Origin of the sequence: Cellulomonas marina (assembly GCF_900111925.1) — a bacterium.
GTDB classification, from domain to species: domain Bacteria; phylum Actinomycetota; class Actinomycetes; order Actinomycetales; family Cellulomonadaceae; genus Cellulomonas; species Cellulomonas marina.
The window spans coordinates 115,344-228,263 of the sequence record NZ_FOKA01000005.1 but is presented as its reverse complement, the minus strand read 5'-3'; the positions used below and the strand labels follow the sequence as shown (position 1 = coordinate 228,263).

General features: G+C 74.3%; 113 protein-coding genes, 4 tRNA genes and 1 pseudogene (2 of these 118 running past the window's edge). 30 read left to right on the top strand and 88 right to left on the bottom strand.

Going from position 1 to position 112,920, the window contains the following annotated elements; translation table 11 throughout:
• Positions 1–939 carry the 3' portion of an LLM class F420-dependent oxidoreductase gene (locus tag BM048_RS07640; protein ID WP_090032003.1) on the top strand. 51 nt of this gene lie to the left of the window's left edge, so only the last 939 of its 990 coding nucleotides appear in the window; the start codon falls outside the window, past its left edge; its stop codon occupies positions 937–939.
• A gap of 21 nt (positions 940–960) precedes the next feature.
• On the opposite strand, the gene BM048_RS07635 is transcribed toward BM048_RS07640, so the two are convergent.
• Together BM048_RS07635 and glmS are read right to left on the bottom strand one after the other, a co-directional pair.
• Positions 961–1,314 (bottom strand): holo-ACP synthase, encoded by a 354-nt coding sequence (locus tag BM048_RS07635; protein WP_090032001.1) that lies wholly within the window; start codon positions 1,312–1,314, stop codon positions 961–963.
• Between the two features lie 85 nt (positions 1,315–1,399).
• Positions 1,400–3,256 carry a glutamine--fructose-6-phosphate transaminase (isomerizing) gene (gene glmS, locus BM048_RS07630; RefSeq protein ID WP_090032124.1) on the bottom strand — a complete coding sequence of 619 codons (1,857 nt, stop codon included), beginning with the start codon at positions 3,254–3,256 and terminating at the stop codon, positions 1,400–1,402.
• A gap of 79 nt (positions 3,257–3,335) precedes the next feature.
• Here glmS and coaA point away from each other — a divergent pair, with 79 nt between their 5' ends.
• Complete coding sequence (gene coaA, locus BM048_RS07625) at positions 3,336–4,280, top strand: type I pantothenate kinase (RefSeq protein ID WP_239078961.1); 945 nt, start codon at positions 3,336–3,338, stop codon at positions 4,278–4,280.
• A gap of 30 nt (positions 4,281–4,310) precedes the next feature.
• Here coaA and BM048_RS07620 read toward each other — a convergent pair whose 3' ends face one another.
• Both BM048_RS07620 and BM048_RS07615 read right to left on the bottom strand, forming a co-directional pair.
• Complete coding sequence (locus tag BM048_RS07620) at positions 4,311–4,979, bottom strand: hypothetical protein (RefSeq protein WP_139224361.1); 669 nt, start codon at positions 4,977–4,979, stop codon at positions 4,311–4,313.
• A 131-nt stretch (positions 4,980–5,110) separates the two neighbouring features.
• Complete coding sequence (locus BM048_RS07615) at positions 5,111–5,908, bottom strand: DedA family protein (protein ID WP_239078962.1); 798 nt, start codon at positions 5,906–5,908, stop codon at positions 5,111–5,113.
• Positions 5,909–6,173: 265 nt separating this feature from the next.
• Between BM048_RS07615 and BM048_RS07610 the strand changes: the two genes are divergently transcribed.
• On the top strand, positions 6,174–8,780 hold the full coding sequence (locus BM048_RS07610) for a helix-turn-helix domain-containing protein (protein WP_090031995.1): 2,607 nt from the start codon (positions 6,174–6,176) through the stop codon (positions 8,778–8,780).
• A 175-nt stretch (positions 8,781–8,955) separates the two neighbouring features.
• Entirely contained in the window at positions 8,956–9,546 is a 591-nt protein-coding gene (locus BM048_RS07605; RefSeq protein ID WP_090031993.1) for a hypothetical protein, read from the top strand.
• A gap of 31 nt (positions 9,547–9,577) precedes the next feature.
• Here BM048_RS07605 and BM048_RS07600 read toward each other — a convergent pair whose 3' ends face one another.
• From BM048_RS07600 to BM048_RS07580, 5 genes are all read right to left on the bottom strand, one after another.
• Positions 9,578–10,282, bottom strand: coding sequence for a peptide deformylase (locus tag BM048_RS07600; RefSeq protein ID WP_239078963.1), 705 nt, complete (start codon positions 10,280–10,282; stop codon positions 9,578–9,580).
• Positions 10,279–11,625, bottom strand: coding sequence for a phosphoglucosamine mutase (glmM, locus tag BM048_RS07595; RefSeq protein ID WP_090031991.1), 1,347 nt, complete (start codon positions 11,623–11,625; stop codon positions 10,279–10,281). The genes BM048_RS07600 and glmM overlap by 4 nt, the downstream gene beginning before the upstream one ends.
• Positions 11,626–11,767: 142 nt before the next feature.
• Positions 11,768–12,247 carry a 30S ribosomal protein S9 gene (gene rpsI / locus BM048_RS07590; RefSeq protein WP_090031989.1) on the bottom strand — a complete coding sequence of 160 codons (480 nt, stop codon included), beginning with the start codon at positions 12,245–12,247 and terminating at the stop codon, positions 11,768–11,770.
• Positions 12,248–12,283: 36 nt separating this feature from the next.
• Entirely contained in the window at positions 12,284–12,733 is a 450-nt protein-coding gene (rplM, locus tag BM048_RS07585) for a 50S ribosomal protein L13 (protein WP_090031987.1), read from the bottom strand.
• Positions 12,734–13,071: 338 nt separating this feature from the next.
• The gene (locus BM048_RS07580) at positions 13,072–14,766 is read right to left on the bottom strand and encodes an ATP-binding cassette domain-containing protein (protein WP_090031985.1); all 1,695 of its coding nucleotides are present in this window, start codon (positions 14,764–14,766) and stop codon (positions 13,072–13,074) included.
• Between the two features lie 84 nt (positions 14,767–14,850).
• Between BM048_RS07580 and BM048_RS07575 the strand changes: the two genes are divergently transcribed.
• Positions 14,851–15,447: a DUF5709 domain-containing protein gene (locus tag BM048_RS07575; RefSeq protein WP_308439540.1), complete on the top strand. Its 597-nt coding sequence runs from the start codon at positions 14,851–14,853 to the stop codon at positions 15,445–15,447.
• Between the two features lie 30 nt (positions 15,448–15,477).
• Here the strand turns inward: BM048_RS07575 and truA are convergent, their stop codons facing one another.
• The gene (gene truA / locus BM048_RS07570; protein WP_090032118.1) at positions 15,478–16,431 is read right to left on the bottom strand and encodes a tRNA pseudouridine(38-40) synthase TruA; all 954 of its coding nucleotides are present in this window, start codon (positions 16,429–16,431) and stop codon (positions 15,478–15,480) included.
• A 361-nt stretch (positions 16,432–16,792) separates the two neighbouring features.
• Here truA and BM048_RS07565 point away from each other — a divergent pair, with 361 nt between their 5' ends.
• From BM048_RS07565 to BM048_RS07520, 10 genes are all read left to right on the top strand, one after another.
• A complete protein-coding gene (locus BM048_RS07565) occupies positions 16,793–18,481 on the top strand; it encodes a nitrite/sulfite reductase (RefSeq protein WP_090031983.1) in 1,689 nt (562 codons plus the stop codon).
• Positions 18,478–18,657, top strand: coding sequence for an eL43 family ribosomal protein (locus tag BM048_RS07560; protein ID WP_090031980.1), 180 nt, complete (start codon positions 18,478–18,480; stop codon positions 18,655–18,657). The genes BM048_RS07565 and BM048_RS07560 overlap by 4 nt, the downstream gene beginning before the upstream one ends.
• Positions 18,654–19,460: a phosphoadenylyl-sulfate reductase gene (locus tag BM048_RS07555; protein ID WP_090031978.1), complete on the top strand. Its 807-nt coding sequence runs from the start codon at positions 18,654–18,656 to the stop codon at positions 19,458–19,460. Before BM048_RS07560 ends, BM048_RS07555 begins: the two co-directional genes overlap by 4 nt.
• The gene (cysD, locus tag BM048_RS07550; RefSeq protein ID WP_217644261.1) at positions 19,457–20,404 is read left to right on the top strand and encodes a sulfate adenylyltransferase subunit CysD; all 948 of its coding nucleotides are present in this window, start codon (positions 19,457–19,459) and stop codon (positions 20,402–20,404) included. Before BM048_RS07555 ends, cysD begins: the two co-directional genes overlap by 4 nt.
• Complete coding sequence (locus BM048_RS07545) at positions 20,404–21,762, top strand: sulfate adenylyltransferase subunit 1 (RefSeq protein ID WP_090031974.1); 1,359 nt, start codon at positions 20,404–20,406, stop codon at positions 21,760–21,762. Before cysD ends, BM048_RS07545 begins: the two co-directional genes overlap by 1 nt.
• Positions 21,763–21,823: 61 nt before the next feature.
• Positions 21,824–22,963, top strand: a complete 1,140-nt coding sequence (locus BM048_RS07540) for an ABC transporter substrate-binding protein (protein ID WP_090031972.1) — start codon at positions 21,824–21,826, stop codon at positions 22,961–22,963.
• Positions 22,960–23,844, top strand: a complete 885-nt coding sequence (locus tag BM048_RS07535; RefSeq protein ID WP_090031970.1) for an ABC transporter ATP-binding protein — start codon at positions 22,960–22,962, stop codon at positions 23,842–23,844. Before BM048_RS07540 ends, BM048_RS07535 begins: the two co-directional genes overlap by 4 nt.
• Positions 23,834–24,751, top strand: a complete 918-nt coding sequence (locus BM048_RS07530) for an ABC transporter permease (protein ID WP_090031967.1) — start codon at positions 23,834–23,836, stop codon at positions 24,749–24,751. Before BM048_RS07535 ends, BM048_RS07530 begins: the two co-directional genes overlap by 11 nt.
• Before the next feature lie 92 nt (positions 24,752–24,843).
• Positions 24,844–25,785, top strand: coding sequence for a hypothetical protein (locus tag BM048_RS07525; RefSeq protein WP_090031965.1), 942 nt, complete (start codon positions 24,844–24,846; stop codon positions 25,783–25,785).
• Positions 25,786–25,810: 25 nt separating this feature from the next.
• A complete protein-coding gene (locus tag BM048_RS07520) occupies positions 25,811–26,590 on the top strand; it encodes an ROK family protein (RefSeq protein WP_239078964.1) in 780 nt (259 codons plus the stop codon).
• 31 nt (positions 26,591–26,621) lie between these two features.
• Here BM048_RS07520 and BM048_RS07515 read toward each other — a convergent pair whose 3' ends face one another.
• The 32 genes from BM048_RS07515 to rpsJ form a co-directional block, all read right to left on the bottom strand.
• Positions 26,622–27,503 (bottom strand): alpha/beta fold hydrolase, encoded by an 882-nt coding sequence (locus tag BM048_RS07515; RefSeq protein ID WP_239078965.1) that lies wholly within the window; start codon positions 27,501–27,503, stop codon positions 26,622–26,624.
• Positions 27,504–27,507: 4 nt separating this feature from the next.
• Complete coding sequence (locus BM048_RS07510; RefSeq protein ID WP_090031963.1) at positions 27,508–28,257, bottom strand: TetR/AcrR family transcriptional regulator; 750 nt, start codon at positions 28,255–28,257, stop codon at positions 27,508–27,510.
• A 159-nt stretch (positions 28,258–28,416) separates the two neighbouring features.
• Entirely contained in the window at positions 28,417–29,025 is a 609-nt protein-coding gene (rplQ, locus tag BM048_RS07505; protein WP_090031960.1) for a 50S ribosomal protein L17, read from the bottom strand.
• Positions 29,026–29,111: 86 nt separating this feature from the next.
• Positions 29,112–30,125, bottom strand: a complete 1,014-nt coding sequence (locus BM048_RS07500; RefSeq protein ID WP_090031958.1) for a DNA-directed RNA polymerase subunit alpha — start codon at positions 30,123–30,125, stop codon at positions 29,112–29,114.
• 162 nt (positions 30,126–30,287) lie between these two features.
• Positions 30,288–30,689, bottom strand: coding sequence for a 30S ribosomal protein S11 (gene rpsK, locus BM048_RS07495; protein WP_090031956.1), 402 nt, complete (start codon positions 30,687–30,689; stop codon positions 30,288–30,290).
• A gap of 83 nt (positions 30,690–30,772) precedes the next feature.
• On the bottom strand, positions 30,773–31,153 hold the full coding sequence (rpsM, locus tag BM048_RS07490; RefSeq protein WP_090031954.1) for a 30S ribosomal protein S13: 381 nt from the start codon (positions 31,151–31,153) through the stop codon (positions 30,773–30,775).
• Positions 31,154–31,373: 220 nt separating this feature from the next.
• A complete protein-coding gene (rpmJ, locus tag BM048_RS07485) occupies positions 31,374–31,487 on the bottom strand; it encodes a 50S ribosomal protein L36 (protein ID WP_013117849.1) in 114 nt (37 codons plus the stop codon).
• A 68-nt stretch (positions 31,488–31,555) separates the two neighbouring features.
• On the bottom strand, positions 31,556–31,777 hold the full coding sequence (gene infA, locus BM048_RS07480; protein ID WP_090031952.1) for a translation initiation factor IF-1: 222 nt from the start codon (positions 31,775–31,777) through the stop codon (positions 31,556–31,558).
• 278 nt (positions 31,778–32,055) lie between these two features.
• Positions 32,056–32,895 carry a type I methionyl aminopeptidase gene (gene map, locus BM048_RS07475; RefSeq protein ID WP_090031951.1) on the bottom strand — a complete coding sequence of 280 codons (840 nt, stop codon included), beginning with the start codon at positions 32,893–32,895 and terminating at the stop codon, positions 32,056–32,058.
• A gap of 19 nt (positions 32,896–32,914) precedes the next feature.
• Entirely contained in the window at positions 32,915–33,493 is a 579-nt protein-coding gene (locus BM048_RS07470; protein ID WP_090031950.1) for an adenylate kinase, read from the bottom strand.
• On the bottom strand, positions 33,490–34,791 hold the full coding sequence (gene secY / locus BM048_RS07465) for a preprotein translocase subunit SecY (RefSeq protein ID WP_090031948.1): 1,302 nt from the start codon (positions 34,789–34,791) through the stop codon (positions 33,490–33,492). The genes BM048_RS07470 and secY overlap by 4 nt, the downstream gene beginning before the upstream one ends.
• Positions 34,792–34,976: 185 nt before the next feature.
• Entirely contained in the window at positions 34,977–35,474 is a 498-nt protein-coding gene (rplO, locus tag BM048_RS07460) for a 50S ribosomal protein L15 (RefSeq protein WP_090031946.1), read from the bottom strand.
• Positions 35,475–35,476: 2 nt separating this feature from the next.
• On the bottom strand, positions 35,477–35,659 hold the full coding sequence (gene rpmD / locus BM048_RS07455) for a 50S ribosomal protein L30 (RefSeq protein WP_090031944.1): 183 nt from the start codon (positions 35,657–35,659) through the stop codon (positions 35,477–35,479).
• Positions 35,659–36,312, bottom strand: a complete 654-nt coding sequence (gene rpsE / locus BM048_RS07450; protein WP_090031942.1) for a 30S ribosomal protein S5 — start codon at positions 36,310–36,312, stop codon at positions 35,659–35,661. Before rpsE ends, rpmD begins: the two co-directional genes overlap by 1 nt.
• A gap of 46 nt (positions 36,313–36,358) precedes the next feature.
• Positions 36,359–36,730 (bottom strand): 50S ribosomal protein L18, encoded by a 372-nt coding sequence (gene rplR / locus BM048_RS07445; protein ID WP_090031940.1) that lies wholly within the window; start codon positions 36,728–36,730, stop codon positions 36,359–36,361.
• A gap of 3 nt (positions 36,731–36,733) precedes the next feature.
• Positions 36,734–37,273 carry a 50S ribosomal protein L6 gene (gene rplF, locus BM048_RS07440; RefSeq protein WP_090031937.1) on the bottom strand — a complete coding sequence of 180 codons (540 nt, stop codon included), beginning with the start codon at positions 37,271–37,273 and terminating at the stop codon, positions 36,734–36,736.
• Positions 37,274–37,297: 24 nt separating this feature from the next.
• Positions 37,298–37,696, bottom strand: a complete 399-nt coding sequence (rpsH, locus tag BM048_RS07435) for a 30S ribosomal protein S8 (RefSeq protein WP_090031935.1) — start codon at positions 37,694–37,696, stop codon at positions 37,298–37,300.
• 107 nt (positions 37,697–37,803) lie between these two features.
• Entirely contained in the window at positions 37,804–37,989 is a 186-nt protein-coding gene (locus BM048_RS07430) for a type Z 30S ribosomal protein S14 (protein ID WP_090031933.1), read from the bottom strand.
• 2 nt (positions 37,990–37,991) lie between these two features.
• The gene (rplE, locus tag BM048_RS07425; protein ID WP_090031931.1) at positions 37,992–38,564 is read right to left on the bottom strand and encodes a 50S ribosomal protein L5; all 573 of its coding nucleotides are present in this window, start codon (positions 38,562–38,564) and stop codon (positions 37,992–37,994) included.
• Positions 38,564–38,905, bottom strand: a complete 342-nt coding sequence (gene rplX, locus BM048_RS07420) for a 50S ribosomal protein L24 (protein ID WP_090031929.1) — start codon at positions 38,903–38,905, stop codon at positions 38,564–38,566. Before rplX ends, rplE begins: the two co-directional genes overlap by 1 nt.
• Positions 38,906–38,907: 2 nt before the next feature.
• Positions 38,908–39,276: a 50S ribosomal protein L14 gene (rplN, locus tag BM048_RS07415; RefSeq protein WP_090031927.1), complete on the bottom strand. Its 369-nt coding sequence runs from the start codon at positions 39,274–39,276 to the stop codon at positions 38,908–38,910.
• 241 nt (positions 39,277–39,517) lie between these two features.
• Entirely contained in the window at positions 39,518–39,814 is a 297-nt protein-coding gene (gene rpsQ / locus BM048_RS07410; protein ID WP_090031924.1) for a 30S ribosomal protein S17, read from the bottom strand.
• 7 nt (positions 39,815–39,821) lie between these two features.
• The gene (gene rpmC / locus BM048_RS07405; protein ID WP_090031922.1) at positions 39,822–40,061 is read right to left on the bottom strand and encodes a 50S ribosomal protein L29; all 240 of its coding nucleotides are present in this window, start codon (positions 40,059–40,061) and stop codon (positions 39,822–39,824) included.
• Complete coding sequence (gene rplP / locus BM048_RS07400) at positions 40,061–40,477, bottom strand: 50S ribosomal protein L16 (RefSeq protein WP_013882863.1); 417 nt, start codon at positions 40,475–40,477, stop codon at positions 40,061–40,063. The genes rpmC and rplP overlap by 1 nt, the downstream gene beginning before the upstream one ends.
• A gap of 3 nt (positions 40,478–40,480) precedes the next feature.
• Entirely contained in the window at positions 40,481–41,314 is an 834-nt protein-coding gene (gene rpsC, locus BM048_RS07395; RefSeq protein WP_090031920.1) for a 30S ribosomal protein S3, read from the bottom strand.
• Positions 41,314–41,703, bottom strand: a complete 390-nt coding sequence (rplV, locus tag BM048_RS07390; RefSeq protein ID WP_090031918.1) for a 50S ribosomal protein L22 — start codon at positions 41,701–41,703, stop codon at positions 41,314–41,316. The genes rpsC and rplV overlap by 1 nt, the downstream gene beginning before the upstream one ends.
• 49 nt (positions 41,704–41,752) lie before the next feature.
• Positions 41,753–42,034, bottom strand: coding sequence for a 30S ribosomal protein S19 (gene rpsS, locus BM048_RS07385; RefSeq protein ID WP_090031916.1), 282 nt, complete (start codon positions 42,032–42,034; stop codon positions 41,753–41,755).
• 11 nt (positions 42,035–42,045) lie between these two features.
• Positions 42,046–42,882, bottom strand: a complete 837-nt coding sequence (rplB, locus tag BM048_RS07380) for a 50S ribosomal protein L2 (protein WP_090031914.1) — start codon at positions 42,880–42,882, stop codon at positions 42,046–42,048.
• Positions 42,883–42,908: 26 nt separating this feature from the next.
• A complete protein-coding gene (gene rplW / locus BM048_RS07375; protein ID WP_090031913.1) occupies positions 42,909–43,211 on the bottom strand; it encodes a 50S ribosomal protein L23 in 303 nt (100 codons plus the stop codon).
• Complete coding sequence (gene rplD, locus BM048_RS07370) at positions 43,208–43,885, bottom strand: 50S ribosomal protein L4 (RefSeq protein ID WP_090031911.1); 678 nt, start codon at positions 43,883–43,885, stop codon at positions 43,208–43,210. The genes rplW and rplD overlap by 4 nt, the downstream gene beginning before the upstream one ends.
• 5 nt (positions 43,886–43,890) lie before the next feature.
• Positions 43,891–44,550, bottom strand: coding sequence for a 50S ribosomal protein L3 (gene rplC, locus BM048_RS07365; RefSeq protein ID WP_090031909.1), 660 nt, complete (start codon positions 44,548–44,550; stop codon positions 43,891–43,893).
• Between the two features lie 22 nt (positions 44,551–44,572).
• Positions 44,573–44,881: a 30S ribosomal protein S10 gene (gene rpsJ, locus BM048_RS07360; RefSeq protein ID WP_013117879.1), complete on the bottom strand. Its 309-nt coding sequence runs from the start codon at positions 44,879–44,881 to the stop codon at positions 44,573–44,575.
• Positions 44,882–45,335: 454 nt separating this feature from the next.
• Here rpsJ and BM048_RS07355 point away from each other — a divergent pair, with 454 nt between their 5' ends.
• Positions 45,336–45,743: a DUF485 domain-containing protein gene (locus BM048_RS07355; RefSeq protein WP_090031907.1), complete on the top strand. Its 408-nt coding sequence runs from the start codon at positions 45,336–45,338 to the stop codon at positions 45,741–45,743.
• On the top strand, positions 45,743–47,326 hold the full coding sequence (locus tag BM048_RS07350) for a solute symporter family protein (RefSeq protein WP_090031905.1): 1,584 nt from the start codon (positions 45,743–45,745) through the stop codon (positions 47,324–47,326). The genes BM048_RS07355 and BM048_RS07350 overlap by 1 nt, the downstream gene beginning before the upstream one ends.
• Positions 47,327–47,458: 132 nt before the next feature.
• Here the strand turns inward: BM048_RS07350 and BM048_RS07345 are convergent, their stop codons facing one another.
• From BM048_RS07345 to rpoB, 8 genes are all read right to left on the bottom strand, one after another.
• On the bottom strand, positions 47,459–50,173 hold the full coding sequence (locus BM048_RS07345) for an ATP-dependent RNA helicase (protein WP_244890636.1): 2,715 nt from the start codon (positions 50,171–50,173) through the stop codon (positions 47,459–47,461).
• Positions 50,174–50,305: 132 nt separating this feature from the next.
• Complete coding sequence (locus BM048_RS18125) at positions 50,306–51,067, bottom strand: hypothetical protein (RefSeq protein ID WP_175499369.1); 762 nt, start codon at positions 51,065–51,067, stop codon at positions 50,306–50,308.
• A 205-nt stretch (positions 51,068–51,272) separates the two neighbouring features.
• Positions 51,273–52,466 (bottom strand): elongation factor Tu, encoded by a 1,194-nt coding sequence (gene tuf, locus BM048_RS07335; protein WP_090031899.1) that lies wholly within the window; start codon positions 52,464–52,466, stop codon positions 51,273–51,275.
• A 156-nt stretch (positions 52,467–52,622) separates the two neighbouring features.
• Positions 52,623–54,725 (bottom strand): elongation factor G, encoded by a 2,103-nt coding sequence (fusA, locus tag BM048_RS07330; protein WP_090031897.1) that lies wholly within the window; start codon positions 54,723–54,725, stop codon positions 52,623–52,625.
• 158 nt (positions 54,726–54,883) lie between these two features.
• Entirely contained in the window at positions 54,884–55,354 is a 471-nt protein-coding gene (gene rpsG, locus BM048_RS07325; RefSeq protein WP_090031895.1) for a 30S ribosomal protein S7, read from the bottom strand.
• On the bottom strand, positions 55,354–55,725 hold the full coding sequence (gene rpsL / locus BM048_RS07320) for a 30S ribosomal protein S12 (protein ID WP_013770160.1): 372 nt from the start codon (positions 55,723–55,725) through the stop codon (positions 55,354–55,356). Before rpsL ends, rpsG begins: the two co-directional genes overlap by 1 nt.
• A gap of 420 nt (positions 55,726–56,145) precedes the next feature.
• On the bottom strand, positions 56,146–60,018 hold the full coding sequence (locus tag BM048_RS07315; RefSeq protein ID WP_090031893.1) for a DNA-directed RNA polymerase subunit beta': 3,873 nt from the start codon (positions 60,016–60,018) through the stop codon (positions 56,146–56,148).
• 140 nt (positions 60,019–60,158) lie between these two features.
• Positions 60,159–63,668, bottom strand: coding sequence for a DNA-directed RNA polymerase subunit beta (rpoB, locus tag BM048_RS07310; protein ID WP_090031892.1), 3,510 nt, complete (start codon positions 63,666–63,668; stop codon positions 60,159–60,161).
• 539 nt (positions 63,669–64,207) lie between these two features.
• Here rpoB and BM048_RS07305 point away from each other — a divergent pair.
• Both BM048_RS07305 and BM048_RS07300 read left to right on the top strand, forming a co-directional pair.
• Positions 64,208–64,612: a DUF4383 domain-containing protein gene (locus BM048_RS07305; protein ID WP_090031889.1), complete on the top strand. Its 405-nt coding sequence runs from the start codon at positions 64,208–64,210 to the stop codon at positions 64,610–64,612.
• A 44-nt stretch (positions 64,613–64,656) separates the two neighbouring features.
• Positions 64,657–65,253 carry a hypothetical protein gene (locus BM048_RS07300; protein WP_139224358.1) on the top strand — a complete coding sequence of 199 codons (597 nt, stop codon included), beginning with the start codon at positions 64,657–64,659 and terminating at the stop codon, positions 65,251–65,253.
• Positions 65,254–65,460: 207 nt separating this feature from the next.
• Here the strand turns inward: BM048_RS07300 and rplL are convergent, their stop codons facing one another.
• From rplL to BM048_RS07265, 7 genes are all read right to left on the bottom strand, one after another.
• Entirely contained in the window at positions 65,461–65,850 is a 390-nt protein-coding gene (gene rplL / locus BM048_RS07295) for a 50S ribosomal protein L7/L12 (RefSeq protein ID WP_090031884.1), read from the bottom strand.
• Between the two features lie 125 nt (positions 65,851–65,975).
• Positions 65,976–66,512 (bottom strand): 50S ribosomal protein L10, encoded by a 537-nt coding sequence (gene rplJ / locus BM048_RS07290; protein ID WP_090031882.1) that lies wholly within the window; start codon positions 66,510–66,512, stop codon positions 65,976–65,978.
• Positions 66,513–66,977: 465 nt separating this feature from the next.
• The gene (gene rplA / locus BM048_RS07285) at positions 66,978–67,697 is read right to left on the bottom strand and encodes a 50S ribosomal protein L1 (RefSeq protein WP_090031881.1); all 720 of its coding nucleotides are present in this window, start codon (positions 67,695–67,697) and stop codon (positions 66,978–66,980) included.
• A gap of 103 nt (positions 67,698–67,800) precedes the next feature.
• Positions 67,801–68,232: a 50S ribosomal protein L11 gene (rplK, locus tag BM048_RS07280; protein WP_090031879.1), complete on the bottom strand. Its 432-nt coding sequence runs from the start codon at positions 68,230–68,232 to the stop codon at positions 67,801–67,803.
• Between the two features lie 91 nt (positions 68,233–68,323).
• Complete coding sequence (nusG, locus tag BM048_RS07275; RefSeq protein WP_090031877.1) at positions 68,324–69,196, bottom strand: transcription termination/antitermination protein NusG; 873 nt, start codon at positions 69,194–69,196, stop codon at positions 68,324–68,326.
• A gap of 118 nt (positions 69,197–69,314) precedes the next feature.
• A complete protein-coding gene (gene secE, locus BM048_RS07270; protein WP_090031876.1) occupies positions 69,315–69,599 on the bottom strand; it encodes a preprotein translocase subunit SecE in 285 nt (94 codons plus the stop codon).
• Positions 69,600–69,654: 55 nt separating this feature from the next.
• Positions 69,655–69,727, bottom strand: a tRNA-Trp gene (locus tag BM048_RS07265).
• A 297-nt stretch (positions 69,728–70,024) separates the two neighbouring features.
• Here BM048_RS07265 and BM048_RS07260 point away from each other — a divergent pair.
• From BM048_RS07260 to BM048_RS07235, 6 genes are all read left to right on the top strand, one after another.
• Positions 70,025–71,290 (top strand): pyridoxal phosphate-dependent aminotransferase, encoded by a 1,266-nt coding sequence (locus BM048_RS07260; protein ID WP_139224357.1) that lies wholly within the window; start codon positions 70,025–70,027, stop codon positions 71,288–71,290.
• 133 nt (positions 71,291–71,423) lie between these two features.
• A complete protein-coding gene (locus tag BM048_RS07255; RefSeq protein ID WP_090031873.1) occupies positions 71,424–72,377 on the top strand; it encodes an ABC transporter ATP-binding protein in 954 nt (317 codons plus the stop codon).
• Positions 72,374–73,243 (top strand): ABC transporter permease, encoded by an 870-nt coding sequence (locus BM048_RS07250; RefSeq protein WP_090031871.1) that lies wholly within the window; start codon positions 72,374–72,376, stop codon positions 73,241–73,243. The genes BM048_RS07255 and BM048_RS07250 overlap by 4 nt, the downstream gene beginning before the upstream one ends.
• An 88-nt stretch (positions 73,244–73,331) precedes the next feature.
• Complete coding sequence (locus BM048_RS07245; protein ID WP_139224356.1) at positions 73,332–74,561, top strand: sensor histidine kinase; 1,230 nt, start codon at positions 73,332–73,334, stop codon at positions 74,559–74,561.
• 98 nt (positions 74,562–74,659) lie between these two features.
• The gene (locus BM048_RS07240) at positions 74,660–75,286 is read left to right on the top strand and encodes a response regulator (protein ID WP_090032112.1); all 627 of its coding nucleotides are present in this window, start codon (positions 74,660–74,662) and stop codon (positions 75,284–75,286) included.
• 40 nt (positions 75,287–75,326) lie between these two features.
• The gene (locus BM048_RS07235) at positions 75,327–76,358 is read left to right on the top strand and encodes an adenosine deaminase (RefSeq protein ID WP_090031867.1); all 1,032 of its coding nucleotides are present in this window, start codon (positions 75,327–75,329) and stop codon (positions 76,356–76,358) included.
• Here the strand turns inward: BM048_RS07235 and BM048_RS07230 are convergent.
• Together BM048_RS07230 and BM048_RS07225 are read right to left on the bottom strand one after the other, a co-directional pair.
• The gene (locus tag BM048_RS07230) at positions 76,348–77,487 is read right to left on the bottom strand and encodes a UDP-N-acetylmuramate dehydrogenase (protein ID WP_090032110.1); all 1,140 of its coding nucleotides are present in this window, start codon (positions 77,485–77,487) and stop codon (positions 76,348–76,350) included. The two genes, BM048_RS07235 and BM048_RS07230, sit on opposite strands and share 11 nt — an antisense overlap.
• Positions 77,488–77,620: 133 nt before the next feature.
• Complete coding sequence (locus BM048_RS07225; protein WP_090031865.1) at positions 77,621–78,910, bottom strand: MFS transporter; 1,290 nt, start codon at positions 78,908–78,910, stop codon at positions 77,621–77,623.
• Between the two features lie 94 nt (positions 78,911–79,004).
• On the opposite strand from BM048_RS07225, the pseudogene BM048_RS07220 reads away from it, so the two are divergent.
• Both BM048_RS07220 and BM048_RS07215 read left to right on the top strand, forming a co-directional pair.
• Positions 79,005–80,770 (top strand): annotated as a pseudogene (locus BM048_RS07220) (ABC transporter ATP-binding protein).
• Positions 80,771–80,853: 83 nt separating this feature from the next.
• A complete protein-coding gene (locus BM048_RS07215) occupies positions 80,854–81,915 on the top strand; it encodes a LacI family DNA-binding transcriptional regulator (protein ID WP_090031864.1) in 1,062 nt (353 codons plus the stop codon).
• A gap of 70 nt (positions 81,916–81,985) precedes the next feature.
• Here the strand turns inward: BM048_RS07215 and BM048_RS07210 are convergent, their stop codons facing one another.
• From BM048_RS07210 to BM048_RS07185, 6 genes are all read right to left on the bottom strand, one after another.
• A complete protein-coding gene (locus tag BM048_RS07210; protein WP_090031862.1) occupies positions 81,986–82,441 on the bottom strand; it encodes a MaoC family dehydratase in 456 nt (151 codons plus the stop codon).
• Positions 82,438–82,896 carry an FAS1-like dehydratase domain-containing protein gene (locus BM048_RS07205; protein ID WP_090031860.1) on the bottom strand — a complete coding sequence of 153 codons (459 nt, stop codon included), beginning with the start codon at positions 82,894–82,896 and terminating at the stop codon, positions 82,438–82,440. Before BM048_RS07205 ends, BM048_RS07210 begins: the two co-directional genes overlap by 4 nt.
• An 11-nt stretch (positions 82,897–82,907) precedes the next feature.
• On the bottom strand, positions 82,908–83,078 hold the full coding sequence (gene rpmG / locus BM048_RS07200; protein WP_090031858.1) for a 50S ribosomal protein L33: 171 nt from the start codon (positions 83,076–83,078) through the stop codon (positions 82,908–82,910).
• Positions 83,079–83,191: 113 nt separating this feature from the next.
• Positions 83,192–83,265 (bottom strand) — tRNA-Met (locus tag BM048_RS07195).
• Between the two features lie 54 nt (positions 83,266–83,319).
• Positions 83,320–83,392 (bottom strand) — tRNA-Thr (locus tag BM048_RS07190).
• A 211-nt stretch (positions 83,393–83,603) separates the two neighbouring features.
• Positions 83,604–83,685 (bottom strand) — tRNA-Tyr (locus BM048_RS07185).
• A 203-nt stretch (positions 83,686–83,888) separates the two neighbouring features.
• Between BM048_RS07185 and BM048_RS07180 the strand changes: the two genes are divergently transcribed.
• Complete coding sequence (locus BM048_RS07180) at positions 83,889–84,386, top strand: YajQ family cyclic di-GMP-binding protein (RefSeq protein ID WP_090031856.1); 498 nt, start codon at positions 83,889–83,891, stop codon at positions 84,384–84,386.
• 127 nt (positions 84,387–84,513) lie between these two features.
• Here BM048_RS07180 and htpX read toward each other — a convergent pair whose 3' ends face one another.
• On the bottom strand, positions 84,514–85,401 hold the full coding sequence (htpX, locus tag BM048_RS07175; protein WP_090031854.1) for a zinc metalloprotease HtpX: 888 nt from the start codon (positions 85,399–85,401) through the stop codon (positions 84,514–84,516).
• Between the two features lie 160 nt (positions 85,402–85,561).
• Positions 85,562–86,938: an FAD-dependent oxidoreductase gene (locus BM048_RS07170; RefSeq protein ID WP_090031850.1), complete on the bottom strand. Its 1,377-nt coding sequence runs from the start codon at positions 86,936–86,938 to the stop codon at positions 85,562–85,564.
• 240 nt (positions 86,939–87,178) lie between these two features.
• On the opposite strand from BM048_RS07170, the gene rarD reads away from it, so the two are divergent.
• The gene (gene rarD / locus BM048_RS07165; RefSeq protein WP_090031848.1) at positions 87,179–88,150 is read left to right on the top strand and encodes an EamA family transporter RarD; all 972 of its coding nucleotides are present in this window, start codon (positions 87,179–87,181) and stop codon (positions 88,148–88,150) included.
• A gap of 20 nt (positions 88,151–88,170) precedes the next feature.
• Here rarD and BM048_RS07160 read toward each other — a convergent pair whose 3' ends face one another.
• The 18 genes from BM048_RS07160 to BM048_RS07075 all read right to left on the bottom strand — a co-directional run bounded on the left by BM048_RS07160 (position 88,171) and on the right by BM048_RS07075 (position 109,527).
• A complete protein-coding gene (locus BM048_RS07160; protein WP_239078972.1) occupies positions 88,171–89,040 on the bottom strand; it encodes a PP2C family protein-serine/threonine phosphatase in 870 nt (289 codons plus the stop codon).
• A gap of 25 nt (positions 89,041–89,065) precedes the next feature.
• Positions 89,066–90,010, bottom strand: coding sequence for a polyprenyl synthetase family protein (locus tag BM048_RS07155; RefSeq protein WP_175499378.1), 945 nt, complete (start codon positions 90,008–90,010; stop codon positions 89,066–89,068).
• A gap of 158 nt (positions 90,011–90,168) precedes the next feature.
• A complete protein-coding gene (gene nuoN / locus BM048_RS07150) occupies positions 90,169–91,869 on the bottom strand; it encodes an NADH-quinone oxidoreductase subunit NuoN (protein ID WP_090031844.1) in 1,701 nt (566 codons plus the stop codon).
• Positions 91,866–93,518, bottom strand: a complete 1,653-nt coding sequence (locus BM048_RS07145) for an NADH-quinone oxidoreductase subunit M (protein WP_139224355.1) — start codon at positions 93,516–93,518, stop codon at positions 91,866–91,868. The genes nuoN and BM048_RS07145 overlap by 4 nt, the downstream gene beginning before the upstream one ends.
• A 13-nt stretch (positions 93,519–93,531) precedes the next feature.
• Complete coding sequence (gene nuoL / locus BM048_RS07140) at positions 93,532–95,529, bottom strand: NADH-quinone oxidoreductase subunit L (RefSeq protein ID WP_090031842.1); 1,998 nt, start codon at positions 95,527–95,529, stop codon at positions 93,532–93,534.
• A gap of 7 nt (positions 95,530–95,536) precedes the next feature.
• Entirely contained in the window at positions 95,537–95,836 is a 300-nt protein-coding gene (nuoK, locus tag BM048_RS07135) for an NADH-quinone oxidoreductase subunit NuoK (protein ID WP_090031840.1), read from the bottom strand.
• Complete coding sequence (locus tag BM048_RS07130; protein ID WP_239078977.1) at positions 95,833–96,639, bottom strand: NADH-quinone oxidoreductase subunit J; 807 nt, start codon at positions 96,637–96,639, stop codon at positions 95,833–95,835. The genes nuoK and BM048_RS07130 overlap by 4 nt, the downstream gene beginning before the upstream one ends.
• Positions 96,640–96,662: 23 nt before the next feature.
• Positions 96,663–97,472 carry an NADH-quinone oxidoreductase subunit NuoI gene (nuoI, locus tag BM048_RS07125; RefSeq protein WP_090031838.1) on the bottom strand — a complete coding sequence of 270 codons (810 nt, stop codon included), beginning with the start codon at positions 97,470–97,472 and terminating at the stop codon, positions 96,663–96,665.
• The gene (gene nuoH, locus BM048_RS07120; RefSeq protein WP_090031837.1) at positions 97,469–98,866 is read right to left on the bottom strand and encodes an NADH-quinone oxidoreductase subunit NuoH; all 1,398 of its coding nucleotides are present in this window, start codon (positions 98,864–98,866) and stop codon (positions 97,469–97,471) included. Before nuoH ends, nuoI begins: the two co-directional genes overlap by 4 nt.
• The gene (locus BM048_RS18710; RefSeq protein WP_090031835.1) at positions 98,863–101,805 is read right to left on the bottom strand and encodes an NADH-quinone oxidoreductase subunit G; all 2,943 of its coding nucleotides are present in this window, start codon (positions 101,803–101,805) and stop codon (positions 98,863–98,865) included. The genes nuoH and BM048_RS18710 overlap by 4 nt, the downstream gene beginning before the upstream one ends.
• Positions 101,805–103,142: an NADH-quinone oxidoreductase subunit NuoF gene (gene nuoF / locus BM048_RS07110; protein ID WP_090031832.1), complete on the bottom strand. Its 1,338-nt coding sequence runs from the start codon at positions 103,140–103,142 to the stop codon at positions 101,805–101,807. Before nuoF ends, BM048_RS18710 begins: the two co-directional genes overlap by 1 nt.
• Entirely contained in the window at positions 103,142–104,185 is a 1,044-nt protein-coding gene (gene nuoE / locus BM048_RS07105; RefSeq protein WP_090031830.1) for an NADH-quinone oxidoreductase subunit NuoE, read from the bottom strand. The genes nuoF and nuoE overlap by 1 nt, the downstream gene beginning before the upstream one ends.
• Positions 104,182–105,546, bottom strand: a complete 1,365-nt coding sequence (locus tag BM048_RS07100; protein ID WP_090031827.1) for an NADH-quinone oxidoreductase subunit D — start codon at positions 105,544–105,546, stop codon at positions 104,182–104,184. Before BM048_RS07100 ends, nuoE begins: the two co-directional genes overlap by 4 nt.
• Positions 105,546–106,286 carry an NADH-quinone oxidoreductase subunit C gene (locus BM048_RS07095; RefSeq protein WP_090031826.1) on the bottom strand — a complete coding sequence of 247 codons (741 nt, stop codon included), beginning with the start codon at positions 106,284–106,286 and terminating at the stop codon, positions 105,546–105,548. Before BM048_RS07095 ends, BM048_RS07100 begins: the two co-directional genes overlap by 1 nt.
• Positions 106,283–106,834, bottom strand: a complete 552-nt coding sequence (locus BM048_RS07090) for a NuoB/complex I 20 kDa subunit family protein (RefSeq protein WP_090031824.1) — start codon at positions 106,832–106,834, stop codon at positions 106,283–106,285. Before BM048_RS07090 ends, BM048_RS07095 begins: the two co-directional genes overlap by 4 nt.
• A 58-nt stretch (positions 106,835–106,892) precedes the next feature.
• A complete protein-coding gene (locus BM048_RS07085; protein WP_090031822.1) occupies positions 106,893–107,255 on the bottom strand; it encodes an NADH-quinone oxidoreductase subunit A in 363 nt (120 codons plus the stop codon).
• Between the two features lie 37 nt (positions 107,256–107,292).
• Entirely contained in the window at positions 107,293–108,600 is a 1,308-nt protein-coding gene (locus tag BM048_RS07080) for a geranylgeranyl reductase family protein (protein WP_090031821.1), read from the bottom strand.
• A 231-nt stretch (positions 108,601–108,831) separates the two neighbouring features.
• A complete protein-coding gene (locus BM048_RS07075; protein WP_090031819.1) occupies positions 108,832–109,527 on the bottom strand; it encodes a demethylmenaquinone methyltransferase in 696 nt (231 codons plus the stop codon).
• A gap of 148 nt (positions 109,528–109,675) precedes the next feature.
• Here BM048_RS07075 and BM048_RS07070 point away from each other — a divergent pair, with 148 nt between their 5' ends.
• Positions 109,676–110,968 carry an isochorismate synthase gene (locus tag BM048_RS07070; protein ID WP_090031818.1) on the top strand — a complete coding sequence of 431 codons (1,293 nt, stop codon included), beginning with the start codon at positions 109,676–109,678 and terminating at the stop codon, positions 110,966–110,968.
• Positions 110,969–111,030: 62 nt separating this feature from the next.
• Here the strand turns inward: BM048_RS07070 and BM048_RS07065 are convergent, their stop codons facing one another.
• The 3 genes from BM048_RS07065 to BM048_RS07055 all read right to left on the bottom strand — a co-directional run.
• Entirely contained in the window at positions 111,031–111,444 is a 414-nt protein-coding gene (locus BM048_RS07065) for an SRPBCC family protein (protein WP_090031816.1), read from the bottom strand.
• Complete coding sequence (locus BM048_RS07060; RefSeq protein ID WP_090031815.1) at positions 111,441–111,845, bottom strand: DUF2200 domain-containing protein; 405 nt, start codon at positions 111,843–111,845, stop codon at positions 111,441–111,443. The genes BM048_RS07065 and BM048_RS07060 overlap by 4 nt, the downstream gene beginning before the upstream one ends.
• 203 nt (positions 111,846–112,048) lie before the next feature.
• Positions 112,049–112,920, bottom strand: partial view of a S1C family serine protease gene (locus BM048_RS07055; protein WP_090031812.1) — the 3' portion only. The gene runs 781 nt beyond the window's last position; only the last 872 of its 1,653 coding nucleotides appear in the window; its start codon lies off the right edge, out of view; its stop codon occupies positions 112,049–112,051.

Genomic DNA, 112,920 nt, shown 5'->3' with positions numbered 1-112,920 from the left:
ATCGAGACGGCGCAGCACTGGCCGGTCATGCGCGACCTCGCGCTGCACGCGGACGAGGGCGACGTGTGGGAGTCGGTGTGGGTCTACGACCACTTCCACGCGGTCCCCGAGCCCAACGGCGAGGCGGTGCACGAGGCGTGGAGCCTCATCAACGCCTTCGCCGCCGTGACCCGCCGCGTGCGCCTCGGCCAGATGTGCACGTGCATGGCCTACCGCAACCCCGCCTACCTGGCGAAGGTCGCCGCGACGGCCGACGTCGTCTCCGGCGGCCGCGTGGAGATGGGCATCGGCGCCGGCTGGTACGAGCACGAGTGGCGCGCCTACGGCTACGGCTTCCCGCGCGCGGGCGAGCGGCTGGCCATGCTCGACGAGGGCGTGCAGATCTTCGAGCAGCTGTGGCGCGACGGCGTCGCCACGCTGGACGGGAAGCACTACCAGGTGGACGGCGCCCAGCTCGCGCCGCTGCCCCTGCAGGCCGGCGGGCCGCCGCTGTGGATCGCGGGCGGCGGGGAGAAGAAGACGCTGCGCATCGCCGCCGAGCACGCCGCGTACACGAACTTCGACGGGTCGCCCGAGGGCTTCGTGCACAAGTCGGAGATCCTGCGGGGCCACTGCGAGGACCTCGGGCGCGACTTCGACAGCATCGTCCGGTCGGCCAACTACAACGTCGTCATCGGCGCCACGGACGCGGAGGTGGACGACCGCATCGCCTGGGTCGAGGAGCACATGTCCCGGACCGTCCCGGACAAGGCGCCGGGCATCGCCGAGGACTTCCGCAACGGTCCGCTCGTCGGCACGCCGGAGAAGATCGTCGAGACCCTGCGCCAGCTCGAGGGCCTCGGGATGACGTACGCCATCACGTACTTCGCGGAGGCCGCCTACGACCGCTCGGGCATCGAGCTGTTCGAGCGCGAGGTGGTCCCGGCCCTGCGCGGCTGAGGCGTGCGCCGCCACGCGCCGTCAGTCGCGTTCGGCGACGACCATCGCCGACGCGATGCCGGCGTCGTGCGACAGGGACAGGTGGAAGCGGTCGACCCCGGCAGCCCGGGCGGCCGCCTCCACCGTCCCCGTCACCTCGACGACGGGCGGTCCGCCGCTCACGCGGTGGACCGTCGCGTCGTGCCAGCGCATGCCCGCGGGCGCGCCGAGGGACTTGGCGATCGCCTCCTTCGCCGCGAACCGCGCGGCCAGCGACGCGGGCGGCAGGGCCCGCTCGGCGGGCGTGAAGAGCCGCGCGCGCAGCCCGGGCGCGCGCTCCAGGGTCGCCATGAACCGCGCCACGTCGACGACGTCGACGCCCACGCCGACGATCACGGCCGCCCGCCGGGGCAGCGGCGGGCGGCCGCGCGCCTGCCGGGGGCGTCCGGGCTGCTCGTCGCGCCCGGCGCGCCCGCAGGCCTCACTCGACCGTGACGGACTTGGCGAGGTTGCGCGGCTGGTCCACGTCGAGGCCCTTGGCCGTCGCGAGCTCGCACGCGAAGACCTGCAGCGGCACGACCGACAGCAGCGGGGCCAGCAGCGTGGGCGCCTGCGGCACGCGGAACACCTCGTCGGCGAAGGGCACCACGGCCTCGTCGCCGTCCTCCGCGATGACGATGGTCCGCGCCCCGCGCGCCCGGATCTCCTGGATGTTCGAGACGACCTTCGCGTGCAGCGAGTGCCGCCCGCGCGGCGACGGCACGACGACGAACACGGGCTGCCCGGGCTCGACGAGCGCGATCGGCCCGTGCTTGAGCTCGCCCGCCGCGAACCCCTCGGCGTGGATGTACGCGAGCTCCTTGAGCTTGAGCGCACCCTCGAGCGCCACGGGGTAGCCGACGTGCCGGCCGAGGAACAGCACCGACGGGGTGTCGGCCATCCACCGCGCGATCTCCTGCACGCGGGCGGACCGGTCGAGGACCGTCTGGATCTTGTCCGGCATGGCCCGCAGCTCGGCGAGGATCGTCTCGACCTCGTCGGCGAACATGTTGCCGCGGAGCTGGGCCAGGTACAGGCCGAGCAGGTACGTCGCCGTGATCTGCGCGAGGAACGCCTTCGTCGAGGCGACGGCGATCTCCGGGCCCGCGTGCGTGTAGAGGACCGCGTCGGACTCGCGCGGGATCGTCGAGCCGTGGGTGTTGACGATCGCGAGGGCGGTCGCGCCCTGCTCCCGCGCGTGCCGCACCGCCATGAGCGTGTCCATGGTCTCCCCCGACTGTGAGATGGCGACGACGAGCGTGCGGGCGTTCACGACCGGGTCCCGGTAGCGGAACTCGTGCGCCAGCTCGACCTCGACGGGGACGCGGCACCAGTGCTCGATGGCGTACTTGGCGACGTGGCCCGCGTACGCGGCGGTGCCGCAGGCGACGACGACGATCTTGTCCACCGCGCGCAGGACGTCCTCGGAGATGCGCACCTCGTCGAGCACGAGCCGACCGCGCACGTCCGTGCGGCCCAGGAGCGTGTCGGCCACCGCGTGCGGCTGGTCGTGGATCTCCTTGTCCATGAAGGAGCGGAATCCGCCCTTCTCCGCCGCCGCCGCGTCCCAGTCCACGGTGTAGCGCCGGGCGTGCACGCTCGCGCCGGCGAAGTCCGTCACCTCGACGGACGTCGGCGTGATGGTGACCACCTGGTCCTGGCCGAGCTCCAGCGCCTCGCGCGTGTGGGAGATGAACGCGGCCACGTCCGAGCCGAGGTAGTTCTCGCCCTGCCCCAGTCCGACGACCAGCGGCGAGTCGTGGCGTGCGCCGACGACCGTGCGCGGGTGGTCCGCGTGCACCGCGAGCAGCGTGAAGGTCCCCTCGAGCCGCCGCGCGACGGCCTGCATCGCGGTCGTGAGGTCGCCCGTCGTCGCGTAGGCCCGGTCGAGCAGGTGCGCGGCGACCTCGGTGTCGGTCTCCGAGAGGAACTCCACGCCCTCCGCGGCCAGCTCGGCCCGCAGGGCGACGAAGTTCTCGACGATGCCGTTGTGGATGACGGCGACGCGGCCGGCGACGTGCGGGTGCGCGTTGCGGTCCGTCGGCGCGCCGTGCGTCGCCCAGCGCGTGTGGCCGATCGCGGCGGTCGCGTCCGGCAGCGGGTGCGCGTCCAGCTCCTCCACGAGGTTGGCGAGCTTGCCCGCCTTCTTGGCGGTCGCGAGCGCGCCCCCCGGCCCGACGGCCGCGACGCCCGCGGAGTCGTAGCCGCGGTACTCCAGGCGGCGCAGCCCCTCGAGGACGACGTCGACGGGGCGCCCGTCCGCGTCGGCCGACCCCACGTACCCCACGATGCCGCACATGGCTGCGGAGTCTACGCGGGGGGTGCCGCGCGCCCCGGCCGGACGCGCGCCGCCGCGGCGCTGCGGCAGACTGGGCGCCGTGCCGTCGCCGTCCCTGCTGGCCACCCCCTGGGTGGACCTCGACCGCGACGCCTGGTCGCGCCTGTCCGCGTCCACCCCGCTGCCGCTGACCGCGACGGACGTGCAGCGCCTGCGGGCGCTCGGCGACCCCATCGACCTCGCCGAGGTCGACACCGTCTACCGCCCGTTGTCCCGCCTGCTCGACCTGCACGTGGGCGCGGTGCGCGCGCTCCACGCCGCGACCGGCACCTTCCTGCGCGAGGACGTCACGCGCACGCCGTTCGTCATCGGCGTGGCGGGGTCGGTGGCCGTCGGCAAGTCGACGACCGCCCGCCTGCTGCGCGAGCTCATGGCGCGCTGGCCGGCGACGCCCCGCGTCGAGCTGGTGACGACGGACGGCTTCCTGCACCCCAACGCCGAGCTGACCCGGCGCGGGCTCATGGAGCGCAAGGGCTTCCCGGAGTCGTACGACCGGCGGGCGCTCGTGCGGTTCGTCTCGCGCGTGAAGGCCGGCGAGCCGGAGGTCGAGGCGCCCGTCTACGACCACCTCACGTACGACATCGTGCCGGGGCGCTGGAACGTCGTGCGCCGCCCCGACGTGCTCATCGTGGAAGGGCTCAACGTGCTGCAGCCGTCCCGGCGCGGGGCGGCCGGCGGCGTGGCCGTCTCGGACTTCTTCGACTTCTCCATCTACGTGCACGCGGAGGAGGCGGACGTGCGGCAGTGGTACCTCGACCGGTTCCTGGCGCTGCGGCGCACCGCGTTCGCCCGGCCCGAGTCGTACTTCCGCCGCTACGCGGCCCTGTCCGACGACGAGGCCCTCGACCGCGCCGGTGCCATCTGGGACTCCATCAACGCCCCGAACCTGCGGCGCAACATCGCCCCGACGAGGGACCGCGCGACCCTCGTGCTGACGAAGGGGTACGACCACCGCGTGGAGCACGTCCGGCTGCGCAAGCTGTAGGGGGCCGTCCCTCCGGCCCGCCGTCGGTGCTCAGGACGACGAGGGCGCCGCGGGCGTCACCGTCGCGCGCGGGACCGCGAGCGCGACGGACCAGTCCGTCGCGTCGGTCTCGTCGAGCCCGGCCAGCTCGTCGGCCACGGCCGCCGACGCCGCGGCGCACGCCGCGCCGGGCACCTGGACCCACACCGCGCGCCCGAGCGCGTCCACGAGCCAGAGCGCCGGCCCGCCGTCGGCGAGCACCGCGGCGGCGCACCCCTCCTCGGGACCGCCGGCGACGACCGCGGTGCGCCCCGCGGGCGACGAGGGCCCCGAGGTGCGGGCCAGCGCGTCGACGAGGCCCGCGAGGTCGCCCTCGAGGACCTGCTCGCTGACCGTCGTCCAGAGGCCCTCGACGTCGCGCGCGGTGCCGCCGCGGGTGCAGACGACCACGCCCGTCGCCCGGAAGTCGTCCGGGACCGCACCCGGTGCCGCGACGGCCGACCGGGCCCCGCCCGACGTCGCCGGTGCCGCCGAGGCGTCCGTCCCGGGTTCGAGGCCCAGCGCCGCGAGCACGGCCGGCGCGCGGCAGTCCGCGGCGGGCTGCACCGCGGCCACCGGGCCGGCGGCGGCGGTCGGCCCGCACCCGGCGAGGACCGCGACGAGGACCCCCGCGAGCGCCGTAGGGGTCGCTGCGCGGGGGCTGACCGTGCGGTCGCGCACGTCCACCTCCTGCGCCCGTCGTCGTCCCACGGCGGGCGTGGGCGGACGACCGGGTGGGAGCGGCAGCGGCGCCGGCCTGCGACGACCCTAGGCACGGCGACGGCGCGGTCCCCCGCACCGAGACCGGATCGTTAGCCGGGGGCGCCCGATCGTGCCCGGGCCGTGACCGAGTCGTCACCGGTCGTCCACACGCGCGCACCGGCGCCTGCGAGCGCCGAGGTCAGCGGGCCGGGCACCGGCGACGTTCCCCCGCCCGGGTGAACGCCCGACGCCGGGGCACCGGCGGCCTCCGCCCCGCTCCCCGGCCGGCCGGCCGCCCGCGGCGCCGCCGCCCCCCGGCGTCGACGCCGCCGGGACACGGCCGCGGCCACGCGGTCGACCCCCAGCCCCACGAGCAGCCCGCCGACGACGCCGACCGCCACCGCCACGAGCGGCCGGCCGTGCAGCCACGCCCCCGCGGCCACCCCCAGCAGCGTCGACCACAGGGACCAGAGGAGCCCGCCGAGGGCCGACACCGCCGCGAACCGGCGCCACGGGTAGCGCACGGCGCCGGCGGTCATGTTGACGGCCACCCGCCCGACGGGCACGTAGCGCGCGGCCAGCAGGAGCGCCGCCGGCCGGCGGGCGAGCGCCGCCTCCGCCCGGTCCACCGCCCGCTGCGCGCGGGCCCCCCGCAGCACGCGCAGCGACCGCACGTCCACCCGCCGCCCGATCGCGTAGGCCACCTGGTCGCCCACCCACGCGCCCAGCGCCGCGGCGAGCACCACGAGGCGCAGGTCCGGCGCCCCCGTCGCGGCCGCCACGCTCGCCACCGCGATCACCGCCGACTCGCTGGGCACCGGCGGGAAGAACCCGTCGAGCGCTGCGAACGCGAACAGCCCCGGGTGGACCCAGGCGCTCCCGAGCAGGTCCAGCAGCCACTGCTCCACGTCGCGCACCCTCCACCGCCGCACCGGGCCGCCCCGCCCGCCGGCCGGGGCCGGGCGGACGGCGACGTGCGCCGGGGGCACCGGTGGCGCCCGCCGTCGACGCTAGGCGGGGGCACCGACGCGCCACATCGGGGAGGGGCCTGATCCGCACCCCGAGAGACCCCCCACCCCGGGGGGACGCCGCCCGGGGTCCGGTCCCACCCCGGGGGGACGACGCCGGCCGCGGGCCTGCCGCACGCCGCTGCCGCGCTGCCATACTGCGCCCGTGGCCTCCCGGGACGCGTCCGCGCACGCGACGCCCCCGGCCGCGCCACCAGCCGCGACCTCCCCGGCCGGTCCCGGGTCCTTCGCGGCCGTGCTGCGGCGCCTGCGGGAGGTGGCGGGGCTCACGCAGGAGGAGCTCGCCGAGCGGGCGGGCCTCACCGCGCACGGCGTCGGCGCGCTCGAGCGGGGCGCCCGCACCCGCCCGTACCCGCACACGGTCCGCGCCCTGGCGGCGGCCCTCGGCCTGCCGCCCGAGGACGACACCCTGCGCGCCGCCGCGCACGGCGCCGCCACCGCCCGGCGGGACCGGACGGGCCGGGCCGCCGGCTCCGCCACGCCCACCGCGACGCCCCCACCGACGCCCCCACCGACGCCCGTGCCGACCGCCACGGCGGCGTCCTCACCGACCTCCGCCCCGGATGCGGCCCCGACCTCAGCCCCGACCTCAGCCCCGGCCGCGTCGGCCCCGCGCCGCGGTCTGCCCCCACCGGTCACGGCGCTCGTCGGGCGGGAGGACGACCTCGCCGCGGTCACCGCCCTCCTGCACGACGAGCACGCCCGCCTCGTCACGCTGACGGGCACCGGCGGCGTCGGCAAGACGACCCTCGCGCACGCCGTCGCCCGCGCGGTCACCGAGCCACCACCCCAGCCACCACCCCAGCCACCACCCCAGCCACCGGCTCCCGCCGCCCACGGCGCTCCGCCCGCACCGACGCGCTTCACGGACGGCGTCGTCGCCGTCGCGCTGGCCGGCGTCGACGAGACCGCGCTCGTGCTGCCCGCGGTGGGTCGGGTGCTGGGCCTGCCGGGAGCCGAGACGGGCGCGGCCGACACCGCCGTGCCGGCCGCCCTCGCGCGGCTCGACGCGCTGCTCGTGCTCGACAACCTCGAGCACCTGCCGGGCGTGGCGGACGTCGTCGCGGACCTGCTCGCGGCCTGCCCGGACCTCGTCGTGCTCGCCACGAGCCGCGCGGCGCTGCGGCTGCGCGGCGAGGTCGAGCACGCCGTGCGCCCCCTGGCGCTGCCGTCCGGCGACCAGCCCGACCTGGCCGCGGTCGCCGCGTCGCCCGCCGGAGCGCTGCTGCTGCAACGGGCCCGCGCGGTGCAGCGCTCCTTCGGCACCCGGCCCGACGACGCCGCGCCGCTGGCGGCGCTGTGCCGACGGCTGGCGGGCATCCCCCTGGCGCTGGAGCTGGCCGCCGCCCGCGCCCGCGTGCTCGACGCCCCGACCCTGCTCGCACGGCTGGAGGACGCGACGAACCGCGCCGGCGCGAGCGACCTGCCCGAGCGGCAGCGCACCCTTCGCGCGACGCTCGACTGGAGCTACCGCCTGCTCTCCGCCGACGAGCGCCGCCTCCTGCGCCGGCTGGCCGTGTTCGTCGACGGCGGCGACCTCGAGGCCGTCGAGGCGGTGGCCGCGGACGTGGTGGACGTCCTCGGCGGGCTCGAGCGCCTCGTCGAGCACTCGCTCGTCACCGTCACGGACGGCCCGGCCGGGCCCCGGTTCGGCATGCTCGAACCGGTGCTCCAGCACGCGCGCGGGCTCGCCCCCGACGAGGAGGCCGCCGCCGTCCGCACCGCCCACGCGACGTACTACCTCGACCTCGCGCTGCGGGCAGCACCGCACTACGAGCGCCCCGACCAGGTCGCCTGGCTCGATCGCGCGGAGCGGGAGGACGGCAACCTCACCGCCGCCCTCGAGCACTGGGTGCAGGTCGGCGACGGCGGCCGCGCCGGGACGATGGTCTGGGCGCTGTGGCTCTACTGGTGGCTGCGGGGGCGGCTGCGGCGCGGTCGCCGGCTGGCCGAGGCGACCCTGCCCCTGCCCCTGCCCGACCCCGTGCGCGTCCGGGTCCTGGCGACGACGGCGACGATGGCCTTCGCGCAGGGCGAGCTGGCGACGAGCGCCGCCCGCTGGCAGGAGGCCCTCGACCTCGCCACCGCCGGCGACGACCCCGAGGGCGTGCTCTACGCGACGGCGGGTCGCGGGCTGGTCCACCTCGCGGAGGGGGCGCTCGACGACGCGCGGGACGGCTTCGCGGCGGCCCTGGCGCACGCGGAGGCCGCCGGGCTGGCCGGCACGTGGGTGGTCGCGCTGCTGCAGGTGTGGCTGGGGACGGTGCTGCTGCGGTCGGGCGACCCGGCGGCCGCCGTCCGGCACGTCGAGCCGGCCCTCGCGTCGGCGCGGGCGCGCGGCGACCGTCTGAGCACGTACATCGCGCTGTACGACCTCGTGCAGGCGCTGCTGGCCCAGGACCGGCCCGACGACGCCCGCGCCCACGCGCTGGAGGGGGTTCGGCTGTCGCAGGAGACCGGCGACGTGCCGAACACCGCCTACTTCCTCGAGAGCCTGGCCGTGGTGGAGCAGGCGGCGGGCCGGCCGGAGCGGACGGCCGTGCTGCTCGGCGCCTCCGAGGCCCTGCGCGACCGCGTCGGCGCCGCGTCGCACGGCTACTACCTGCCCGATCCCGCGCTGCGGGCTGCCGCCGATGCCGGCGCCCGCCAGGCCCTGGGACCGGACGGCTGGATGCAGCACCTGGCGAGGGGGCGTGCCCTGTCCCCCGACGAGGCCGTCGCCGTCGCGGCCGGTCCGACCCCCGCCCCCTGAGGCACGCCGTCCGGACAGCCGCACGGCTCGTGGCTGTGCGAGTGGTGAGCGGGTGGTGAGCGGGTGCTGTGCCTGTCCGTCCCGTCGTCGCGCCGACAGGCTCGGTGGTGCCGGGACCACCCGCCCGGCGCCCCTGGACCGGCCGCCCCGCGGCCACCGACGGAAGGCCGCGACCGTGAGCACCGCCCCGACCCTCGCCCCGACCGCACCGCTGCGGCGGGCGCTCCTCGACGCCGCCGCGCTCGTCCGCACGACCGCGGCCGGAGACGTGGCCCGCGCGCGGCTGCTCGCCGAGCACGTGCGGACCCTCGTCGGCGCGCCGGACGCGACCGGTCCCGCCGACCTGCGTGCCGCCCGGCTCGAGGCGGCGCTGCGGGACTGGGAGCCGGCCGCCGACCCGGCCGCGCGCGACGCGGTCGCCGACGCGCTGGTCCCCGTGCAGCCCGACGACACGGCCGCGGCGGACCCCCTCGTCGCGGGCCTGCACCTCGGGCGGCTGGCGGACGCGGACGTGCCGCCCGCCGAGCGGCTGCGGATGCTGCTGCGCCTCGGCTGGGCGCTGGACGGGGTGCCGGCCGCCGAGCGGGCGGCGTGGCTGCGCGACCACGCCCCGGCGTCCGCCCGGGCGCTGTGGTGGGCCGTCGGGCGCCGCCGCTTCGCCGCGCACCGGGCGCAGGTCCTCGCCACGCCGGGGACGCGGCCCGCGGCCGTCGCGCTGCCGCGAGCGGTGGCCCCTGTCGCGGTCCCGGTCCCGGTCGCGGCCTGAGCCCCCGGCTACCGGACGGGAGGCGCAGCGCTCAGGCGTCCGTGTCGAGGCCCGCCAGCGGGAAGCCCAGGAGGCGTGCCGCCTCCACGGGCCGCGCGGGCACGGCCCACCGGGCCCCCTGCGCGTCGCTCGTCGACAGGGACCGCAGCTCGGCCCGGTCGAGGTACAGCGTGCCGTGCAGGTGGTCGGTCTCGTGCTGCACGATGCGCGCCGGCCACCCCTCCACGACCTCGTCGAGCGCCCGCCCGGTCTCGTCCTGCCCGACGAGGCGCACCCGCCGCGGACGTGCCACGACGGCCTGGTACCCCACGACCGACAGGCAGCCCTCGTAGAAGCCGACGCGCTCCTCGTCGAGCGCCTCGTAGCGGGGGTTCACCAGGACCCGCGGCGCGAGCACGGGACGCTCGCGTACGAGCGCCACGTCCGGGTCGGGCGACCCGGGGTCGGCGAGCACGGCGACCGCGACCGGCAGCCCCACCTGCGGGGCGGCGAGGCCCACCCCGGGCGCCGCCCGCATCGTCGCGCGCAGCACGTCGAGGAGCCGCGCGAGCTCGTCGTCGGCCAGCCAGCCGTCGTACCGGTGCGCGACCGCGCGGAGCACGGGGTGCCCGGCCTGCACGATCGGCACCACGCCGTCGTCGTCCGCCCGGTCCAGCAGCCGCAGCACGGCCTCGCGCAGCACGGGCACGAGGTCGCGGGACGGGCCCACCGCGCGCGGCGCGCCCGGGGCGCTCACAGGGCGAGCCGCTCGCGGACGACGTCCGCCAGCGCGTGCGCGACCTCGTCCGCCTCGTCCTGCGTGGCCGCCTCGACCATGACGCGGACCAGCGGCTCGGTGCCGGACGGGCGCAGGAGCACGCGCCCGGTCGTGCCCAGTCGGCCCTCGGCGTCGCGCACGGCGTCGGCCAGCGCGTCGTCACCCGTGCGCCCGCGGTCCACGCCGTCCACGTTGACGAGCGTCTGCGGCAGCCGTCGCACGACGGCGGCCAGGTCGTCCAGCGGTCGGCCCGTCGCCGCGACCCGCGCCGCGAGCTGCAGGGCGGTGAGGACGCCGTCGCCGGTGGTGGCGTGCTCGGCCATGATGATGTGCCCGGACTGCTCGCCGCCCAGGGCGTAGCCGCCCGCGCGCATCGCCTCGAGGACGTACCGGTCGCCGACCGCCGTCTCGACCGTGCGCACGCCGTGCTCGCCCATCGCCAGCCGGAGCCCGAGGTTGCTCATGACGGTGGTGACCAGCGTCCCGTCGACGAGCTGGCCCCGCTCGTGCAGCGCCAGCGCGAGGACGCCCATGATCTGGTCGCCGTCGACGAGGACGCCGTGGCGGTCCACCGCCAGGCACCGGTCCGCGTCGCCGTCGAAGGCCACGCCGAGGTCGGCCTGCGAGGCGACGACGGCCGCCTGGAGCTGCTCGGGGTGCGTGGAGCCGCACTTCTCGTTGATGTTGCGGCCGTCGGGCGAGGCGTTGATGACGACGACGTCGGCACCGGCGGCCCGCAGCGCCTGCGGCCCGACCTCGCTCGCCGCGCCGTTCGCGCAGTCGACGGCGATGCGCAGGCCGGCCAGGCTCGTGCCGATCGTGCCGACCAGGTGGTCGACGTAGCGCTCCCCTGCGCGGCCCGTGTCCCGGCGTAGGCGGCCGACGCCGGCACCGGTGGGCCGGTCCCAGCTCTCGCCGATGCGGGCCTCGATGGCTGCCTCGAGCTCGTCGTCGAGCTTCTGCCCCCCGCGGGCCAGGAACTTGATGCCGTTGTCCGGCATCGGGTTGTGCGACGCCGACAGCACCACCCCGAGGTCGACGCCCGAGTCCGCGGTGAGGAAGGCGACCGCCGGGGTCGGCAGGACCCCCACGTCGTCGACGTCAACACCGGCCGAGGCCAGCCCCGCGCACACCGCGGCCGAGAGGAACTCCCCCGACGCCCGGCCGTCCCGCCCGACGACCGCCCGCGGCCGGTGCCCGGCGAACGCGCCGGACGCCGCCAGCACGTGCGCCGCCGCCACCGAGAGGTCCAGGGCCAGCTCGGCCGTCACGTCCCGGTTCGCCAGCCCGCGGACCCCGTCGGTCCCGAACAGTCGCGCCATCCTCAGACTCCTTCGCTCGTACGTGCCGGGGCGCAGCGCCCGGGGACGACGACGGCCCCGCGGTCGTCGCCGACCGGCGGGGCCATCGTGCCGTGCGCAGCCCGTGCAGCACCCGGGGACACCCCGGGTGCCGCCTGCGGGATCAGCGCTTGGAGTACTGCGGCGCCTTGCGCGCCTTCTTCAGACCGGCCTTCTTGCGCTCGACGACGCGGGCGTCGCGCGTGAGGAAGCCGGCCTTCTTCAGCGCCGGGCGGTTGTGCTCGGCGTCGATCGCGTTGAGGGCCCGGGCGATGCCGAGGCGCACCGCGCCGGCCTGGCCCGAGACGCCGCCGCCGCTGACGCGGGCGATGACGTCGAAGCGACCCTCGACGTCGACCACCTTGAGCGGCGAGCCGGCGATCTGCTGGTGCACCTTGTTCGGGAAGTAGTCCTCGAGCGTGCGCCCGTTGATCGTCCACGTCCCCGTGCCGGGGACGAGGCGGACCCGCGCCACGGCCTCCTTGCGGCGGCCGAGGGCCTGCCCGGGAGCCGTGAGCGACTGGCCGCGCCCGGTGGGCGCGCTGCTCTCGGAGGTGTAGCTGGTGGGCGTCTCGTCGCCCTCGAGGTCGATCTCGACCGTCACTGGTGGTCCTCGCGTCCTGTCGTCGTCGCGCGGGCGTCAGGCGCCCTGCACGACCTGGGTGATCTCGAAGGGCTGGGGCTGCTGCGCCTGGTGCGGGTGCACCGGACCGGCGTAGACCTTGAGCTTGCCGAGCTGCTGGCGGCCGAGCGAGGTCTTGGGGATCATGCCGCGGACGGCCTTCTCCACCGCACGCTCGGGGTGCTTGTCCAGCAGGTCCCGGTACGCGGTGGCCCGCAGGCCGCCCGGGTAGCCGGAGTGGCGGTACGCCAGCTTGGTCTCGCGCTTGTTGCCGGTCAGCGCGACCTTCTCCGCGTTGATGACGATGACGAAGTCGCCGCCGTCGACGTGGGGGGCGAAGGTCGCCTTGTGCTTGCCGCGCAGCAGCGTGGCCACGTGGGTGGCCAGGCGGCCCAGGACGACATCGGTCGCGTCGATGACGTGCCAGGTCCGCTCGACGTCGCCGGGCTTCGGGGTGTACGTGCGCACGGTCGTGAGCCTTCGTTTCGTTGAACCGGTGGTCTCGGCGGGGCGCCGCCGCAGCACGCGTCGGTGACGCGTCCGTGGACGGGCGCCCGCCGGTGCGGGCTGTCGGTGTCATCCCGACGGACCGGCGAGTGGGACCACACCGGGCCTGCCGTGCGCCGGGGTGCTGAAGCTGCACCCGAGCGCGACAGGGGACGTACGACGACTCACCAGGGTAAGGGCACGACGACGCGACGGTCAAAGTGGCGCCGGACGCACCGCGGCGGGCACGCGCCGGCGACCGGCGGCACCGGCGGCACCGGCGGCACCGGCGGCTCCGGCGGCACCGGCGGCTCCGTGGGTCAGCGCGCCCGGGCCACCCGCCCGACGTCCCACACGGGCTCCGGCGTCTCCACCACCTGCCCGTCCGCCCCCACGACGAGGAACCGGTCGAAGCCGCGCGTGAACCAGCGGTCGTGCGTGACGGCCAGCACCGTGCCCTCGAAGGCCGCCAGCCCGGCCTCCAGCGCCTCCGCCGAGTGCAGGTCGAGGTTGTCGGTGGGCTCGTCGAGCAGCAGGAGCGTCGCCCCGCCGAGCTCCAGCAGCAGGATCTGGAACCGCGCCTTCTGGCCGCCCGACAGGGTCTCGTACCGCTGCTCCGCGGCGGCGACGAGCTCGTACCGGTCCAGCGCCTTGCTCGCCGGCTCCCGGCCGAGGCCCGCGCGCCCGCCGGGCCGGCCGTCGCCGCGGTGCAGGATCTCCAGCAGGGTCCGCCCGACGAGCTCCGGGTGGCCGTGGTTCTGCGCGAACCAGCCCGGTCGCACCCGCGCCCCCAGCGTCACCCGTCCGGTGTGCGCCACCGGCTCGACGCCCGGCCCGTCGTCGACGGGCAGCTGCGCCGGGTCGGGGTCGGTCCCGCCCGCCGCCAGCAGCCGCAGCAGGTGCGACTTGCCCGAGCCGTTCGAGCCGAGCAGCGCCACGCGCTCGCCGAACCACACCTCGAGGTCGAAGGGCTGCAGGAGCCCGGTCAGCTCGAGCCCCTCGGCGACGACGGCGCGCCGGCCCGTCCGGCCGCCGCGCAGCCGCACGCGCACCTGCTGGTCCCGCGCGAGCACGGCGGGGGGCCCGGCCTCCTCGAAGCGCCGCAGCCGCGTCTGCGCGGCCGAGTAGCGGGAGGCCAGGCCGTCGTTGAAGGCGGCCTTCGTGCGCAGGGTCTGGACGAGGTCGCGGAGCTGGGCGTGCTCCTCGTCCCAGCGGCGCAGCAGCTCCTCCTCCCGCGCCCGGCGGTCCGCGCGCGCGGACGCGTAGGTCGCGAAGCCGCCGCCGTGCACCCAGGCCCGCGCCCCCACCGGCGTCGGCTCGAGCGTGATGACGTGCGTGGCCACGCGCGCGAGCAGCTCCCGGTCGTGGCTGACGAACAGCACCGTCCGACCCGAGGCGACGAGGCGCTCCTCCAGCCAGCGCTTCGTGGGCACGTCGAGGGCGTTGTCGGGCTCGTCGAGCAGGAGCACCTCGTCGGGGCCGCGCAGCAGCGCCTCGAGGACGAGCCGCTTCTGCTCGCCGCCCGACAGGGACCGCACCTCGCGGTCCTGCGCCCGCTCGAAGGGCACGGACAGGACCGCGTCGGTGACCCGGTCCCACTGCGCCTCCGCCTCGTAGCCACCGACGTCCGCCCAGTCGACGAGCGCCTGCGCGTACCGCAGCTGCGCGGGCTCGTCGTCGACCGTCATGATCCCGAGCTCCGCGGCCGCGAGCTCGGCCGCCGCGGCCGCCACGGCGGGCGGGGCGAGCGAGCCGAGCAGGTCGCGCACGGAGCGGTCGTCGGCGATGCGGCCCACGTCCTGCCGCATGACGCCGAGCCCGCCGGAGCGCGCGACGCCGCCGGCGTGCGGCACCTCGTCCCCGGTGACGATGCGCAGGAGCGTGGACTTGCCGGTGCCGTTCGGCCCGACGAGGGCCATCCGCTGCCCGTCGCCGACGCGGAAGGACACGCCGTCGAGGAGCGGTCGGCCGTCGGGCAGGACGTAGCCGACCCCGGAGATGTCGACGTGGCCCATGGGCCCGAGTCTGCTGCACGGCGCCCGCGCTGGTCACCGCCTTTCCGCTGGCGACCCGCCGCGCCCGGTGCCAGGGTCGGGCCCATGACCGAGAACACTCCCGCCACCAGCACGGACGCCGCCCTGGGCAGCGAGGGCGACTCCGACCAGCTCCCCGGCGAGGACACGATGATCGGGCGGGGGGTCGACGACCTGCTCGACGAGGGGTACACGCCGCCCGAGCGCCCCCGCACCGCCACGCAGCGCTACGGCGAGACGGAGTGGGAGGAGCAGCACCGCGAGACGATCGACCAGCGCATCGTCCAGGAGGAGCCCGAGGTCTGGGACCAGGACGAGCCGCCGAGCCCGGAGCGCGAGCCCCTGCGCGCCGGCCGCCTGTCCGAGGACGACGACGCCGTCGAGGCCGGCGGCACCGACATGTTCGCGGTCGACCAGGGCGTCGACGGCGGCGCCGCCTCGGCGGAGGAGGCGGCGGTGCACCTCGTCGCCGAGGAGACCGACGACGAGTACGTCCGTGACAACGCCGCCGAGCTCGACGAGCTGGACGCCGAGCTCGAGGAGGCCGGCCAGGAGCCGGACGAGCAGCTGGAGGCCCCGGACCCCGACATCGAGGAGGCCGGTCTCACCAGCGGGCTCCCCACGGTCGACGGCTCGACGACGGAGGCCGGCCCCCGCGCCTGATCAGGGCGTCACGATGCGGGGCGACCCGCGTCAGCAGCAGCCGCCGGGCGCGGCGCCGGTCCCGGCCGGTGCCGCGCCCGGCTGCGGTCCCACCTCGTGGGCACCGCGGCGGGCCCTGGTGGCGTCCGCGCGGGCCGCGAGCGCGTCGTCGTCGGGGTAGCCGACCTCCTCGAGCGTGAGCCCGTGCGCCGCCACGACGGCGGCCCCGCCCGCCCGCGAGCGCGAGGCGAGCAGCCCCGCGGGCCAGCCGACCGGCCGGCGCCCCTCCCCCACGGCCAGCGACGCGCCCACGAGCGCCCGCACCATGGAGTGGCAGAACGCGTCCGCCTGCACGGCGGCCACCACGAGCCCCGCGTCGGGCCCGTCGGGCGGCCGCTCCCAGCCGAACCGCTCGAGGCGGCGGATGGTCGTCGCCCCCTCGCGCGGCTTGCAGAACGCCGCGAAGTCGTGCAGCCCGACGAGCTCCCCCGCCGCGGCGTCCATCGCGGCGACGTCGAGCCGTCGCCGGTGCCACAGCACCGAGGCGCGGTGCAGGGGGTCGCGCCCGGCGGGGTCGTCGCACACGCGGTACGCGTAGCGCCGGCGCAGGGCGGAGAACCGCGCGTCGAACCCGGCCGGCGCCACCGCCACCCGCCGGACGACGAGGTCGTCGGGCAGCAGCCCGCCGAGGCGCGCGACGAGCGCGTCCTCCGACGACCGGCCGCCGCGCCCGCCGGCGGCCGCCCAGGCGACCGCCGTCACGTCCACGTGCGCCACCTGCCCCCGGGCGTGGACACCGGCGTCCGTCCGTCCCGCGACCACGAGCCGGGGCGCCGCCTCGTCGCGCGCCGCGGTCCGCAGCACGGTGGCCAGGGCGTCCTCCAGCACGCCCTGCACGCTGCGGAGCCCGGGCTGACGGGCCCAGCCGGCGAAGTCCGTGCCGTCGTAGGCCAGGTCCAGGCGCAGGCGCACCGACGGCGTCCCCGGCACCGCGTCCGGCGGCATCGCATCCGGTGGTGGCGAGGGGTGGTCGAGCACGGCAGCACGGTAGCCGTCGCGCACCTGTCTCACTTGCCGGACACCTCGTCCCATCCAATGGGCGGACACGACGTGACAGCCCCCGGGGCGGCCGTGCGAGACTCCTCGCCATGTCGACCGCCGCTGCGCTGCTCACCGCGCGCCTGCACGTCGACCTCATGCGTCTGGCCTCGATGGCCTGCGCCGCGCCGGCCTGTTGTCGGCCGGTTGGCACCCCCTGACGCACCCCCTCAGACCTCTCCGCGGGTGCCGACGGCCAGCACCCGCGTGAACGCTGCGCGGACCTGCGCCCCGGCACCCTCCGCCCCCACCGGAGGACCGCCGCACCATGTCGGCCGACACCACCTCGACCCCCCGCGCCGCGGGCCGGCCGACGCGCACCCAGGACCACGGCCAGTGGGCCCTGGGCAGCCGTGAGCCGCTCAACCCCAACGAGCGGTTCAAGCAGGAGGACGACGGCCTCAACGTCCGCGCGCGGATCGAGGAGGTCTACGCCCGGGAGGGCTTCGCCTCGATCGCGCCCCAGGACCTGCGCGGGCGGATGCGCTGGTGGGGCCTGTACACCCAGCGCAAGCCCGGCATCGACGGCGGCCGGACGGCCGTGCTCGAGCCGCACGAGCTCGACGACGAGTACTTCATGCTCCGGGTCCGCCTCGACGGCGGCCGGCTGACCGTCGCCCAGACGCGCGCGGTGGCCGAGGTCTCGCGCCGGTTCGCCCGCAGCACCGCGGACATCACCGACCGGCAGAACATCCAGCTGCACTGGGTCCGCATCGAGGACGTCCCCGAGATCTGGCGGGCGCTCGAGGGCGCCGGCCTGTCGACGACCGAGGCCTGCGGCGACACCCCGCGCGTGGTGCTCGGCTCCCCCGTCGCCGGCGTCGCGGCCGACGAGATCATCGACGGCACGCCGGCCATCGACGCCATCACCGAGCGCTACGTCGGGGACCCGGCGTTCTCCAACCTCCCCCGCAAGTTCAAGACCGCCATCTCCGGCAACCCGCACCTCGACGTCGTCCACGAGATCAACGACGTGTCCTTCGTCGGCGTCGTGCACCCCGAGCACGGCCCGGGCTTCGACGTGTGGGTGGGCGGCGGGCTGTCCACGTCCGCGCACGTCGCCCAGCGCCTCGGCGCCTGGGTCCCGCTGGCCGAGGTCCCCGAGGTGTGGGCGGGCGTCATCGGGATCTTCCGCGACTACGGCTACCGCCGGCTGCGCAACCGCGCGCGGCTGAAGTACCTCGTCGCCGACTGGGGCGCGCAGCGCTTCCGCGACGTGCTCGAGACCGAGTACCTGCACCGCCCCCTGCTCGACGGGCCCGCCCCCGCCCCGGCGGAGGGCCGCCGCGACCACCTCGGCGTGCACCGGCAGAAGGACGGCCGGTTCTACGTCGGCGTCAGCCCGACGGTCGGCCGCATCTCGGGCGAGGTCCTCGACCGCGTCGCGGACCTCGTCGAGGCCGCCGGCTCCGACCGCGTCCGCCTGACGGTGGAGCAGAAGCTGCTCGTCCTCGACGTGGCGGCCGACCGGGTGGACGCCCTCGTCGCCGGGCTGGCGGGGCTGGGCCTGCACGCCGACCCCTCCGAGTTCCGTCGGGGCACCATCGCCTGCACCGGCATCGAGTACTGCAAGCTCGCCATCGTCGAGACGAAGGCCCGCGCCGCCCGCACGGTCGCGGCCCTCGAGGCGGCGCTGCCGACGTTCGAGCACCCGCTGACGATCAACGTCAACGGCTGCCCCAACTCCTGCGCGCGCATCCAGACCGCGGACATCGGCCTCAAGGGTCAGATCGTCACGGACGACGAGGGCCGCCAGGTCGAGGGGTTCCAGGTCCACCTGGGCGGCACGCTCGGCGGTCAGGCCTCCTTCGGCCGCAAGCTGCGCGGCCACAAGGTCGTGGGCGACGAGCTCCCGGCGTACGTCGAGCGCCTGGCCCGTGCCTTCGAGGCCGGCCGCGAGGCCGACGAGACGTTCGCCCAGTGGGTCCAGCGCGCCGACGAGGAGGTGCTGCGGTGAGCGAGGAGGGCGGCCGCGCGGTGCCGTACTTCTGCCCGTTCTGCGGGGAGGAGGACCTGCGCCCCGCGGGCCCGGAGCACGCGACGTGGGAATGCCGCGGCTGCACGCGCGTGTTCGCGCTGCGCATGGTCGGTCAGAGGGTCGGCCAGACGGTGGGGCAGGTGGAGAGGTCATGAGCAGCACCACGAGCACGAGCACGAGCACGGCCCCGCGGGTCGGCGTCGCCGACCACGTCGCCGGGCACGACCCGGCCGCCGACGACGCGCTGCGCGCGCTGGCCCTCGAGGCGGAGGCGCGGTTCGCCGCCCTCGAGGCCGACGCGCCGGACACCTACGAGGCGCGCGTCGACCTCGCGGCGCGGGCCCTGCGCTGGGCGCACGGGACGTTCGGCGACGATCTCGTCGTCGCGTCCTCCATGGGCGACGAGGTCCTCGTCCACCTGGCCTCGCAGACGGCGCCGGGCGTGGACGTGCTCTTCCTCGACACGGGCTACCACTTCGCCGAGACGCTGGGCACGCGCGACGCGGTCGCCGCGACGCTGCCCGTCACGGTCCGCACGGTCCTGCCGCTGCTCACGGTCGCGCAGCAGGACGCCCAGCACGGCCCGCGCCTGCACGACCGCGACCCCGACGCCTGCTGCGCGATCCGCAAGGTCGAGCCGCTGCAGCGGGGGCTGGCGCCCTACCGCGCCTGGGTCACGGGCATGCGCCGCGCCGACGCCCCGACGCGCACCGACATCACGCTCGTCGGCTGGGACGCCCGCCGCGGCAAGGTCAAGCTCAACCCGGTCGCCGCCTGGACCGACGACGACGTCCAGCGGTTCGCCGCCGAGAACGGGGTCCTCATGAACCTCCTGCGCGACGCGGGGTACGCCTCGATCGGCTGCGAGCCCTGCACGCGCCCGGTCGCTCCCGGCGAGGACGCGCGCGCCGGCCGCTGGGCCGGCCGCGCCAAGACCGAGTGCGGGCTGCACACGTGAGCGCCGTGACGGCGGACCGCACGTCCGAGCAGGCGCGGGACCTCGCCGGCGTCGCCCTGTCCCAGCTCGACGACCTCGAGTCGGAGGCCATCCACATCTTCCGCGAGGTCGTCGGCGAGCTCGAGCGCCCCGTGCTCCTGTTCTCCGGCGGCAAGGACTCGATCGTCATGCTGCACCTGGCGGTCAAGGCGTTCTGGCCGGCCCCGGTGCCGTTCCCGCTGCTGCACGTCGACACGGGGCACAACTTCCCCGAGGTCCTCGCGCACCGCGACGCCACCGCCGAGAGGCTCGGGCTGCGGCTGCTCGTCGCGTCCGTGCAGGACGCGATCGACGCGGGCAAGCTCCGCGAGCGCCCTGACGGCACCCGCAACCCGCTGCAGACCGTCCCCCTCCTCGAGGCGATCGAGGAGGGCCGCTTCGACGCGGTCTTCGGCGGCGGCCGCCGCGACGAGGAGAAGGCCCGCGCCAAGGAGCGCGTCTTCTCCCTGCGCGACGAGTTCGGCGCCTGGGACCCGCGCCGCCAGCGCCCCGAGCTGTGGGGGCTGTACAACGGCCGCCACCGCCCGGGCGAGCACGTGCGCGTCTTCCCGCTGTCCAACTGGACCGAGATGGACGTGTGGCTCTACATCGAGCGCGAGGGCATCGACCTGCCGTCGATCTACTACGCGCACGAGCGCGACGTGTTCTCCCGCGACGGCATGTGGCTGACCGCCGGCGACTGGGGCGGGCCGAAGCCGCACGAGACGGTCGAGCGCCGGCAGGTGCGGTACCGCACGGTCGGGGACATGTCCTGCACGGGTGCCGTGGACTCCGACGCCGCGACCGTGGCCGACGTCATCGCCGAGGTCGCGGGCAGCCGGCTCACCGAGCGCGGCGCCACGCGGGCCGACGACCGGATGTCCGAGGCCGCCATGGAGGACCGCAAGCGCGAGGGGTACTTCTGATGGGCACCACGACGACCGCCCCGCTCCGGACGGGGTCGGCGCAGGAGTCCGTGCAGGCCGGCGCCGCCCGCGCCCGCGACCTGCTGCGGCTGGCCACGGCGGGCTCCGTCGACGACGGCAAGTCGACCCTCGTCGGGCGCCTGCTGCACGACACGAAGTCGGTGCTGGCCGACCAGCTCGCCGCCGTCGAGCGCGTGAGCGCCGAGCGCGGCCTGGCCGCCGCCGACCTCGCGCTGCTCACCGACGGCCTGCGCGCCGAGCGCGAGCAGGGCATCACCATCGACGTCGCGTACCGCTACTTCGCCACGGACCGCCGCGCCTTCGTGCTCGCCGACACCCCCGGTCACGTGCAGTACACCCGCAACATGGTCACGGGCGCCTCGACGGCCCAGCTCGCCGTGGTCCTGCTCGACGCGCGCAAGGGCGTGCTGGAGCAGACCCGTCGCCACGTCTCGGTCGCGGCGCTGCTGCGGGTGCCGCACGTCGTGCTCGCCGTGAACAAGATGGACCTCGTCGGGTACGACGAGGCGACGTTCCGCACCCACGCCGGGGCGTTCGCCGAGCTCGCCACGGGGCTGGGCGTCGAGGACGTCACCGCCATCCCGCTGTCCGCCCTCGCCGGGGACAACGTCGTCGAGCGCTCCGCCGCCATGCCCTGGTACGACGGGCCGACGCTCCTGGAGCACCTCGAGGCCGTCCCGGTCGAGCGCGACCCGCGCACGGAGCCCCTGCGCTTCCCCGTCCAGGTCGTCATCCGCCCGCAGACGCCGGACTTCCCGGACTACCGCGGCTACGCGGGGCGCATCGAGCAGGGCGGCGTCGCGGTCGGCGACACGGTCGTCGTGCAGCCCGCGGGCCGGACGACGACGGTCGTCGGCATCGACACCGCCGACGGCCCGCTGGACGCGGCGTGGGCGCCGCGGTCCGTCACGCTGCGGCTGGCCGACGACATCGACATCTCCCGCGGCGACCTCCTGGCCGACGCGACCCGCCCCGCGACGGTCACGCAGGACCTGTCCGGCACGGTGTGCTGGCTCGGGGACACCCCGGCGGCCCCGCGGCAGCGCGTCCTGGTCCGCACGGGGACGCGCACCGTCCGCGCGATGATCCGCTCCCTCGACGAGGGCCTCGACGTGACGACCCTCGAGCGGCACCCCGCGCCGACGTCGTTCGCGCTCAACGACATCGGCCGGCTGACGCTGCGCCTGGCCGAGCCCGTGGCGGTCGACGAGTACGCCACCCTGCGCCACGGCGGCGCCTTCCTCCTCGTCGACGAGGCCGACGGCATGACGCTGGCCGCCGGCATGGTCGGCGACCCCCTCGCCGGCGGGTGTCCGGGGGGCCGTCCGAGCGCCTGAGCGCGCCCGGGCGGCCCGTAGGCACCGGTCCCGTCCGTCGTCGCACCCCTGGAAGGCCCCCATGACCTCCCGCCAGCCCTCTCCCGTCCCCGGCTCGATCCCCGGCACGCTGTCGGGTCCGCTGTCCGGCCCGCTGTCCCGCCGCACCGTCCTGGCCGGAGGGCTCGGCGCCCTCGCGGTCCCGCTGCTCGCCGCCTGCTCGGACGACGCCCCCGCCGCCGGCGCCACCCCGGGCACGGCCGCGACCCTCAACCTCGCGTACTTCGCCAACCTCACGCACGCCGCCGCGCTCATCGGCGTCGCGGAGGGCCTGTTCACGGCCGAGCTCGGCAGCACGGAGCTCGTCGAGCAGGTCGTCAACGCCGGGCCGTCCGCGGTCGAGGGCCTCCTCGGCGGGTCCATCGACGCCGCCTACATCGGCCCCGGACCGACGATCAACGCCCACGCCCAGAGCGACGGGCAGATCGTGCGCATCGTCGCGGGGGCGACCTCGGGCGGCGCGTCCCTCGTCGTCCGCGCGGGGATCACGAGCGCCGAGGACCTGCGCGGACTGACCCTCGCCTCCCCCCAGCTCGGCAACACCCAGGACGTGGCGTTGCGGAACTGGCTCGCCGAGCAGGGGCTCGAGACGTCGGTCGAGGGGGGCGGCGACGTGACGATCGCCCCCCTGTCGGCCAACGCCGACTCCCTCACCCTCCTGCAGTCCGGGGAGATCGACGGCGCCTGGATGCCCGAGCCGTGGGCGACGCGCCTCGTCCTCGAGGCGGGCGGCACCACGCTCGTCGACGAGCGCGACCTGTGGCCCGAGGGGCAGTTCGTCACGACGCACCTCGTCGTGCGCACGGAGTACCTCGCGCAGTACCCCGAGACGGTCGCGGCGCTGCTGCGCGGCCACGTCGCCGCGGTCACCCGCGCGGTCGACGACCCGGCCGGCGCCCGCGAGGTCGTCAACGGCCGGCTCGAGGAGCTGACGGGCTCGGCGCTGTCCGAGGAGACCATCGCCACCGCCTGGGAGCACCTGGCGGTGACGGAGGACCCGGTCGCCGCCTCGCTGCAGGCGGCCATGGAGCACGCCGTCACGGCGGGCACGCTCGACGCCGAGGTGGACCTCGGCGGCCTGTACGACCTGCGTCCCCTCAACGCCGAGCTGTCGGCGCAGGGGCTGGAGCCGGTGTCCGCCGGCGGTCTGGGGGAGGAATGAGCACCAGCAGCGCGACGGCGGCCGTCGCGGCCGGGACGGGCACCGGGAGCACCGGGAGCACCGGGACGAGCACCGGGACGAGCACCACGACGAGCACCACGACGAGCACCGGTCCCCGTGCGCCCGGCTCCCGTCCCGCCGACGACGCGGCCCTGCGCCTGACCGGGGTGACGCACGCGTTCACCCCGGGCGCGGCGCCCGTGCTCGACGGCGTGGACCTCACCGTCCGCCCGGGCGAGTTCGTGTGCCTGCTCGGGGCGTCCGGCTGCGGCAAGTCGACGCTGCTGCAGCTCGTCGCGGGTCTCGAGACCCCCACCGCCGGACGGGTGGAGGTGCCGGCGGGCCGGCCCTCGCTCATGTTCCAGGACTCGGCCCTGCTGCCGTGGCTGACCGCGTCGGCGAACGTCGAGCTCGCGCTGCGGGCCCGCAAGGTGCCCCGCGCCGAGCGGCGGACCCGCGCCGCCGAGCTGCTCGAGCGGGTCAACCTCGGCGGGCAGGGCGCCAAGCGCGTCCACGAGCTGTCGGGCGGGATGCGCCAGCGCGTCGCCCTGGCGCGCGCGCTCGCCCAGGACTCGCCCGTCCTGCTCATGGACGAGCCCTTCGCGGCCCTCGACGCCATCACGCGCGACGTCCTGCACGAGGAGCTGACGCGGGTGTGGGCGGAGCAGCGCCTCGCGGTCGTGTTCGTCACCCACAACGTGCGCGAGGCCGTCCGGCTCGGCCAGCGCGTGCTGCTCATGAGCTCCCGGCCCGGCCGGATCATCCGCGAGTGGGCCGTCGACCTGCCGCAGCCGCGGCGCATCGAGTCGCCCGGCGTCGCCCAGCTCGCCGTCGAGATCACGGAGCACCTGCGAGGGGAGATCAGCCGCCATGGCCGCTGAGGCACAGGTGCGGTCCTCCGGGGACCGCACGGAGGACCACACGGGGGACCGCACCGGCACGCGCGCGCTCGAGGCGGGGCTCGACGCCCTGGAGACGGCCGCACCGCGCGCCCCCGGAGCCCGCGCGACGGCCCGCTCGCTCCTCCCCCCGGTCGTCGTGCTGCTGGGCCTGCTGGCGGTGTGGCAGGTCGCCGTGTCCCTGGAGCTCAAGCCGCGCTACATCCTGCCCGCACCCACGGAGGTCGCCGGCACCGTCGCGGAGCTCGTCACCACCGGCCGGGTGTGGGACATCCTCTGGACGAGCGTCTCGCGCGGCGTGCTCGGCTTCGTCGTCGCCGTGCTCGTCGGGACCGTGCTGGGGATCGTCCTGTCGCGCAGCCGGCTGCTGCGGGCCGGCTTCGGGCCCCTCATCTCGGGGCTGCAGTCGCTGCCCTCCGTCGCATGGGTCCCGGCCGCCATCATCTGGTTCGGGCTCACGGACGACGCCATCTACGCCGTCATCCTGCTCGGCGCCGTCCCCTCGGTCATCAACGGGCTGCTCTCGGGCCTGGACCAGGTACCGCCGCTGTTCGACAAGGTCGGGCGCGTGCTGGGGCTGTCCGCACCCGACCGCGTGCGCCACGTGCTCCTGCCCGCCGCCCTGCCCGGCTACCTCGCCGGGCTCAAGCAGGGCTGGGCCTTCTCCTGGCGCTCCCTCATGGCCGCCGAGCTCATCGCCGCCTCCCCCCAGCTCGGGATCGGCCTCGGGCAGTACCTCGACCAGGCACGGCAGCTGCACCAGATGGACGGCGTCTTCGTCGGCATCCTGCTCATCCTCCTCGTCGGCGTCGCGGTCGACCTGCTCGTCTTCTCCCCGCTCGAGCGGCGCGTGCTGCACCAGCGCGGCCTGACGGGCACGAAGGGCTGACCTGCACGGCCGGGCGACGAGGCGCCGCCGCGCGGGTGAACTCCGCCCCCGGGGGTGCCCGTCGGCGACGGGGCGTGCCTAGCGTGTCCGGTATGCGCCACTCCTCCCGTCCCGCCGGGCAGCGTCGCCCCGCCTGGCTCGGCAGTGCTCGCCGGCCCGACGAGGCCTGGCTCCGCGACCGCCTGGCGGCCGAGCTCGCCCACGCCGGCGTCGACGACGTCGTCCACCTGGGCGACCGCCTCGAGACGACCGACGGCACGACCTTCGGCGTCGGCACCCTCGCCGACGCCCTCAGCCGGCACCCGCGGCTCACGTGGGGCTCGCGGGTGCGGGCCCACGCCCGGACGCTCGCCCGCGTGCGCGCCACCCCGGTGCCGTTGGCCACGCCGGACGTGCTCGCGCGCGCGGTCGCGCGGGTGGTCGCCGACGACGCGACCGACGTGCGGGACGGCGGGGGCGCCGAGCACCTCGGTCCCCTGCTGGCCCCGGGCCTGCGGGCCGTCGTCTGCCTCGACCTCCCCGAGCACGTGCACGGCCCCGTGGACCTGCGACCGCACGGCGGCTGGACCGCCGTGGCCCCGGCGGCGCTGGCCGCCCTGCGCGCGCTGCCCGCGCCCCGGCACCGCACCCTGACCGCCGAGGGCGGCGGCGCCGTCGAGGTCTTCGTCGCCGACGACGTCTTCGGCGCCTCGCGCCTGCTCGTGCTCGACGCGCTCGTCGCTGACGCCCTCGGCCGCGAGCGGCCCGAGCACGGCATGCTCGTCGTCGTGCCCAACCGGCACCTGCTGGCCGTGCACCCGCTCGAGGACGCCGGCACGGTCGTCGGCGCCCTGCGCCTCATGCTCACCCTGGCGGGCGCCGCGGCGGCGTCGGGCGCCGGCCCGGTCAGCCCCGCCGTCTACTACCGCTCCCCCGACGGGACGCTCGAGCGCGTGACGCACCAGCCGCTCGTCGACGGGCTCGGCGACGACAGCGCCCTGCGGCGGGCCGTCCTCGCCCTGCCGGTGCGCCGCAGCGGTCGCCACGCGGCCTGACGCCGGCCGCCGCTAGCGTGTCGCGGTGCCCTCCGCGCCGTCGCCCTCCGCGCTGTCACCGTTCACGCTCGCCGTCGACTGCGGCGGCGGCGGGATCAAGGCCTCCGTGCTCGACGAGGCCGGCACCCTGCACGCCGCGCCGGTACGCGTCCCCACGCCCTACCCGCTGCCGCCCGAGCGCCTGGTCGGCACCATCGCCGACATCGCCGCCGGCCTCCCGCCCGCCGACCGGGTGACCGTCGGCATGCCGGGCATGATCCGGCACGGCGTCGTCGTCGCCACGCCGCACTACGTCACGCGGTCCGGGCCCCGCACGGCGGTCGACTCCGACCTCGTCGCCCGCTGGGCGGGGTTCGACATGCGCGCCGCCGTCGAGGCGCGGCTCGGGGTGCCGGCGCTGGTGCTCAACGACGCCGAGGTGCACGGGGCGGGCGTCGTCTCCGGGACCGGCACGGAGCTGGTCCTCACGCTGGGCACCGGGCTCGGCTCGGCGATGTTCGACGGCGGGCGGCTCGCCCCGCACCTCGAGCTGTCCCACGCCCCGCTGCGGTTCGCCTCGACCTACGACTCCTACATCGGGCAGACCGAGCGGGCCCGGCTCGGCGACGGGCTGTGGTCGCGGCGCGTGCGGCGGGTCGTGGACGGGCTGCGACCCGTCTTCTGGTGGGACCGCCTCTACCTCGGCGGCGGCAACGCCCGCCAGATCACCCCCGTGGTGCTCGACCGGCTCGGCGACGACGTCGTCATCGTGCCCAACCAGGCGGGGATCGTCGGGGGTGTGCGCGCCTGGTCCCTGGGCGCTTGAGGGGGCGGGCCCGGAGCTGTCCGGGCCGGCCTCACGCCCCGCGGGCGGGCTGTGCGGGTCCGTTTGCCGACCGGGCCGCCAGGGTCGCGGCGACCTCCGCGTGGGCGTCGAGCACGGCCCGGGTGAACGCGACGGGCCGCACGAGGCTCACGAGGTGCGTCGAGCCCGGCACGACGACGAGCCGCCCGTCCCGGCACGCCGCGAGGAAGCGGCGCTCCTCCCCGCGGAAGTGGTCGAAGCGGCCGTTGACGAGCCACACGGGCACCTCCAGGGCCGCCAGGTCCTCCAGCGGCCGCAGGGTGCCGACCGCCCGCAGGGCGTCGGCGACGACGTCGAGCGCGAACCCGCCCGCACCTACGTCGACGGCGGCGGACGCCGGCAGCGTGCGGTCGACGAGCCACTGGTTGATGCCCGCCCCGCGGTCCGGCAGCCGCGCGAAGCCGTGGGCCGCCACCGTCCAGCCGCCGACCACGGGCCGCAACGGACGCGTGCTGCACGACGCGGCGACCAGCCCCGCCACCGCCCCCGGTCGACGCGCCGCCCACGCCGCGCCCACGTACCCGCCGAGCGACAGCCCGACGAGGAGCACCGGCCGCCCCAGCCCGGCCACGGCCTCGTCGACGGCGCGGAAGGCGTTCTCGAGCGTGAAGCGCTCGTGCAGCCGGGTGCCGTGGCCCGGCAGGTCGGGTGCGGCGACGGGGATGCCGAGCCGCTCCAGCGCCTCGCGCTGGGCCCGCCACATCGTCCCGCTCGTGCGCATGCCGTGCAGCAGCACGACGGGCAGCACGCCGGGCGGCACCGGCGCCGGCGTCCCCTGCCCGGCCGTCGCCGGGGCCGCCGCAGCCGACGCCGGGCCTGTCGTGGGGCCCGACGCCGGGCCCGTCGTGGGGCTCGTCGCGCCCGTCGTGCTCACACGCTCAGGATGCCGTGCCCGGGGTCCGGATGCCGCGCAGGTACACCGTCCGCGCGCGGTCCACCGCCGCGGGCACCGCGGCGGCCGGCAGGCTCTCGACGAGGGCCACGACCATGAGGAACAGCGTGAGCAGGTCCTCCCGCGTGACGTCGGCGGCCACCGTGCCCTCCTCCTGGGCGCGCCGCAGGGGCTCGGACAGCAGGTCCAGCGTGCGCTCACCCACCTCGGCGAGCTGCACGAGCCCCTCCGGCGTCGCGCGGATCACCGTCAGGAGCCCCGGCAGGTCCTGCTGGAACCCCGTCAGGGCCGTCACCGCCGCCTCGAGGCGCGCCCCCCAGGTCCCCGGCGGCAGCGCGCGCGGCGCGGCGGTCCCGTCCTCGCGGGACAGGGCGGCGGTCGCCGCCGCCACGTCCCCCGGCTCGTCCCGCGCACCGCCCCCAGCGCCGCCCCCCGCGCCGTCGGCAGCGCCGTCGGCAGCGCCGTCGGCAGCGCCGTCGGCAGCGCCGTCGGCAGCCTCGTCCTCACCCGCGGCGGCCGCCTGCACGATGACGGCGACCTCGTCGAGCCGGCGGTCGTAGACGGCGCGCACGAGCGCCTGCCGGTCGGGGAAGTGGCGGTACAGGGTGCCGCGGCCCACCCCCGCGCGGTCGGCGACCCGACCGAGGGCGACACCCGTCCCGTGGGCGCGGAACTCCTCCTCGGCGGCGAGGAGGAGGAGCTCGCGGTTGCGCAGCGCGTCGCGTCGTCGGGACACGTCAGGGACCGTAGGCGGACGGTCGCGACCGGCGCCATCCCCCGGCACCCGCCTCACCCGTCGGCCGACGGCGGTCACCCGACCGGGTCCGCGCCCCGGACGCACGCAGGGCCCGGGGCGTGCGCCCCGGGCCCTGCGTAGTGGTCCGACCGGTCTCGGTCAGGCCTTCGTCGTGCCCGCGTCGTCGGCCGGCTGCGCCGCGTCCTCGGCGGCCGCCAGCTCGGTCTCCGTCGCCTCCGCGGGGGCCGCCGTCGCGTCGTCCGCCGTCGCGCCGGAGTCCGCGGTCGCAGCGTCGTCCGTCACGACCTCCTCGACGGGGGCGTCCGCCGGCTCGGCGGCCGGGGCGGCGGCGGGCGCGGCCTTGGCGGCGGCACGGGTCGCCTCGCGGACGACGCCCTGCTTGGCCGACAGCGGCTCCAGCACGAGCTCGATGACCGCCATGGGGGCGTTGTCGCCCTTGCGCGGGCCGATCTTCGTGATGCGCGTGTAGCCGCCCTGGCGCTCGGCGACCGCCGGCGCGATCTCGGTGAAGAGCTCGTGCACGACGCCCTTGTCCCGCACGACCGTCATGACGCGGCGACGCGCGTGCAGGTCGCCGCGCTTGGCGAACGTGATGAGGCGCTCGGCCAGCGGACGCACGCGCTTGGCCTTCGTCTCGGTGGTCGTGATGCGGCGGTGGGCGAAGAGCTGGGTCGCGAGGTTCGCGAGGATCAGCCGCTCGTGGGCCGGTCCGCCACCGAGGCGGGCGCCCTTGGTGGGCTGAGGCATGGTCGTTGCTCCTTGGGTTCTGGTGTTCTGCGTCCCGCGCCCCGGGACCGAGCGGCAGGCTCAGCCCCGGTCGCGGTCCCCGGTGGTCAGTACTGCTCGTCCTCGGTGAAGTCCACCTCGTCGTCGCCGTAGTACGCGGCGGCCGCGGTGGGGTCGAAGTCGAGCGGGCTGTCCTTGAGCGAGAGACCGAGCTCGCCGAGCTTCTCCTTGACCTCGGTGATCGACTTCGCACCGAAGTTGCGGATGTCCAGCAGGTCGGCCTCGGACCGGGCCACCAGCTCACCCACGGTGTGGATGCCCTCGCGCTTGAGGCAGTTGTAGGACCGGATGGTCAGCGTCAGGTCCTCGATCGGCAGCGCCAGGTCCGCGGCCAGGGCCGCGTCCGTCGGCGACGGGCCGATCTCGATGCCCTCGGCCTCGACGTTGAGCTCGCGCGCCAGGCCGAACAGCTCGACGAGCGTCTTGCCGGCGGAGGCGAGGGCGTCGCGCGGCGTGATGGCCGGCTTGGTCTCCACGTCGACGACGAGCTTGTCGAAGTCGGTGCGCTGCTCGACACGCGTGGCCTCGACCTTGTAGGTCACCTTGAGGACCGGCGAGTAGATGGAGTCGACCGGGATGCGGCCGATCTCGGCGTCGAACGACTTGTTCTGGTTGGCGGACACGTAGCCACGGCCGCGCTCGACCGTCAGCTCGATCTCGAGCTTGCCCTTGTCGCCGAGGGTGGCCAGGTGCAGGTCGTGGTTGTGCACCTCGACGCCCGCGGGCGGCACGATGTCGGCCGCGGTGACCTTGCCGGCGCCCTGCTTGCGCAGGTACATGACGACGGGCTCGTCGTTCTCGGAGGAGACGACCAGGTTCTTGATGTTGAGGATGATCTCGGTGACGTCCTCGGTGACCCCGGGGATCGTCGAGAACTCGTGGAGCACGCCGTCGATCCGGATCGACGTCACCGCCGCGCCCGGGATGGACGACAGCAGGGTCCGGCGCAGCGAGTTGCCGAGCGTGTAGCCGAAGCCCGGCTCCAGCGGCTCGATGGAGAACCGCGAGCGGTGCTCCGAGATGACCTCTTCGGTCAGGGTGGGGCGCTGTGCGATCAGCACGGTGGAGATCCTCTCAGCGGGCGTCCGCCATATGACGCCGCGCAGTACCACGGGGCCGGCCCGGTCTCGGTCCACCGGGCCGGTGGACAGCAGGTGGCACCGCGCCGGTGCACGGACCCCTGATGGGGCCCGCGCACCGGACGCGGTGCCGTGGTCGGTGCGTCAGACGCGGCGGCGCTTCGGCGGGCGGCAGCCGTTGTGCGCCTGGGGCGTGACGTCCTGGATCGAGCCCACCTCGAGGCCGGTGGCCTGCAGCGAGCGGATCGCGGTCTCGCGGCCGGAGCCCGGACCCTTGACGAAGACGTCGACCTTCCGCATGCCGTGCTCCTGCGCACGGCGCGCGGCGGCCTCCGCGGCCAGCTGGGCGGCGAACGGGGTGCTCTTGCGGGAGCCCTTGAAGCCGACCTGGCCGGACGAGGCGGAGGCGATCACCGCACCCGACGGGTCCGTGATGGAGATGATCGTGTTGTTGAACGTGCTCTTGATGTGCGCCTGGCCGTGGGAGACGTTCTTCTTCTCCTTGCGGCGCGGCTTGCGCACGGCGGTGCGGGACTTGGGAGGCATTCGCTTCTCTCTTCGGGCTCAGCTGGACGAGGGCGCGCGTCGCGCGCGTGCCGGCACGCGGGTCGGGGACCCGCGCGGGCGGGCTACTTGCGCCCGGCCTTCTTCTTGCCGGCGACGGTGCGCTTCGGGCCCTTGCGGGTGCGCGCGTTGGTCTTGGTGCGCTGACCGCGCACCGGCAGGCCGCGACGGTGCCGCAGGCCCTCGTAGGTGCCGATCTCCACCTTGCGGCGGATGTCGGCGGCGACCTCGCGGCGCAGGTCGCCCTCGAGCTTGTAGCTGCCCTCGAGGTGGTCGCGGAGCGCGACCAGCTCGGCCTCGCCGAGGTCCTTGACGCGGACGTCGCCGCTGATCCCGGTGGCCGCGAGCGTCTCGGCCGCACGCGTGCGCCCGACGCCGAAGATGTAGGTGAGCGCGATCTCGAGCCGCTTCTCGCGGGGGAGGTCGACGCCGATGAGACGTGCCATGTGCAGGGAACTCCTGGAACTGCGCGGAGGTCTTCCGCACCGCCGTCCCGCGGTCCGCGGGCCCCGGCCTCCGACCGGGGGTGCACCGGCGCGCACCCGCGCGCAGGCGGGGCGGCACCGGTGAGGCGATGCGCTGGCCGGCCCTCGCGGGCCGGGTCTGACGTGCTGCGACGACGGCGCGTGCCCCGTCAGGGCCGCGACCGTCGGGCGGCGCCGGGGATCAGCCCTGGCGCTGCTTGTGCCGCAGGTTCTCGCAGATGACCTGGACGCGGCCGTGGCGACGGATCACCTTGCACTTGTCGCAGATCTTCTTGACGCTGGGCTTGACCTTCATGGCGGTTCGTCCTTCGCCGCCGTGACGCCCCGCGAGGGCGGGGCAGACGGCGTTCTCGTCGTGGTGGGTTACTTGTAGCGGTAGACGATGCGCCCGCGGGACAGGTCGTACGGGCTCAGCTCGACCACGACCCGGTCCTCGGGGAGGATCCGGATGTAGTGCTGGCGCATCTTGCCCGAGATGTGGGCGAGCACCTTGTGGCCGTTGGCCAGCTCCACGCGGAACATCGCGTTCGGCAGTGCCTCGACCACAGCGCCCTCGATCTCGATGACACCGTCCTTCTTCGCCATGTCCTCCGCTAACTCTGTGACGACTCCTGGTCCGCGCACCGCGACGGCCCCCGCAGGTGCGGTGGCTGGACGGTCCGAGGAGGGTGGTGCCCAACCCGGTGCCGGACCGACATGGCCCGACGACCGGACGGCGGGGCCCGGCCCGTGCGGGAGGCGCCGGCACGGGGCCGACCGTCCTCCCGGACGCACGCAGGGCGCACGCACCCGACGGACCATCGTACGGCACGATGGCACGAGCGCGAAACGGGTCGGCAGGACCCGCCCCGGAGCCGGGACCGTCAGAGCGGGACGACCCGGACGCCGAGCGCCGCGAGCCGGTCCGCTCCCCCGTCGCGGGCCGTGAGCACCCACACGCCGCCGGGCAGCAGCGCCACCGTGTGCTCCCAGTGCACCGCGCGGGAGCCGTCCTCGGTCACGACCGTCCACTCGTCGTCGAGCGTCCGCGTGTACCGGGCGCCCCGCACGAGCATCGGCTCGATGGCCAGGCACATGCCCGGGCGCAGGCGCGGCCCCTTGTCACGGGCCCGGTAGTTGAGCACGTCCGGCGGCTGGTGCATGGCGCGCCCGATGCCGTGCCCGACGTACTCCTCGACGATCCCGTAGGGCTGCCCGCCGTTGCGGCCGGCCGTCGCGGCCAGCTCGACGACCGTCTCGACGGCCTCGCCGACGGCGCCGAGCCGCTCACCGCCGGCCAGCGCCGCGATGCCCGCCCAGAGCGCGTCCTCCCCGGTGGCCACCAGCTCGGCGTCGGCCGGGTCGGCCGTTCCGACGACCCGCGTCCGTGCGGCGTCCCCGTGCCACCCCTCGACGACGGCCCCGCAGTCGACGCTGAGCACGTCGCCCTCGGCCAGCACGCGCGGACCGGGGATGCCGTGCACGACCTCGTCGTTGACCGACACGCAGATCGTCGCCGGGTAGTCGAGGTACCCGAGGAACGACGGCGTCGCGCCCGTCGCCGCGATGACCTCGGCGGCGACGGCGTCCAGCTCGGCGGTCGTCACGCCCGGTGCGGCGTGCGCCAGCACCGCGTCCAGCGCGTCGGCGACGACGAGGCCGGCGCGACGCATGAGGCGCACCTCGTCGGGCGTCTTCAGCTCGATCTTCTCGCGGCCGAACACCTGCGGTCCGTCCCCGCCGTCAGCCGGCGAGCGTGCCGATCGCGCCCAGAAGGCGCCCCGTCACCTCGTCGACCTCGCCGATGCCGTCCACCTGGACCAGCGCCCCGCGCTCGGCGTAGACGCCGGCCACGGGTGCTGTCTGCTCCGCGTAGACCGCGAGGCGGTGCCGCACGACGTCCTCGGTGTCGTCCTCGCGGCCCTCGATCTGCGCGCGCTGCAGCAGCCGCGCCACGACGACGTCCGCGTTCGCGGTGATCTCGACCGCGAGGTCCAGCGTGCGGCCGGTCGCGGCGAGGATCTCGTCGAGCTCGCGCACCTGGGCCACGTTGCGCGGGTAGCCGTCGAGGAGGAAGCCCTCGCGCGCGTCGTCCTCGCCCAGGCGGTCGCGCACCATGGCGTTCGTGACCTCGTCCGGCACCAGCTCGCCGCGGGCCGTGTAGGCCTGGGCGGTGCGGCCCAGCTCCGTGCCGCCCTTGATGTTCGCGCGGAAGATGTCGCCGGTGGAGATGGCCGGGACGCCCAGCCGCTCGGCGAGGCGAGCCGCCTGGGTGCCCTTGCCCGCGCCGGGCGGGCCGAGGAGGACGAGGCGAGCGCTCATCGGAGGAACCCTTCGTAGTGCCGCTGCTCGAGCTGGGACTGGATCTGCTTCACGGTCTCCAGGCCCACCCCGACGATGATGAGGATGGACGAGCCGCCGAACGGGATCGTGGCGGCGTTGATCCCCAGGAGGATGAACACGACCGTCGGGATCAGCGCGACCGCCGCGAGGTACAGCGACCCCGGCGCGGTGATGCGCGTGATCACGTAGTCGAGGTACTCGGCCGTCGGACGACCCGCACGGATGCCGGGGATGAAGCCGCCGTAGCGCTTCATGTTGTCGGCGACCTCGTCGGGGTTGAACGTGATCGCCGTGTAGAAGTAGCAGAAGAAGATGATGAGCAGCACGTACAGCGCGATGTGCAGCCCCGCGTCGGAGGGCGCGAGGTTCAGGCTGACCCACTGCACCCAGCCCGACGTCTGGTCCCCGAACTGCGCCGCGAGCGTCGGGATCTGCAGCAGCGACGAGGCGAAGATGATCGGGATGACGCCCGACATGTTCAGCTTGATGGGGATGTAGGTGCTCGACCCGCCGTACATGCGCCGGCCGACCATGCGCTTGGCGTACTGCACCGGGATGCGGCGCTGGCTCTGCTCGACGAAGACGACCAGCGCGATCACCAGGACGATGACGGCCAGCACGATGATGAACTTGCCGATGCCGCCGGCGCCGCCGGCGATGGACCACATCGCCGTGGGGAACGTCGCCGCGATCGAGGTGAAGATCAGCAGGGACATGCCGTTGCCGATGCCGCGCTCCGTGATGAGCTCGCCGAGCCACATGATGAGGCCGGTGCCCGCGGTCATCGTGATGACCATGACGAGCAGCGTCACGACGCTGGAGTCCGGGATGACGTCGAGCGTGCAGCCGGCGAAGAGCTGGCCGCTGCGCGCCACGGTGATGATCGTCGTCGACTGCAGCACCGCCAGCGCGATCGTCAGGTACCGCGTGTACTGCGTGAGCTTCGCGGTGCCGGACTGCCCCTCCTTGTGCAGCTCCTCGAAGCGCGGGATCACCACGCGCAGCAGCTGGATGATGATGCTCGCCGTGATGTACGGCATGATCCCCAGCGCGAAGACCGACAGCTGCAGCAGCGCACCGCCGCTGAAGAGGTTGACCAGCCCGAGCAGGCTGGAGTCGTTGCCCACCTGGTCGATGCAGGCCTGGACGTTCGGGTAGGACACGCCCGGCGTCGGCAGGAACGAGCCGACGCGGAACACGACCATGATGCCGATCGTGAAGAGCAGCTTGCGCCGCAGGTCGGGCGTGCGGAACGCCCTCGCGAATGCGCTGAGCACCAGTCCTCCTGAGCCGCCGGGGCGGCGTGTCGTGCAGCCGGTCCCCCGGCCGGGTCGCTCTCGCGGCGGGCCAACGGCGCTGCGAGTCCGGGGGGAACCCTAACCGATGCCCCCCGGGACGCCGGACGGGGCCGGTGGGATGCGAGCTCCCACCGGCCCCGTCCGGTCCTGCTGTGTCGTGCGGGTCAGCCCTGCTGGGCGACGCTGCCGCCGGCGGCGGTGATCTTCTCGATCGCCGTGGCGGAGTAGGCGTCCACGGTGACCACGAGGGGCACCGTCACCTCGCCCGTGCCGAGCACCTTGACCGGCTGGCCCTTGCGGACCGCGCCCTTGGCCACGAGGCCCTCGATCGTGACCTCGCCGCCCTGCGGGTACAGGGCCGACAGGCGGTCGAGGTTGACGACCTGGTACTCGGTGCGGAACGGGTTCTTGAACCCGCGGAGCTTGGGCAGCCGCATGTGCAGCGGCATCTGCCCGCCCTCGAAGGCACCGGGCACCTGGTAGCGCGCCTTGGTGCCCTTGGTGCCACGCCCGGCGGTCTTGCCCTTGGACGCCTCACCGCGGCCGACGCGCGTCTTGGGGGTCTTGGCCCCCGGCGCCGGACGCAGGTGGTGCACCTTCAGCGTGCCGCCGGCCGACGGGGTGCGCCCCGCCGCCTGCTCGGCCTTCTTCTCGTCAGCCATGGTCAGTCGACCTCCTCGACCGCGACGAGGTGCGTCACGGTCTGGACCATGCCGCGGATCTCGGGGCGGTCCTCCTTGACGACGACGTCGCCGATCCGCTTCAGGCCCAGCGTGCGCAGGGTGTCGCGCTGGTTCTGCTTGCCGCCGATGGCGGACTTCTTCTGCGTGACCTTCAGACGAGCCATCAGGCACCCACCTTCTCGGCGCTCTTCGCGGCGATGCCGGCGGCCTGGGCCCGCAGCAGCGGGGCCGGGACGACGTCCTCGAGCGCGAGGCCACGACGCGCCGCCACGGCGGCCGGCTCCTCGAGGCCGCGCAGGGCCTCGACCGTCGCGTGCACGATGTTGATCGAGTTCGACGAGCCGAGCGACTTGCTCAGCACGTCGTGGATGCCGGCGCACTCCAGCACCGCGCGGACCGGACCACCGGCGATCACGCCGGTACCCGGCGAGGCGGGGCGCAGGAAGACGACGCCCGCGGCGGCCTCACCCTGGACGGGGTGCGGGATGGTGCCCTGGATGCGGGGGACGCGGAAGAAGTTCTTCTTCGCCTCCTCGACACCCTTGGCGATCGCCGCGGGCACCTCCTTGGCCTTGCCGTAGCCGACACCCACGGTCCCGTCGCCGTCGCCGACCACGACGAGCGCGGTGAAGCTGAAGCGACGGCCGCCCTTGACGACCTTGGCGACGCGGTTGATCGTCACGACGCGCTCGAGGAACGCGCTCTTCTCGGCGTCGTTGCGCCCGCCGCGGCCGCCGTCACGGCCGCCGCGGTCGTTGCCGCCGGCGCCGGTCCCGGCGCCGCCGGCGCCGGTGTTGCTGCGCTGAGGAGCAGCCATCAGATGAACCTCTTCTTCACGTTCGAGGACAGATGCGTCGACGCGCTCACAGGGCCAGACCGCCCTCGCGAGCGCCGTCGGCCACCGCGGCCACACGACCGTGGTACTTGTTCCCGCCACGGTCGAAGACGACCGCGTCGATGCCGGCGGCCTTGGCGCGCTCGGCGACGAGGGCGCCGACCCGCCGGGCCTTGCCCGTCTTGTCCTCGGTGGCGACCCGCAGGTCGGCCTCGAGGGTCGAGGCGGAGGCCAGCGTGCGTCCGATCGCGTCGTCCACGACCTGCGCCGTGATGTGCCGGGCGGACCGGGTGACGACCAGGCGCGGCCGCGCGGCGGAGCCGACGACCTTCTTGCGCAGCCGGAGGTGGCGGCGCTGCCGGGAGATGGACTTGCCCTTGCCCTTGATGGTGATGGCCATGGCCTACTTGCCCGCCTTTCCGACCTTGCGGCGCACGTTCTCGCCCGCGTAGCGCACGCCCTTGCCCTTGTAGGGCTCGGGCTTGCGGATCTTGCGGATGTTCGCGGCGACCTCGCCCACCTGCTGCTTGTCGATGCCCTGCACCGAGAACCGCGTCGGCGCCTCGACCGCGAAGGTGATGCCCTCCGGCGGCGTGACGACGACCGGGTGCGAGAAGCCGAGGGCGAACTCGAGGTCCGTGCCCTTCGCCTGCACGCGGTACCCGGTGCCGACGATCTCGAGCTTCTTCGTGTAGCCCTCCGTGACCCCGGTGACGAGGTTCGCGAGGAGGGTCCGGGTCAGGCCGTGCAGCGACTTCGCGAGCCGCTCGTCGTCGGGACGCGTGACGACCAGCGTGCCGTCCTCGCCCCGCTCGACCTGGAGAGGTGCGGGCACCGTGTGCGTGAGCTGCCCCTTGGGGCCCTTCACGGTCACCTGCGGACCGTCGATGCTGATGTCGACACCCGCCGGCACCGCGACGGGGATCCTGCCGATTCGAGACATGGCTGTTCTCCTTCCGTCCCGGGCTTACCAGACGTAGGCGAGGACTTCCCCACCCACGCCCTTCTTGGCGGCCTGCTTGTCCGTCAGGAGGCCCGAGGACGTGGACAGGATGGCCACGCCCAGGCCGCCGAGGACCTTCGGCAGGTTGGTCGACTTGGCGTACACGCGCAGGCCCGGCTTGGACACGCGCTTGACGCCGGCGAGCGCACGCTCGCGGTGGGGGCCGTACTTCAGGGTCACCGTCAGGTTCTTGCCGACGGTGGCGTCCTCGACGCTCCAGCCGGCGATGTAGCCCTCGGCCTGGAGGATCTCGGCGATGTGCGACTTCAGCTTCGAGTACGGGATCGTCACCGTGTCGTGGTGCGCGGAGTTCGCGTTCCGGATCCGCGTGAGGAAGTCGGCGATCGGGTCGGTCATGGTCATGCGGGGGCCTCAGCCCTCTCTCGCCGGGGTATCCGCCCGGCGCCGGACGCCGCAGCCGGGGCTGCGGCGCCTGACGCCGGCACGGACCTACCGACGCTCGTGGGGTGTTACCAGGAGCTCTTGGTGACGCCGGGCAGCTCGCCGCGGTGCGCCATGTCGCGCACGCAGATCCGGCACAGGCCGAACTTGCGGTACACGGAGTGCGGGCGGCCGCAGCGCTGGCAGCGGGTGTAGGCGCGGACGGCGAACTTCTGCTTGCCCGCGGCCTTGTTGATCAGGGCGGTCTTGGCCATGCTCAGTTCTCCTTGAACGGGAAGCCGAGGAGCTTGAGGAACGCGCGGCCCTCGTCGTCCGTCGTCGCGGTGGTGACGACCGTGATGTCCATGCCGCGGACGCGGTCGATCTTGTCCTGGTCGATCTCGTGGAACACGGACTGCTCCACGAGGCCGAAGGTGTAGTTGCCGTGGCCGTCGAACTGCTGCGGCGACAGGCCGCGGAAGTCGCGGATGCGCGGCAGAGCCGTCGACAGCAGGCGGTCCAGGAACTCCCACGCACGGTCGCCGCGCAGCGTGACGTGCGCGCCGATCGGCATGCCCTCGCGGAGCTTGAACTGCGCGATGGACTTGCGGGCCTTCGTGACCTGCGGCTTCTGGCCGGTGATGAGCGTGAGGTCGCGGATGGCGCCCTCGATGAGCTTGGAGTCCTTCGCGGCCTCGCCCACGCCCATGTTCACGACGACCTTGACCAGGCGCGCGACCTGGTTCACGTTCTCGTGGCCGAACTGCTGGTGGAGAGCCTGACGGATCTCCGAGTTGTAGCGCGTCTTGAGGCGCGGCAGGGCCGGGGCCTCGACGGTGGTCTGCGACATCAGACGTCCTTCCCGGAGCGCTTGGCCACGCGGACCCGGACGGTGCGGGTGCGACCGTCGCGCTCGACCTGCTCGGTGCGGTACCCGACGCGGGTGCCCTTCTTCGTCTCCGGGTCGACCAGCATCACGTTGGAGATGTGGATCGGCGCCTCGACCGTCTCGATGCCACCCGTGCGCGTCCCGCGCGACGTCTGGCCGGCCTTGACGTGCTTCTGCACGCGCTGCACGCCCTCGACGACGACGCGCTGCGTCTCCGGGAGGACCTCGAGGACACGACCCTGCTTCTTCTTGTCGCGACCCGAGATGACGACGACGAGGTCGCCCTTCTTGATCTTCGCCATGGTCAGAGCACCTCCGGCGCCAGCGAGATGATCCGCATGAACTTCTTGTCGCGCAGCTCGCGGCCGACGGGGCCGAAGATGCGCGTGCCGCGCGGCTCCCCGTCGTTCTTGAGGATCACGGCGGCGTTCTCGTCGAACTTGATGTACGAGCCGTCCGGACGGCGGCGCTCCTTGCGGGTGCGCACGACGACCGCCTTGACGACGTCGCCCTTCTTCACGTTGCCGCCGGGGATGGCGTCCTTCACGGTGGCGACGATGACGTCGCCGATGCCCGCGTACCGGCGACCGGAGCCGCCGAGGACACGGATGCAGAGGATCTCCTTGGCACCCGTGTTGTCGGCGACACGCAGTCGCGACTCCTGCTGGATCATTGCTGCTCCTGTCGTCCGACGGGTTCTGCGGACCGATCGCACGGGTGCGCGCGGGCCGAGCCTGGTCGGACGTCGTTGCCGTCATGCACACGACGCGCGGGCGGCAGCGCCGGCACCCGCTGGTGCCGTCCGTGTGCTGCCGCCCGCGCCCGTGGGCAACTGGGTGTGCTTGCGTGAAACGCAAACCGCCCGATCGTACACGACCGGGCGGCCTGCGGTCACCTCCCCTGGTGGGGAGAGGTCACTTCGCCTTCTCGATGACCTCGACCACGCGCCACCGCTTGGTGGCGGACAGCGGCCGGGTCTCCATGATGAGGACGAGGTCCCCGACGCCGGCCGTGTTGACCTCGTCGTGGGCCTTGACCTTGCTCGTCCGCCGCAGCACCTTGCCGTAGAGCGGGTGCTTGACCCGGTCCTCGACCTCGACCACGACGGTCTTGTCCATCTTGTCCGACACGACGTAGCCGCGGCGGGTCTTGCGGTAGGGACGGTGCTCGGCGACGGGCGTGCCGCCGGCCGTCTCGTTCTCGGTCGTCATGTCAGCCTCACTCGCTCACGCTGGGGGCGGTCCGGATGCCGAGCTCGCGCTCGCGCAGGATCGTGTAGATCCGCGCGATGTCGCGACGCACGGCCTTGAGCCGCCCGTGGCTCTCGAGCTGGCCGGTCGCCGACTGGAAGCGGAGGTTGAACAGCTCCTCCTTGGCCTTCTTCAGCTCGGCGACCAGCTTCTCGTCGTCGAACCCGTCCAGCTCCGTGGGAGCCAGGTCCTTGGTTCCGATGACCATCAGTTACCACCCTCGCGGACCACGAAACGGGTCTTCATCGGGAGCTTGTGCTGCGCGCGGCGCATGGCCTCGCGCGCCAGGGGCTCCGGGACGCCGGCCAGCTCGAACATGACGCGGCCGGGCTTGACGTTGGCGATCCACCACTCGGGCGAGCCCTTGCCGGAGCCCATGCGGGTCTCGGCGGGCTTCTTCGTGAGGGGACGGTCCGGGTAGATGTTGATCCAGACCTTCCCACCACGCTTGATGTGGCGGGTCATGGCGATACGGGCGGCCTCGATCTGCCGGTTCGTGACGTAGGCGGGCTCGAGGGCCTGGATGCCGTACTCGCCGAACGAGATCGCGGTGCCACCCGTGGCGGCGCCGGAGCGCCCGGGGTGGTGCTGCTTGCGGTGCTTCAGCCGCCGGGGGATCAGCACGGCTCAGGCCTCCCTTCCGGTCTCGGTCGCCGGCGCCGCGGGGGCGGAGTCGGCGGGCGCGGCCTCGGGGGCGTCCGTGCGCTCGCGACGCGGGGCACCCGTGCGGGGGCCGCGGTCGCCGCCGCGCTCGGGACGGTCGCCCCGGGGTCCACGCGCCTGGCGCGGAGCCTGCGTGGCCTGCTGGGCCGCGAACTCGCGCTCGGTCATGTCGCCCTTGTAGACCCAGACCTTCACGCCGATGCGGCCGAAGGTCGTGCGGGCCTCGAAGAAGCCGTAGTCGATGTTCGCGCGCAGCGTGTGCAGCGGCACGCGCCCCTCGCGGTAGAACTCCGTGCGGCTCATCTCCGCACCGCCGAGGCGGCCGGAGACCTGCACCCGGACGCCCTTGGCGCCGGCGCGCTGCGCCGACTGGATGCCCTTGCGCATGGCGCGACGGAAGGACACGCGGCTGGCGAGCTGCTCCGCGATGCCCTGGGCGACGAGCTGGGCCTCGATCTCGGCGTTCTTGACCTCGAGGATGTTCAGCTGCACCTGCTTGCCGGTGAGCTTCTCGAGCTCCCCGCGGATGCGGTCGGCCTCGGCGCCGCGGCGGCCGATGACGATGCCCGGGCGCGCCGTGTGGATGTCCACGCGGACGCGGTCACGGGTGCGCTCGATCTCGACCTTGGCGATGCCGGCGCGCTCCAGGCCCGTGCTCATGAGCTTGCGGATCTGGACGTCCTCGCGGACGTAGTCGCGGTACCGCTGCCCGGCCTTGGTCGAGTCGGCGAACCAGCGCGACCGGTGGTCGGTGGTGATGCCCAGGCGGTACCCGAGCGGGTTGACCTTCTGTCCCACTAGCGGGTCCCTCCCTTGGTGGTGGCCTTCGCACCGGCCGGCTCGCGCGTGGCGACGACGACGGTGATGTGACTCGTGCGCTTGAGGATCCGGCCGGCACGCCCCTGGGCGCGCGGACGGAACCGCTTCATGGTCGGGCCCTCGTCGACGAACGCCTCGGCGACGTAGAGCGCGCTCTCGTCGAACCGCTCGTTGTCGCGCGCGGCGGTCTGCCGGGCGTTGGCGATCGCGGACTCGACCACCTTGAGGACGGTCTCCCCCGCGGCCTGCGGCGCGAACTTCAGCGTCGCGACGGCCTCGCCGGCCCCCTTGCCACGGACGAGGTCCACGACGCGCCGGGCCTTCTGGGGCGTGACGCGGACGAACCGCGCCTTCGCCTTGGCTTCCATTGCTGTCCTGCCTTCTGTCTCTGCCGTCAGGCGTCGCTGCTGACCGGGGTCAGCGGCGACGGCCCTTCCGGTCGTCCTTCTCGTGGCCGCGGAACGTCCGCGTGGGGGCGAACTCGCCGAGCTTGTGGCCGACCATCGCCTCGGTGACGAACACCGGCGTGTGCTTGCGGCCGTCGTGCACCGCGAAGGTGTGGCCGAGGAAGTCCGGCGTGATGACCGAGCGGCGCGACCACGTCTTGATGACGTTCTTGCCGCCCGTCTCGTTCTGGACGTCGACCTTCTTCTGGAGGTGGCCGTCGACGAACGGCCCCTTCTTCAGGCTGCGTGGCATCTGCGGACTCCTCAGCGCTTCTTGCCGGTGCGCCGACGACGCACGATGAGCTTGTCGCTCGGCTTGTTCGGACGGCGGGTGCGACCCTCCGGCTGGCCCCAGGGGCTCACCGGGTGACGACCACCGGAGGTCTTGCCCTCACCACCACCGTGCGGGTGGTCGATCGGGTTCATGGCGACACCACGGACGGTCGGGCGCTTGCCCTTCCAGCGCATGCGGCCGGCCTTGCCCCAGTTGATGTTCGACTGCTCGGCGTTGCCGACCTCGCCGACGGTCGCGCGGCAGCGCGCGTCGACGTTGCGGATCTCACCGGAGGGCATGCGCAGCTGCGCGTAGGGCCCGTCCTTGGCCACGAGCTGCACCGAGGTGCCGGCCGAGCGGGCGATCTTCGCGCCGCCGCCGGGCCGCAGCTCGATCGCGTGGATGACCGTACCGGTGGGGATGTTGCGCAGCGGCAGGTTGTTGCCGGGCTTGATGTCCGCCCCGGCACCGGCCTCGACGCGGTCGCCCTGGCCGAGCTTGTTCGGCGCGATGATGTAGCGCTTCTCGCCGTCCGCGTAGTGCAGGAGCGCGATGCGCGCCGTGCGGTTGGGGTCGTACTCGATGTGCGCGACCGTGGCCGGCACGCCGTCCTTGTCGTGGCGACGGAAGTCGATGACGCGGTAGGCGCGCTTGTGGCCGCCACCCTTGTGCCGGGTGGTGATGCGGCCGGTCGAGTTGCGACCACCGGACTTGCTCAGCGGGCGGACGAGCGACTTCTCCGGCTGCGAGCGCGTGATCTCGACGAAGTCGGCGACCGACGAGCCACGGCGGCCCGGCGTCGTCGGCTTGTACTTACGGATTCCCATGGGGACCTGTCCTCACTCTGCTCTGGTCAGCCGACCGGACCGCCGAAGATGTCGATCGAGCCCTCGCGGAGGGTGACGATCGCACGCTTCGTGTCCTTGCGACGGCCGATGCCGAACCGGGTACGCCGGGCCTTGCCCTGGCGGTTCGCCGTGTTGACCGAGTCGACCTTGACGCCGAACACCCGCTCGACGGCGATCTTGATCTCGGTCTTGTTGGCCCGCGGGTCGACGAGGAACGTGTACTTGCCCTCGTCGAGCAGCGCGTAGCTCTTCTCGGAGACGACCGGCGCGATCAGGATGTCGCGCGGGTCCTTGCCGACGGTGGTCACGCGGAGGCCTCCTCGGTGGACGCGGCGCCGGCGACGGACGAGGTCGGGCCCGCGAGGAACGCGTCGAGCGCGCCCTGGGTGAACACGACGTCGTCCGAGACGAGCACGTCGTACGTGTTGAGCTGGTCCGCGACGAGCAGGTGGACCCGCTCGACGTTGCGCAGCGACTTCCAGGTCGTCTCGTCCTGGCGCTCGACGACGACGAGCACGTGGCGGCGCGGGGACAGCGTCTCCAGCACCTTCACCGCGGCCTTCGTCGAGGGGGCCTCACCGATGCCGAAGCCGGTGACGACGTGCACGCGGCCGGCCCGGGCGCGGTCCGAGAGGGCACCGCGGAGCGCCGCGGCCTTCATCTTCTTCGGGGTCCGCTGGCTGTAGTCGCGCGGCTGCGGGCCGTGGACCGTGCCACCGCCGGCGAACTGCGGGGCGCGGGTCGAGCCCTGGCGGGCACGACCGGTGCCCTTCTGCTTGTACGGCTTCTTGCCGCCACCGCGGACCTCGCCACGCGTCTTGGTGGCGTGCGTCCCCTGCCGCGCCGCGGCGAGCTGCGCGACGACGACCTGGTGGATCAGCGGGATGTTGGTCTGCACGTCGAAGACGTCGGCGGGGAGCTCGGCCTGCCCGGCCGTGGCACCCGCGGCGTCCAGGACGTCGACGGTCAGCGTGTCGCTCATGCGTCTCACGCGCCCTTCACTGCGGAACGCACGAGCACGACGCCGTTCTTCGGGCCGGGGACGGCGCCCTTGACGAGCACCAGGCCCTTCTCGGCGTCGACCGCGTGCACGGTCAGGTTCTGGGTGGTCTGACGGGCGACGCCCATCCGACCGGCCATGCGCATGCCCTTGAAGACGCGCGACGGGGTGGACGCCCCGCCGATCGAGCCGGGCTTGCGGTGGTTGCGGTGCGCACCGTGGGAGGCGCCCACGCCGGAGAAGCCGTGACGCTTCATGACACCGGCGGTGCCCTTGCCCTTGGTGGTCCCGACGACGTCGACCTTCGCGCCGGCCTCGAGCACCGAGGCGGTGATCTCCTGGCCGAGCGAGTAGGTGGCGGCGTCGGACGTGCGGATCTCGACCACGTGCCGGCGGGGGGTGACCCCGGCCTTCTCGAAGTGGCCCTTGAGCGGCTTGGTGACCTTGCGGGGGTCGATCTGGCCGGAGGCCAGCTGGACCGCCGCGTAGCCGTCGGCCTCAGCGGTGCGCACCTGGGTCACGACGTTCGGCCCGACCGCCAGCACGGTGACGGGGACGAGACGGCCGTCGGCGTCCCACACCTGCGTCATGCCGAGCTTCGTGCCGAGCAGCGCCGTGACGGGGCGCGCGTTCTGCTGGGTAACCATGAGGATCAGTTCCTTCCCAGCGTCAGAGCTTGATCTCGATGTTCACGTCCGCCGGCAGGTCGAGACGCATGAGCGAGTCGACGGCCTTCGGCGTGGGGTCGATGATGTCGATCAGCCGCTTGTGCGTGCGCATCTCGAAGTGCTCGCGGCTGTCCTTGTACTTGTGGGGCGACCGGATGACGCAGAAGACGTTCTTCTCCGTCGGCAGCGGCACCGGACCCACGACCGACGCACCAGCGCGGGTCACCGTGTCGACGATCTTGCGCGCCGAGCTGTCGATGACCTCGTGGTCGTAGGACTTGAGCCGGATGCGGATCTTCTGTCCCGCCATGGCGTCGTCTACTTCTCTCTCTCGTACCGGTCCGTCCGACCCCCGCGCTCGGGCGTGTCGCGTCGTGCGACGCACCCCAGCACGGCGTCCCGTCCCCGAGGGGCCGGTACGAGGTCGGTGGTTGCGATCGGGCCCTCACCACCGGGGGTGACCCCGGGGTCCGGCGGACCCTCCACGTGTGCACAGCCCGGACGGCCGGAGCGCCAGGACAGCAGGAGGACCAGGAGAACCGGTCCTTTCCGTGCCAGGGCGCGCCTCCACCAGCGGGCAACCCCGACAGTCTGCCAGACGGAACCGGCGATGGCCAATCCCGCCGGGTGCCGACACCGGCGCGACCGCAGGCCGGCGGCGGCGCCGTGACCCGGGCCACACGAGGGGGCCCAAGACTCTTGACGTCGAGAATCCTCGTCCGCGATCCTCGCCCCTACCTGCGTACCGACGAAGGAGTCGCCGTATGTCGTCCGTGGACGAGACCGAGAGCCATCTCCCGCCGCGGCACGCGCCGCTGCCGGACCTCGACGGCGGCGGCCGTCGAGACGACCACCGCACCCCCTCCCCCGACGAGTTCGTCCGGGTGCAGGACTCCGAGGAGTTCGGCGACCTCCGCTCGACCTTCCGACGGTTCGCCTTCCCCATGACGGCCGCGTTCCTGGCCTGGTACCTGCTGTACGTCCTGCTGAGCACGTACGCGACCGACCTCATGTCGACGCCGGTGCTGGGCTCCGTGAACCTCGGCCTGCTCCTCGGCCTGGGTCAGTTCGCCTCCACGTTCCTCATCACCTACCTGTACGTCCGGCACGCGAACCGCCGCCTGGACCCGTCCGCCGAGCGACTGCGGCACGAGCTCGAGGGGGACCTCTGATGGACGTCGGCAACCCGATCCTCAACATCGCCATCTTCCTCGTCTTCGTCGTCGTCACCCTGGCCATCGTCATCCGGGTGGCGCGCGGCCCGAAGCAGGCCGGCGACTTCTACCACGGCGGTCGCTCGTTCAGCGGGCGCCAGAACGGCATCGCCATCGCCGGCGACTACCTGTCGGCGGCGTCGTTCCTCGGCATCGTGGGCGCGGTCGCCCTCTACGGCTACGACGGCCTGCTGTACTCCATCGGGTTCCTCGTGGCGTGGCTCGTGGCGCTCCTGCTCGTCGCGGAGCCCCTGCGCAACACGGGCAAGTACACGATGGCCGACGTGCTGTCGTTCCGGATGCGGCAGCGGCCCGTCCGCACGGCGGCGGCGATCTCGACCCTCGCGGTGTCGTTCTTCTACCTCCTGGCGCAGATGGCCGGCGCCGGGGGGCTCGTCGCGCTGCTCCTGGGCGTCGACGACAAGCTCGGGCAGTCGCTGACGATCGCGGTGGTCGGCGCGCTGATGATCGTCTACGTCCTCGTCGGCGGGATGAAGGGCACGACCTGGGTGCAGATCATCAAGGCGGTCCTGCTCATCGTGGGCGCCGGTGCCATGACGGTCTGGGTCCTCGTGCTCAACGGGGGCAGCCTGTCCGCGCTGCTGGACCGGGCCGTGGCGGTGCACCCCGACGGGGACCGCGTGCTCGAACCCATGCTGCAGTACGGCGCGAGCGACACGACCAAGCTCGGCTTCATCTCCCTCGCGATCGCCCTCGTGTTCGGCGCCGCAGGCCTGCCGCACGTGCTCATGCGCTTCTACACCGTGCCGACGGCGCGGGAGGCACGCCGCTCGGTCACCTGGGCCATCGGCCTCATCGGCGCGTTCTACCTGTTCACGCTGATCCTGGGCTTCGGCGCCGCGTACCTGGTCGGGCACGACGAGATCCTGGCGGCCCCGGGCGGCGCGAACTCGGCCGCACCCGCGCTGGCGTACGAGCTGGGCGGCACCCTGCTGCTCGGCGTCATCGCGGCCGTCGCCTTCGCCACCATCCTCGCCGTCGTCGCCGGCCTGACGATCACCGCGGCCGCGTCGTTCGCGCACGACGTCTACAACGGCGTCATCAAGCGCGGGCAGGCCGACCCCGAGCAGGAGGTCAAGGTGGCGCGGAGGACCGCCGTGGTGGTGGGGGCGGTGTCGATCGTCGGCGGCGTGCTGGCCAACGGGCAGAACGTCGCGTTCCTGGTCTCGTTGGCCTTCGCCATCGCGGCCAGCGCGAACCTGCCTTCGATCCTGTACTCGCTGTACTGGCGGCGGTTCAACACCCGCGGCTCCCTGTGGAGCATCTACGGTGGGCTGGGGTCCGCCCTCGTGCTCATCGTCTTCTCACCGGTGGTCACCGGGTCGGAGACCGCGATGATCCCGGGCGTGGACATCTCGTGGTTCCCCCTGTCCAACCCGGCCCTGGTCTCCGTGCCGCTCGGCTTCTTCCTCGGCTGGCTGGGCAGCGTGACCTCGTCGGAGCACGACGCCCTGAAGTCCGCCGAGATGGAGGTTCGCTCCATGACGGGCGCGGGCGCCGAGAAGGCCGTCGTGCACTGACGGCACCACCGCCAGCACCCCAGGCGCCCCGTCGACCCCGTGGTCGGCGGGGCGTCGTCGTCCCGCGTTGTCGGACCGCGCCGCCGGAGCACGTCGCCGGACCACGCCGTCGGGCCGCGTCGTCGGACCACGTCACCGGCGCCGCTGGACCCCGCGCACGGGTGCGGCGGTCGTCGGGTCCTCCGGCCACGCGTGCCTCGGGTACCGGCGCCGCAGCTCCCCGCGCACCTGCGCGTACCCCGAGCGCCAGAACGACTCGAGGTCCGCGGTGACGGCGGCCGGACGCCCCGCCGGCGACAGCAGGTGCAGCACCAGCGGCACCCGGCCGTCGACGACCCGCGGCGCGGTCCGCCAGCCGAAGGTCTCCTGGAGCCGGACGGGTAGCGCCGGCGGGTCGGCGGCGTAGTCGACGCGCACCGACGACCCGCTGGGCACGGTCACCCGCTCAGGGGCCAGCTCGTCGAGCCGGGCCGCCTCGGGCCACGGCAGCAGCCGGCGGAGCGCCGCCGCGACGTCGATCCGCGCGAGGTCCTCACCGGTCCGCACGCGGCCCAGGTCCGGGCCGAGCCAGCGGTCGAGGTCGGCGGTCAGCGCCGCGTCGTCGACCGGCGGCCACGGGGCGCCGAGGTGGCGGTGCAGCAGGTCCAGGCGGCGGCGCAGCGCGGTGGCACCCTCCCCCCAGCGCAGCACCCCCAGCCCCGACCGCGCCAGGCCGTCCCGCACCGCCGCCCGCACCCGCTCCGGGTCCGGTCGCGGCAGGCGCTCGCCGCGCAGCTCGATCGCGCCCAGCCGCTGCACGCGGTGGGCCACGACACGGCCGCCGACCCAGGCCACGACGTCCTCCTCGACGAGCAGCGGCGCCGCCGCCAGCAGGGCGGTGGCGGCATCGGTCGGGACGGCGGACCGCACGAGCGCGTCACGCCGCCCCGGCGTCCAGACCGCCTCGGCGACCGCGAGCCACGGCGACCCCTGCAGGGCGGACGCCGGCGGCAGCACCGCGCCGGTGCCGGAGGCCAGCAGGTACGCGTTCCCGTCCTCCCGGCGCCGGGCGATGCGGTCGGGGTGCGCCAGGGCCACGACGAGGGCCACCGCGGCGTCGTCGCCGAGCACACGGGTGCAGGGCACAGAGGTGCCAGGCACAGAGGTGCCAGGCACAGAGGTGCCAGGCACAGAGGTGCCAGGCACAGAGGTGCCAGGCACAGAGGTGCCAGGCACAGAGGTGCCGGGCACGCTGGTGCCGGGCACGCTGGTGCCGGGCACGCTGGTGCCGGGCACGCTGGTGCCGGGCACAGGGGTGCCGGTCGCGGCGGCCCCGGGCCCGGGGGGTCCACCGGTGCCGATGACCGCCCCGATCGTGGACGAGGTGCGTGCTCGCACCGCCCGCTGCAGGCCCTCGGCCCGTCGGCGCCAGGACGCCGCGGCAGGCCCACCACGTCGCAGCGACCGCAGCGCCGCGACGAGGTCGCCGTCCGGTGCGCGCACCTCGTCGGACAGCAGCGCCGCCACCTCGGCCGCCCGGCGCGGCCCCAGCTCCCCCACCGCGTCGAGGAGCGCCCGCGCCACGCGCGAATCCGCCGGCACCTCGGCGACCGCGCGCCCCCGGTCCGTGACGACGCCTGCCGCGTCGACCGCGCCGATGCCGTGCAGCACCGCCTCCGCCGCCGCGACCGCGCCCGCGGGCGGCTCGTCGAGCAGCGCGAGCCCCGCCGCGCGCGGGGCGCCCCAGCACGCGGCCTCGAGGAGGAAGCCGACGAGGTCGGCCGTGCGGATCTCGGGCTCGGGGTGCGCCGGCCGGCGTGCGTGCTCGCCTGGCGTCCAGCACCGGTGCACCACCCCCGGTCCCTCGCGCCCCGCACGGCCTGCCCGCTGGTCCGCGCCGGCCCGGCTGACCCCCACCGTCACCAGGCCCGCCAGTCCCCGTGCGTGGTCCGTGCGGGGCCGCCGCTCCAGCCCGCCGTCCACCACCACGCGCACGCCCGGCACGGTCAGCGACGACTCCGCCACCGCCGTGGCGACGACGACCCGCCGACGCGGGCCGGGGCGCAGCGCGAGGTCCTGGTCTGCGACCGAGAGCCGGCCGTGCAGCGGCCGCACGTCCACGGCGGCCCCGCCGTCCCCGGCCCGCGCCCGGACCCGGTCGACGACGGCGTCGACCTCCGCGGCCCCCGGCACGAACACGAGCACGTCACCCGTCGCGCCGGAGCAGGCAAGGACGGCCGTCGCCGCCACGTGGTCGAGGAACCCCGCCGTCACGCCGCGCTCGTCGAGCGCCACGACCCGCGGCGGCGGGGGCGCCCACACCTCCTCGACCGGATGCAGGGCGCCCGGCACCGTGACGACCGGCGCGGGGCCGCCGGCGGCACCGAGCACCGCCGCCGTCCGCGCGGCCTCGACCGTGGCCGACATGGCGACGAGCGCGAGGTCGGGGCGCAGGTGCGCGCGCACGTCGACGAGCAGCGCGAGCGCCAGATCGCCGTCGAGGTGCCGCTCGTGCACCTCGTCGAGCACGACCGCCGCGACCCCCGGCAGCTCGGGGTCCCGCTGCAGGCGGCGCAGGAGCACACCCGTGGTGACGACCTCGACGCGGGTGGCAGGGCCCACGCGACGGTCGTCGCGCACCGTGTACCCGGCCGTGCTGCCGACCGGCTCCCCCACCAGCTCCGCGAGCCGACGGGCGGCGGCCCGCGCGGCGATGCGACGCGGCTGCGTGACCAGCACCCGTCCGCCCAGGGCCACGGCGAGGGCGGGCGGCACGAGCGTGGTCTTGCCGCTGCCCGGCGGCGCCTGCGCGACCGCCGTGCCGTGCGACCGGACGGCGTCGACGACCGCGCCGAGCCCTGCGGCCACCGGCAGCACGGAGGGACGTGCCAGGAGCGCGACGAGCGGGTCGGGGGCACCCGAGCAGTCTGCCCCGGTGGCACCGCCGCTGCCGGACCCGTCCTCCGGCGGTGGCGGTGACGACCCCCGGTGGCGCCGCCGTCAGCGCACGCCCGCGGCGCCGAGCCGCGCCACCACCGGCGCACCCGCGAGGGCGTCGGCCCACGTCCACGCGACGACACGGACGCGCCCCTCGACCGTCCACGGGTGGCCGCGTGCCGCGTGCCCCGCCGGCACGAGCCGCCCGGCCGCGCCGTGCCGCGGCCACCAGAAGGCGACGCCAGGACCGGCGTCCGTCGGCGACGGGTGCAGCACGGGGAGGGCGACGCCGGCCTCCAGGAGACGCGCACGGCTGACCGACTCCTCCGGTGACCGCGACCGTCCGTCGGCGTGCGCGACCACACGGCGCGCCGCCCGCACCCCGGGACCGGCCCCGGCGCGGTCGACCTCCTCGTCCAGCTCCTCGGCCGACACCAGGCCCGCGCGTAGTGCGGCGTCCGCCACGGTCAGCGCCACCGGCGACGGCCGGGTGCGCGCCACGTCCACCACCGTGCGGGCGACCGACGTGACGGGCACGCCGCCGAGCACGACGGCGCCCGGCGGCCGCCGGACGACGCGCACGAGCGCCCCGCGGACGCCCGGGCGCCACCGGTGCACGACCCGCGTGACCTCGACGGCCCCCAGCCGCACCGGCACGGGCAGGCCGTGGAGCGCGGCCGCGCTGGCGTGCGACACGGTCACCCCGGGCACCGCGAGGACCACCCGCGCGCACGCCTGCCGGTGCCGGTCCTCCCGGGCCGGCGCCCACCACGCCCCGGCGCGATCGTCAGGCCTGCTCGTCGGGGCGTCCGTCGTCGTCTGCACGGGCCCAGCGTGGAGCAGGGCGGGCACCGCGGCGGCGGTCCTCCACAGGCCACCGGCGGCTCGCGGGCTGGGGACGGCTCGAGGACGGCGCCGGAGCGTCCGGTGTGGGCGGTGGCCCGCCCGAGGACGACGGAGGGCCCGGGCGCCTCGCGGCGCCCGGGCCCTCCGGGTGGTGCTGATGATCAGGTGCCCCGAGGGGCGGTGATCACTTGAGGATCTTCGTGACCCGGCCCGAGCCGACGGTGCGGCCACCCTCGCGGATGGCGAAGCCGAGGCCCTCCTCCATGGCGATGGGCTGGATGAGGTTCACGGTGATCTCGGTGTTGTCACCGGGCATGACCATCTCGGTGCCCTCGGGCAGCGTGATGACGCCGGTGACGTCCGTCGTGCGGAAGTAGAACTGGGGGCGGTAGTTCCCGTAGAACGGGTTGTGCCGGCCGCCCTCGTCCTTGGCGAGGATGTAGACCTGGCCCTCGAACTCCGTGTGCGGGGTGATCGAGCCCGGCTTGACGACGACCTGGCCGCGCTCCACCTCCTCGCGCTTCGTGCCGCGGAGCAGCAGGCCGACGTTCTCGCCCGCCTCGGCGTAGTCGAGGAGCTTGCGGAACATCTCGACACCGGTGACGGTGGTCTTGATCGCCTTCTCCTTGATGCCGACGATCTCCACCTCCTCGTTCACCTTGAGGCGGCCACGCTCGACACGACCGGTGACGACGGTGCCACGGCCCGTGATGGTGAAGACGTCCTCGATCGGCATGAGGAACGGCTTGTCGATGTCGCGCACCGGGTCCGGCACGTTCTCGTCGATCGCGTCGAGCAGCGCCTCGACGGACTTGACCCACTCGGGGTCGCCCTCGAGGGCCTTGAGGCCCGAGACGCGCACGACCGGCACGTCGTCGCCGGCGAAGCCCTGCGAGGAGAGGAGCTCGCGCACCTCGACCTCGACGAGCTCGAGGATCTCCTCGTCGTCCACCATGTCGGACTTGTTCAGCGCGACCAGCAGGTAGGGCACGCCGACCTGGCGGGCGAGCAGGACGTGCTCACGCGTCTGGGCCATCGGGCCGTCGGTCGCCGCCACCACGAGGATGGCGCCGTCCATCTGCGCCGCACCCGTGATCATGTTCTTGATGTAGTCGGCGTGGCCGGGGGCGTCTACGTGCGCGTAGTGACGCTTCTCGGTCTGGTACTCGACGTGCGCGATGTTGATCGTGATACCGCGCTGCTTCTCCTCCGGCGCCTTGTCGATCTCGTCGAACGGCGTGAAGGGGTTCAGGTCCGGGTACTTGTCGTGCAGGACCTTCGAGATCGCGGCGGTCAGCGTCGTCTTGCCGTGGTCGACGTGACCGATGGTCCCGATGTTGACGTGCGGCTTCGTCCGCTCGAACTTCGCCTTGCCCACTGGGTGTCCTCCTCAGGACTTGGTAGAGATGTGCGCGTTGCCTCGGGCCAACCGTAGCCCACGCCCGCGCGGTCCTCCGGGTCGGGTTGTCGTGCTGGGTGGTGCTGGGCCGGGGCCGGCCGGTCGGTGGACCGACCGGCACCCGTCCCTGCGGGACTACTCGCCCCGGGTCTTCTTGATGATCTCCTCGGCCACGTTGCGCGGGACCTCGGCGTAGCTGTCGAACTGCATGGAGTACACGGCGCGGCCCTGGGTCTTCGACCGCAGGTCGCCCACGTAGCCGAACATCTCCGACAGCGGGACCAGCGCGCGGACCACCTTGACGCCGGTGGCGTCCTCCATCGACTGGATCATGCCGCGGCGCGAGTTCAGATCGCCGATGACGTCGCCCATGTAGTCCTCGGGCGTGCGGACCTCGACGGCCATGACGGGCTCGAGGAGCACCGGGTCCGCCTTCCGGACGGCCTCCTTGAGGACCATGGAGCCCGCGATCTTGAACGCCATCTCCGAGGAGTCGACGTCGTGGTACGCGCCGTCGAGCAGCGTGGCCTTCACGCCGACCAGCGGGAACCCGGCGAGGACGCCGAGCTGCATGGCCGACTGGATGCCCTGGTCCACCGACGGGATGTACTCGCGGGGGATGCGGCCACCGGTGACCTTGTTGTCGAACTCGTAGAGCTCGCCCTCGGCCGGGTCCAGCGGCTCGAAGGACATCTGGACCTTCGCGTACTGGCCGGAGCCACCGGTCTGCTTCTTGTGGACGTAGTCGATCTTCTCCACCGCACGACGGATCGTCTCGCGGTAGGCCACCTGCGGCTTGCCGACGTTGGCCTCGACCTTGAACTCGCGCCGCATGCGGTCGACGAGGATGTCGAGGTGGAGCTCGCCCATGCCGCCGATGACGGTCTGGCCGGTCTCCTCGTCGAGCTTGACCCGGAACGTCGGGTCCTCCTCGGCGAGCTTCTGGATGGCCGTGGAGAGCTTCTCCTGGTCACCCTTCGTCTTGGGCTCGATCGCCACGTCGATGACGGGCTCCGGGAACGTCATCGACTCGAGGATCACCGGGGCCGACGGGTCGCACAGCGTGTCGCCCGTGGTCGTGTCCTTCAGGCCGATGAAGGCGTAGATGTGGCCCGCCTGGGCCTCCTCCACCGGGTTCTCCTTGTTGGAGTGCATCTGGAAGAGCTTCCCGATGCGCTCCTTCTTGCCCTTCGTCGAGTTCACGACCTGGGCGCCCGAGGGCACCTTGCCGGAGTAGACGCGGACGTAGGTGAGCTTGCCGAAGAACGGGTGCGCCGCGATCTTGAACGCCAGCGCCGAGAACGGCTCCGTGGCGTCCGCGTGCCGCGTGACGACGACCTCCTCGTCCTTGACGTCGTGACCCTCGACCGAGGGGACGTCCAGCGGGGAGGGCAGGTAGTCGATGACCGCGTCGAGCATGGGCTGCACGCCCTTGTTCTTGAACGCGGAGCCGCAGAGGACCGGGTAGGCCTCAGAGGCGATCGTGAGCTTGCGGATGCCGGCCTTGATCTCGGCCGTCGTCAGCTCCTCGCCGCCGAGGAACTTCTCGAGCAGCTCGTCGTCGCTCTCCGCCACGGCCTCGACGAGGGCGGCGCGGTACTCCGCGGCGCGCTCGGCCAGGTCGGCGGGGATCTCCTCGATGTCGTACTTCTCGCCCAGCTTCGTCTCGCCGTGCCAGACGAGCGCGCGCATCTCGACGAGGTCGACCACGCCGGTGAAGCCGCCCTCGGAGCCGATCGGCAGCTGGATGACCAGCGGCTTGGCCTTGAGGCGGTTCACGATCGTGTCGACCGTGAAGTAGAAGTCGGCGCCGAGCTTGTCCATCTTGTTGACGAAGCAGATGCGGGGGACGTCGTACTTGTCCGCCTGCCGCCACACCGTCTCGGACTGGGGCTCCACGCCCTCCTTGCCGTCGAACACGGCGACCGCGCCGTCGAGCACGCGCAGCGAGCGCTCGACCTCGACCGTGAAGTCGACGTGGCCGGGCGTGTCGATGATGTTGATCTGGTTGTCGTTCCAGAAGCACGTCGTCGCCGCGGACGTGATGGTGATGCCGCGCTCCTGCTCCTGCTCCATCCAGTCCATCGTGGCGGCGCCGTCGTGGACCTCGCCGATCTTGTAGCTGACCCCGGTGTAGAACAGGATCCGCTCGGTGGTGGTCGTCTTGCCGGCGTCGATGTGCGCCATGATGCCGATGTTGCGGACCTTGGTGAGGTCCGTCAGCACGTCCAGTGCCACGTGTGTTGCCCCTTGTCGGTCGGCTGTGGGTCAGCGGGTTGCGGGCAGCCCGCTGATCGGCCCGGGGAACACCCGGGTGGTGACCGGCCGGCGGCCGCCCGTCCGGCCCGGGCACGACGCCCGACGAGGGGCGCCGGCCGCGGCCGGACGGGACGGTGTCACCAGCGGTAGTGCGCGAACGCCCGGTTGGACTCCGCCATCTTGTGCATGTCCTCGCGGCGCTTCACGGCGGCACCCAGGCCGTTGGAGGCGTCGAGGATCTCGTTCATGAGGCGCTCGGTCATCGTCTTCTCGCGACGCGCGCGGGAGAAGTCGGTCAGCCAGCGCAGCGCCAGCGTCGTCGCACGGACGGGCCGCACCTCGACCGGCACCTGGTAGGTGGCGCCACCGACACGACGGGAGCGGACCTCGAGCGCCGGGCGCACGTTGTCCAGGGCCCGCTTGAGCACGACGACCGGGTCGCCGTCCACCTTGGAGCGGACGCCCTCGAGCGCGCCGTAGACGATGGCCTCCGCGACGGTCTTCTTGCCGTCGAGCAGGACCTTGTTGATGAGCTGCGTGACGACCGGGGACCCGTAGACGGGGTCGACGATCAGCGGCCGCTTCGGGGCCGGACCCTTGCGAGGCATCAGCCCACCTTCTTCGCGCCGTAGCGGCTGCGCGCCTGCTTGCGGTTCTTGACGCCCTGGGTGTCCAGCGCGCCGCGGACGATCTTGTAGCGGACGCCCGGGAGGTCCTTCACGCGGCCGCCGCGCACGAGCACGATGGAGTGCTCCTGCAGGTTGTGGCCGACGCCGGGGATGTACGCGGTGACCTCGACCTGCGAGGACAGGCGGACGCGCGCGACCTTGCGGAGGGCCGAGTTCGGCTTCTTCGGGGTCGTTGTGTAGACGCGGGTGCACACACCGCGTCGCTGGGGGGAGCCCTTGAGGGCAGGCGTCTTCGACTTGTTCGTCTTCGCCTGCCGGCCCTTGCGGACCAGCTGCTGGATCGTAGGCACTACGTCTCCGAGTCTGTGGGAGTTCTCTGGTCGACCGGACCCGTCACCCAGGACGGCCGGCAGGGTCCGGATCGTCGCCCGTCGCGCGACTACCCCGGTGGTCTAACGTCCCGCACCGACCCCCGCGCCCGGGCGTGTCGCCCCGGTCCCCTCCCGCACGGCCGGTCCCCTCCGTCAGGAGCGGTCCTCGTGTGGTGAGCGGGCCGTCGCCCGCCCCGCTCCCCCGAGGGGGACGTGGTCCGCGAGCACAGCACAGAGGCCCGACGACGCGGGCACGATGCCCCACGCTACCCGGCGGTCGTCGGGCGGTCAAAAGACCACCGGCGGGCCGGCAGGTGCGCAGGACGTCGGGGACAACGGCCCGGGGGCCCGCCGCATTCCCGCACGGGGCGGGAGGCGGCGGGCCCCCGGGTGAGGACGTCAGCGGTACTCGCCGCCGAAGTCGATGTCCTCGAGCGGGATCGCCTCGCCGGAGCCGAAGCCCAGCGCCGGGAAGTCGATCTCGTCGTAGCCGAAGGCCGGGTACAGCTCGGCCTTGGCGGACTCCGTCGGCTCGACCCGCACGTCGCCGTAGCGCGACAGGCCGGTGCCGGCGGGGATGAGCTTGCCGAGGATGACGTTCTCCTTGAGGCCGAGCAGCGGGTCGGACCGACCCGACATCGCGGCCTCGGTGAGGACGCGCGTCGTCTCCTGGAAGGACGCCGCCGACAGCCACGAGTCCGTGGCCAGCGAGGCCTTGGTGATGCCCATGAGCTCCGGACGGCCGGCGGCTGGCTGGCCACCCTCGGACACGGCCTTGCGGTTCGCGTCCTCGAACCGGCCCCGCTCGGCGAGCTCGCCGGGCAGCAGGTCGGTCTCGCCGGAGTCGAGCACCGTCACGCGCCGCAGCATCTGCCGCACGATGACCTCGATGTGCTTGTCGTGGATGTCCACGCCCTGGGAGCGGTAGACCTCCTGGACCTCGTCCACCAGGTGCTTCTGCGTGGCGCGCGGGCCGAGGATGCGCAGGACCTTCTTGGGGTCCACCGCACCCTGCACCAGCTGCGTGCCGACCTCGACGTGGTCGCCGTCGCTGACCACCAGGCGCGAGCGCTTGGTGATCGGGTACGCGATCTCCTCGGAGCCGTCGTCCGGCGTCAGCACGATCCGACGGGAGCGGTCGCCCTCCTCGATCGTCACGCGTCCGGAGAACTCCGCGATGGGCGCCTCACCCTTGGGGGTGCGGGCCTCGAAGAGCTCCTGGACACGGGGCAGACCCTGGGTGATGTCCTCCGCGGAGGCGACACCACCCGTGTGGAAGGTACGCATCGTCAGCTGCGTGCCGGGCTCGCCGATCGACTGGGCCGCGATGATGCCGACGGCCTCGCCGATGTCGACGAGCTTGCCCGTCGCCAGGGAGCGGCCGTAGCACTTGGCGCAGGTCCCGACGCGCGACTCGCAGGTGAGCACGGAGCGCACCTTGAGGGTCGTGACGCCGGCCTCGAGCAGGCGCGCCAGGAGCACGTCGCCGACGTCCTCCCCCGCGTGCCCGACGACCTCGCCGTCGACGACGGAGTCCGTCGCCAGCGTGCGCGAGAAGACGCTCGTCTCCACCTTGTCGTGCAGGCGCAGCGTGCCGTCGCGCCCCTCGGTGGCGATGGGCATCGTCAGGCCGCGCTCGGTGCCGCAGTCGTCCTCGCGGACGATGACGTCCTGGGAGACGTCCACCAGACGACGGGTGAGGTACCCGGAGTCGGCGGTCCGCAGGGCGGTGTCCGCGAGGCCCTTGCGGGCACCGTGCGTGGCGATGAAGTACTCGAGGACCGACAGGCCCTCGCGGTAGTTCGACTTGATCGGGCGCGGGATGATCTCGCCCTTCGGGTTGGCGACGAGGCCGCGCATGCCGGCGATCTGGCGGACCTGCATCCAGTTGCCGCGGGCGCCCGAGCCGACCATCCGGTACACCGTGTTGCGCGCCGGGAAGTTCTCCAGCATCGCCTTGGCGACCTTCTCGGTGGCCTGGTTCCAGATCTCGATGAGCTCCTGGCGGCGCTCGTCGTCGGTGATCAGACCCTTGTCGTACTGGCCCTGGACCTTGGCGGCCCGCGCCTCGTGCTCCTCGAGGATCGCCTGCTTCTCGGCCGGGGCCGCGACGTCGGAGATCGCGATCGTCACGCCCGAGCGGGTGGCCCAGCGGAAGCCGGCCTCCTTGAAGGCGTCCAGCGACGCGGCGACGTCCACCTTGGGGTAGCGCTCCGCCAGGTCGTTGATGATCACCGAGAGGCGCTTCTTGTCGACGACGCCGTTCTCGTACGGGTAGTCCACGGGCAGCAGCTCGTTGAACAGGGCCCGGCCGAGCGTCGTCTCGAAGAGCAGCGGCTCGCCCTGGGTCCAGCCCTCGGGCGCGGCCTCCTCGGCCAGCACGAGGTCGTCGAACCGGATCCGCACGACCGCGTTCAGGTCCAGGCTGCCCTGGTCGAACGCCATGATCGCCTCGGACACCGAGCTGAACGCCCGGCCCGCGCCGAGCGCGTCCTCCTTGTCCGACGTGAGGTGGAACAGGCCGATGATCATGTCCTGCGAGGGCATGGTCACGGGGCGGCCGTCGGACGGCTTGAGGATGTTGTTGCTCGAGAGCATGAGGATGCGGGCCTCGGCCTGCGCCTCGGCGCTCAGGGGCAGGTGGACGGCCATCTGGTCGCCGTCGAAGTCGGCGTTGAACGCGCCGCAGACGAGCGGGTGCAGGTGGATCGCCTTGCCCTCGACGAGCTGCGGCTCGAACGCCTGGATGCCGAGGCGGTGCAGCGTGGGCGCCCGGTTCAGCAGGACCGGGTGCTCCGTGATGACCTCCTCGAGCACGTCCCAGACGACGGGGCGCGCGCGCTCGACCATGCGCTTGGCCGACTTGATGTTCTGCGCGTGGTTGAGGTCCACGAGCCGCTTCATGACGAAGGGCTTGAAGAGCTCGAGCGCCATCTGCTTGGGCAGGCCGCACTGGTGCAGCTTGAGCTGCGGGCCGACGACGATGACCGAGCGGCCGGAGTAGTCGACGCGCTTGCCGAGCAGGTTCTGGCGGAACCGGCCCTGCTTGCCCTTGAGCATGTCGGAGATCGACTTCAGCGGACGGTTGCCGGGGCCCGTGACCGGGCGGCCGCGGCGGCCGTTGTCGAACAGCGAGTCCACGGCCTCCTGGAGCATCCGCTTCTCGTTGTTGACGATGATCTCCGGCGCGCCCAGGTCCAGGAGCCGCTTGAGGCGGTTGTTCCGGTTGATGACGCGGCGGTACAGGTCGTTGAGGTCGCTCGTGGCGAAGCGACCGCCGTCGAGCTGGACCATCGGGCGCAGGTCCGGCGGGATGACCGGGACCGCGTCGAGGACCATGCCCGTGGGCGAGTTGCTCGTCGTGAGGAACGCGTTGACGACCTTGAGGCGCTTCAGCGCACGGGTCTTCCGCTGGCCCTTGCCGGTGCGGATGATCTCGCGCAGGTTCTCCGCCTCGGCGTCCAGGTCGAACGCCTCGAGGCGCTTCTGGATCGCGGCGGCACCCATGGAGCCCTCGAAGTAGATGCCGAACCGGTCCAGGAGCTGGCGGTAGAGCATCTCGTCGCCCTCGAGGTCCGCGACCTTGAGGTTCTTGAAGCGGTCCCACACCTGGTCGATGCGCTCGATCTCGGTGTCGGCGCGCTTGCGGATCTGCGCCATCTCGCGCTCGGCCGAGTCGCGCACCTTGCGGCGCACGTCCGACTTCGCGCCCTCCGCCTCGAGCTCGGCCAGGTCGGCCTCGAGCTTCGCGGCGCGCGTGTTGATGTCGTTGTCGCGCCGGTCGGCGATCTCCTTCTTCTCCAGGTCGATGCCGTTCTGGAGGTTGGGGAGGTCGGCCTGCCGGCCCTCCTCGTCGACGGACGTGATCATGTACGCCGCGAAGTAGATGACCTTCTCGAGGTCCTTGGGCGCCAGGTCCAGCAGGTAGCCCAGGCGCGACGGGACGCCCTTGAAGAACCAGATGTGCGTGACGGGCGCGGCGAGCTCGATGTGGCCCATGCGCTCACGACGGACCTTCGAACGCGTCACCTCGACGCCGCAGCGCTCGCAGATGATGCCCTTGAAGCGCACGCGCTTGTACTTGCCGCAGTAGCACTCCCAGTCCCGAGTGGGTCCGAAGATCTTCTCGCAGAAGAGCCCGTCCTTCTCCGGCTTGAGGGTGCGGTAGTTGATGGTCTCGGGCTTCTTGACCTCGCCCTTGGACCAGGAGCGGATGTCGTCGGCCGTGGCCAGCCCGATGCGGAGCTGGTCGAAGACGTTGACGTCGAGCAAGGGGGTCCTACTTCCTTCGTGTGCCGGCGCCGCACGCGGGGCTGCCGACGGGGGGAGATTGAGGAAGGTGCGGGCCGCCCGGCCGGGCCGGCGTCACCCCGGTCAGGGGCGACGCCGGCCGCGAGCCGGTCGGCTCGACGTCAGATCTCTTCGATGCTGCTGGCGTTGGGCCGGCGCGACAGGTCGATGCCGAGCTCCTCCGCCGCGCGGTAGACCTCGTCGTCGTTCTCCTTCATGTCGATCGTGACGCCGTCCGCGGACAGCACCTCGACGTTCAGGCAGAGCGACTGCATCTCCTTGAGGAGGACCTTGAAGGACTCCGGGATCCCCGAGTCGGGGATGTTCTCGCCCTTGACGATCGCCTCGTAGACCTTGACGCGCCCGGGGACGTCGTCGGACTTGATCGTGAGGAGCTCCTGCAGCGTGTAGGCCGCCCCGTACGCCTCGAGCGCCCACACCTCCATCTCGCCGAACCGCTGGCCGCCGAACTGGGCCTTACCGCCCAGGGGCTGCTGCGTGATCATCGAGTAGGGGCCGGTCGAACGGGCGTGGATCTTGTCGTCGACCAGGTGGTGGAGCTTGAGGATGTACATGTAGCCCACGGCCACGGGGTCCGGGAACGGCTCGCCGGAGCGGCCGTCGAACAGCCGCGCCTTGCCGTCGCCCTGGACCATCCGCGCGCCGTCCCGGTTCGGGCGGGTGCTGGAGAGCAGGCCCGTGAGGACGCCCTCGGGCACGCCGTCGAAGACGGGGGTGCCGACCGGGGTGCCCGGCTCGGAGCGCTCCGCGACCTGCGGCACCTGGTCGCGCCAGGAGAGGTCCGCGCCGTCGGCGAGCTCGATGTCCCAGCCCTGCTTCGCGACCCACCCGAGGTGGACCTCGAGCACCTGGCCGACGTTCATGCGGCCGGGCACGCCCATGGGGTTGAGGACGACGTCGACCGGCGTCCCATCCTCGAGGAACGGCATGTCCTCGACGGGCAGGATCTTGGAGATGACGCCCTTGTTGCCGTGGCGGCCGGCGAGCTTGTCCCCGTCCGTGATCTTGCGCCGCTGGGCGATGTAGACGCGGACGAGCTCGTTCACGCCGGCGGGCAGCTCGTCGCCGTCCTCGCGGTTGAACGTGCGCACCTCGATGACCGTGCCGGACTCGCCGTGGGGCACCTTGAGGGACGTGTCGCGGACCTCGCGGGCCTTCTCGCCGAAGATCGCGCGCAGCAGGCGCTCCTCCGGGGTCAGCTCGGTCTCGCCCTTGGGCGTGACCTTCCCGACGAGCACGTCGCCCGCCGCCACCTCGGCGCCGATGCGGATGATGCCGCGCTCGTCCAGGTCGGCCAGGACCTCCTCGGAGACGTTCGGGATGTCCCGCGTGATCTCCTCGGGGCCGAGCTTCGTGTCGCGCGCGTCGACCTCGTGCTCCTCGATGTGGATCGAGCTGAGCACGTCGTCCTGCACGAGGCGCTGGCTGAGGATGATCGCGTCCTCGTAGTTGTGGCCCTCCCACGACATGAACGCCACGAGCAGGTTGCGGCCGAGCGCGAGCTCGCCCTCGTCCGTCGCGGGGCCGTCGGCCAGCACGGAGCCGACCTCGACGCGGGCGCCGTTCTCCACCAGGACGCGCTGGTTGTAGCTCGTGCCCTGGTTGGAGCGGCGGAACTTCGCGACCCGGTAGGTCGACGTCGTCGCGTCGTCGTTGGCGACCGTGATGAGGTCCGCGGAGACCTCCGTGACCACGCCCGGCTTCGTGGCCACGATGACGTCGCCCGCGTCGACGGCCGCACGCCGCTCCATGCCGGTGCCGACGAGCGGCGCCTCGGAGCGGACCAGCGGCACGGCCTGCCGCTGCATGTTGGCGCCCATGAGCGCGCGGTTGGCGTCGTCGTGCTCGAGGAACGGGATGAGCGCGGTGGCGACCGAGACCATCTGCCGCGGCGAGACGTCCATGTAGTCGACGGTCGCGCCCGGGACGAGGTCCGGCTCGCCGCCCTTCATGCGGACGAGGACGCGGTCCTCCTGGAAGGACCCGTCGGCGTTGAGCAGCACGTTCGCCTGCGCGATGACGTGGCGGTCCTCGTCGTCGGCCGTGAGGTAGTGCACCTCGTCCGTCACGACGCCGTCGACGACCCGGCGGTACGGGGTCTCGACGAACCCGAAGGGGTTGATCCGCCCGTAGGTGGCCAGCGAGCCGATGAGACCGATGTTCGGGCCCTCGGGGGTCTCGATGGGGCACATGCGGCCGTAGTGCGACGGGTGGACGTCGCGGACCTCCATGCCGGCGCGGTCGCGGGACAGACCACCCGGGCCGAGGGCCGACAGGCGCCGCTTGTGCGTCAGACCCGCGAGCGGGTTGTTCTGGTCCATGAACTGCGACAGCTGCGACGTCCCGAAGAACTCCTTGATCGACGCCACCACCGGGCGGATGTTGATCAGGGTCTGCGGGGTGATCGCCTCGACGTCCTGCGTCGTCATGCGCTCGCGCACGACGCGCTCCATCCGCGACAGGCCCGTGCGGACCTGGTTCTGGATGAGCTCGCCGACCGCGCGGATGCGGCGGTTGCCGAAGTGGTCGATGTCGTCGGTCTCGACGCGGATGCCCACGTCCTCACCGGCGCGGCGGCCGGGGAGCTCGGCGACGTCGGCGTGCAGCGCGGCCAGGTACTTGATGGTCGCCACGACGTCGTCGACGGACAGGACGGAGTCCGCGAGGGGCACGTCGATGCCGAGCTTCTTGTTCAGCTTGTAGCGGCCGACCTTCGCCAGGTCGTAGCGCTTGGGGTTGAAGTAGAAGTTCTCGAGCAGCGCGCGGCCGGCCTCGACCGTGGGCGGGTCGCCCGGACGGATCTTGCGGTACAGGTCGAGGAGGGCCTCGTCCTGCGTGAGGACGTGGTCCTTGTCCAGCGTGTCGAGCACCGCCGGGTAGTCGGCGAACTGCTCGCGGATCTCCTCCGCGGACATGCCGAGCGCCTTGAGCAGGACCGTGGCGTTCTGCTTGCGCTTGCGGTCGACGCGGACGCCGACGTTGTCGCGCTTGTCGATCTCGAACTCGAGCCAGGCACCACGGCTCGGGATGACCTTGGCGGACAGGATGTCCTTGTCGGAGGTCTTGTCGGCCGTGCGCTCGAAGTACACGCCCGGGGACCGGACGAGCTGGGAGACGACGACGCGCTCCGTGCCGTTGATGATGAACGTGCCGCGCTCGGTCATGAGCGGGAAGTCGCCCATGAAGACCGTCTGGCTCTTGATCTCACCGGTGGTGTAGTTGACGAACTCCGCGGTGACGAACAGTGGGGCCGCGTAGGTGAAGTCCTTCTCCTTGCACTCGTCCGCCGTGTACTTGGCCGGCTCGAAGCGGTGCTCGCGGAAGGACAGCGACATCGTCTGGCCGTAGTCCTCGATCGGGGAGATCTCCTCGAAGATCTCCTCCAGACCGGCGGTCTCGGGGACGTCCTGGCGCCCGGTCTCGAGGGCGGCGGCCACGCGGGCCTGCCAGCGCTCGTTGCCGAGCAGCCAGTCGAAGCTCTCGGTCTGCAGACCCAGCAGGTCCGGGACCTCGAGCGGCTCGTAGATCTTGGCGAACGAGATGCGGCGCGACGCGGTGCGGTTCGCGATGGCGTCGGCGGTCGGTGCAGAAGGGGTGCGCGAGGCAGCCAAGAGGGGTCCTTCCCAGCGGATCGTGTGCCACGGCGCCTGACCCGGCTTGACGCGACCCCCCGGCCGTGCGGGCCCCCACCGCCGCGTACGGACGACGTCTGGGGGCTCGGGTTATACGGGGTCGCGGACACAGGTCAGCGCAAAGCGACAGCCTACGCGTGCGCGCGCCGTGTGTAAACCCGCTAGCCACCGCACCGGTCGAGGGCCGCGAGCTGCGACCGACCGGTGGTCGGGGCGACGCCGTCGTCGCGCCGCAAGGATGACACACGCCGCGCGGACGGGGAAGCGCAGGGGCCGGACCTGGGGACGGGTTCACCCCGTGGCCGGGTCCCCGCGCCTCCCCGGTGGCGGTGCACCAGGTCAACCGTCCGGGTCGGAGCACGGCGCACGCCGGCAGCGATGCCGGGCCGCGCCGCGCACGACCCCGTCCAGACCGGCGCGGGCACCGAACACCCGGCAGGACGTGCACCCGCGCGACCTGCACCGTGCCGGCTCGCCGGCGTGCACACCAGGGGTCAGCCGCCCCGGAGGGAGTCACCATGACCCAGAGCCCGAACCGCCTCGTCGCCACGGTGTTCGGCGCCGTCTACCTGCTCGTCGGCCTGCTCGGCTTCACCGTGACGGGCGGCGTGCCGTTCGTCGGGCAGGAGGGCAACCCGCTGATCGTCTTCGAGGTCAACCCGCTGCACAACATCGTGCACCTGCTCATCGGCGCCGCCCTCCTGGCGTCCTCGCGCCGGGTCTCGAGCGCCAAGGGCATGAACACGACCGTCGGCGCCGTCTACCTCCTCGTCGGCATCGTCGGGCTGTTCATCATCGGCAGCAGCGCGAACATCCTGGCCCTCAACGGCGCCGACAACGTGCTGCACCTCGGCAGCGCGCTGATCCTGCTCGCCGTCGGCCTCGGTGCGGACAAGGGCACCGCCCGCGCCCGCACCGTGTGAGCACAGGCGTGAGCACAGGCGTGAGCACAGGCGTGAGGACAGGCGTGAGCACAGGCGTGAGCTCTCTCGCCGCCGGCCGGCCGGTCGCGGGGGCACGACCCGCGACCGGCGCCTGGCCCGCCGAGCCCGGCGGCGCGTTCGTCGCGCGGACCTGGGGCGCCTGCGCGGGCCTCGGGACCGGGCTCGTGCTGGCCGCCGTCGGTGCCGAGCACCTGGCGCACCACCCCGCGGCGGCCGTGCTGCTGCTCGCGCTCGCCGCCGCGGCGCTCGGCGCGGCGGTGCTGGCGCTGCGCGGGCCGGGCGGCCACCTCCGTGCGGGCGCGGCGGTGCTCGCCGTGGGCGGCGCCGGGCTCGCGCTCGTCGGCACGGTCACGGCCACGGTCGGCGTGGCCGAGGTCAGCGGCCTCGTGCTCGGTGCGCTGGGCGGGCTGCTCCTCGCGCTGGCGCACCGCGGCTCGGCCGGCGGCCCGCCGGCGCACGCCCCCGGTGGCCGCGCGGTCGCCGGTCGGCTGCTCCTGGTCGCTGTGGGCGCCGTGCTCGCCGCGGCGCTGACGACCGCGGGGCTGGCCGCCACGGAGGCCGGCGCCCACGCCGTCCCCCACGGCAGCCACGGTCTGGGCGGCAGCGGCCACCACGGCTGACGGCGCGCCGTCGCGGACGCCACGCTCCCCCGCCCCGCCCGGGTCCGGGTCCGGGTCCGGGTCCCGGGTCCTGATGGCCCCTCTGCACGACGACGAGGCCCGCACCCCTGCAGGGGTGCGGGCCTCGGTGCTTCCGGGACGACGGCCGGGTGGGCCGCACGTCCGGACCGACCGGCGGCGGACCGGGTGGGCCCGCCGCCGGCGCGATCACTTGAGGTCGACGGTGGCGCCGGCGCCCTCGAGCTGCGCCTTGGCCTTCTCCGCGTTCTCCTTGGTCACGCCCTCCAGGACGGCCTTGGGGGCGGCGTCGACGAGGTCCTTGGCCTCCTTCAGGCCGAGGCTCGTCAGGGCGCGCACCTCCTTGATGACCTGGATCTTCTTGTCGCCGACCGCGGAGAGGACGACGTCGAACGAGTCCTTCTCCTCCTCGACCGGGGCGTCGGCGGCGCCGCCGCCGGCAGCCGGCGCGGCCACGGCGACCGGGGCGGCCGCGGTGACGCCGAAGGTGTCCTCGAACTCCTTCACGAACTCCGAGAGCTCGATGAGGGTGAGCTCCTTGAACGCGTCGATGAGCTCGGCGGTGCTGAGCTTCGCCATGGTGGCGTCTCCTTCGTGACGTTCCCCGCCGGTCGGCCGACCGGCGGGAGGTGGGGTGGTCCTTGCGGATGCAGCGCGGGTGCTGCCGGTGGTGCGAGGGTGGTGTCAGCGGAGAGCCCGGGGGCTCAGGCCGCCTCCGCCGTGCCCTCGGCCTGCTGGGCGCGCAGCGCCTCGACGACGCGGGCGGCCGAGGAGGCCGGCGCGGCGAAGAGGTACACGGCCTGGCTGAGGGCGCCCTTCATGGCGCCCGCGGCCTTCGCCAGCAGCACCTCGCGGGACTCGAGGTCCGCGAGCTTGGTGACGTCCGCGGCGGTCAGGGCGCGCCCGTCGAGGACACCACCCTTGATGACCAGTGCGGGGTTCGCCCGGGCGAAGTCACGCAGACCCTTCGCGACGGAGACCGGGTCTCCGGTGACGAAGGCGATCGCCGACGGGCCCGCGAGGGCGGCGTCGTCGAGGCCGTCGAGACCGGCGTCCTTGGCCGCGATCGCGGTCAGCGTGTTCTTCACCACGGCGTAGGTCGCGTCGCCGCTCAGGGAACGCCGGAGCGTCTTGAGCTGGGCCACGCTGAGACCGCGGTACTCGGTCAGCACGGCCGCGTTCGAGCTGCGGAACCTGTCCGTGAGCTCGGCGATCGCGGCGGCCTTGTCCGGCTTCGCCATGGCTGTCCTTCCGGTGGTGGTGCCACCGGTCGCGTCCGGGCCCCGAACGACGGAGAGCCCCGCGCAGGCGCGGGGCTCACGGCGCACCGGCCCTCGCGACGGCGCGGGGCCGGTCGGGGTGCGGTGCTCGGTGATGCTCTCGCCTGCGCTGGCCTCCGCTGCTGCGGGACTTCGGGCGGCGCACCTTTCCCCGGCCTGGGCCTGGGAGGGGTGTGCCGACGACCGGCGGTCTTGGGCGTCGACCAGGGTACGCGACGGCGCGCGCTCGGCCAAATCCCCTCCGGAACGCACCTCGGGCACACCGACCGGCACAGCGAGCGGCACAGCGACCGGCACAGCGACCGGCATCTTGACCGGCACCCCGACGGCAGATCGACCGGGCACCCCCGGGACGCCGACGGCCCGGCTCCCACGCGGGGGAACCGGGCCGTCGGTGCGGACCACCCGTGCGGGCGGACGGGCGGCTCAGGCCGCGTCGTCCTCCGCCGTGAGGTTCCGGGTCTTGTTCTGGTCGAGCAGGATGCCCGGGCCGTTGGTCGTCGAGATCGTCGCCTTGGCGATGTAGCGGCCCTTGGAGGCGGCCGGCTTCAGACGCAGGATCTCGTCGAGGGCGGCGGCGTAGTTCTCCACCAGCGCGGTGTCCGAGAACGACGTCTTGCCGATGATGAAGTGCAGGTTCGCGTGCTTGTCCACGCGGAACTCGATCTTGCCGCCCTTGATGTCGGTCACGGCCTTGGTGACGTCCATCGTGACCGTGCCGGTCTTGGGGTTCGGCATGAGGCCGCGCGGGCCGAGGACCTTGCCCAGGCGCCCGACCTTGCCCATGAGGTCCGGCGTCGCCACGGCGGCGTCGAAGTCCGTGTAGCCGCCGGCGACCTTGGCGATGAGCTCGTCGCCGCCCACCTCGTCGGCACCGGCCGCGCGCGCCTGCTCGGCACGCTCGCCCGTCGCGAAGACGATGACGCGGGCGGTCTTGCCCGTGCCGTGCGGCAGGTTGACCGTGCCGCGGACCATCTGGTCCGCCTTGCGCGGGTCGACGCCGAGGCGGAAGGCCACCTCGACCGTGGCGTCGTACTTCGTGGTGGACGTCGTCTGCGCGAGGCGGATCGCCTCGAGCGGGGCGTAGACCCGGCCGGCCTCGATCTTCTCGGCGGCGGCGCGGTACGCCTTGCTGTGCTGTGCCATCTGCTTCTCCTGATCAGCAGTCGTGGTGCGGGCCGCACAGGCCCTTCCACAGGTCCGTCGCGGCGGGGGTGCCGCGACGGCTGGTGCTGGTGGTGCGGGGGCGTCAGCCCTCGACCGTGATGCCCATCGAGCGGGCGGTGCCGGCGATGATCTTCTCGGCGGCGGCGAGGTCGTTGGCGTTGAGGTCCTCGAGCTTCGTGGAGGCGATCTCGCGGACCTGGTCGGCCGACAGCGTCGCGACCTTCGTCGTGTGCGGCGTCGCGGAGCCCTTGGCCACGCCCGCGGCCTTCTTGATGAGCTCGGCGGCCGGCGGCGTCTTCGTCACGAAGGTGAACGAGCGGTCCTCGTACACCGTGATCTCGACGGGGATGACGTTGCCGCGCTGGGCCTCGGTCGCCGCGTTGTACGCCTTGCAGAACTCCATGATGTTCACGCCGTGCTGACCCAGCGCGGGGCCGATCGGCGGCGCGGGGGTGGCGGCGCCGGCCTTGATCTGGAGCTTGATCAGACCGGTGACCTTCTTCTTCGGGGGCATGACGCCTTCCGTCCTCTTCGTCGTGGGCCGACGCCGTGGGCGATGACCCGGTTGCATCCGACCCGCGGCGCGGGTCCGTCCGGACGTCCGGTCAGATCTTGGAGACCTGGCCGAACGACAGCTCGACCGGGGTCTCCCGGCCGAAGAGCGACACGAGCACCTTGAGCTTCTGGTTCTCGGGGTTGATCTCGGAGATCGTCGCGGGCAGCGTGTCGAACGGGCCGCCGTCGGTGACGGTGACCGACTCGCCGACGACGAAGTCGACCTCGATCGGGGTGGCCGAGCGCTGCGGGGCCGCGGCACCGCCGGCGGCCGGCTTCGGCGCGAGCGTCGGGGCCAGCATGGAGAAGACCTCGGACTGCGTCAGCGGCACGGGCTGGTGCGTGTGGCCGACGAAGCCCGTCACGCCGGGGGTGTGGCGCACCGCGCCCCACGACTCGTCCGTGAGGTCCATGCGGACGAGGACGTAGCCGGGGATGCGCACGCGCTTGACGACCTTGCGCTGCGCGTTCTTGATCTCCACGACCTCTTCCATGGGGACCTCCACCTGGTAGATGAAGTCCTCCATGTTGAGGCTCTGGCGACGGTTCTCGAGGTTCGCCTTCACACGGTTCTCGTAGCCCGCGTACGAGTGGATGACGTACCAGTCGCCCGGCAGCGTCCGCAGCTTGTTCTTGAAGGCGAGCTCGGGGTCCTCGTCCGGGTCCACCTCGTCGTCGGCGGCCACGAGCGCCTCGTCGTCCGTGCCGGCGGCGCCGGGCGCCTCGTCCTCGGTCACGTCGTCGACCTCGGCGTCCGCACCTGCGTCCGCACCGTCCGTGGAGGGCGCGTCGGCGCCGGCGGCCGCCTCGGCGTCCTGGGAGGCGTAGGAGACGTCCTCGCCCGTCGCCTCGACGGACGTCAGGGCGTCCGCGAGGTCGGCACCGGCGAGGGAGCCACCGGGCTCCTGCGACTGCTGCGACACGTGCTGACCTGCTTTCTCCAGGGTGGGGCGCCGCGGGGGCGCCGGCGATCGGTGCGGACGGGCGGACGTGCCGCCGGCCGCGTGCGTGCGGTGCGCTGCTGCGACGCCGACCGACCGGTCAGCCGCCGAACACCCAGAAGGTCAGGCGCCCGACGCCGAGGTCGACCAGCGTGACGAACGCCATGACCACCACCACGAACACGAGCACCACGAGCGTGTACCGCACGAGCTCGGTGCGCGTGGGCCAGACGACCTTGCGGAGCTCGGCCACGACCTGCCGCACGAAGAGCGCGATCCGGGCGAACAGCCCGCGGCGCGCGGGCCCGGGACGAGCCGGCAGCGCCGACGCCCCGGACGCCGGGTCCGGCGCGTCGGGCGTCCGAGCCGTTGCCGTATCGCTCACGTGCCAGAACCCCTACGTCTCGTGTCCGGACGACCCCCGACGGGTGCCGCGTGCGCAGGGCAGACAGGACTCGAACCTGCAACCTGCGGTTTTGGAGACCGCTGCGCTACCAATTGCGCCACTGCCCTACGGCGGGACCGGGACCGACGACGACACGCTGCGTCCCGAGCACCGACCCTCTCGGGCCCTGCGCGGGACGCGGCTCATCGTCACGGACTCGACCGCCGAGGGGACACTCTACGCGACGGTTCCCGGCGGGTCGAACCGCCCGTCCCGGTGGACCACCGGGGGACCGCCCGGGAAGTCCCGCGGAACGCCGGTGGGACGTCCGGTGGGACGTCCGGTGGGACGTCCGGTGGAACGCACGGTGGAACGCCTGGCGGCACGGGCGGCCCGGCCCGGAGCACGTCTGCCAGGATGGCACCGTGAGCGAGACCAGCGCCGCAGCCGCCGCCAGCCCGTCGTCCGCACCGTCCGCCCAGGACGGCGCACGCACCCGCGTCTCGCGCCGCGTGGGGGCCATCGCCGAGTCCGCCACGCTCGCGGTCGACGCGCGGGCGAAGGCGCTGAAGGCGGCCGGCCGGCCCGTCATCGGCTTCGGGGCGGGCGAGCCGGACTTCCCGACGCCGCCGGAGATCGTCGAGGCCGCGGTGCGGGCCGCCCAGGACCCCGCCTCCCACCGGTACACCCCGACCGCCGGCCTGCCGGCGCTGCGGGAGGCGGTCGCCGCCAAGACCCTGCGCGACTCGGGCTACGCGGTCGACCCGTCCCGCGTCCTCGTCACCAACGGCGGCAAGCAGGCCGTCTTCACCGCCTTCGCGACGCTGCTGGACCCGGGCGACGAGGTGCTGCTGCCGACCCCCGCCTGGACCACGTACCCCGAGGCGGTCCGGCTGGCCGGCGGCGTGCCCGTCGAGGTGTTCGCCGGGCCCGAGCAGGGCTACCGCGTCTCCGTGGAGCAGCTCGAGGAGGCGCGCACCCCGCGCACGAAGGTGCTCCTGCTGTGCTCGCCCTCGAACCCGACGGGCGCGGTGCTGACGTCCGAGGAGACGGCGGACGTGGGGCGCTGGGCCCTCGAGCACGGGCTCTGGGTCGTCACCGACGAGATCTACGAGCACCTCGTGTACGACGACGCCGTCGCCACCCCCGTGCTGCGCGCGGTGCCCGAGCTGGAGGACCGGACCGTCGTGCTCAACGGCGTGGCCAAGACGTACGCGATGACCGGCTGGCGCGTGGGATGGCTGACCGGTCCGGCGGACGTCGTCACGGCGGCGACGAACCTCCAGTCGCACCTGACCTCGAACGTCGCCAACGTGTCGCAGCGCGCGGCCCTGGCGGCCCTGACGGGCGACCTCACCGCCGTCGCGCGCATGCGGGAGGCCTTCGACCGCCGCCGGCGGACGATGGTGTCGATGCTGTCGGCGATCGACGGCGTCGAGGTCCCCGTGCCGCAGGGCGCCTTCTACGCCTACCCCTCGGTGCAGGGGCTGCTCGGCCGGACGCTGCGCGGACGCACGCCCACGACGTCGGCCGAGCTCGCCGCCCTCGTGCTCGACGAGGTCGAGGTCGCGGTCGTCCCCGGCGAGGCGTTCGGGCCGAGCGGCTTCCTGCGCCTGTCCTACGCCCTGGGCGACGACGACCTCGTCGAGGGCGTCGGCCGCCTGCAGGGCCTCCTGGCCGAGGCGCGCTGAGGGCACCGCACCACCGGCGCCACCACCGGCGTCACCACCGGTGTCCACCGGCCGGGGTCCACCGGTCGGTGGACACCGGGGACGACCGGACGTCCGTCGCGGCGGGGCCCCGCCCGCGGCCAGGCTCGTCGCCATGGTCACCACGAGCGCCCGGGCCGACGCCGCCGTCGTCGTCCGCGGGCTGACGAAGCACTACGGCGACAAGCGGGCCGTCGACGGCCTCGACCTGGACGTGGCGCGCGGAGAGTGCGTCGCGGTCCTGGGCCCGAACGGGGCCGGCAAGACGACGACCGTCGAGGTCCTCGAGGGCTACCGCCGGCGGGACGGCGGCGAGGTCGCGGTGCTCGGCCAGGACCCCGGCACCGCGGGTCGTGACTGGCGCACCCACGTCGGCATCGTCCTGCAGAGCGCCGACGACGCCGCCGAGGCGACCGTCGGCGAGCTCGTGCGGCAGTTCGCGCGGTACTACCCCGACCCGCGGGACCCGGCCGAGGTCGTCGCCGCCGTCGGCCTGCAGGACCGCGAGCGCACCCGCGTCCGCCGCCTGTCGGGCGGGCAGCGCCGACGGCTCGACGTCGCCCTCGGCATCGTCGGGCGGCCCGAGCTCCTGTTCCTCGACGAGCCCACCACCGGCTTCGACCCGCAGGCGCGCCACGAGTTCTGGGACCTCGTGCACCGCCTGCGCGACGAGGGCACGACCGTTCTGCTGACGACGCACTACCTCGAGGAGGCCGAGCGGCTGGCCGACCGGGTCGTCGTCGTCGCCGCCGGGCGGGTCGTCGGGTCCGGGACGCCGGCCGCCCTCGGCGGCCGCGCCGCCCGCAGCGCGGTCGTGCGCTGGGTCGAGGACGGCGCCGCGCGGGAGCTGACCACGGACGCCCCCACCCGCGTCGTCGCCGAGCTCGCGGCGCGCTGGGCCGACCGCGGCCTCGACGAGGTGCCGGGGCTCGAGGTGCGTCGCCCGACGCTGGAGGACGTGTACCTGCGGATGATCGGCGAGGCGGCGGGCACCACCGACGGCCTCCCCGCGGCGACGGGTGCCACGGACGCCGTGCGGGTCGGGGCGCGGGTGGGGGTGCCGGCATGAGCGCCACCACCGAGCGGCGGGCCGGCGTCACCGCGAGCCCCCCGGCGCGGACCTCCGTCCGCCTGCCGAGCACGCTCCGCCTCGGGCTCGCGCGCACGCAGCACGAGGTGCGGCTGTTCTTCCGGGAGCGCGACGCCGTCGTGTTCGTCTTCGCCTACCCCGTCATCATGTTGGCCATCTTCGCGACGGTCTTCGGCGGGCAGGAGGACGTCGCGGCACCCGGGGTCACCTTCGCGCAGTACTTCCTGCCGGGCATGGTCGCGACGGGGGTCGTGCTGTCGAGCTTCCAGCAGCTCGCCACGACGATCGCGGTGGAGCGCGACGAGGGCGGCCTCAAGAGGCTGCGCGGGACGCCGCTGCCCGCCTCGGCGTACTTCCTGGGCAAGGTCGGGCAGGTGCTGGTGACGTCGCTGCTGCAGACGGCGCTGCTCCTGGTGGTCGCGGCCGTGGTCTACGACGTGCCGCTGCCGGGGGACGTGGCGCGGTGGGTCACCTTCGCGTGGGTGTGGGCGCTCGGCACGGCGGCCGGTGCGGTGTGCGGCGTGGCGTTCTCCTCCGTGCCGCGCTCGGGCCGGTCCGCCTCGGCCGTCGTGACGCCGGTCGTGCTCGTGCTGCAGTTCGTCTCCGGGGTGTTCTTCGCCTTCGACGACCTGCCCTCGTGGATGCAGTCCCTGGCGTCGTTCTTCCCGCTCAAGTGGCTGGCCCAGGGCATGCGGTCGGTGTTCCTGCCCGACGCCGCCGCGGCGGCCGAGGTCGGCGGGTCGTGGCAGCACGGCGCGACGGCGGCGGTCCTCGTCGCGTACCTCGTCGTCGGGCTGGTGCTGGGGGCGCGCACCTTCCGCTGGACGCGGCGGGACGCCGGCTGAGGCGGCGGCCGGAGGGGGACGTGGTCCGACGTGACGGGCGGGTGCGGGGTCGGCGCCGCGTGTCGGCGGGGTGTGGGAGGGTCCGGGCATGGCGGGTGACGAGCGGGCGCCGGTGGAGCGCTCGGAGTTCTGGCGGCGCACGATGCGCGGCTGGGACCTGGCGTTCTACGCCCTCGCGCTCGTCGTGGGCGTCCCGACCGCCGTGTCCGCCCTGCGCCCGCCCGGGTCGGCGACGTCCCTGCTCGCCGTCGCGGCCCTCCTCGTGCTCGTCGTCGCCTACGTGCTGCTGGGACGGCGGGCGGCGCTGCAGGGCCGCCCCCGCGGCGCGGACGCCTACCTCGTCGTGCTCGTCGTCGTCACGGGCGTGGCGACGTGGTCGGGCGACTTCGGCTTCGTGCTGCTGTTCATCGCCTACTCGCAGGTGTGGTTCTTCAGCCGGCGGCGGTCGGCCGGCGTCGCCTGGTGCGTCGCCCTCACCCTCGTCGTGGCCGGGGCGGCCGTCCTCCGCCTGGGCTCGTGGAGCGACGAGGCCGGTGAGGTCGCCACGCAGATGACGATCAGCCTCGCCTTCGCCGTCGTCCTCGGCCTGTGGATCACGCAGATCGCCGAGCAGAGCGAGGAGCGGGCGGGCCTCATCGAGCGCCTGGAGCACGCGCAGGCCGCCCTCGCCGCCGAGCACCACGCGGCCGGGGTGCTGGCCGAGCGGGCGCGGGTCGCGCAGGAGATCCACGACACGCTCGCCCAGGGCTTCACCAGCGTCGTCATGCTGGCGCAGACGGCCACGGCCGAGCTCGAGCGGGGCGGCCGCGACGAGGTGCGCCGCCGCCTCGCGCAGATCGAGGCGGTCGCCCGCGACAACCTCGCCGAGGCGCGTGCGCTCGTCGCCGCGTTCGGGCCGGCCGCCCTCGACGGCGTCACGCTGGGCGAGGCGCTGGAGCGGCTGGCCCGCCGCTTCGAGGCGGAGACCGGGGTGGAGGTGGTGCTGGCGGGGACCGCCACCACGGGGACCGCCACCACCGCGGACGGCCCCGGGCGCGAGACGGAGGTGGTGCTCCTGCGCGCCGCACAGGAGGCCCTGGCGAACGTCCGGCGTCATGCCGACGCCCGCCGGGTCACCGTCCGCCTCGTGCACGCCCCGGGGGGCACCCGCCTCGAGGTCGAGGACGACGGCCGCGGCATCGCCCCCGGCACGCCCGAGGGGACCGGCCTGCGCGGGATGCGCGACCGGGCCGCGGCCACCGGTAGCGACCTCCTCGTCGGCCCGGGGCCGTCCGGCGGCACCCGCCTGAGCCTGCACCTGCCCGAGGGGTCCCGGTGAGCGGCGGGGCCGGCACGGCGGGCACGGCGGGCACGGCGGGCACGGCGGGCACGGCGGGCACGGCGGGCACGGCGGGCACGGCGGGCACGGCGGGCACGGTGCGGGTCCTGCTGGCCGACGACCACCCCGTCGTGCGGTCGGGGCTGGCGGGCATGCTCGCCGTCGAGCCGGACCTCGAGGTCGTGGGCGAGGCGGCGGACGGCGGGGAGGCCGTGCGGCTGGCGCACGCGCTGGCGCCCGACGTGGTCCTCATGGACCTGCGCATGCCGGGCACCGACGGCGCGACGGCGACGGCCCGCCTGCGCGCCGAGCTGCCGGGCGTGCACGTCGTCGTCCTGACCACGTACGAGACGGACGCGGACATCCTGCGCGCGGTCGAGGCCGGCGCGACGGGGTACCTGCTCAAGGACACCCCCCGGGACCAGCTCGTCGCCGCGGTGCGTGCCGCCGCCGCCGGACGGACCACCCTCTCCCCCGGCGTCGCCGCCCGGCTCGTCCAGCAGGTGCGCGGCGAGGGCGACCGCCTCACGCCGCGCGAGCTCGAGGTGCTGGCCGGCGTCGCCCGGGGCCTGTCCAACGCCGGCATCGGCCGCGAGCTGTTCATCACCGAGGCGACCGTGAAGACGCACCTGCTGCGCGCCTTCGCCAAGCTCGGCGTGGACGACCGGACCCGGGCGGTCACCATCGCCATGGAACGTGGTCTGCTGCCGGGCACGGGAGGCTGACCTGCGCTGACGGCGCTCGCCCGGCTGGCAGGATGGCGGCGTGCGGGACCTGTCGCTGCTGCCCAAGGCCCACCTCCACCTGCACTTCACCGGGTCGATGCGCCCGGCGACGCTCGCGGACCTCGCGCGCGAGCGGGGCGTCCGGCTGCCCGAGGCCCTCGTCGACGACGACCCGCTGCGCGTCCCGGCAGACGAGCGCGGGTGGTTCCGCTTCCAGCGCCTGTACGACGCCGCCCGCGCCGTCGTCCGCGGCGAGGAGGTCATGCGCCGCGTCGTCCGGGAGGCGGTCGAGGACGACGCCGCCGAGGGGTCCGGGCGCCTCGAGCTGCAGGTGGACCCCACCTCGTACGCGCCGTGGGTCGGTGGGCTGACCCCGGCGCTCGAGATCGTGCTCGACGAGGCGCGTCTCGCGGCCCGGGCCACGGGCGTCGAGGTCGGCGTCGTCGTGGCCGCGTCGCGGATGCGGCACCCGCTGGAGGCCCGGACCCTGGCGCGGCTGGCGGCGCGGCACGCGGGCGACGGCCCGGGGCAGGTCGTCGGGTTCGGCCTGTCGAACGACGAGCGCCGCGGGGAGACGGAGGACTTCGCCGGGGCCTTCGCCATCGCCCGGCGGGCCGGGCTGGCCTCCGTGCCGCACGGCGGGGAGCTGCTCGGGCCCGCGCACGTCGAGGCCGTGCTGACCCACCTGCGGCCCGACCGGCTGGGGCACGGGGTGCGGGCCGCGGAGGACCCCCGGCTGCTGGACCTGCTCGTGCAGGAGGGCGTCGCCTTCGAGGCCTGCCCGGCGTCCAACGTCTCGCTGGGGGTGTACCGCGACGAGGCCGACGTCCCGCTCCGGGCGCTGGTCGCGGCGGGGGCCACGGTGGCGCTCGGCGCGGACGACCCGCTCCTGTTCCGTTCACGGCTCGTCGACCAGTACCGCATCGCGCGTGCGCAGGGGTTCGACGACCGTGCGCTGGCGGACCTCGCGCGCGGCTCGGTGCAGGCCTCGCGCGCCTCGCCGGCTGTCCGCGCCGCGCTGCTGGCGGGGATCGACGCCTGGGTCGCGGCGCCCCACGACGTCAGAGGCTGACGCCCACCAGCACGGGTTCCGGCTCGAGGCGGACGCCGAAGCGCCGGGCCACGCCGTCGCGGACCGCACGGGCCACGCCGAGGACGTCGGCGGCCGTCGCGGCCCCGCGGTTCGTCACCGCGAGCGTGTGCTTCGTCGACAGCGAGGCCGCGCCGTGCCCCCAGCCGCGGTGGAACCCCGCGTGCTCGATGAGCCAGGCCGCGCTCGTCTTGACCCGACCCGGCTCCCCCGGCACGGGCCAGCGCGGTGCCTCGGCGGGCAGCGCGGCGGCGGCCGCCTCGTCGAGCACGGGGTTGGTGAAGAACGAGCCCGCGCTGCTGGTGTCCGCGTCCGCCGGGTCCAGGACCATGCCCTTGCCCCGCCGCAGGGCGAGGACGGCCGCGCGCACGTCGCCGAGCGGGGCGCGACCGCCGACGGGGACGTCCAGCGCCCGCGCCAGCTCGGCGTAGGTGACCGGCGCCCCGAGCGACCCGGGCCGGAGCTGGAACGTCACGTCGAGCACGACGTAGCGCGGGGTCGGCCGCCACGGCGCCCGCGGGTCGGGCGTCGCGTCCCCGCGGCGCACCGGCTCCGCGAAGCCCGGCTGCATCGACCGCTTGAGCAGCGACGTGCGGTAGCCGAACGCGAGCGTCACGAGCGGCAGCGTCCGGACGGCACCGCGTCCGCGGTCCCACACGCGCACCTGCGCGATCGTCTGCGCGACCTCCTGGCCGTATGCGCCGATGTTCTGCACGGGCGCGGCGCCCGTGGAGCCGGGGATGCCCGCGAGCGCCTCGAGCCCGACGAGCTCGTTGTCGACGACGTGGTCGACGAGGTCCTCCCACGGCGTCCCGGCGGGGACGGTCAGCGTCACGCCGGCGCAGGCGGAGGCGTCCGGCACCTGCACACCGGTGCGCACGTCCCGGACGACGAGCCCGGGGAAGCCGGCGTCCGCCACGAGGAGGTTGGAACCGCCGCCGAGGACCAGCACCGGCTCGCCGGCGGCGTCGGCGTCGCGCACGGCGGTGACGAGCTCCTCCTCGGACGTCGCCTCCACGTACCGGTCCGCCGGTCCCCCGACGTGCAGCGTCGTGAGGTCGGCCAGCAGCGGCGCACCACCGGCACCCGCTCCCCCGGCCGACGGCTGCAGCTCGGCCGGCAGGGGCGGCGGCGGGAGGAGGGCGCACGCGTCCGCGTCGGGCCCGCCGGCCGCGAGCCCGCCGACGGCGTCGAGCAGGTCGATCGTGCGAGGGGTCTCCACGCGCCCAGGCTAGTCCGCGCCGCTAGGACGCGCCCCGCACGGGTGCGGGGCCGGGCCCGTCCTCGGGAGCCGCCGCGCGCACGACGAGCAGGCTCACCACGACGGGCACGACCACCGCGAGGAGGGCCGTGCGGTACCCCACGTGCTCGGCCAGGAACCCCAGCAGCGGCGGGCCGGCGAGGAACGCCGAGTACCCGATCGTCGAGACGACGCTGACGCGCGCGGTGGCGCGGGCGGGGTCGTCGGCCGCAGCGCTCATGCCCACGGGGAACCCGAGCGCGGCGCCCAGCCCCCACGCCACGACGCCCACGAGCGCGAGCCACAGCGGCCCGACCAGGGAGAAGGCGAGCAGGCCCACGATCGCCAGCACCGCCGCCGCGCGGAGCACGGCGACGCGGCCGAACCGGTCGAGCACCCGGGTGCCGGCGATGCGGCCCACGGTCATCGCCGTGACGAACACCCCGAAGCCGACCGCCCCCACGGCGTCGGTGGTGCCGAAGCCGTCGACCACCGCGAGGCTGACCCAGTCGTTGGCGGCCCCCTCCGTCAGTGCCGCCCCCAGGACGACGAGGCCGATGAGCAGCGTGCGCGGCTCGCGCCAGGCGTCCAGGGCACCGCCGGCACCGCGTCGGGGCCCGTCCGCCGGGGCGGCCGGGTCCGCCACGCGCCCGGCGTGGTCCGGCCCGTCGGCCCCCGGTGCGGCCTCGTCCGTCCCCGGGAGGAAGGACCGCACCGCGACCGCCACCGCGACCGTCGACAGCAGCAGGACGGCGGGCAGGTGGACGACGACCGGCACGTCGAGCCCCGCGAGGACGGCCGCCAGGGCCGCCGCGGCCACGGTCCCGAAGGAGAAGCCGGCGTGGTACCGCGGCATGATCGAGCGGCCCAGGGCGCGCTCCACGGCCGCGCCCTCCATGTTCATGCTCGCGTCCCACACGCCGGTGCCGACGCCGAACAGCAGGAGGCCGGCGGCGACGACCACCACCTGCCCGAGCGCCACCCCCACGGCACCCACCGTCAGCCCGGCCGCGTTGAGCACGGCGAACGCCAGCACGGTCCGCCGCGCGCCGAGCCGCTCGACGACGAGCCCGGACAGCGGCAGCGCGACGAGGGACCCCACCGACCCGACGAGCAGGAGCAGGCCGACCTGCCCCTGGCTGAGCCCGAGGCCGTCGCGGATGGCCGGCAGGCGGGACGCCCAGCTGGCGAAGTTCAGGCCGGCGAGGAAGAACGCCGCGAAGACGGCGGCCGAGGCGCGGCCGACGACGCGCGGGGGCAGGGACGTGGCGGCGGCCGGGGTCGGGGTGGTCACCCGCCCAGCCTGCCGTGCCCACGGCGCACCGGCGGCCGGACGTCCACGTGGTAAGCGCTTTCGCGGCGGCCCTCGTTCGGCGCAGGATGGTCCCGTGCCCTCCCGCCCCCGCCTCGACCCCCTCGCGGTCGACGGCGACCGCCCCCTCCGCTCGGTCCTCCGCCTGCTCGGCCACCACCGCCGCCAGGTGCTCGTCGCCGTCGCGTTCTTCGCGGTCAAGGACGTGCCGCTGTGGCTCATGCCCGTCGTCACCGGGAAGGTCATCGACGTCCTCGTCGCCGGCGGGCCGCTGCGCGAGCTGTGGACCTGGGCCGCCGTCGCGGTCGTCACCCTGCTGCAGAACTACCCCAACCACGTGCAGTACACGAAGCGGTACATGGGCGCCGTGCGGCAGATCGGCGCCGACCTGCGGAACGGGCTGACCGCGCGGCTGCAGAGCATGTCCATCGGCTTCCACTCGCGCACCAGCGCCTCCATCGTGCAGACCAAGGTGGTGCGCGACGTGGAGAACGTCGAGCTCATGCTGCAGCAGGTCGCGCACCCGCTGCTGTCGGCGACGATGGTCGTGACCGGGGCGGTCGTCATGACGGCGCTGGCCGTGCCGCAGTTCCTGCCGGTCTACGCGCTGACGATCCCCCTGGCCGTGGTGCTGCGGTACGTCCTGGGGCTGCGGAGCCGGGAGTACAACGCCACGTTCCGGCGCGAGGTCGAGCACTTCTCGGCCCGTGTGGGCGAGATGGCCACGCTCATGCCCATCACCCGCGCGCACGGCCTGGAGCGGACGGCGCGCGAGCGTTCGCCGCCGGTGCGGAGGGCGTGCGGTCGGCCGGGCTCACGCTCGACGTGCTCAACGGGCGCTTCGCGTCCATGTCCTGGGTCGGCCTGCAGCTGCTGGGGGTCCTGTGCCTCGTGCTCGCCGCGTGGGTCTCGCTCACGGGGCTCGTGGCGGTCTCGGCCGGCGAGGTCGTGCAGATCTCGTCGTACTTCGCCCTGCTCACCGGCGCGCTGACGAACCTGCTCATGCTCCTGCCCGTCGGCGCGCGCGGGCTGGAGTCGGTGCGCTCGATCGCCGAGGTCATGCAGGAGCCGGACCTGGAGGAGAACGAGGGCCGCGCGGGCGTGGCGGAGGTGCACGGCAGGCTCACGCTGGACGCGGTCCGCTTCCGCTACCCGGAGGCCGCGCGGGACGCCCTCGTCGACGTCAGCCTGGACGTGCGGCCGGGCGAGACGGTGGCCTTCGTCGGGCCGTCGGGCTCCGGCAAGTCCACGGTGCTCAACCTCGTGCTGGGGTTCCTGCGGCCCACCGCCGGGCGCGTGCTCGTCGACGGGCAGGACACCGCCGACCTCGACCTGCGCACCGTCCGCCGCTGGGTCTCGGTCGTCCCGCAGGAGTCCGTGCTGTTCGAGGGCTCCATCCGCGACAACGTCGCCTACGGCCTGCCACGCCTGACCGACGAGCGGATCCGGCAGGCGCTCGTCGACGCGAACGCCGCGGGGCTCGTCGACGCCCTGCCCGACGGCTGGGACACCGTGGTCGGCGAGCGCGGGGCGCGGCTGTCCGGCGGGCAGCGCCAGCGCATCGCCATCGCGCGGGCGCTCGTCCGGGACCCGCGCATCCTCCTGCTCGACGAGGCCACGTTCGCGCTCGACCCCGAGTCGGAGGCCGCGGTGCAGGAGGCGCTCGGGCGGCTCATGCGCGGCCGGACGACGCTCGTCGTCGCCCACCGGCTCTCGACGATCCGCTCCGCCGACCGCATCGTCGTCCTGGACGACGCGCGGGTGGTGGAGGTCGGGACGCGCGACGGGCTCGTCGCCGCGGGCGGGCGGTACGCGCGCCTGGAGCGCGCGCAGGGGGCGTGACGTCCCGCCGCCGCCCGGTCCCCTCGCTAGGCTGACCGCCGGCGCGGAGGCCCCGCGCCGCCGGCCCGAGCAGCGGAGGTGGCATGGGGACGCGTCGACCGACGCTGGCGGACGTCGCCGGTGCCGCGGGCGTCTCCGTCTCCACGGCCTCCCTCGCCTTCTCCGGGGCCGGTCCCATCACCCCGGCGACCCGCCAGAAGGTGCTCGACGCGGCGGCCGCCCTGTCCTACGTCGGGCCCAACCCGCTGGGACGCCAGCTGCGCAGCGGGCGCTCCGGCATCGTGGGGGTGGTCGTCGGCGACGCGCTGGCGCGGGCCTTCCGCGACCCCGTGTCGGTCCAGTTCCTCGACGGACTCGTCTCCACGCTGGGACCTCTCGGGCTCGGCGTCCTGCTCATCCCCGCCTCCGAGGGCGAGGGCGCACCCGCCGTCGACCCGCTCCTGGAGTCCGCGGCGATGGACGTCGCCGTCCTCCTGTCGGGCAGCCTGCTCGAGGAGCCGCCCCGACGGACGCTCGAGCGGCGCGGGGTCCCGCTCGTCGTGCTCGAGGGCGAGCCGCCGGCGCGCGGCACCATCGTCTCGGTGACCGACCGGCAGGGCTACGCCGAGATGACGGCCGACGTCGTCGCGCTGGGGCACCGGCGCGTCGCGGTGGTCACCCTGCCCATGCGCGGGGACCGGCGCGAGGGGCCGGTGGACGCCGAGCGGGAGGCGTCCGCGACGTGGCCGGTGACGCGGCGGCGCCTGGCCGGGGTGCGGGACGCCGGCGTGGAGCCCGTCGCGGTGTGGGAGGCGCCGGCCTCGCTCGTCGAGCACGGCCGCACCGCAGGTCACGCGCTGCTGGACCGGCCCGACCGCCCGACCGCCGTCCTGGCGCAGAGCGACCTGCTGGCCTCGGGCGTCCTGCTCGCGGCGCGGGAGCTGGGCCTGCGCGTGCCCGAGGACGTCTCGGTGGCGGGCATCGACGGGATCGACCTGCCCTGGCTGGCCCCCGACGTGCTGCGGTCGGTGGTGCAGCCGCTCGCCGACAAGGGGCGGGCCGTGGGTGAGGCGGCCGCGCGGATCCTCGACGGCGAGGACCCGGAGCCGGTCGTGCTGCCGACGACGCAGCGCCTGGGCACGACGACGGGCCGGGCACCGGGCTGAGCGGAGCACCCCCGGGAGCCGGCCGACCACCCGACGCCCACGCGCCCGGCGGTGGCGGCCGCGAGGGCCGTCAGCGGAGCCGCACGACCGCCTGGGCCTTCCCGAGGACGCGCTGCCCCTCGGCGGTGACGGTCAGGTCGACGCGCGCGGTGCCGGCGTCGGCGTCGAGCGCGCCGACGGTGGCGACGACCTCGACCTGGGCGGCCCCGGGGTCCGGCACCGGGACCGGCCGCGTGAACCGCACCCCGTAGTCGACGACTGCGCCGGGGTCCCCGGCCCACGCCGTGACGACGGACGCGGCCGCGCCCATCGTCCACATGCCGTGCGCGATGACGCCGGGCAGGCCGACCTCGCGCGCGAACCGCTCGTTCCAGTGGATGGGGTTGCGGTCCCCGGACGCCGCCGCGTAGTGCACGAGCCGCGCACGGTCGACGTCGACCGTGGCGCGGGCGACCTCCTGCCCGACGACGAGATCGTCGAGCGCGGGACGGCCGACGGGGACGGCGGCCGGCGTCGGCGCGCTCATGCCGGCGCCCCCTCGTCGCCGCGGACGGCGAGCGTGGAGCGGACGGTGGCCACGGGCTCCCCCGCCTCGTCGGCGATCTCGCAGCGGGTGCTCACCATGCTCAGCCCGGCCCGGGTGGTGATCGCGTCGACGTGCAGGACGGTCACGAGCCGGTCGCCCGCGTGGATCGGCCGGTGGTGGGTGAAGCGCTCGTCGGCGTGCACGACGCGGCTGAAGTCGATCCCAGCAGCGGGGTCCTGGACGAGCTGGGCCTCGGCGCGCTGGGCGACGACGACCGCGTAGGTGGGCGGTGCGACGACGTCCGGGTGACCGAGCGCCCGGGCCGCCGCGGCGTCGACGTGGGCCGGGTGCGCGGAGCCGACGGCCTCGGCGAACTCGCGCAGGGCCTCGCGCCCCACCTCGTAGGGCGCCGTGGGCGGGTAGACCCGCCCGGCGTACCCGGGGTCGACCGCCACGGCGCGCGGGGTCAGCGGGTCTCGCGGTGGACCGTGTGCTTGTTCTCGCGCGGGCAGAACTTCTTCATCTCGAGCCGGTCGGGGTTGTTCCGACGGTTCTTCTTCGTGATGTAGTTCCGCTCCTTGCACTCCGTGCACGCGAGCGTGATCTTCGGACGGACGTCCTGGGACTTGCTGGCCATGGCCTTGCCACCTCTCGCGCCTGCGGCGCCTGCTGCTGGACTCGCGACGCGCCGGCCGACGCGCTGCATGCGGTGGTCCCGGTGGCGCCGTGCACCACCGGGACCGGGAGCGGTAGCGGGAGCGGGGTTCGAACCCGCGACCTCACGATTATGAGTCGTGCGCTCTCACCAACTGAGCTACCCCGCCTCGCGCACCGCCTCCGGCCGCCGCAGGGGCGGGACCGCTGGAGGACGTGCACAGAGCCCCGAAAGGGAATCGAACCCTTGACCTTCTCCTTACCATGGAGACGCTCTGCCGACTGAGCTATCGGGGCAGCGTCGACCAAGATACACGGCCCTGCGGCCGCCACGAAATCGCCGTCGGGCCGGCGCCGGGCTCGTGGGAGGTGCGTGCCGGGCCGGCCGTGCAGCTGGGTCGCCCGCAGCGGCGCCTGTCGTGGCGCGGTTGCGACACGGTGCCGACCCGGCCGAGTCGCGACGCACGACGGCCCGGACCTGGTCGGGTCCGGGCCGTCGTCGCTGCGGTGGCGGGTGAGGGATTCGAACCCCCGTAGGCGTTGCCAGCTGATTTACAGTCAGCCCCCTTTGGCCACTCGGGTAACCCGCCGCGGCGGTAGGAGACCTTACCCGACGCGACGCGGTGCTGCGGACACGGTCCGCGCGCGGACCGTCCCCAGCCCCGCGCGATCGTCCGCCCCCCGTGCCGACGGGCCCCGGCGCGCGCGGTCGTGGCAGGCTGGCCGCGGCCGGGCACGCGCCCGGAGCACCGTCCCGCGGGCCTCACCGGCCCCCGACCCCAGGAGGCGCCCCGTGGCCTCGGACTCCTCGTTCGACGTCGTCAGCAAGGTCGACCGGCAGGAGGTCGACAACGCCCTCAACCAGGCCGCCAAGGAGATCGCGCAGCGCTACGACTTCAAGGGTGTCGGCGCGTCGATCGACTGGAGCGGTGAGAGCGTCCTGCTCGTCGCCAACTCCCCCGAGCGCGTGCTCGCCGTGCTCGACGTCTTCCAGACCAAGCTCATCAAGCGCGGCATCTCGCTCAAGGCGCTCGACCTCGGCGACGGCGAGCCCAAGCCGTCCGGCAAGGAGTACCGGCTCGTCGCCGGGATCAAGGAGGGGCTGTCGAGCGAGATCGCCAAGAAGCTCGCCAAGCTCCTGCGCGACGAGGCGCCGAAGACCGTCAAGGCGCAGATCCAGGGCGACGAGCTGCGCGTGTCCAGCAAGAGCCGCGACGACCTCCAGGCCGCCATCGCCCTGCTGAAGGACGCCGACGTCGACGCGGCGCTCCAGTTCGTCAACTACCGCTGAACGGCCGCCGCCAGGACCGCTGGGACGACCGCTGACGCGACGACGGCCCGTGAGCCCTCGCGGGGCTCGCGGGCCGTCCGGTCATGGCAGGTCGCCGCGGTCGCGCCCCACGGTGCTCGCGACGAGGTCAGTAGCGCGTGATGCCGCCCGCGGGGCCGCCGGCCATGGCCTGCAGCCGCGCGATGCGGTCCTCCATCGGCGGGTGCGTGGCGAACATGCGCGCCATGCCGCCGCCGCGGAACGGGTTGGCGATCATGAGGTGCGAGACGTTGACGAGCTCGCGGTCCTGCGGGAGCGGGCGGGCCTGCGTCCCCCGGGACAGCTTGGCCAGCGCCGAGGCCAGCGCCAGGGGGTCGCCGGTCAGGCGCGCCCCGTCCTCGTCGGCGTCGTACTCCCGGGTGCGGCTGATGGCGAGCTGGACGAGCGTGGCGGCCAGCGGCGCCAGGAACGCCAGCAGCAGGCCGACGAGGGGGTTGGCCGGCCGCTCGCGGTCGCCCCCGCCGCCGAAGAACATGGCGAACTGCGCCAGGGACGTCACGACGCCCGCGATGGCCGCCGCCACGGACGACGTGAGGATGTCGCGGTTGTAGACGTGCATGAGCTCGTGGCCGAGGACGCCGCGCAGCTCCCGCTCGTCGAGCAGCTGCAGGATGCCGTCCGTGCAGCAGACGGCGGCGTTCTGCGGGTTGCGCCCCGTGGCGAACGCGTTGGGCGCCGACGTGGGCGAGACGTACAGCCGCGGCATGGGCTGGTTGGCCGTCGTCGACAGCTCCCGCACGATCCGGTACATGGCCGGCTGCTCGAGCTCGCTGACGGGGCGGGCCCGCATCGCGCGGATCGCGATGGTGTCCGACTTCCAGTACGAGACGAACGTCATGACGACGCCGATGGCCCCGAACAGCAGCGCGTAGCGGCCCGTGCCCCCGCCGACCACCCAGCCGATGCCGAGCAGCACGGCCCACAGCACGCCGAACAGCGCGGCGGTCTTCAGCCCGTTGTAGTGCCGGTGACCCATCGTGGTGCGCTCTCCTCCGTCGTCGGGCCGGCCCCGCACGCGCGGGCGCGCAGGACCGTCGACGTCAGAACGCGCCGTGCCCCCCGCACGTTCCCGACCCCGGGGACGGGGGCGGGACGCACAGGGGGCACGCAGGCGGGAGCTGCGGGACGGCCAGCCGTCAGACGCGACGCCCGAGCGAGATCTCGACCATGTCCTCGCGCGGCACGAGCTTGACCCGCTCGCGGCCGTGGGGCTGGCCGAGGGACCGCTCGTACGCGTCGAGCAGCTCCCAGCCCTTCCAGTCGATCGGCTCGACCCCGCGGGCGCGCAGGAAGGTGGTGACGGCCTCCGGGTCGCGCTCGACGGCGGTGTACGCGGCCTCCCCGCCCGTGGCGACGTCCTCCGCGAGGTTCCGGATGGTCTCCGTGGCGTCCGACTTCGTGTGGCCGATGAGGCCGACGGGGCCGCGCTTGATCCAGCCCGTGGCGTAGATGCCGGGCAGGTGCTCCCCCTCGGGGTCGACCACGCGGCCGCCACGGTTGGGGATGACCCCCGCCGCGTCGTCGAAGGGGATGTCGGGCAGCGGCGAGCCGAAGTAGCCCACCGCGCGGTACACCGCGCCGACCGGCCAGTCGTGCGTCTCGCCCGTGCCGCGGACCGTGCCGTCGCCGACGAGCTCCGTGCGCTCCGTCCGCAGCGCGACGACCTTGCCGTCCTCGCCCAGCACCTCGACCGGCGCGTGCAGGAAGTGGAGGTGGATGCGGCGGCTCGCCGTCAGCTCCTCCGGCTCGCGCAGCGTCCAGTCCGTGAGCGTCTTGACGACCTGCTTCGTCTGGTTCGACGACTTGATCGCCTGGTTCGACCCCTCGTCGAAGTCGAAGTCCTCGGGGTACACGACGACGTCGACGTCCGGGACGTGCCCGAGCTCGCGCAGCTCCAGCGGCGAGAACTTGACCTGCGCGGGGCCGCGGCGCGCGAACACGTGCACGTCCGTGACCGGGGAGGCCTTCAGCTGCTCGTAGACGTTGGCCGGGACCTCGGTCGGCAGCAGGTCGTCCGCGTGCTTGGCCAGCACGCGCGCCACGTCCAGCGCCACGTTGCCGGCGCCGATGACGGCGACGACCTCGTCGTCCAGCGGCCAGGTGCGCGGGACGTCCGGGTGCCCGTCGTACCAGGACACGAAGTCCGCGGCGCCGTAGGAGCCCTCGAGGTCGATGCCCGGGACCGGCAGGTCGGCGTCGCGGATAGAGCCGGTCGAGAAGATGATGGCGTCGTAGAACTGGCGCAGCTCCTCGAGCTTGACGTCCGTCCCGTAGTCGACGTTCGCCAGCAGGCGGATGTCCCCCCGCTGCAGGATGTTGTGCAGCGCGACGATGATCTGCTTGATGCGGGGGTGGTCGGGGGCCACGCCGTAGCGGACGAGGCCGAACGGCGCCGGGAGGCGCTCGAACAGGTCGATGCTCACGTCCAGGTCGGTCTTGGCCAGGATGTCCGCGGCGTAGATGCCGGCGGGACCGGCGCCGACCACGGCGACGCGCAGGGTGGGTGTGCTCACGGCTCTTCTCACGTTTCGGGACGGGCGTCCGGGCGGTATGAGACCGCCGATGAGTATAGGCAAGCCTCACCCGGCCCGTCCTGAGACGTCCCTGTCCGTGGACACCGGCTGCCTGACCTGCGACATCGCCCATGGGGTACGCCGGTGAGCCGTCCATGTGGTGGACGCGCTCCTTCCGCTCCTCGGACCGCTCGCCGGAGGCCGACGGGCTCGGCCGGTCGCGCCGCGTAGGGTCGGGCGGTGCCAGGACGACTCTCCCCCGCCCCGACAGCCGCCTCGACCGCAGCCCGGGGCACCACCGGCCGCACCGGCCTGGTCACCGGGATCGGGGCGTACGTGCTGTGGGGCGCGATGCCCCTGTACTTCCCCCTGCTGCGTCCTGCCGGGCCCGTCGAGATCATCGCGCACCGGGTCGTGTGGTCCGTGCTGTTCTGCACCGTCCTCGTGCTGGCGACCCGCACGACCGGGGCGGTCCGGGCGCTGCTGCGCGACCGGCGCACCCTCGGCGTCCTGGCCGTCGCGGCGGTGCTGCTGGCGGCGAACTGGCTCGTCTTCGTCCTCGGCGTGCTCACGGGGCACACCGTCGACGCGGCGCTCGGCTACTTCATCAACCCGATCGTCACGGTGGGCCTGGCCGTGCTCGTGCTCGGGGAGCGGCTGCGGCCCGTGCAGTGGGCGGCCCTGGGCCTCGGGGCGCTGGCCGTGCTCGTCATCGCCGTCGGCCTCGGGACCCTGCCGTGGGTGGCCCTCACGCTCGCCGCGACGTTCGGGCTCTACGGCCTGCTGAAGTCGCGGCTCGGCGCCACCGTCGGGGCCGTCCCCGGCCTGACCGTCGAGACGCTGGTGCTGGCGCCGGTCGCGCTGGCGTTCCTCGTCGGCCTGCACCTGACCGGCGGGGGCACCTTCGCCGCGCACGGCACGGCGAACGCGGTGGCTCTGGCGTCGACCGGGGTCGTCACCGCCCTGCCGCTGCTCCTGTTCAACACGGCGGCGCGGCGCCTGCCGCTGTCCGTCGTCGGGCTGCTGCAGTACATCACCCCGACGCTGCAGTTCCTCGTCGGGGTGCTCGTCCAGCACGAGACGATGCCGCCGGCCCGCTGGTGGGGTTTCGCGCTGGTGTGGGCGGCGCTCGTCGTGCTGTCGGTGGACGGCCTGCGGCACGGGCGGCGCGCGGCCCTCGCGGCCCGGCGCGAGGCGAGCACGGCGGCCTGACCCCGGCACGCGCGTGCTGCTCAGGTCACGTCGACGACGACCACCGTGACGTTGTCGCGCCCTCCGGCGGCCAGCGCCGCCGCGACCAGCGCCTCCGCCGTCGCCTGCGGGTCGTCGCCCTCGGCCAGCAGTGCGGCGATCCGCGCGTCGTCGAGCTCGTCCGTGAGCCCGTCCGAGCAGGACAGGACGCGGTCCCCCGGTGCCGCGGGCACGGCACGCACGTCGTGCGGCCCGGGGCGCAGCGGTGCCCCCGCACCCAGTGCGCGCGTGATGACGTGGCGGCGCGGGTCGCTGCGGGCCTCCGCGGCGGTGAGGAGGCCGGCCCGCTCGAGCTCGGCGACGAGCGTGTCGTCGCCCGTCAGCCGTTCCAGCGCGCCGTGCGCCCAGCGGTACGTGCGCGAGTCCCCGACGTTCACGACGAGCCACGCCGGCGGGACCTGCCCGCCCGGAACCACCAGCACCACGCCCGTCACGGTGGTGCCCGGGGCGCGGTCCGGTCCGGTCGCCAGGGCCGCGACCGCCGCGTGCGCGTCGGCGAGGGCTGCGCGGACGGCGGCGGCGCGGTCCGCCACGTCGGGTCCGCCCGGGGGCGGTGCGGTCGAGTCCGCGGCGGCGGGGACGTCCGAGTCGGTCCCGTCGTCGGCGTCGAGCCGGCGCAGCGCCCGGAGCGCCGCCGCGCTGGCGGCGGCGCCGTCCTCGTGGCCGCCCATGCCGTCGGCGACGAGGAACACCCGCCGCCCGACGAGGGCGCCGTCCTGGTTGTCCGGCCGCCGGTACCCGGGGTGCGTCGCCGAGCCGACCCGCAGGTGCGGGCGCCAACCCGAGGCGTCCGCGGGCGGCACGTCCCCGCCGTCGGTGGGCTCGTCGCCCACGCCCACGCCCCCGCTCACGCCGCCCCCTACCGCGCCGGACCGGTCAGGACGCCCGGTCGACCAGGGAGTCCGCGAAGGCGACGAGCGCGTCCTTGACCGCGCCGGGCGGCAGCGGGTCCAGCCGCTCGACGGCCTGGCGCGCGAGCACCACCGCACGCTCCCGCGTCTGCTCGACGACGTCGTGCGCGCGCAGCGCCTCGACGGCCTCGGTGAGGGCGGCGTCGGTGCTGAGGTCGGCGTCGAGCAGCGCCAGGACGTCCCGGTCCCCGCTGGAGGCGCCGGGGCGCGCGGCGCGGGCCCGCAGGAGCAGCGCGGGCATGGTCGGGACGCGGTCGCGCAGGTCGGTGCCGGGCGTCTTGCCGGTGGTCGCCGCGTCGGAGGTGAGGTCGATGACGTCGTCGGCGAGCTGGAAGGCCACGCCGACCGTCTCCCCGAAGGCCTGCACGGTGGCGACCACGTCCGGCCGGCACCCCGCGAACATGGCGCCGAAGCGCGCGGCCGTGGCGATGAGCGACGCCGTCTTGTCCGCCAGCACCTGCAGGTAGTGGTCGACGGGGTCCTCGCCGGGGTTCGGCCCCACCGTCTCGTGGAGCTGCCCGAGGCAGAGCCGCTCGAACGTCGCGGCCTGGATGCGCACCGCCTCCGGGCCGAGCCCGGCCACCGTCGACGAGGCCCGCGCGAACAGCAGGTCGCCGGTGAGGATGGCCACCGAGTTGCCCCACACCTCGTGCGCGGCCGGCGCACCGCGGCGCAGGGGCGCGGCGTCCATGACGTCGTCGTGGTACAGCGTCGCGAGGTGGGTGAGCTCGACGACCACGGCGGCGTCGAGCACCTCGCGACGTGACCCGTCGCCCAGCTCGGCCGTGAGGAGGGTCAGCAGCGGGCGCAGCCGCTTGCCGCCCGCGTTGACCAGGTGCCGCGACGCCTCGTCGGCGAGGCGGTCGTTCTGCGTGACGACGTCGCGCAGGCGCTCCTCGACGACGGTCATGCGCCCCTCGAGCCGCGACGAGAGCGCGGCGTCCACGATGGGCAGGGTGGTCGGCGAGGTCACGGGACGAACCTACTTTCCCGCGACCGCGCCGGGCACATCGGTCCACCGCCGGTCACAGCAGCCGGTCGTCCTCGCGCCGGGCGTCATGCGGGTGGTCACGGCAGGAACACCGCCGCGGACCCGACGAGGTCGAGCACCGGCTGGGGCAGCACGCCGAGCAGCACCGTGCCGATCAGGCAGACCACCACGGTCACGGCGGTGAGCCCCTGCGACGTGGCGACCGCGGTGCGGGTGGCGGCGGGCCGCGCCGCGACGAGCGTGCCCGTCCCGGCGGTCCCGAGGGCCGTCGCTCCGGTGCCGGTGGCCGCGTCGGACGGGCTCCCGGCGGTGGCGTCGTCGACGAGCAGCACCTCGTCGGCGGGCAGGGCCTCGTCGGCGGGAGGGGTGAAGTACATCCGCACGATGACGCGCACGTAGAAGTACGCGGCCGCCGCGGAGGCCAGCACGCCGACGAGCGCGAGCGGCCAGGCACCGCCGTCGACGGCCGCGGAGAACACCGAGAACTTGCCGAGGAAGCCGCCCGTCAGCGGGATGCCCGCGAAGGACAGGAGGAACACGGAGAACGCGAGCGCCAGCACGGGGCTGCGGCGCGCCAGGCCGTCCCACGCCGACAGGTCCGCCGCCTCGAGCTGCGCCCCGCCGCTGCGGCCCTGACGGACCAGGCTGACCACCGCGAAGGCGCCGACCGTCGCCACGCCGTAGGCCAGGAGGTAGAAGAGCGTGCCGCTCACGCCGCGCTCGTCGAGCGCGACGACGCCCGTGAGCAGGAATCCGGCATGGGCGACCGAGGAGTAGCCGAGCATCCGCTTGACGTCGGTCTGCACCATCGCGACCACCGTCGCCGCGACCATGGTGACGATCGCGACGCCCCACAGCACGGGCGCCAGGTCCCACTGCAGGCCCGGGACCACGACGTAGACGAACCGCAGCAGGGCGCCGACCGCGGCCACCTTCGTGCACGCGGCCATGAAGGCCGTCACCGGCGTGGGCGCACCCTGGTACACGTCGGGCGTCCAGGAGTGGAAGGGCATCGCGCCGACCTTGAACAGGAGCCCGACCAGCACGAGGACCGACCCCAGGACCAGCAGCCCGTCGAGGGGCGACGGCGTCGCCGTGGCCGCGGCGATGTCCGCGTACCGCAGCGAGCCGCTGTACCCGTACAGCAAAGCGACGCCGAACAGCAGCACCGCCGAGGCGAAGGCCCCCAGGAGGAAGTACTTGAGCGAGGCCTCCTGCGACAGCAGCCGCCGCTCGCGCGCGGTGCCCGAGAGCAGGTACAGCGGCAGGGACAGCACCTCGAGCGCGACGAACAGCGTCAGCAGGTCGCCCGCCGCCGGGAACACGAGCATCCCCCCGGTGGCGAACAGCACGAGCGGGTAGACCTCGGTCTGCTGCAGCCCCTTCTCGCGTGCCAGCCGCTCGGCCTCGGAGCCGGGGACGGTCGCGACCGACGGCGCGATCGCGCCCTGGCCGGCGCGCGTGCGGTCCGCGAGCACGAGCAGGGACAGCAGCGCGAGCACGGCCACGACGGCCTGGCAGACGAGCGCCGGACCGTCGACGACGAGCGACCCACCGAGCACGGCCGTCCCGCCGGTCCGCTCGACGCCGCCCCAGAGCAACCCGACGGCGACGAGCGCGCCGAGGAGCGCGAGCAGCGCCAGGACGACCTGCACGAGCCGGCGTGCGCGGGCCGGCACGAAGGCCTCCACGAGCACGCCGACCACGGCGGCGCCGAGCACGACGAGCACGGGGCTCAGGGCGCCCCAGGCCACCTCCGGTGCGGTGAAGCCGTTCACCCCTCGCCCCCCTCGTCCGTGCCGTCGGTGGTGCCATCGGCGGTGCCGTCGGTGCTGCCATCGGCGGTGCCGTCTGTGGTGCTGCCGGTGCTGCCGTCGTCGGTGCCGCCACCGGCGTCCGCCACGAGCCCCTGACGGACCGGGTCCTGCTCGCCGACCTGCTCGAGCGTGAGCTGCGCGGGTGGTCGGACGAGGTCGAGCGCCGGTCCGGGCGCGAAGCCCAGGACGAGCATGAGGACGACGAGCGGCGCCACCGCCCAGCGCTCCCGGGCGCCGACGTCGCGCATCGTCGCCAGCTCCGCCGTCTCGGGACGGGGGCCGGTGAACACCCGCTGGTAGGTCCACAGCACGTAGACCGCGGCGAGGACCACGCCGAGCGAGGCGACGACGGCCGCCGCGGGGTGCCGCGTGAACGTCCCCACCAGGACCGCGAACTCGCTGACGAACGTCGACAGACCCGGCAGCGAGAGCGCCGACAGCCCGCTGACGAGGAACAGCCCCGCCAGCACGGGGACCACGCGCTGCAGCCCGCCGAAGTCCTCGATGCGCTGCGACCCGCGCCGGGCGACGAGGTACCCGCCGAGCAGGAACAGCGCCCCCGTCGAGAGGCCGTGGTTGACCATGTAGAACGAGGAGCCGGCGACGGACGTCGACGTGAGGGCGAAGATGCCGAGCACGATGAAGCCGAAGTGCGACACCGAGGTGTAGGCGATGAGGCGCATGAGGTCCCGCTGCCCGATCGCGAGCACGGCGCCATACAGGACCGACAGGACCGCGAGGGCGACGACGACCGGCGCCGCCCACCGCGAGGCCTCCGGGAACAGCGGCAGGCACAGCGTGAGCATCCCGAAGGTGCCCACCTTGTCCAGCACCCCGACGAGCAGCGTGGACGTCCCGGCCGGCGCCTGCTCCGCGGCGTCGGGCAGCCAGGTGTGCACCGGCACCATCGGCGCCTTGATGGCGAAGGCCAGGAAGAACGAGCAGAACAGGAGGCGCTCGGTCGTCGTCGACAGCTGCGTCCCCACGAGGTTCTCGACGAGGAAGCCCTCGTCGCCACCCGGTCCCGCGAGGTACAGCGTGATGACGCCAGCGAGCATGACGAGCCCGCCGAGCAGCGAGTAGACGAGGAACTTCACCGCGGCAGCACCGCGCCGGGGGCCGCCGTAGCCGCCGATCATGAAGTAGACGGGGATGAGCATCGCCTCGAACAGCACGTAGAACAGGAACAGGTCCCGCGCGCTGAACACCCCGACGATGAACGCCTCGAGCAGCAGCACCAGGGCCAGGTAGCTGCGCAGGCGGTCGGTGGCGGCGCCGGCGGAGCCCTGCTCGCGCCAGGCCGCGAGAACCACCAGCGGGACCAGCACCACCGACATGAGGACGAGCGCGAGGCCGACCCCGTCGACGCCGACGGCGTAGGAGGCGCCGATCGCGGGGATCCACGCGTGCTGCTCGACGAGCTGGTGGGTGCCGGCGTCGGCGGTGTCGAAGGCGGCCAGCGCGCCGACGCCGAGCGCGACCTCGCCGAGCGCCACGACGAGCGCGAGCTCGCGGGCCCGGCTGCGGGCACCGGCGGGCAGCACCCACAGGAGCACCGCACCGAGGACGGGCAGCACCACGAGGGCGGTGAGCCAGGGGAAGGAGGTCATCGTGCTCCCGCTCTCAGGCCTGCAGGGCCAGGACGACGCCGGCGAGCACGACGACCCCGAGGAGCGTCGTGGCGGCGTAGGACCGGACGAGACCCGTCTGCACGCGGCGCGCGAGGGCGCCCGAGCCGACGGCCAGCCGCCCGACGCCGACCGCGGCGCCGTCGACGGCGGTCCGGTCGGCGACGACCAGGCCCCCCGTCAGGGCCCGGCCGGGGCCGACGAGCACGGCGTCGTTGACGGCGTCCTGGTACAGGTCGGCCCGCGCCGCCCGCGTGAGCGGGGAGCCTGCAGGGGCCGCGACCGGCACCTCGTCGCGGACGTACCGCAGGTACGCCAGCACGAGGCCGGCGCCGACCGCCAGCAGCGTGAGCGTCGTGATCACCGGCACGGACAGCACCGGCTCCTCGTGCTCGGCGTGCCCGGTGACGGGCTCGAGCCAGGTGGTGAAGCCCGTCGTCGCCAGGACCAGGCCGAGCGCCACGGACCCGGCGGCGAGCACGATCATCGGCCAGCGCATGAGGGCGGGCGCCTCGTGCGGGTGATGCCCCGCGGCGTGGGCACCCGATGCGTGGGCGCCTGACGCGTTCGCACCCGCGGTACGGGCGCCCGCGGCACGGGCGGTCGCCGCACGGGCCTCCTCCTCCGGGACGTCCCAGCGGGGGCGGCCGAAGAAGGTCATGAAGAACAGCCGCGACATGTAGAACGCGGTGACGCCCGCACCGAGCAGCGTGACGGCCCCGAACACCCAGGCCCTCCACGGCTGCCCGTCGACGGGCACGAAGGCCGCCTCGATGATCTTGTCCTTGCTGAAGAAGCCCGCGAACGGAGGGACGCCGAGGATCGCCAGCCAGCCGAGCCCGAACGTCACCACCGTCACCTTGAGGTACCGCGCCAGGCCGCCGAACCGCCGCATGTCGACGGAGTCCGCCATGGCGTGCATGACGGAGCCGGCGCCGAGGAACAGGCCCGCCTTGAAGAACCCGTGGGTCACCAGGTGGAAGATCGCGTAGGCGTAGCCGACCGGGCCCAGGCCGGCGGCCAGCATCATGTAGCCGATCTGCGACATGGTCGAGGCGGCCAGCGCCTTCTTCAGGTCGTCCTTCGCGCAGCCCACGACCGCGCCGTAGACCAGCGTCACGGCCCCGACGACCACGACCACGAGCTGGGCCGTCGGCGCGCCGTCGAAGACCGGCGCCGACCGCACGACGAGGTAGACGCCGGCGGTGACCATCGTGGCGGCGTGGATGAGGGCGGAGACCGGCGTCGGGCCGGCCATCGCGTCACCGAGCCAGCTCTGCAGCGGGACCTGCGCCGACTTGCCGCAGGCGGCTAGCAGCAGCATGAGGCCGATGGCGGTGAGCCAGCCCTCGGAGACCGCCCCGCCGGCGGCCGCCGCGTGCACCTGCGTGAAGCCGACCGAGCCCGTCGCGGCGAGCATGAGCCCCATCGCGACGATGAGGCCGATGTCGCCCACCCGGTTGGCGACGAACGCCTTCTTGCCGGCCACCGCGTAGGCGGTGTTGTGGTTCCAGAAGCCGATGAGCAGGTAGGACGCCAAGCCCACGCCCTCCCAGCCGACGAACAGCAGCAGGTAGCTGTCGGCCAGGACGAGCAGCAGCATCGCGGCGACGAAGAGGTTGAGGTAGGCGAAGAACCGGCGGCGGGACGCGTCGTGCTCCATGTACGCCACGGAGTAGACGTGGATGAGCGTGCCGACGAAGGTCACGAGCAGCACGAACGTGATCGACAGGGGGTCGACGCGCAGCCCGAGGTCGACGGCGAGCTGCCCGGCGTCGAACCAGCGGCCGAGCGTGACGTCGAGGACGCGGGCCTCGGCGTCGCGCCCGAGCAGCTCGAGCGCCAGCACCGCGCCGATGACGAACGACGCGGCGGAGGCGAGCACGCCGAGCCAGTGCCCCCAGCGGTCGGTGGCACGGCCGAGGACGAGGAGGACCGCGGCGGAGGCCAGCGGGACCGCGACGAGCAGCGCCGCGAGGAGGTCGAGGGACACCGCCGGTTCAGCCCTTCATGAGGTTGACGTCGTCGACCGAGGCCGACTGCCGGGTCCGGAAGATCGCGACGATGATCGCGAGCCCTACGACGACCTCCGCCGCGGCGACGACCATGACGAAGAACGCCAGCGTCTGGCCGACGAGGTCGCCGTTCATCCGGCTGAAGGTGACGAGGGCGAGGTTCGTCGCGTTGAGCATGAGCTCGACGCCCATGAACGCGATGACCGCGTTGCGGCGCAGCAGCACCGTCATCGCCCCGATCGTGAACAGGACCGCGGACAGCACGAGGTAGTTCGAGGGGTTCACCGCCGGCTCCCCTCGTCGGCATCGGCGGCGGGGAGCACCGGCGGCGCGTCCGCGGCCTGGCCGCGCGCGCGCAGCACCCGGGACACCGAGTGCTCCAGGGGCCGGCCCTGCGGGTCGAGCGCGGGGACGTCCATCGCGTTGCGCTGCGCGTACACGCCGGGCGCCGGCGGCGGGGTGAGGGTGGCGCCGGCCTTCACGCGGGCGTCGGCGCGCTCGCGCTGGCCCCGCCGCGGCAGCAGGCGCTCGTGGTGGGTGAGCACCAGGGCGCCGAGGGCGGCCGTGACGAGCAGCGCGCCGACGACCTCGAAGGCGAAGACGTACTCCCCGAACACCAGCCGGGCCACCCCGACGGGGTTGGAGTCCGCGTTGGCCTCGGCCAGGCCCGTCGCGGGCGCGTAGACCGTGCCCCCGACCACGCCGACGAGGACGGCCCCGAGCCCGACGCCCGCCAGCCAGCCGATCCACCGCTGGCCCCGGATGGTCTCCACCAGGGTGTCGGAGGCGTCGACCCCGACGAGCATGAGGACGAACAGGAACAGCATCATCACGGCCCCCGTGTAGACGACCACCTGGACGATCCCGAGGAACACCGCGTCCTGCGCGACGTAGAGGAACGCCAGGCTGATCATCACGAGCACCACCGACAGGGCGGCGTGCACGGCCTTGCGCGCGAACAGCAGGCCGAGCGCCGCGACGACCATGACGGGTGCGATCACCCAGAAGAGGACGGCCTCGCCGGTCGTCGTGCGCCCGGTCTCGGTAAGTGTCTCGGCGAGCGCGGTGAGGACCGGCGCCGATCCCAGGACCGGCGCCGCCGCGAGCGCGCTCACCGCGAGCCCTGCTTCGTGGCCGCCGCCGCCGTCGCCTGGACGGCCGCCGCCGCCGGTCCCGGCGTCCACCGGGGCTCGTCGCCGGTGTACCCCGGCAGCGTCGGGTCGTCCGGACGGTGCTCGGCCACCCACGCGACCTGCTCCGGCGTCGTGCCGGTGACCTCGCCCCGGTAGTACTCCGTGTCCGTCGTGCCGTCCACCATCGGGTGCGGGGCGCGCAGCATCCCGTCGCGCAGGGGGGCCAGGAGGTCCTCCTTCTCGAAGATGAGCCCGGCGCGGGTCGGCCCCGTGAGCTCGTACTCGTTCGTCATCGTCAGCGCGCGCGTCGGGCAGGCCTCCACGCACAGCCCGCAGAAGATGCAGCGCAGGTAGTTGATCTGGTAGACGCGCCCGTACCGCTCACCGGGCGAGTACTGCGCGTCCGGGGTGTTCTCCCCGGCCTCGACGTAGATGGCGTCGGCGGGGCAGGCCCACGCGCACAGCTCGCACCCGATGCACTTCTCGAGGCCGTCGGGGTAGCGGTTGAGCTGGTGGCGCCCGTGGTAGCGCGGCTTCGTCGGGACCTTCTCCGACGGGTACTGCTCCGTCACGGTCGGCTTGACCATGTTGGCGAGCGTCACGCCGAAGCCGCCGACCGGGGCCAGGGCCCGCGCGAGGGGCCCCCGCGGGGGGATGGCGGACCGGTAGCCGTCGCCCTCCGCCGGCCGGGCGACCTCACCGCCGCCGGCGGGTCGCCGGGCGGGGGTGGCGCCGGTACGGCGCGCGCCGTCGCCCCGCGGGGCGGGGCGCTGCGTCGGGTCGGTCACGGGGACACCTCCTGCGTCGGGGACTCGTCGGTGGGCCGGTCGGCGGGGTGATCGGCGGAGCGGTCGGCGGCGCGCTGACCGGAGGGGCCGGCCGCCGGGGCGGCGGCCATGGCCCGGGCGCGCCGCGGGGACGGGGGCAGGGCCTGCCCGGGCAGCGGCGGCACCGGGTAGCCGTCGGCGAACGGGTCGACGACCTGCGGCCCCCGGCGCCGCGGCGGCTGGGGGCGCTTCGCGTCGGGCCACACGAGAGCGACGACGAACACCACCGCGAAGACCCCGGCGATCCCGAACAGCAGCGTGCGCAGGTCCACGTCGACGAACTGCCGCAGACCCTGGACCACCGCGACGCACACGACCCAGACGAGGGCGACCGGGATGAGGACCTTCCAGCCGAGCTTCATGAACTGGTCGTACCGGAACCGCAGCACGGAGCCGCGGATCCAGACGAACAGGAACATGAAGCCCCACACCTTGGCCAGGAACCACAGCACGGGCCACCAGCCGGTGTTGAGCACCCCGTCGCCGACGAGCGACAGCGGCCAGGGCGCACGCCAGCCGCCCAGGAAGAGCGTGGTGGCGACCGCCGAGACGTTGAGCATGTTGATGTACTCGGCGAGGAAGAACCACGCGAACTTCATCGACGAGTACTCCGTGGTGTACCCGCCGACGAGCTCGCCCTCGGCCTCGGGCAGGTCGAAGGGCAGGCGGTTCGTCTCCCCCACCATCGACACGACGTAGAGCACGAACGCGGGCAGCAGCGGCAGCAGCCACCAGACGGGCCGCTGCGCGTCGACGATCTGCGAGGTCGACATCGACCCCGACATGATGAAGACGCTCACCAGCGACAGGCCCATGGCCAGCTCGTAGGAGATGACCTGCGCCGTCGAGCGCACCCCGCCGAGCAGCGGGTACGTCGAGTTGGACGCCCACCCGCCGAGCACGATCCCGTAGACGCCGACCGAGGCGCACGCGAGGATGTAGAGCACGGCGACCGGGAAGTCCGTGAGCTGCAGCGGCGTCAGCACGCCGAAGATGCTCACCTCGGGCCCGAACGGGATGACCGCGAGCGTGAGCAGGGAGCAGAACACCGCGATCATCGGCGCGAGGACGTAGACGAGCTTGTCCGCCGCACGGACGGTGACGTCCTCCTTGACCAGCAGCTTCATCGCGTCGGCCAGCGACTGCAGGAGCCCGAACGGCCCGTGGACGTTCGGCCCGGGCCGCACCTGCATGCGGGCGACGACGCGTCGCTCGAACCAGATCGCGATGAGCACGCTCGTCAGCAGGAACGCGACGATCCCGACCGCCTTGAGCACCCAGACCCACCAGGTGTCCTGGCTGAAGTCCGCGACGACGGGGGCCACCGCCCCGCCGGTCGCCGCCAGCACGCTCATGCCCGCTCCTCACCCGTGCCGGTGACGGGCCCGCTCGTGCTGCCCGTCGCGTACCCGCTGGTCCGGCCCGTGGGGGCGGTGCCCGCGGTGCTCGTGCCGTCGGCACCGCCGTCGACGAGGCCGGCGTCGCCCCCGACGCGACCCGTCACGGCCGGCCGGGCGGCCGCACCCGCCGACGGCCCCGCGCCGGCCGCGGACGCGGCCGCGAGCGCCACGAGGTCCCCCGCGTCCGCCCGCAGGGCCGCGCGCACCGGGCAGCCGGGCGCGTTCGTCGGGAGCCAGACGACGTGGTCCGGCATGGCCGTGACCACCGCGGGCAGGGTCAGCGACCCGGCCGCGGTGGAGACCGTCAGCGGCTCGCCGTCGGCGACCCCGGCCGCCGCGGCCGTGGCGGCCGACAGCCGTGCCACCGGACGTGGGGCCGTGCCGGCCAGGTGCACGTCGCCGTCCTGCAGCCGGCCCGCGTCGAGCAGGCCGTGCCAGGTGGCGAGCAGGGCGTGCCCCGCGGGGACGGTCACCGGCTCGGCGGGCCGCTCGTCGGGTGCCGAGGCCCGGCCGCCGTCCCAGCCGCCGAGGACGTCGAGCTCGGCGTGCACGTCGGCCAGGCTGCGCAGGCCCAGGTCGACGCCCATCGCATCGGCGAGGGCGTGCAGGACCCGGTGGTCGGGCAGCGCGGTGGACACGAGGGCCTGGGGGAACGGCCGCGGCCGGCCCTCCCAGGTGACGAAGGTGCCGGCCTTCTCGACCGGGGGCGCCACGGGCAGGACGACGTCCGCGAGCTCCGTGACCGCCGAGGCGCGCACCTCGAGGGAGACGAGGAACGGCACGGCGGCGAGGGCCTCCAGCGCCGCGGCCGGGTCCGGGAGGTCGCCCGGGTCGACGCCGCCGACGAGCAGCGCGCCGAGCTGACCCGCCGCCGCGGCCGCGAGGATCTCCCCCGTGCTGCGGCCGGGGGTGGACGGCAGGGTCGGCACGCCCCAGGCCGCCGCGACGTCGACGCGGGCGCCGGCGTCGGTGACCACCCGGCCGCCGGGCAGGAGACCGGGCAGGGCGCCGGCCTCGACGCCGCCGCGCTCCCCCGCGCGCCGCGGGACCCACGCCAGGCGCGCACCGGTGCGGGCCGCCAGCCGCAGCGCCGCGGACAGGCCACCACGGACGCCGGCCAGCCGCTCGCCGACGAGCACGACCGCGCCCGGCTGCGCGAGCAGCTCCGCGGCCTCCGCCAGCCCCTCGTGCCGGGCACCCGCCGCGATGCCGTCGAGCACCTCGGCCTCGGTGCCGGGCGCCGCGGGCAGGAGGGTGCCGTCCAGGCGCTGCAGGCCGCGCGAGGCCCAGGGCGCCACCGACAGGACCCGCGCCCGTCGCTTCGTCACCTGCTCCCGCAGGCGCAGGAAGAGGATGCCGCCCTCGTCCTCGGCCTCGAGCCCGGCGAGCAGCACGACGGGCGCCGCGGCCACGTCGGCGTAGGTCACCTCGAGCGTGCGGCCCGCGACGGCGTGCGCCAGGAAGGCGGCCTCCTCCGCGGAGTGCGGCCGCGCGCGCAGGTCGACGTCGTTGGTGCCCAGGACGACGCGGGCCGTCTTGGCCCAGGCGTACGCGTCCTCGAGGGTCAGGCGGCCGCCGGGCAGCAGGCCGACGCCGCCGGTCGGGCGCGCGACGGGCTCGTCGCGGCCGGTCAGGCGGCTGGCGACGCGGTGCAGCAGGCCCGGCTCGACGCCCTCGGGCTCCTCCACCGCGGCGAGCGCCGCCGAGAGCCCCTCCGCGGCGACGTCCAGCGCCTCCGTCCAGCTCACGGGCTCGAGCGGGCCGCGCGTGCCGTCGGCGTGCCGGGTGCGCACCATCGGCACGGTCAGCCGGTCCGGGGCCGCCTGCCAGCGGAACGCGAAGCGGTCCTTGTCGGTGAGCCACTCCTGGTTGACCGTCGGGTCCTCGGCCGCGAGCCGCCGCAGGACGACGCCGCGCCGGTGGTCGACGCGGATCGCCGACCCCGAGGAGTCGTGCTCGGCGATGCCGGGCGTGGACACGAGGTCGAAGGGCCGCGACCGGAACCGGTACGCCGCGCTCGTGAGGGCCCCCACCGGGCAGATCTGCACCGTGTTGCCGGAGAAGTAGGAGGAGAAGGGGCGGCCGCTGGCGTCCGGCAGGCTCACGCCGACGGGTCCGTCAGGGGAGACGACCGCCTGCGCGTCGGCCTCCGTCGTCGACGGGACCGCCTCCCCGCCCGGCACGACGTCCCCGGTGCCGGGGTCCGGCGCGAAGTCGAGCACGCGGGTGTCGAAGGTGCCGATCTGCTGGCGCGCGCCGCGCATCTGCAGGTCGATGAAGACGTCCCCGGCGATCTCCTCGCTGAAGCGCGTGCAGCGCTGGCACAGCACGCATCGCTCGCGGTCCAGCAGGATCTGCGTCGAGATCGCGATGGGCTTGGGGAACGTGCGCTTGACGTCGACGAAGCGGCTCGTCGCCCGGCCGTTGCTCATCGCCTGGTTCTGCAGGGGGCACTCGCCGCCCTTGTCGCAGACGGGGCAGTCGAGCGGGTGGTTGACGAGCAGCAGCTCCATGACGCCGTGCTGCGCCTTGTCCGCCTCCGGCGAGGTGTGCTGCGTGCGCACCTGCATGCCGTCGGTCGCCTCCAGCGTGCAGGAGGCCTGCGGCTTGGGCATCTTCGCCAGGTTCCCGTCGCGCCCAGGCGCCCAGACCTCGACGAGGCACTGCCGGCACGCGCCGGCCGGCGCGAGCAGCGGGTGGTCGCAGAACCGCGGGATCTGGATGCCCAGCCGCTCGGCGGCGCGGATGACCAGCGTCCCCTTCGGGACCGTCGTCTCGACGCCGTCGATCTGGAAGGTGACCGTCTTCTCGGGTACGACCGGAGGGGCCGGGGGCGCCGCGGGCACCAGCGGGGTCCCCGACGCCACGGTCGTGCGCTCGGGCGTCAGCGTCATCAGTGCACCCCTGCCAGCTGGGCCGTGCGCGCGCGGGGCGTGTAGGCGAACCGCGCGGAGCGCTCGGGCGGGAACAGGACGTCGGCGGGCGTGTGCGTGCCGGCCTCGAACTCGTCGCGGAAGTACTGCACGGCGGAGGTGATGCAGCTGGTCGCACCGTCCCCCAGGGCGCAGAACGACCGGCCGAGGATGTTGTCGCACAGGTCGAGCAGGAGCTCGATGTCGGCCTCCGTGCCCTGCCCGCGCTCGAACCGCTGCAGGACCTGCACCAGCCAGTACGTGCCCTCCCGGCAGGGCGTGCACTTGCCGCACGACTCGTGCTTGTAGAACTCCGTCCAGCGGGTCACGGCGCGCACGACGGAGACGGTCTCGTCGAAGATCTGCAAGGCCCGCGTCCCGAGCATGGACCCGGCTTTGCCGACCGACTCGTAGTCCAGCGGCACGTCGAGGTGCTCGGCGGTGAAGATCGGGGTGGAGGACCCGCCGGGCGTCCAGAACTTCAGCTCGTGCCCCTCGCGGACGCCACCGGCCATGTCGAGCAGCTCGCGCAGCGTGATGCCCAGCGGCGCCTCGTACTGCCCGGGCCGCGTCACGTGGCCGGACAGCGAGAACAGGCCGTGGCCGGCGGAGCGCTCCGTGCCCATGCCGGTGAACCACTCCGCGCCGCCACGCAGGATGCCGGGCACCGACGCCACGGACTCGACGTTGTTGACCACCGTCGGCCGGGCGTACAGGCCCGCCACGGCCGGGAACGGCGGCTTGAGGCGCGGCTGGCCGCGCAGGCCCTCGAGGGAGTCGAGCAGCGCCGTCTCCTCGCCGCAGATGTAGGCGCCGGCGCCCGCGTGCACGGTGACGTCGAGCGAGTAGCCCGAGCCGAGCACGTCCTGGCCGAGGTACCCGGCGGCGTACGCCTCCTCGACCGCCTTCTGCAGGCGCCGCAGGACGTGCAGCACCTCGCCCCGGACGTAGATGAAGGCGTGCGCGCACCCGATGGCGTAGGAGGTGATCGCCACGCCCTCGATCAGGTGCTGCGGGCTGGCCAGCATCGTCGGGATGTCCTTGCACGTCCCGGGCTCGGACTCGTCGGCGTTGACGACGAGGTAGCGGGGGCCGCCGTCGGGCGGGGGCAGGAAACCCCACTTCATGCCGGTGGGGAACCCGGCACCGCCGCGTCCGCGCAGCCCCGAGTCCTTGACCGCCTGCACCACCTGCGCCGGCTCCATGGTCAGCGCCCGGCGCAGCCCGCGGTACCCGCCGTGCCGCTCGTACGCGGTCAGCGACCAGGCGCGGGGCTCGTCCCAGTGCGCGCTCAGCACCGGGGTCAGGGTCGTCGGCATCAGCGGTCCTCTCCGGCGGCGCCGGCGCCCGTGCCGGTCCCGCCCTGCGTGCCGGACTCGTCGACGCGGGTCGTCGCCTCGACGTGCTCGGCCCTCTCCTGCGTGGCCGGCGAGGCGTCCGCCGGCGTGGTCACCGGACGCTCCGCGTCGTTGCGCGGCGCCCCGGTGGGGAGCTGGCCGCCGGCACGGGCGGCCGCCTCGCCGTCGGCGCCGCCACGATCCTGGTGCTGGTCCTGGTGCTGGTCCTGGTGCCGGTCCTGGTGCCGGTCCTGCTGCTGGGACCCCTCGCCCTGCCCCGCGGTCGCGCCCTCGTCGCCGAACGCGGGGGCGGTCCAGCCGCGCTCCCGGGCCAGGCGCAGGCCGCGCAGGGTGGCCTCCCCGGCGGCCGGGCCCTCGTCGGCGCGCCCGTCGGGGAACCCCGCCAGGACGCGGGACATCGCCCGGAAGGGCACCACCTCGTCGGCGCCGCGCGTGGGGCGGACCGTCCCTCCGGTCCGGAGCCGGTCGACGAGGGCGGTGGCGGACTGCGGCGTCTGGTCGTCGAAGAACTCCCAGTTGACCATCACGACGGGCGCGTAGTCGCAGGCCGCGTTGCACTCGATGCGCTCGAGCGTGACCGCGCCGTCGGGCGTGGTCTCGTCGTGCCCGATGCCGAGGTGCTCGACGAGCTCCTCCCAGATCGCGTCCCCGCCCATGACGGCGCACAGCGTGTTGATGCAGACCCCGACGGTGAAGTCGCCGTTGGGGTGGCGCTTGTACTGCGAGTAGAAGGTCGCCACCGCGGACACCTCGGCGGTCGTCAGGCCGAGCGTCTGCGCGCAGAAGGCGATCCCGCGGGGGCTGACGTAGCCGTCGACCGACTGCACGAGGTGCAGCAGGGGCAGGAGCGCGGAGCGCTGCTGCGGGTACCGCGCGACGACCTGGGCCGCGTCGGCGGTCAGGCCCGCCAGGGTCGCCTCGTCGTACCCCGTGCGGTGCACCTGCCCCGACGCCCGCCGGGTGGCGGCGTCCGGAGACTGCAGGCCGGTGTCGTCGATCGTCATCGGTCCACCCCTCCGAGCACGGGGTCGAGGCTCGCCACGGAGACGACGACGTCGGCGACCTGGCCGCCCTCGCACATCACCGAGACGGCCTGGAGGTTGTTGAAGGACGGGTCGCGGAAGTGCGCGCGGTACGGGCGCGTCCCGCCGTCGGAGACGAGGTGGACGCCCAGCTCCCCGCGCGGGTGCTCGACGGTCTGGAACACCTGGCCGGCCGGCACGCGGAAGCCCTCGGTCACCAGCTTGAAGTGGTGGATGAGCGCCTCCATCGAGGTGCCCATGATCTCGCGGATGTGCTCGGCGGAGTTGCCCATCCCGTCGGTCCCGAGCGCGAGCTGCGCAGGCCACGCCACCTTCTTGTCCGCCACCATGACGGGCCCGGGGCCCATGGCCTCCAGCCGGTCGCACGCCTGCTCGACGATGCGGGCCGACTGGTGGATCTCCTCCATGCGCAGGCCGATGCGCGACCAGGAGTCGGCCTCGCTGCGGACCGGCACGTCGAAGTCGTAGGTCTCGTAGCCGCAGTAGGGGTTGGCCTTGCGCACGTCGTACGGGAGGCCGGTCGACCTCAGGACCGGGCCCGTGATGGCCAGCGCCATGCACCCGGCCAGCCCCAGGTACCCGACGCCCTGGGTGCGCAGCTTGAGGATGGGGTTGGCGAGCATGAGGTCCTCGAGCTGGCGCACGTACGTGCGCACGCTCCGCAGCGCCGCGCGGACCTCCCCGACCGCACCCGCCGGCAGGTCCTGGGCGACGCCGCCCGGGCGGATGAACGCGTGGTTCATGCGCAGGCCCGTGATGAGCTCGAGGACCTTCAGCAGCTCCTCGCGGGCCGTGAAGCCGACGGTCATGATCGTCGTCGCCCCGAGCTCGTTGCCGCCGGTGGCCAGGCACACGAGGTGCGAGGTGATGCGGTTGAGCTCCATGAGCAGCACCCGGATCGTCGTGGCGCGCTCGGGCACGTCGTCGGTGATGCCGAGCAGCTTCTCCACCGCGAGGCAGTAGGCCGCCTCCTGGAACAGCGGGGCCACGTAGTCCATGCGCGTGCAGAACGTGACGCCCTGGGTCCAGGTGCGGAACTCCATGTTCTTCTCGATGCCCGTGTGGAGGTAGCCGATGCCGGCGCGCGCCTCCGTGACGGTCTCGCCGTCGATCTCGAGCATGAGCCGGAGCACGCCGTGGGTGGAGGGGTGCTGCGGGCCCATGTTGACGACGATCCGCTCCTCGCCGAGGCGGGCCGCCTCCTCGGCGATCGTCGACCAGTCGCCGCCGGACGCCTCGAAGCTGGGGACGCCTGTGGTGTCGTCGTCGACGACGTGGCCCGTGGCGGACGGGCCGCTCGCGGTGCTGCGGGCGGGGCTCATCAGCTGTACGACCTCCGCTGGTCGGGGGGCGGCACGGTGGCGCCCTTGTACTCCACGGGGATGCCGCCCAGCGGGTAGTCCTTGCGCTGGGGGTGGCCGGGCCAGTCGTCGGGCATCTCGATCCGGGCGAGCGCCGGGTGCCCGTCGAAGACGAGGCCGAAGAAGTCCCAGGTCTCACGCTCGTGCCAGTCGGCGCCCGGGTACACCGACGTCACCGACGGCACGTGCGGGTCGTCGTCGGGGGCGGTGGTCTCGACCCGCAGCCGTCGCCCGTGCGTCACCGAGCACAGGTGGTGGACGGCGTGCAGCTCCCGGCCCGTCTCGTTCGGGTAGTGCACGCCCGAGACCCCCAGCGAGAGCTCGAACCGCAGGTCCGGGTCGTCGCGCAGGTGCCGCGAGACCTCGAGCAGGTGCTCGCGGCGCACGTGCAGCGTGAGCTCGCCGCGGTCGACGACCACGGACTCGACCGCCGCGGCGTAGCCCGTGCCGCTCGCGTCGAGCAGCTCGGCCAGGACGTCGACCGCCTCGTCGAACCAGCCGCCGTAGGGGCGCTCGCTCGGTCCGGGCAGGACGACCGGGACGACGAGGCCGCCGTAGCCCGAGGTGTCGCCGCCGTCCTGGGCCCCGAACATGCCACGGCGCACGTCGACGACCTCGAGGGCCGGCCGCCCGTCGGGCCCGGGGGTGCCCTCGGTCGCCGCGGGGCTGCGCTCCACGTCGCCGCCCGGGGTCACGCTCATCGGAGCAGTCCCGTCATGTGGTGCGTGGGCGCGGCCTCCAGGGCGGCGGCCTCCGCCGCCGCGGCGGCCTCGCGACGGTTCACGCCCAGCGGCTCGCGCTGGATCTGGTCGTGCAGCGCGAGGATCGCGTTGATGAGCATCTCCGGCCGCGGCGGGCAGCCGGGCAGGTAGATGTCGACGGGGACGACGTGGTCGACCCCCTGCACGATCGCGTAGTTGTTGAACATGCCGCCCGACGAGGCGCACACGCCCATCGACAGGACCCACTTGGGCTCGGACATCTGGTCGTACACCTGCCGGACGATCGGGGCCATCTTCTGGCTGACCCGCCCGGCCACGATCATGAGGTCGGCCTGGCGGGGCGAGGCCCGGAAGACCTCCATGCCGATGCGCGACAGGTCGTAGCGCGGGGCGCCCGACGCCATCATCTCGATCGCGCAGCAGGCCAGCCCGAAGGTCACCGGCCACAGCGAGCCCTTGCGGAAGTAGCCGACCAGGTTCTCCACCGTGGTCAGCAGGAACCCCGAGGGTGCCTCCTCCAAGCCCATCAGGACCTCCTCGTCCGCCGCACGACCCCTGCCTCCACCCTCGGTAGCCCTCGCGCCCTCAGTCCCACTCGAACCCCCCGCGCCGCCACTCGTAGACGAACGGCACCGTGATGAGGACCAGGAACGCGAGCAGCGCGACGAGCCCGAACCCGGCGAGCTCGGCGAAGCTCACGGCCCACGGGTAGAGGAAGACGACCTCGATGTCGAAGACGATGAACGTCATCGCGACGAGGTAGTACTTCACCGGGAACCGCCCGCCGCCGATCGCGTGCGGCGTGGGGTCGATGCCGCACTCGTACGCCTCGAGCTTGGCGCGGTTGTAGCGCTTCGGGCCGAGCACCGCGCTCGCCGCGAGGCCGCCCAGGGCCAGCACCGCGGCGATCCCCATGAGGACCAGCAGCGGCACGTACGGGTTCGTCATCGTCGACCACCTCTCCTGCGCATCGGGACCGGGACCCTCAGGCCGCCGGTGCCAGGCGGCTCAGCGCCGCGATCGTCCGGTCGGCCCAGTCCCCGCCGTGGGGCTCCCAGCAGTCGCCGAGCAGCTTGAGGACGAACCGCATGAGCGTCGGCCGGGGCAGCCCGTACCGGGTGCACAGCCGCATGACCTCGGGGTGCTCGATGAGCTGCACGAACACCCGGCCGAGCGTGTAGTACCCGCCCAGGTCGTCCTTCATCCGCCGCTCGTAGGCGGCGAACGCCCGCTCGCGTCCTGCCGCCGTGCCGCGCGCGAGGCCCTGGGCGGCGGCGTCGGCGGCCTCGCGGCCGGCGGCGATCGCGTACGCGATGCCCTCGCCGTTGAAGGGGCTCACCATGCCGGCGGCGTCGCCGGTCAGCATGAGGCCGTCGCCGTAGAGCGGGCCGCGGTTGAAGCCCATCGGCAGCGCGGCGCCGCGGACGGGACCGAGCTGGTTCTCGGGCGTGAACCCCCAGTCGGCCGGCACGTGCGCCATCCAGCGCGCGAACAGGTCCTTGTAGTCGACGTGCGTGGCCGTCGGCGTGGAGGCCACCGAGCCCAGGCCGACGTTCGCCGTCCCGTCGCCCAGCGCGAAGATCCAGCCGTACCCGGGCATGAGGTGGGATCGGCCGGGATCGCCGTCCCACAGCTCGAGGTGGCTCTCCATCCAGGCGTCGGCGTGCCGCGGCGTGCCCTCCGGGGTGCGGAAGTACGTACGGACGGCCACGCCCATGGGCCGGTCGTCGCGCCGGGTGCGGCCCAGGCTCGTCGCGAGGCGGGCCGAGACGCCGTCCGCCGCGACCACCAGCGGCGCGCGCAGCTCGACCTCGTCGGCGTCCAGGCGGCGGCCGGCGTCGTCGAGCAGACGGGCGCGGACCCCGACCACGCGGCCCGTGCGCCCGTCGGTGACGGCGCCGGTCACCTGCGTGCGCTCCTGCACCTTCGCGCCCGCCGCCCGCGCGTGCTCGACGAGGAGGTGGTCCAGGCTCATGCGCGAGCGCGCGAGCCCGTAGGACGGGTACGACGAGAGCTCCGGCCACGGCAGCTCGATGCGGTGGCCCCCGCCGACGACCCGCAGGCCGCGGTTGCGGATCCAGCCGTCCTCCTCGCGGAGGGTCACTCCCATGCGCACGAGCTCGGCGACCGCGCGCGGCGTCAGCCCGTCGCCGCAGATCTTGTCCCGCGGGAACGACGCCTTGTCGAGCAGCAGCACGGACAGGCCGGCGGACGCGGCGTGGTACGCGGCGCTGGCCCCCGCGGGACCCGCCCCCACCACGACGACGTCGGCGACGTCCCCTGTCGTGCCCATGAACTGCTCACCTCGTCACGTCGTCGTCACGTCCTGCCCACGGTGCGTCGCTACTGTACGAGCGCAACCCCCGGGTGTCTGCTGAGGCGCACCTAACACGCCCGGACGGATGCCCAGGTGGGGGCGCTGAGCATCGCCGCTCCGACCTGCGTGGCCGCAGGACGGAGGTCCCGGGTGGTGCACGCCCGTGCACCCGTCGCCGGGGGCGCTGAGAGCACGATGAGGCCGCGCTCAGTCCGGCCGGGTCCCGCGGTGCAGGGCGACGATGCCGCCGGACAGGTTGCGGTAGGCCACCGACGTCCAGCCCGCCTCGCGCAGGACACCGGCGAGCGCGCGCTGGTCCGGCCAGCGCTGGATGGACTCCGCCAGGTAGTCGTAGGCCTCGGACTCCCCCGCCACGAGCCGGGCGACCCGTGGCAGCGCCTTGACGAGGTAGCCGCCGTAGAGCGCCCGGAACGGGGCCCACGTGGGCTGGGAGAACTCGCACACGACGACCCGGCCGCCCGGGCGGGTGACGCGCAGCATCTCCTCCAGACCCGCGCGCGGGTCGACGACGTTGCGCAGGCCGAAGGAGATCGTCACGGCGTCGAAGACGCCGTCGGCGAACGGCAGCGCCGTGGCGTCGCCCGCGACGAACGGCAGGTCGGGCCGCCGCCGGTGGCCGACCGCCAGCATGCCGGTGGACAGGTCGCACGGCACCACCCGCACCCCCCGGTCCGCGAGGGGCTCGCTGGAGGTGCCGGTGCCGGCCGCGAGGTCCAGGACCCGCTCGCCCGGCTGCGCGCCGAGGGCCGCGAGCGTGGCCCGCCGCCACAGGCGGTCCTGTCCCAGCGACAGGACGTCGTTCGTGCGGTCGTAGCGCCGCGCGACGGCGTCGAACATCGCGGCGACCTCGTGCGGGTCCTTGTCCAGGGAGGCGCGTGCCATGCGCCCATCATCCCGGCCCGGGGCGGTGCTCGTCGCCGGGTGGTCGGACGCGGGGAGCCGGGGCACTGAGCCGGGGCTGTGGACGGCTCACGAGGTCGTCCTACCACCCGGCAGCCAGCCACCCGGGGAGCACCTACGCTGGCAGGCGATGAGCGCCACCCTCTTCGCCGCGTCGGCCGCGGTCGCGCACCTGCTGGTGCGGACCGTCGCCGTGGACCCCGCCGAGGTGGGCGAGCTCGTGGACCTCGCGCCGCCGGAGGCACCCCTGCTGTGGGTCCGGCGCGGCGACGGGCTCGTCGCCTGGGGCGAGGCGCTGCGCTTCGAGGTCTCGGGTCCCACGCGGTTCGCCGACGCGGAGCGGGCGTGGCAGAGGGCGCTCGACCACGCCATCGTGCGTGACGAGGTGCGGCTCCCGGGGACGGGTCCGGTCGCGTTCGGGTCCTTCGCGTTCGACGACACGTCCGCGCGCGGCGGGGTCGTCGTCGTGCCGCGGGTCGTCGTCGGTCGCCGCGGCGACCGCGCGTGGATCACGACCGTCTCGACCGACGCGCGGCTGGGCGCGGCACCGACGCCCGCGCGTGTGCTGCGGCGGCAGCCGCCGGTGGCGGCGCCCGGCGTGGTCGTCGACGAGGGTCCGCCGCCCGCCGCCTGGGGCGCCGTGGTGGCGCGCGGCATCGCCGCGGTGCGCGAGGGCGAGGTGGACAAGGTCGTGCTGGCCCGCGACGTCCACGTGCGCACCGAGCAGCCGCTGGACCTGCGGTGGCCGCTGCGGCGGCTCGTCGCCGAGTACCCGAGCTGCTGGACGTTCAGCGTCGACGGCCTGCTCGGCGCGACCCCGGAGCTGCTGGTCCGCTCCGAGAAGGGGCTCGTCACGTCCCGCGTGCTCGCGGGCACCATCCGCCGGACGGGCGACGAGGCCGCCGACCTCGCCCGGGCCGCGATCCTCGCCCACTCGTCCAAGGACCTGGAGGAGCACGAGTACGCGGTCGCGTCGGTGGCGCAGGCCATCGCGCCGTCCTGCTCCTCGATCAACGTCCCCGAGGCGCCCTTCGTGCTGCACCTGCCCAACGTCCTGCACCTCGCCTCCGACGTGACCGGTGTGCTGGCGGGCCGGGAGCGGCACCCGACCTCGCTCGCGCTGGCCGCGGCCCTGCACCCGACGGCCGCGGTCTGCGGCACCCCGACGTCGGCCGCGCGCGAGGTCATCCGGCGCGTGGAGGGGATGGACCGCGGACGCTACGCGGGACCGGTCGGGTGGTTCGGCGCCGACGGCGACGGCGAGTGGGGCATCGCCCTGCGGTCGGCCGAGGTCGACCCCGGCGACCCGCGGCGGCTGCGGCTGTTCGCCGGGTGCGGGATCGTCGGCGCGTCGGACCCGGCGGCGGAGGTCGCGGAGTCCGAGGCGAAGCTCGAGCCGATGCGGCACGCGCTGGGGTCCTGAGGCCCGGTCCCGGCGGCCCTCGGCACCACGGTCCGGCGGGCGTCCGCCGGCACGCGGGTGCCTCAGGCCCCGGAGGGGTCCTCGGACTCGACGACCTGCCGCAGGCGCTCGAGGTCGGCGGCGACGAGGGCGGCGTCGCGCTCGAGCTCCTCGTCGGACGCGCCGGGTGGGCGGCGGAGCGTGAACAGGACGTCGCAGCCCCCGTCGGCCGGCACCGCGCGCAGCCCGACGTGCACCGTGTCGCCGGAGGCGGTGAGGACGTCGTGGTCGAGGACTCCGACCTCGTCGGGGGCGGTGAAGCGCACCCGCGCCCACCCGTCGGGCTGCTCGACGAACCAGTCGTCGCCGTCGCGACGGACGGCCCGACCGAGACCGGGCGCCCAGCGCGGCAGGTTCGCGGGGGCAGAGGCGAAGGCGTGCACCTCGGCCACGGGTCGGGCCACGTGGACGCGGAGGTCGCGGACGTCGTCGGTCACGGCGCCACGGTCGCGGTCGGGGCGGCGTCGCGCACGGTGTCGCGCACGGTGCCGGACGACCGGAAGATGGAGGACATCTTCTTGCCGCGGGCGACCTCGTCGACGAGCTTGTCCATCCACCGGATCTGCTGCATGAGCGGGTCCTGGATGTCCTCCACGCGGTGCCCGCAGATGACACCGGTGATGAGGGTGGCGTCCGGGTTCATCGCCGGGGCGCGTGCGAAGAACGTCTCGAGGTCGGTCCCGTCGTCGAGGACGCGCTGCAGGCTGGCCTCGTGACCTGTCAGCCAGCAGATCACCGTGTCGACCTCCGCACGCGTGCGGCCCTTGCGCTCCGCCTTGGCGACGTAGTGGGGGTGGATGCTCGCGAGGCTCGTGGTGAAGATGCGATGCCCGGGCACGAGCCCTCCCCTCCGTCGAGCCGGTCGCGCGCAGGACGCGCAGCAGCGCCTCCCAGGGTAGGACCGCGGCACCGCCCGGACCAGGCGCTCCGAACACCCGTGACCGCGGCATGGGGCTGCCGTCCGGTCCTGCCCGTGAGCCGGGACGCCGGAGGGCGGGTCCCGGAGGACCCGCCCTCGAGCAGTGCCCGTCCCGGTTCGCGTCAGCCCTGGCCCTGCTGCTGCTGGAACCACTCCCACAGCTCCTGCGGGGTCATGGAGTCCGGGTCCGGGGTCGTCTCCTCGCTGCCCGGCGTGACGTCGCCGCCGCCGGAGGTCGGGGTCTCCTCGCGGGCGGCCAGGGTGGCGTCGACGTCCAGCGACGCGCCGTCCCGCACGAGGGTCAGCGTCACCTGGTCGCCGGCCGACAGCTCGCGCACGTAGGCGGTGAGGGACTCGGCGCCGGCGACGGGCTGGTCGTTGATCGCGACCACCACGTCGTCGGCCTGGAGCTCGGCGTCGGCGGCGGGCGACCCCGCCGTGACCTCGACGACCTGCGCGCCGCGGCGGGTCACGCCGTCGGCCGTCGCCGTCGTGTCACGCAGCGAGACGCCGAGGAACGCGTGCTCCGCCGTGCCGTCCTCGATGAGCTGCGACGCGATGGTCTTCATGAGGTTGACCGGGATGGCGAAGCCGAGGCCGACCGACCCGGACTCGCTCGAGAGCGTGGCGATCGAGGAGTTGATGCCGATGACGTTGCCCTCGCCGTCGAACAGCGGGCCGCCGGAGTTCCCCGGGTTGATCGCGGCGTCGGTCTGCAGCGCGTTCGTCACCGCGGCGTCCGCGGAGCTGCCGGTCTCGGACGTGGTGACCGGGCGGTCGAGCGCGGACACGATGCCCGTCGTCACGGTGTTCGCGAGGCCGAGCGGGTTGCCCACGGCCATGACCGGCTGCCCGACGACGACCGCGTCGCTGTCGCCGAGCGCGGCGACCGTGAGGTCGGCCGGCGGGTCGGTGAGCCGCACGACGGCGAGGTCCGTGGTCGGGTCCGTGCCCGCCACCTCGGCCTCGAAGAGGCGGCCGTCGCTGAGGGTCA

Bases quoted from the DNA above. Each gene is read 5' to 3' on its own strand.
- rpsJ (WP_013117879.1), bottom strand. From the start codon at position 44,881: ATGGCGGGACAGAAGATCCGCATCCGGCTCAAGTCCTACGACCACGAG.
- rplF (WP_090031937.1), bottom strand. From the start codon at position 37,273: ATGTCTCGAATCGGCAGGATCCCCGTCGCGGTGCCGGCGGGTGTCGAC.
- rpsG (WP_090031895.1), bottom strand. From the start codon at position 55,354: ATGCCTCGCAAGGGTCCGGCCCCGAAGCGGCCGCTGATCGTCGACCCC.
- BM048_RS07305 (WP_090031889.1), top strand. From the start codon at position 64,208: ATGACCCAGAGCCCGAACCGCCTCGTCGCCACGGTGTTCGGCGCCGTC.
- truA (WP_090032118.1), bottom strand. From the start codon at position 16,431: ATGCCGCCGGACGCGGTGCCGGGGACGCCGTCGGTGCGCCTGCGCCTG.
- BM048_RS07090 (WP_090031824.1), bottom strand. From the start codon at position 106,834: ATGGGCTTGGAGGAGGCACCCTCGGGGTTCCTGCTGACCACGGTGGAG.
- nuoF (WP_090031832.1), bottom strand. From the start codon at position 103,142: ATGCCGACGACCCTGACCCCGGTGCTGAGCGCGCACTGGGACGAGCCC.
- rplQ (WP_090031960.1), bottom strand. From the start codon at position 29,025: ATGCCTCAGCCCACCAAGGGCGCCCGCCTCGGTGGCGGACCGGCCCAC.
- rplL (WP_090031884.1), bottom strand. From the start codon at position 65,850: ATGGCGAAGCTCAGCACCGCCGAGCTCATCGACGCGTTCAAGGAGCTC.
- BM048_RS07070 (WP_090031818.1), top strand. From the start codon at position 109,676: ATGAGCGCCACCCTCTTCGCCGCGTCGGCCGCGGTCGCGCACCTGCTG.
- nuoH (WP_090031837.1), bottom strand. From the start codon at position 98,866: ATGAGCGTGCTGGCGGCGACCGGCGGGGCGGTGGCCCCCGTCGTCGCG.
- rpsE (WP_090031942.1), bottom strand. From the start codon at position 36,312: ATGGCTGCTCCTCAGCGCAGCAACACCGGCGCCGGCGGCGCCGGGACC.
- BM048_RS07525 (WP_090031965.1), top strand. From the start codon at position 24,844: ATGCGCCACTCCTCCCGTCCCGCCGGGCAGCGTCGCCCCGCCTGGCTC.
- BM048_RS07355 (WP_090031907.1), top strand. From the start codon at position 45,336: ATGTCGTCCGTGGACGAGACCGAGAGCCATCTCCCGCCGCGGCACGCG.
- nuoE (WP_090031830.1), bottom strand. From the start codon at position 104,185: ATGACGATCGACGACACCGGCCTGCAGTCTCCGGACGCCGCCACCCGG.
- BM048_RS07075 (WP_090031819.1), bottom strand. From the start codon at position 109,527: ATGGCACGCGCCTCCCTGGACAAGGACCCGCACGAGGTCGCCGCGATG.
- BM048_RS07430 (WP_090031933.1), bottom strand. From the start codon at position 37,989: ATGGCCAAGACCGCCCTGATCAACAAGGCCGCGGGCAAGCAGAAGTTC.
- rplN (WP_090031927.1), bottom strand. From the start codon at position 39,276: ATGATCCAGCAGGAGTCGCGACTGCGTGTCGCCGACAACACGGGTGCC.
- BM048_RS07535 (WP_090031970.1), top strand. From the start codon at position 22,960: ATGAGCACCAGCAGCGCGACGGCGGCCGTCGCGGCCGGGACGGGCACC.
- BM048_RS07245 (WP_139224356.1), top strand. From the start codon at position 73,332: ATGGCGGGTGACGAGCGGGCGCCGGTGGAGCGCTCGGAGTTCTGGCGG.
- BM048_RS07470 (WP_090031950.1), bottom strand. From the start codon at position 33,493: ATGAGCGCTCGCCTCGTCCTCCTCGGCCCGCCCGGCGCGGGCAAGGGC.
- rplV (WP_090031918.1), bottom strand. From the start codon at position 41,703: ATGGAAGCCAAGGCGAAGGCGCGGTTCGTCCGCGTCACGCCCCAGAAG.
- rplA (WP_090031881.1), bottom strand. From the start codon at position 67,697: ATGGCACAGCACAGCAAGGCGTACCGCGCCGCCGCCGAGAAGATCGAG.
- rplD (WP_090031911.1), bottom strand. From the start codon at position 43,885: ATGAGCGACACGCTGACCGTCGACGTCCTGGACGCCGCGGGTGCCACG.
- BM048_RS07210 (WP_090031862.1), bottom strand. From the start codon at position 82,441: ATGAGCGCGCCGACGCCGGCCGCCGTCCCCGTCGGCCGTCCCGCGCTC.
- rpmD (WP_090031944.1), bottom strand. From the start codon at position 35,659: ATGGCTCGTCTGAAGGTCACGCAGAAGAAGTCCGCCATCGGCGGCAAG.
- rplK (WP_090031879.1), bottom strand. From the start codon at position 68,232: ATGCCCCCGAAGAAGAAGGTCACCGGTCTGATCAAGCTCCAGATCAAG.
- rpmC (WP_090031922.1), bottom strand. From the start codon at position 40,061: ATGGTCATCGGAACCAAGGACCTGGCTCCCACGGAGCTGGACGGGTTC.
- rplR (WP_090031940.1), bottom strand. From the start codon at position 36,730: ATGGCCATCACCATCAAGGGCAAGGGCAAGTCCATCTCCCGGCAGCGC.
- rplE (WP_090031931.1), bottom strand. From the start codon at position 38,564: ATGTCGCAGACCACCGTCGAGGCCCCGGCCCTGCCGCGCCTCAAGACG.
- BM048_RS07565 (WP_090031983.1), top strand. From the start codon at position 16,793: ATGTCGGCCGACACCACCTCGACCCCCCGCGCCGCGGGCCGGCCGACG.
- rpmG (WP_090031858.1), bottom strand. From the start codon at position 83,078: ATGGCCAGCAAGTCCCAGGACGTCCGTCCGAAGATCACGCTCGCGTGC.
- rplC (WP_090031909.1), bottom strand. From the start codon at position 44,550: ATGGTTACCCAGCAGAACGCGCGCCCCGTCACGGCGCTGCTCGGCACG.
- rplB (WP_090031914.1), bottom strand. From the start codon at position 42,882: ATGGGAATCCGTAAGTACAAGCCGACGACGCCGGGCCGCCGTGGCTCG.
- glmM (WP_090031991.1), bottom strand. From the start codon at position 11,625: ATGGCGCGACTGTTCGGGACCGACGGGGTCCGCGGGCTGGCGAACCGG.
- BM048_RS07155 (WP_175499378.1), bottom strand. From the start codon at position 90,010: ATGACCGTCGTCGAGGAGCGCCTGCGCGACGTCGTCACGCAGAACGAC.
- BM048_RS07255 (WP_090031873.1), top strand. From the start codon at position 71,424: ATGGTCACCACGAGCGCCCGGGCCGACGCCGCCGTCGTCGTCCGCGGG.
- BM048_RS07100 (WP_090031827.1), bottom strand. From the start codon at position 105,546: ATGAGCCCCGCCCGCAGCACCGCGAGCGGCCCGTCCGCCACGGGCCAC.
- BM048_RS07080 (WP_090031821.1), bottom strand. From the start codon at position 108,600: ATGGGCACGACAGGGGACGTCGCCGACGTCGTCGTGGTGGGGGCGGGT.
- BM048_RS07580 (WP_090031985.1), bottom strand. From the start codon at position 14,766: ATGGGCCACGTCGACATCTCCGGGGTCGGCTACGTCCTGCCCGACGGC.
- BM048_RS07555 (WP_090031978.1), top strand. From the start codon at position 18,654: ATGAGCAGCACCACGAGCACGAGCACGAGCACGGCCCCGCGGGTCGGC.
- BM048_RS07215 (WP_090031864.1), top strand. From the start codon at position 80,854: ATGGGGACGCGTCGACCGACGCTGGCGGACGTCGCCGGTGCCGCGGGC.
- BM048_RS07545 (WP_090031974.1), top strand. From the start codon at position 20,404: ATGGGCACCACGACGACCGCCCCGCTCCGGACGGGGTCGGCGCAGGAG.
- rpsS (WP_090031916.1), bottom strand. From the start codon at position 42,034: ATGCCACGCAGCCTGAAGAAGGGGCCGTTCGTCGACGGCCACCTCCAG.
- rplX (WP_090031929.1), bottom strand. From the start codon at position 38,905: ATGGCGAAGATCAAGAAGGGCGACCTCGTCGTCGTCATCTCGGGTCGC.
- BM048_RS07540 (WP_090031972.1), top strand. From the start codon at position 21,824: ATGACCTCCCGCCAGCCCTCTCCCGTCCCCGGCTCGATCCCCGGCACG.
- glmS (WP_090032124.1), bottom strand. From the start codon at position 3,256: ATGTGCGGCATCGTGGGGTACGTGGGGTCGGCCGACGCGGACGGGCGC.
- htpX (WP_090031854.1), bottom strand. From the start codon at position 85,401: ATGGGTCACCGGCACTACAACGGGCTGAAGACCGCCGCGCTGTTCGGC.
- rpmJ (WP_013117849.1), bottom strand. From the start codon at position 31,487: ATGAAGGTCAAGCCCAGCGTCAAGAAGATCTGCGACAAGTGCAAGGTG.
- BM048_RS07250 (WP_090031871.1), top strand. From the start codon at position 72,374: ATGAGCGCCACCACCGAGCGGCGGGCCGGCGTCACCGCGAGCCCCCCG.
- rpsH (WP_090031935.1), bottom strand. From the start codon at position 37,696: ATGACCATGACCGACCCGATCGCCGACTTCCTCACGCGGATCCGGAAC.
- infA (WP_090031952.1), bottom strand. From the start codon at position 31,777: ATGGCGAAGAAGGACGGTGTCATCGAGATCGAGGGCGCTGTGGTCGAG.
- BM048_RS07145 (WP_139224355.1), bottom strand. From the start codon at position 93,518: ATGACCTCCTTCCCCTGGCTCACCGCCCTCGTGGTGCTGCCCGTCCTC.
- BM048_RS07350 (WP_090031905.1), top strand. From the start codon at position 45,743: ATGGACGTCGGCAACCCGATCCTCAACATCGCCATCTTCCTCGTCTTC.
- BM048_RS07095 (WP_090031826.1), bottom strand. From the start codon at position 106,286: ATGAGCGTGACCCCGGGCGGCGACGTGGAGCGCAGCCCCGCGGCGACC.
- rpsQ (WP_090031924.1), bottom strand. From the start codon at position 39,814: ATGACGACCGAGAACGAGACGGCCGGCGGCACGCCCGTCGCCGAGCAC.
- BM048_RS07530 (WP_090031967.1), top strand. From the start codon at position 23,834: ATGGCCGCTGAGGCACAGGTGCGGTCCTCCGGGGACCGCACGGAGGAC.
- rpsM (WP_090031954.1), bottom strand. From the start codon at position 31,153: ATGGCACGTCTCATCGGCGTCGACCTCCCCCGCGAGAAGCGGCTCGAG.
- BM048_RS18710 (WP_090031835.1), bottom strand. From the start codon at position 101,805: ATGACGCTGACGCCCGAGCGCACGACCGTGGCGTCGGGGACCCCGCTG.
- rplJ (WP_090031882.1), bottom strand. From the start codon at position 66,512: ATGGCGAAGCCGGACAAGGCCGCCGCGATCGCCGAGCTCACGGACAGG.
- rpsK (WP_090031956.1), bottom strand. From the start codon at position 30,689: ATGCCTCCCAAGTCCCGCACCGCCGTGCGCAAGCCGCGCCGCAAGGAG.
- BM048_RS07575 (WP_308439540.1), top strand. From the start codon at position 14,851: ATGACCGAGAACACTCCCGCCACCAGCACGGACGCCGCCCTGGGCAGC.
- rplO (WP_090031946.1), bottom strand. From the start codon at position 35,474: ATGGCTGACGAGAAGAAGGCCGAGCAGGCGGCGGGGCGCACCCCGTCG.
- BM048_RS07085 (WP_090031822.1), bottom strand. From the start codon at position 107,255: ATGACGAACCCGTACGTGCCGCTGCTGGTCCTCATGGGGATCGCCGCG.